Origin of the sequence: Maritalea myrionectae DSM 19524 (genome assembly GCF_000423365.1) — a bacterium.
Lineage (GTDB): Bacteria > Pseudomonadota > Alphaproteobacteria > Rhizobiales > Devosiaceae > Maritalea > Maritalea myrionectae.
The window spans coordinates 392603-504923 of sequence record NZ_AUHV01000003.1 but is presented as its reverse complement, the minus strand read 5'-3'; the positions used below and the strand labels follow the sequence as shown (position 1 = coordinate 504923).

The 112321-nt window shown below is 52.9% G+C and carries 118 protein-coding genes and 1 riboswitch (2 of these 119 cut by a window edge); of the genes, 62 read left to right on the top strand and 56 right to left on the bottom strand.

Going from position 1 to position 112321, the window contains the following annotated elements:
• Positions 1 to 1162 carry the 5' portion of an ABC transporter substrate-binding protein gene (locus tag G549_RS0108590; RefSeq protein WP_027834680.1) on the bottom strand. It extends 47 nt beyond the left edge of the window, so only the first 1162 of its 1209 coding nucleotides appear in the window; its start codon is at positions 1160 to 1162; its stop codon lies beyond the left edge, outside the window.
• Between the two features lie 68 nt (positions 1163 to 1230).
• Positions 1231 to 2469: an aminotransferase class V-fold PLP-dependent enzyme gene (locus tag G549_RS0108585; protein WP_169449633.1), complete on the bottom strand. Its 1239-nt coding sequence runs from the start codon at positions 2467 to 2469 to the stop codon at positions 1231 to 1233.
• Between the two features lie 284 nt (positions 2470 to 2753).
• On the opposite strand from G549_RS0108585, the gene G549_RS0108575 reads away from it, so the two are divergent.
• From G549_RS0108575 to G549_RS0108555, 5 genes are read left to right on the top strand one after another with little or no spacing between them, the layout of a single operon-like run.
• Positions 2754 to 4847 (top strand): hydantoinase/oxoprolinase family protein, encoded by a 2094-nt coding sequence (locus G549_RS0108575; RefSeq protein WP_027834678.1) that lies wholly within the window; start codon positions 2754 to 2756, stop codon positions 4845 to 4847.
• Positions 4847 to 6454 carry a hydantoinase B/oxoprolinase family protein gene (locus G549_RS19620; protein ID WP_036221765.1) on the top strand — a complete coding sequence of 536 codons (1608 nt, stop codon included), beginning with the start codon at positions 4847 to 4849 and terminating at the stop codon, positions 6452 to 6454. The genes G549_RS0108575 and G549_RS19620 overlap by 1 nt, the downstream gene beginning before the upstream one ends.
• A complete protein-coding gene (locus G549_RS19615) occupies positions 6444 to 7067 on the top strand; it encodes a helix-turn-helix domain-containing protein (RefSeq protein ID WP_051213563.1) in 624 nt (207 codons plus the stop codon). Before G549_RS19620 ends, G549_RS19615 begins: the two co-directional genes overlap by 11 nt.
• On the top strand, positions 7054 to 7485 hold the full coding sequence (locus tag G549_RS0108560; protein ID WP_027834677.1) for an SRPBCC family protein: 432 nt from the start codon (positions 7054 to 7056) through the stop codon (positions 7483 to 7485). The genes G549_RS19615 and G549_RS0108560 overlap by 14 nt, the downstream gene beginning before the upstream one ends.
• A gap of 13 nt (positions 7486 to 7498) precedes the next feature.
• Positions 7499 to 8629, top strand: coding sequence for a cupin domain-containing protein (locus tag G549_RS0108555; protein ID WP_051213672.1), 1131 nt, complete (start codon positions 7499 to 7501; stop codon positions 8627 to 8629).
• A gap of 62 nt (positions 8630 to 8691) precedes the next feature.
• On the opposite strand, the gene G549_RS21810 is transcribed toward G549_RS0108555, so the two are convergent.
• The 3 genes from G549_RS21810 to G549_RS21310 are packed head-to-tail and all read right to left on the bottom strand — an operon-like array spanning position 8692 to position 10688.
• Entirely contained in the window at positions 8692 to 8898 is a 207-nt protein-coding gene (locus G549_RS21810) for a hypothetical protein (RefSeq protein WP_156905518.1), read from the bottom strand.
• 43 nt (positions 8899 to 8941) lie between these two features.
• Positions 8942 to 9916: a diacylglycerol/lipid kinase family protein gene (locus tag G549_RS0108545; RefSeq protein ID WP_169449632.1), complete on the bottom strand. Its 975-nt coding sequence runs from the start codon at positions 9914 to 9916 to the stop codon at positions 8942 to 8944.
• Positions 9917 to 9953: 37 nt separating this feature from the next.
• Positions 9954 to 10688: a helix-turn-helix transcriptional regulator gene (locus G549_RS21310; protein ID WP_084634105.1), complete on the bottom strand. Its 735-nt coding sequence runs from the start codon at positions 10686 to 10688 to the stop codon at positions 9954 to 9956.
• A 528-nt stretch (positions 10689 to 11216) separates the two neighbouring features.
• On the opposite strand from G549_RS21310, the gene G549_RS21305 reads away from it, so the two are divergent.
• On the top strand, positions 11217 to 13490 hold the full coding sequence (locus G549_RS21305) for a methyl-accepting chemotaxis protein (protein WP_169449631.1): 2274 nt from the start codon (positions 11217 to 11219) through the stop codon (positions 13488 to 13490).
• A gap of 48 nt (positions 13491 to 13538) precedes the next feature.
• On the opposite strand, the gene G549_RS0108525 is transcribed toward G549_RS21305, so the two are convergent.
• The 4 genes from G549_RS0108525 to G549_RS0108510 are packed head-to-tail and all read right to left on the bottom strand — an operon-like array spanning position 13539 to position 17030.
• Positions 13539 to 14282 carry an ABC transporter ATP-binding protein gene (locus G549_RS0108525; protein WP_027834673.1) on the bottom strand — a complete coding sequence of 248 codons (744 nt, stop codon included), beginning with the start codon at positions 14280 to 14282 and terminating at the stop codon, positions 13539 to 13541.
• Positions 14279 to 15115 carry an ABC transporter ATP-binding protein gene (locus G549_RS0108520; protein WP_027834672.1) on the bottom strand — a complete coding sequence of 279 codons (837 nt, stop codon included), beginning with the start codon at positions 15113 to 15115 and terminating at the stop codon, positions 14279 to 14281. The genes G549_RS0108525 and G549_RS0108520 overlap by 4 nt, the downstream gene beginning before the upstream one ends.
• Complete coding sequence (locus tag G549_RS0108515) at positions 15112 to 16017, bottom strand: ABC transporter permease (RefSeq protein ID WP_027834671.1); 906 nt, start codon at positions 16015 to 16017, stop codon at positions 15112 to 15114. The genes G549_RS0108520 and G549_RS0108515 overlap by 4 nt, the downstream gene beginning before the upstream one ends.
• Before the next feature lie 14 nt (positions 16018 to 16031).
• Complete coding sequence (locus G549_RS0108510) at positions 16032 to 17030, bottom strand: ABC transporter permease (protein WP_027834670.1); 999 nt, start codon at positions 17028 to 17030, stop codon at positions 16032 to 16034.
• 212 nt (positions 17031 to 17242) lie between these two features.
• Between G549_RS0108510 and G549_RS0108505 the strand changes: the two genes are divergently transcribed.
• The 6 genes from G549_RS0108505 (at position 17243) to G549_RS0108480 (ending at position 22017) form a co-directional block, all read left to right on the top strand.
• Positions 17243 to 17827, top strand: a complete 585-nt coding sequence (locus G549_RS0108505; RefSeq protein ID WP_027834669.1) for a cupin domain-containing protein — start codon at positions 17243 to 17245, stop codon at positions 17825 to 17827.
• A 48-nt stretch (positions 17828 to 17875) separates the two neighbouring features.
• Positions 17876 to 19462, top strand: a complete 1587-nt coding sequence (locus tag G549_RS0108500) for an ABC transporter substrate-binding protein (RefSeq protein WP_027834668.1) — start codon at positions 17876 to 17878, stop codon at positions 19460 to 19462.
• A gap of 99 nt (positions 19463 to 19561) precedes the next feature.
• Complete coding sequence (locus G549_RS0108495) at positions 19562 to 19987, top strand: GFA family protein (protein WP_084634133.1); 426 nt, start codon at positions 19562 to 19564, stop codon at positions 19985 to 19987.
• A gap of 64 nt (positions 19988 to 20051) precedes the next feature.
• Positions 20052 to 20969, top strand: a complete 918-nt coding sequence (locus G549_RS0108490; RefSeq protein WP_027834666.1) for a 2-dehydro-3-deoxygalactonokinase — start codon at positions 20052 to 20054, stop codon at positions 20967 to 20969.
• Positions 20966 to 21580: a 2-dehydro-3-deoxy-6-phosphogalactonate aldolase gene (locus G549_RS0108485; protein ID WP_027834665.1), complete on the top strand. Its 615-nt coding sequence runs from the start codon at positions 20966 to 20968 to the stop codon at positions 21578 to 21580. The genes G549_RS0108490 and G549_RS0108485 overlap by 4 nt, the downstream gene beginning before the upstream one ends.
• Complete coding sequence (locus tag G549_RS0108480; protein ID WP_027834664.1) at positions 21577 to 22017, top strand: YaiI/YqxD family protein; 441 nt, start codon at positions 21577 to 21579, stop codon at positions 22015 to 22017. The genes G549_RS0108485 and G549_RS0108480 overlap by 4 nt, the downstream gene beginning before the upstream one ends.
• A gap of 37 nt (positions 22018 to 22054) precedes the next feature.
• On the opposite strand, the gene G549_RS0108475 is transcribed toward G549_RS0108480, so the two are convergent.
• The 6 genes from G549_RS0108475 to ltaE form a co-directional block, all read right to left on the bottom strand.
• Entirely contained in the window at positions 22055 to 23116 is a 1062-nt protein-coding gene (locus G549_RS0108475; RefSeq protein WP_027834663.1) for a DUF1513 domain-containing protein, read from the bottom strand.
• Entirely contained in the window at positions 23116 to 24126 is a 1011-nt protein-coding gene (locus G549_RS0108470) for an imelysin family protein (RefSeq protein ID WP_169449630.1), read from the bottom strand. Before G549_RS0108470 ends, G549_RS0108475 begins: the two co-directional genes overlap by 1 nt.
• A 44-nt stretch (positions 24127 to 24170) precedes the next feature.
• Positions 24171 to 25625: a di-heme oxidoreductase family protein gene (locus G549_RS0108465; RefSeq protein ID WP_051213560.1), complete on the bottom strand. Its 1455-nt coding sequence runs from the start codon at positions 25623 to 25625 to the stop codon at positions 24171 to 24173.
• Between the two features lie 54 nt (positions 25626 to 25679).
• Positions 25680 to 26948, bottom strand: a complete 1269-nt coding sequence (locus G549_RS0108460; protein ID WP_027834660.1) for an imelysin family protein — start codon at positions 26946 to 26948, stop codon at positions 25680 to 25682.
• A 190-nt stretch (positions 26949 to 27138) separates the two neighbouring features.
• Complete coding sequence (locus G549_RS0108455) at positions 27139 to 28428, bottom strand: NAD(P)/FAD-dependent oxidoreductase (RefSeq protein ID WP_027834659.1); 1290 nt, start codon at positions 28426 to 28428, stop codon at positions 27139 to 27141.
• 2 nt (positions 28429 to 28430) lie between these two features.
• Positions 28431 to 29483 carry a low-specificity L-threonine aldolase gene (gene ltaE, locus G549_RS0108450; RefSeq protein WP_051213559.1) on the bottom strand — a complete coding sequence of 351 codons (1053 nt, stop codon included), beginning with the start codon at positions 29481 to 29483 and terminating at the stop codon, positions 28431 to 28433.
• Between the two features lie 125 nt (positions 29484 to 29608).
• On the opposite strand from ltaE, the gene G549_RS0108440 reads away from it, so the two are divergent.
• The 5 genes from G549_RS0108440 (at position 29609) to G549_RS0108420 (ending at position 33094) form a co-directional block, all read left to right on the top strand.
• Positions 29609 to 30643: a P1 family peptidase gene (locus tag G549_RS0108440; protein WP_036221758.1), complete on the top strand. Its 1035-nt coding sequence runs from the start codon at positions 29609 to 29611 to the stop codon at positions 30641 to 30643.
• A gap of 1 nt (position 30644) precedes the next feature.
• Complete coding sequence (locus G549_RS0108435; RefSeq protein ID WP_210162411.1) at positions 30645 to 30977, top strand: ArsC/Spx/MgsR family protein; 333 nt, start codon at positions 30645 to 30647, stop codon at positions 30975 to 30977.
• 98 nt (positions 30978 to 31075) lie between these two features.
• Positions 31076 to 31675, top strand: a complete 600-nt coding sequence (locus G549_RS0108430) for a sigma-70 family RNA polymerase sigma factor (protein WP_051213558.1) — start codon at positions 31076 to 31078, stop codon at positions 31673 to 31675.
• Entirely contained in the window at positions 31672 to 32334 is a 663-nt protein-coding gene (locus tag G549_RS0108425; protein ID WP_027834654.1) for a ChrR family anti-sigma-E factor, read from the top strand. Before G549_RS0108430 ends, G549_RS0108425 begins: the two co-directional genes overlap by 4 nt.
• A gap of 7 nt (positions 32335 to 32341) precedes the next feature.
• The gene (locus tag G549_RS0108420; RefSeq protein WP_027834653.1) at positions 32342 to 33094 is read left to right on the top strand and encodes an SDR family NAD(P)-dependent oxidoreductase; all 753 of its coding nucleotides are present in this window, start codon (positions 32342 to 32344) and stop codon (positions 33092 to 33094) included.
• Positions 33095 to 33103: 9 nt separating this feature from the next.
• Here G549_RS0108420 and G549_RS0108415 read toward each other — a convergent pair whose 3' ends face one another.
• Positions 33104 to 33886, bottom strand: a complete 783-nt coding sequence (locus G549_RS0108415) for a DUF1365 domain-containing protein (RefSeq protein ID WP_027834652.1) — start codon at positions 33884 to 33886, stop codon at positions 33104 to 33106.
• Positions 33883 to 35211 (bottom strand): NAD(P)/FAD-dependent oxidoreductase, encoded by a 1329-nt coding sequence (locus G549_RS0108410; protein ID WP_027834651.1) that lies wholly within the window; start codon positions 35209 to 35211, stop codon positions 33883 to 33885. Before G549_RS0108410 ends, G549_RS0108415 begins: the two co-directional genes overlap by 4 nt.
• Before the next feature lie 154 nt (positions 35212 to 35365).
• Between G549_RS0108410 and G549_RS0108405 the strand changes: the two genes are divergently transcribed.
• Positions 35366 to 35767 (top strand): DUF2177 family protein, encoded by a 402-nt coding sequence (locus tag G549_RS0108405; RefSeq protein WP_027834650.1) that lies wholly within the window; start codon positions 35366 to 35368, stop codon positions 35765 to 35767.
• Here G549_RS0108405 and solA read toward each other — a convergent pair.
• On the bottom strand, positions 35764 to 36936 hold the full coding sequence (gene solA / locus G549_RS0108400) for an N-methyl-L-tryptophan oxidase (RefSeq protein ID WP_027834649.1): 1173 nt from the start codon (positions 36934 to 36936) through the stop codon (positions 35764 to 35766). The two genes, G549_RS0108405 and solA, sit on opposite strands and share 4 nt — an antisense overlap.
• Positions 36937 to 37165: 229 nt before the next feature.
• Here solA and G549_RS19600 point away from each other — a divergent pair, with 229 nt between their 5' ends.
• Positions 37166 to 37588: a CHAP domain-containing protein gene (locus G549_RS19600; protein ID WP_051213557.1), complete on the top strand. Its 423-nt coding sequence runs from the start codon at positions 37166 to 37168 to the stop codon at positions 37586 to 37588.
• Between the two features lie 63 nt (positions 37589 to 37651).
• Here G549_RS19600 and G549_RS0108385 read toward each other — a convergent pair whose 3' ends face one another.
• The 4 genes from G549_RS0108385 to sseA form a co-directional block, all read right to left on the bottom strand.
• Complete coding sequence (locus tag G549_RS0108385; protein ID WP_027834648.1) at positions 37652 to 39121, bottom strand: ArnT family glycosyltransferase; 1470 nt, start codon at positions 39119 to 39121, stop codon at positions 37652 to 37654.
• Between the two features lie 25 nt (positions 39122 to 39146).
• Positions 39147 to 40055, bottom strand: a complete 909-nt coding sequence (locus tag G549_RS0108380) for a pseudouridine-5'-phosphate glycosidase (protein ID WP_027834647.1) — start codon at positions 40053 to 40055, stop codon at positions 39147 to 39149.
• A gap of 11 nt (positions 40056 to 40066) precedes the next feature.
• Complete coding sequence (locus G549_RS0108375) at positions 40067 to 41161, bottom strand: carbohydrate kinase (RefSeq protein WP_027834646.1); 1095 nt, start codon at positions 41159 to 41161, stop codon at positions 40067 to 40069.
• A gap of 63 nt (positions 41162 to 41224) precedes the next feature.
• Positions 41225 to 42082 (bottom strand): 3-mercaptopyruvate sulfurtransferase, encoded by an 858-nt coding sequence (sseA, locus tag G549_RS0108370; RefSeq protein WP_027834645.1) that lies wholly within the window; start codon positions 42080 to 42082, stop codon positions 41225 to 41227.
• Between the two features lie 92 nt (positions 42083 to 42174).
• On the opposite strand from sseA, the gene G549_RS0108365 reads away from it, so the two are divergent.
• The 3 genes from G549_RS0108365 to G549_RS0108355 all read left to right on the top strand — a co-directional run bounded on the left by G549_RS0108365 (position 42175) and on the right by G549_RS0108355 (position 45829).
• Positions 42175 to 43983, top strand: a complete 1809-nt coding sequence (locus G549_RS0108365) for an ATP-binding cassette domain-containing protein (RefSeq protein ID WP_027834644.1) — start codon at positions 42175 to 42177, stop codon at positions 43981 to 43983.
• Positions 43984 to 44066: 83 nt separating this feature from the next.
• Positions 44067 to 44945, top strand: coding sequence for a DMT family transporter (locus G549_RS0108360; RefSeq protein WP_036221753.1), 879 nt, complete (start codon positions 44067 to 44069; stop codon positions 44943 to 44945).
• Positions 44867 to 45829 carry a DMT family transporter gene (locus G549_RS0108355; protein WP_036221750.1) on the top strand — a complete coding sequence of 321 codons (963 nt, stop codon included), beginning with the start codon at positions 44867 to 44869 and terminating at the stop codon, positions 45827 to 45829. Before G549_RS0108360 ends, G549_RS0108355 begins: the two co-directional genes overlap by 79 nt.
• Here the strand turns inward: G549_RS0108355 and G549_RS21300 are convergent.
• Positions 45826 to 46215, bottom strand: a complete 390-nt coding sequence (locus G549_RS21300) for a DUF3224 domain-containing protein (RefSeq protein WP_051213556.1) — start codon at positions 46213 to 46215, stop codon at positions 45826 to 45828. The genes G549_RS0108355 and G549_RS21300 overlap by 4 nt on opposite strands.
• Before the next feature lie 88 nt (positions 46216 to 46303).
• Here G549_RS21300 and G549_RS19590 point away from each other — a divergent pair, with 88 nt between their 5' ends.
• Entirely contained in the window at positions 46304 to 47116 is an 813-nt protein-coding gene (locus G549_RS19590; protein ID WP_051213555.1) for a helix-turn-helix domain-containing protein, read from the top strand.
• On the opposite strand, the gene G549_RS0108340 is transcribed toward G549_RS19590, so the two are convergent.
• A complete protein-coding gene (locus G549_RS0108340; protein WP_027834641.1) occupies positions 47113 to 48252 on the bottom strand; it encodes a trans-sulfuration enzyme family protein in 1140 nt (379 codons plus the stop codon). The genes G549_RS19590 and G549_RS0108340 overlap by 4 nt on opposite strands.
• Before the next feature lie 305 nt (positions 48253 to 48557).
• On the opposite strand from G549_RS0108340, the gene G549_RS21805 reads away from it, so the two are divergent.
• From G549_RS21805 to G549_RS0108320, 4 genes are all read left to right on the top strand, one after another.
• The gene (locus G549_RS21805; protein ID WP_156905517.1) at positions 48558 to 48725 is read left to right on the top strand and encodes a hypothetical protein; all 168 of its coding nucleotides are present in this window, start codon (positions 48558 to 48560) and stop codon (positions 48723 to 48725) included.
• A 185-nt stretch (positions 48726 to 48910) separates the two neighbouring features.
• Positions 48911 to 49708, top strand: a complete 798-nt coding sequence (locus tag G549_RS0108330) for a polysaccharide deacetylase family protein (protein ID WP_169449629.1) — start codon at positions 48911 to 48913, stop codon at positions 49706 to 49708.
• 40 nt (positions 49709 to 49748) lie between these two features.
• Positions 49749 to 50252 (top strand): P-loop NTPase family protein, encoded by a 504-nt coding sequence (locus G549_RS0108325; protein WP_027834639.1) that lies wholly within the window; start codon positions 49749 to 49751, stop codon positions 50250 to 50252.
• Complete coding sequence (locus tag G549_RS0108320; RefSeq protein ID WP_027834638.1) at positions 50252 to 51550, top strand: MFS transporter; 1299 nt, start codon at positions 50252 to 50254, stop codon at positions 51548 to 51550. The genes G549_RS0108325 and G549_RS0108320 overlap by 1 nt, the downstream gene beginning before the upstream one ends.
• On the opposite strand, the gene G549_RS0108315 is transcribed toward G549_RS0108320, so the two are convergent.
• Both G549_RS0108315 and G549_RS21295 read right to left on the bottom strand, forming a co-directional pair.
• On the bottom strand, positions 51547 to 52209 hold the full coding sequence (locus G549_RS0108315) for an RluA family pseudouridine synthase (RefSeq protein WP_027834637.1): 663 nt from the start codon (positions 52207 to 52209) through the stop codon (positions 51547 to 51549). The two genes, G549_RS0108320 and G549_RS0108315, sit on opposite strands and share 4 nt — an antisense overlap.
• 2 nt (positions 52210 to 52211) lie before the next feature.
• Positions 52212 to 52781 (bottom strand): gamma-glutamylcyclotransferase family protein, encoded by a 570-nt coding sequence (locus tag G549_RS21295; protein ID WP_051213554.1) that lies wholly within the window; start codon positions 52779 to 52781, stop codon positions 52212 to 52214.
• 117 nt (positions 52782 to 52898) lie between these two features.
• On the opposite strand from G549_RS21295, the gene G549_RS0108305 reads away from it, so the two are divergent.
• The 8 genes from G549_RS0108305 to G549_RS19575 all read left to right on the top strand — a co-directional run bounded on the left by G549_RS0108305 (position 52899) and on the right by G549_RS19575 (position 59942).
• Entirely contained in the window at positions 52899 to 53756 is an 858-nt protein-coding gene (locus G549_RS0108305) for an AraC family transcriptional regulator (RefSeq protein WP_051213670.1), read from the top strand.
• Positions 53757 to 53758: 2 nt separating this feature from the next.
• The gene (locus G549_RS0108300) at positions 53759 to 54397 is read left to right on the top strand and encodes a GyrI-like domain-containing protein (RefSeq protein WP_027834635.1); all 639 of its coding nucleotides are present in this window, start codon (positions 53759 to 53761) and stop codon (positions 54395 to 54397) included.
• Positions 54398 to 54478: 81 nt separating this feature from the next.
• A riboswitch (FMN riboswitch) is annotated at positions 54479 to 54630 on the top strand.
• A 117-nt stretch (positions 54631 to 54747) separates the two neighbouring features.
• The gene (ribD, locus tag G549_RS19580; RefSeq protein WP_051213553.1) at positions 54748 to 55779 is read left to right on the top strand and encodes a bifunctional diaminohydroxyphosphoribosylaminopyrimidine deaminase/5-amino-6-(5-phosphoribosylamino)uracil reductase RibD; all 1032 of its coding nucleotides are present in this window, start codon (positions 54748 to 54750) and stop codon (positions 55777 to 55779) included.
• Positions 55760 to 56368: a riboflavin synthase gene (locus G549_RS0108290; protein WP_027834634.1), complete on the top strand. Its 609-nt coding sequence runs from the start codon at positions 55760 to 55762 to the stop codon at positions 56366 to 56368. Before ribD ends, G549_RS0108290 begins: the two co-directional genes overlap by 20 nt.
• A complete protein-coding gene (locus G549_RS0108285) occupies positions 56344 to 57561 on the top strand; it encodes a bifunctional 3,4-dihydroxy-2-butanone-4-phosphate synthase/GTP cyclohydrolase II (protein WP_027834633.1) in 1218 nt (405 codons plus the stop codon). The genes G549_RS0108290 and G549_RS0108285 overlap by 25 nt, the downstream gene beginning before the upstream one ends.
• 1 nt (position 57562) lies before the next feature.
• The gene (gene ribH / locus G549_RS0108280) at positions 57563 to 58048 is read left to right on the top strand and encodes a 6,7-dimethyl-8-ribityllumazine synthase (RefSeq protein WP_027834632.1); all 486 of its coding nucleotides are present in this window, start codon (positions 57563 to 57565) and stop codon (positions 58046 to 58048) included.
• A 64-nt stretch (positions 58049 to 58112) separates the two neighbouring features.
• The gene (locus G549_RS0108275; protein WP_156905516.1) at positions 58113 to 59384 is read left to right on the top strand and encodes an MFS transporter; all 1272 of its coding nucleotides are present in this window, start codon (positions 58113 to 58115) and stop codon (positions 59382 to 59384) included.
• Between the two features lie 27 nt (positions 59385 to 59411).
• Positions 59412 to 59942 carry an RNA methyltransferase gene (locus tag G549_RS19575; RefSeq protein WP_036221740.1) on the top strand — a complete coding sequence of 177 codons (531 nt, stop codon included), beginning with the start codon at positions 59412 to 59414 and terminating at the stop codon, positions 59940 to 59942.
• A gap of 36 nt (positions 59943 to 59978) precedes the next feature.
• Here the strand turns inward: G549_RS19575 and G549_RS0108265 are convergent, their stop codons facing one another.
• The gene (locus G549_RS0108265) at positions 59979 to 61004 is read right to left on the bottom strand and encodes a dipeptidase (RefSeq protein ID WP_027834630.1); all 1026 of its coding nucleotides are present in this window, start codon (positions 61002 to 61004) and stop codon (positions 59979 to 59981) included.
• A 141-nt stretch (positions 61005 to 61145) separates the two neighbouring features.
• On the opposite strand from G549_RS0108265, the gene hemN reads away from it, so the two are divergent.
• Positions 61146 to 62495: an oxygen-independent coproporphyrinogen III oxidase gene (gene hemN, locus G549_RS0108260; RefSeq protein WP_027834629.1), complete on the top strand. Its 1350-nt coding sequence runs from the start codon at positions 61146 to 61148 to the stop codon at positions 62493 to 62495.
• On the opposite strand, the gene G549_RS21290 is transcribed toward hemN, so the two are convergent.
• The 7 genes from G549_RS21290 to G549_RS0108225 form a co-directional block, all read right to left on the bottom strand.
• Complete coding sequence (locus G549_RS21290) at positions 62492 to 63385, bottom strand: hypothetical protein (RefSeq protein ID WP_027834628.1); 894 nt, start codon at positions 63383 to 63385, stop codon at positions 62492 to 62494. The two genes, hemN and G549_RS21290, sit on opposite strands and share 4 nt — an antisense overlap.
• Positions 63386 to 63560: 175 nt before the next feature.
• Positions 63561 to 65501, bottom strand: coding sequence for an acetate--CoA ligase (acs, locus tag G549_RS0108250; RefSeq protein ID WP_027834627.1), 1941 nt, complete (start codon positions 65499 to 65501; stop codon positions 63561 to 63563).
• A gap of 119 nt (positions 65502 to 65620) precedes the next feature.
• A complete protein-coding gene (locus tag G549_RS0108245; protein ID WP_027834626.1) occupies positions 65621 to 66388 on the bottom strand; it encodes an ABC transporter ATP-binding protein in 768 nt (255 codons plus the stop codon).
• Complete coding sequence (locus G549_RS0108240) at positions 66388 to 67158, bottom strand: ABC transporter ATP-binding protein (RefSeq protein ID WP_027834625.1); 771 nt, start codon at positions 67156 to 67158, stop codon at positions 66388 to 66390. The genes G549_RS0108245 and G549_RS0108240 overlap by 1 nt, the downstream gene beginning before the upstream one ends.
• 17 nt (positions 67159 to 67175) lie before the next feature.
• A complete protein-coding gene (locus tag G549_RS0108235; RefSeq protein ID WP_027834624.1) occupies positions 67176 to 68342 on the bottom strand; it encodes a branched-chain amino acid ABC transporter permease in 1167 nt (388 codons plus the stop codon).
• A 12-nt stretch (positions 68343 to 68354) separates the two neighbouring features.
• On the bottom strand, positions 68355 to 69383 hold the full coding sequence (locus tag G549_RS0108230) for a branched-chain amino acid ABC transporter permease (RefSeq protein ID WP_027834623.1): 1029 nt from the start codon (positions 69381 to 69383) through the stop codon (positions 68355 to 68357).
• 74 nt (positions 69384 to 69457) lie between these two features.
• Positions 69458 to 70804, bottom strand: a complete 1347-nt coding sequence (locus G549_RS0108225; RefSeq protein ID WP_027834622.1) for a substrate-binding protein — start codon at positions 70802 to 70804, stop codon at positions 69458 to 69460.
• Between the two features lie 196 nt (positions 70805 to 71000).
• Here G549_RS0108225 and G549_RS21285 point away from each other — a divergent pair, with 196 nt between their 5' ends.
• From G549_RS21285 to G549_RS0108200, 4 genes are all read left to right on the top strand, one after another.
• Complete coding sequence (locus G549_RS21285; protein ID WP_051213552.1) at positions 71001 to 72626, top strand: helix-turn-helix domain-containing protein; 1626 nt, start codon at positions 71001 to 71003, stop codon at positions 72624 to 72626.
• A 62-nt stretch (positions 72627 to 72688) separates the two neighbouring features.
• Positions 72689 to 73072 (top strand): response regulator transcription factor, encoded by a 384-nt coding sequence (locus G549_RS0108210; RefSeq protein ID WP_027834621.1) that lies wholly within the window; start codon positions 72689 to 72691, stop codon positions 73070 to 73072.
• Positions 73072 to 73320, top strand: coding sequence for a hypothetical protein (locus G549_RS19560; protein ID WP_036221735.1), 249 nt, complete (start codon positions 73072 to 73074; stop codon positions 73318 to 73320). Before G549_RS0108210 ends, G549_RS19560 begins: the two co-directional genes overlap by 1 nt.
• Positions 73317 to 76031 (top strand): ATP-binding protein, encoded by a 2715-nt coding sequence (locus tag G549_RS0108200; protein ID WP_027834620.1) that lies wholly within the window; start codon positions 73317 to 73319, stop codon positions 76029 to 76031. The genes G549_RS19560 and G549_RS0108200 overlap by 4 nt, the downstream gene beginning before the upstream one ends.
• Here the strand turns inward: G549_RS0108200 and G549_RS19555 are convergent.
• Positions 76028 to 76678, bottom strand: coding sequence for a YitT family protein (locus tag G549_RS19555; protein WP_051213668.1), 651 nt, complete (start codon positions 76676 to 76678; stop codon positions 76028 to 76030). The genes G549_RS0108200 and G549_RS19555 overlap by 4 nt on opposite strands.
• 186 nt (positions 76679 to 76864) lie before the next feature.
• Between G549_RS19555 and G549_RS21280 the strand changes: the two genes are divergently transcribed.
• From G549_RS21280 to G549_RS0108180, 3 genes are all read left to right on the top strand, one after another.
• Positions 76865 to 77470, top strand: coding sequence for a TetR/AcrR family transcriptional regulator (locus G549_RS21280; protein ID WP_027834619.1), 606 nt, complete (start codon positions 76865 to 76867; stop codon positions 77468 to 77470).
• 161 nt (positions 77471 to 77631) lie between these two features.
• The gene (locus G549_RS0108185; RefSeq protein ID WP_027834618.1) at positions 77632 to 78312 is read left to right on the top strand and encodes a PspA/IM30 family protein; all 681 of its coding nucleotides are present in this window, start codon (positions 77632 to 77634) and stop codon (positions 78310 to 78312) included.
• Positions 78313 to 78355: 43 nt separating this feature from the next.
• Positions 78356 to 78634, top strand: a complete 279-nt coding sequence (locus tag G549_RS0108180; protein WP_027834617.1) for a YiaA/YiaB family inner membrane protein — start codon at positions 78356 to 78358, stop codon at positions 78632 to 78634.
• 54 nt (positions 78635 to 78688) lie between these two features.
• On the opposite strand, the gene G549_RS0108175 is transcribed toward G549_RS0108180, so the two are convergent.
• Positions 78689 to 78970 (bottom strand): hypothetical protein, encoded by a 282-nt coding sequence (locus G549_RS0108175; protein WP_027834616.1) that lies wholly within the window; start codon positions 78968 to 78970, stop codon positions 78689 to 78691.
• A 44-nt stretch (positions 78971 to 79014) separates the two neighbouring features.
• Here G549_RS0108175 and G549_RS0108170 point away from each other — a divergent pair, with 44 nt between their 5' ends.
• Complete coding sequence (locus G549_RS0108170) at positions 79015 to 79923, top strand: LysR family transcriptional regulator (protein ID WP_027834615.1); 909 nt, start codon at positions 79015 to 79017, stop codon at positions 79921 to 79923.
• A gap of 141 nt (positions 79924 to 80064) precedes the next feature.
• Positions 80065 to 80265: a hypothetical protein gene (locus G549_RS0108165; RefSeq protein WP_027834614.1), complete on the top strand. Its 201-nt coding sequence runs from the start codon at positions 80065 to 80067 to the stop codon at positions 80263 to 80265.
• A 350-nt stretch (positions 80266 to 80615) separates the two neighbouring features.
• On the opposite strand, the gene G549_RS0108160 is transcribed toward G549_RS0108165, so the two are convergent.
• Positions 80616 to 82031: a helix-turn-helix domain-containing protein gene (locus G549_RS0108160; protein ID WP_027834613.1), complete on the bottom strand. Its 1416-nt coding sequence runs from the start codon at positions 82029 to 82031 to the stop codon at positions 80616 to 80618.
• A 513-nt stretch (positions 82032 to 82544) separates the two neighbouring features.
• On the opposite strand from G549_RS0108160, the gene G549_RS0108155 reads away from it, so the two are divergent.
• From G549_RS0108155 to mce, 6 genes are all read left to right on the top strand, one after another.
• On the top strand, positions 82545 to 84077 hold the full coding sequence (locus tag G549_RS0108155) for an acyl-CoA carboxylase subunit beta (RefSeq protein WP_027834612.1): 1533 nt from the start codon (positions 82545 to 82547) through the stop codon (positions 84075 to 84077).
• A gap of 10 nt (positions 84078 to 84087) precedes the next feature.
• Entirely contained in the window at positions 84088 to 84468 is a 381-nt protein-coding gene (locus tag G549_RS0108150) for a hypothetical protein (RefSeq protein ID WP_027834611.1), read from the top strand.
• A 10-nt stretch (positions 84469 to 84478) separates the two neighbouring features.
• A complete protein-coding gene (locus G549_RS0108145; protein ID WP_027834610.1) occupies positions 84479 to 84877 on the top strand; it encodes a RidA family protein in 399 nt (132 codons plus the stop codon).
• A gap of 178 nt (positions 84878 to 85055) precedes the next feature.
• Complete coding sequence (locus G549_RS0108140) at positions 85056 to 87059, top strand: acetyl-CoA carboxylase biotin carboxylase subunit (RefSeq protein ID WP_027834609.1); 2004 nt, start codon at positions 85056 to 85058, stop codon at positions 87057 to 87059.
• Positions 87056 to 89200, top strand: a complete 2145-nt coding sequence (scpA, locus tag G549_RS0108135) for a methylmalonyl-CoA mutase (RefSeq protein ID WP_027834608.1) — start codon at positions 87056 to 87058, stop codon at positions 89198 to 89200. Before G549_RS0108140 ends, scpA begins: the two co-directional genes overlap by 4 nt.
• Positions 89197 to 89607 carry a methylmalonyl-CoA epimerase gene (gene mce / locus G549_RS0108130; RefSeq protein ID WP_027834607.1) on the top strand — a complete coding sequence of 137 codons (411 nt, stop codon included), beginning with the start codon at positions 89197 to 89199 and terminating at the stop codon, positions 89605 to 89607. The genes scpA and mce overlap by 4 nt, the downstream gene beginning before the upstream one ends.
• A gap of 233 nt (positions 89608 to 89840) precedes the next feature.
• Here the strand turns inward: mce and G549_RS22095 are convergent, their stop codons facing one another.
• The gene (locus G549_RS22095; RefSeq protein WP_281273944.1) at positions 89841 to 89969 is read right to left on the bottom strand and encodes a hypothetical protein; all 129 of its coding nucleotides are present in this window, start codon (positions 89967 to 89969) and stop codon (positions 89841 to 89843) included.
• 314 nt (positions 89970 to 90283) lie between these two features.
• Entirely contained in the window at positions 90284 to 91285 is a 1002-nt protein-coding gene (locus tag G549_RS0108110) for a helix-turn-helix domain-containing protein (RefSeq protein ID WP_027834606.1), read from the bottom strand.
• 104 nt (positions 91286 to 91389) lie between these two features.
• Here G549_RS0108110 and G549_RS0108105 point away from each other — a divergent pair, with 104 nt between their 5' ends.
• The gene (locus G549_RS0108105) at positions 91390 to 91806 is read left to right on the top strand and encodes a hypothetical protein (RefSeq protein WP_027834605.1); all 417 of its coding nucleotides are present in this window, start codon (positions 91390 to 91392) and stop codon (positions 91804 to 91806) included.
• Between the two features lie 70 nt (positions 91807 to 91876).
• Here G549_RS0108105 and G549_RS0108100 read toward each other — a convergent pair whose 3' ends face one another.
• The 6 genes from G549_RS0108100 to G549_RS0108075 form a co-directional block, all read right to left on the bottom strand.
• Positions 91877 to 92299 carry a DUF7282 domain-containing protein gene (locus G549_RS0108100; RefSeq protein ID WP_027834604.1) on the bottom strand — a complete coding sequence of 141 codons (423 nt, stop codon included), beginning with the start codon at positions 92297 to 92299 and terminating at the stop codon, positions 91877 to 91879.
• Between the two features lie 92 nt (positions 92300 to 92391).
• Positions 92392 to 92727, bottom strand: a complete 336-nt coding sequence (locus G549_RS0108095) for a DMT family transporter (RefSeq protein WP_027834603.1) — start codon at positions 92725 to 92727, stop codon at positions 92392 to 92394.
• A gap of 11 nt (positions 92728 to 92738) precedes the next feature.
• On the bottom strand, positions 92739 to 93050 hold the full coding sequence (locus G549_RS0108090) for a hypothetical protein (RefSeq protein WP_027834602.1): 312 nt from the start codon (positions 93048 to 93050) through the stop codon (positions 92739 to 92741).
• On the bottom strand, positions 93050 to 94348 hold the full coding sequence (gene murD, locus G549_RS0108085) for a UDP-N-acetylmuramoyl-L-alanine--D-glutamate ligase (RefSeq protein WP_027834601.1): 1299 nt from the start codon (positions 94346 to 94348) through the stop codon (positions 93050 to 93052). The genes G549_RS0108090 and murD overlap by 1 nt, the downstream gene beginning before the upstream one ends.
• Positions 94338 to 95663: a MurL-like N-terminal domain-containing gene (locus G549_RS19545; RefSeq protein ID WP_156905514.1), complete on the bottom strand. Its 1326-nt coding sequence runs from the start codon at positions 95661 to 95663 to the stop codon at positions 94338 to 94340. Before G549_RS19545 ends, murD begins: the two co-directional genes overlap by 11 nt.
• Before the next feature lie 48 nt (positions 95664 to 95711).
• Complete coding sequence (locus tag G549_RS0108075; RefSeq protein ID WP_027834600.1) at positions 95712 to 96605, bottom strand: metallophosphoesterase family protein; 894 nt, start codon at positions 96603 to 96605, stop codon at positions 95712 to 95714.
• 122 nt (positions 96606 to 96727) lie between these two features.
• Between G549_RS0108075 and G549_RS19540 the strand changes: the two genes are divergently transcribed.
• A complete protein-coding gene (locus tag G549_RS19540) occupies positions 96728 to 97198 on the top strand; it encodes an NUDIX domain-containing protein (protein ID WP_051213550.1) in 471 nt (156 codons plus the stop codon).
• Here G549_RS19540 and G549_RS0108065 read toward each other — a convergent pair whose 3' ends face one another.
• Positions 97199 to 98140 (bottom strand): glutathione S-transferase family protein, encoded by a 942-nt coding sequence (locus G549_RS0108065; protein WP_027834599.1) that lies wholly within the window; start codon positions 98138 to 98140, stop codon positions 97199 to 97201.
• Between the two features lie 383 nt (positions 98141 to 98523).
• On the opposite strand from G549_RS0108065, the gene G549_RS0108060 reads away from it, so the two are divergent.
• Genes G549_RS0108060 through G549_RS0108050 form a run of 3 tightly spaced genes read left to right on the top strand, consistent with a single transcriptional unit; the run spans position 98524 to position 100963 of the window.
• On the top strand, positions 98524 to 99030 hold the full coding sequence (locus G549_RS0108060) for a GNAT family N-acetyltransferase (protein WP_027834598.1): 507 nt from the start codon (positions 98524 to 98526) through the stop codon (positions 99028 to 99030).
• A gap of 23 nt (positions 99031 to 99053) precedes the next feature.
• A complete protein-coding gene (locus G549_RS19535) occupies positions 99054 to 99683 on the top strand; it encodes a CoA pyrophosphatase (protein ID WP_051213548.1) in 630 nt (209 codons plus the stop codon).
• A gap of 5 nt (positions 99684 to 99688) precedes the next feature.
• A complete protein-coding gene (locus G549_RS0108050) occupies positions 99689 to 100963 on the top strand; it encodes a CCA tRNA nucleotidyltransferase (RefSeq protein ID WP_027834597.1) in 1275 nt (424 codons plus the stop codon).
• Here the strand turns inward: G549_RS0108050 and G549_RS0108045 are convergent.
• The 8 genes from G549_RS0108045 to G549_RS0108010 all read right to left on the bottom strand — a co-directional run bounded on the left by G549_RS0108045 (position 100960) and on the right by G549_RS0108010 (position 105975).
• On the bottom strand, positions 100960 to 101166 hold the full coding sequence (locus tag G549_RS0108045) for a hypothetical protein (RefSeq protein WP_027834596.1): 207 nt from the start codon (positions 101164 to 101166) through the stop codon (positions 100960 to 100962). The genes G549_RS0108050 and G549_RS0108045 overlap by 4 nt on opposite strands.
• A gap of 87 nt (positions 101167 to 101253) precedes the next feature.
• Positions 101254 to 101460, bottom strand: coding sequence for a hypothetical protein (locus G549_RS0108040; protein WP_027834595.1), 207 nt, complete (start codon positions 101458 to 101460; stop codon positions 101254 to 101256).
• A 50-nt stretch (positions 101461 to 101510) separates the two neighbouring features.
• Positions 101511 to 102761, bottom strand: a complete 1251-nt coding sequence (locus G549_RS0108035; RefSeq protein WP_051213547.1) for an RNA polymerase sigma factor — start codon at positions 102759 to 102761, stop codon at positions 101511 to 101513.
• The gene (locus G549_RS0108030) at positions 102758 to 103108 is read right to left on the bottom strand and encodes a YciI family protein (RefSeq protein WP_027835103.1); all 351 of its coding nucleotides are present in this window, start codon (positions 103106 to 103108) and stop codon (positions 102758 to 102760) included. The genes G549_RS0108035 and G549_RS0108030 overlap by 4 nt, the downstream gene beginning before the upstream one ends.
• 85 nt (positions 103109 to 103193) lie before the next feature.
• Positions 103194 to 104024 (bottom strand): alpha/beta fold hydrolase, encoded by an 831-nt coding sequence (locus tag G549_RS21275; RefSeq protein WP_051213546.1) that lies wholly within the window; start codon positions 104022 to 104024, stop codon positions 103194 to 103196.
• An 81-nt stretch (positions 104025 to 104105) separates the two neighbouring features.
• Positions 104106 to 104993 (bottom strand): oxygen-dependent coproporphyrinogen oxidase, encoded by an 888-nt coding sequence (gene hemF / locus G549_RS0108020; RefSeq protein WP_027834593.1) that lies wholly within the window; start codon positions 104991 to 104993, stop codon positions 104106 to 104108.
• Entirely contained in the window at positions 104990 to 105460 is a 471-nt protein-coding gene (locus G549_RS0108015) for a tRNA (cytidine(34)-2'-O)-methyltransferase (protein ID WP_027834592.1), read from the bottom strand. Before G549_RS0108015 ends, hemF begins: the two co-directional genes overlap by 4 nt.
• Entirely contained in the window at positions 105457 to 105975 is a 519-nt protein-coding gene (locus G549_RS0108010; RefSeq protein WP_027834591.1) for a DinB family protein, read from the bottom strand. Before G549_RS0108010 ends, G549_RS0108015 begins: the two co-directional genes overlap by 4 nt.
• A gap of 260 nt (positions 105976 to 106235) precedes the next feature.
• Between G549_RS0108010 and petA the strand changes: the two genes are divergently transcribed.
• The 5 genes from petA (at position 106236) to G549_RS0107985 (ending at position 110209) form a co-directional block, all read left to right on the top strand.
• On the top strand, positions 106236 to 106760 hold the full coding sequence (gene petA / locus G549_RS0108005; RefSeq protein ID WP_027834590.1) for a ubiquinol-cytochrome c reductase iron-sulfur subunit: 525 nt from the start codon (positions 106236 to 106238) through the stop codon (positions 106758 to 106760).
• An 11-nt stretch (positions 106761 to 106771) separates the two neighbouring features.
• The gene (locus G549_RS0108000; RefSeq protein WP_027834589.1) at positions 106772 to 108034 is read left to right on the top strand and encodes a cytochrome b; all 1263 of its coding nucleotides are present in this window, start codon (positions 106772 to 106774) and stop codon (positions 108032 to 108034) included.
• 8 nt (positions 108035 to 108042) lie between these two features.
• Positions 108043 to 108891, top strand: a complete 849-nt coding sequence (locus tag G549_RS0107995) for a cytochrome c1 (protein ID WP_027834588.1) — start codon at positions 108043 to 108045, stop codon at positions 108889 to 108891.
• A 155-nt stretch (positions 108892 to 109046) separates the two neighbouring features.
• Positions 109047 to 109574 (top strand): adenine phosphoribosyltransferase, encoded by a 528-nt coding sequence (locus G549_RS0107990; protein ID WP_027834587.1) that lies wholly within the window; start codon positions 109047 to 109049, stop codon positions 109572 to 109574.
• Between the two features lie 2 nt (positions 109575 to 109576).
• Positions 109577 to 110209 carry a LysE family translocator gene (locus G549_RS0107985; RefSeq protein WP_027834586.1) on the top strand — a complete coding sequence of 211 codons (633 nt, stop codon included), beginning with the start codon at positions 109577 to 109579 and terminating at the stop codon, positions 110207 to 110209.
• A gap of 582 nt (positions 110210 to 110791) precedes the next feature.
• On the opposite strand, the gene G549_RS19525 is transcribed toward G549_RS0107985, so the two are convergent.
• Positions 110792 to 111346 (bottom strand): MaoC family dehydratase, encoded by a 555-nt coding sequence (locus tag G549_RS19525; protein WP_051213544.1) that lies wholly within the window; start codon positions 111344 to 111346, stop codon positions 110792 to 110794.
• Entirely contained in the window at positions 111343 to 111828 is a 486-nt protein-coding gene (locus tag G549_RS0107965) for a MaoC family dehydratase (protein WP_027834585.1), read from the bottom strand. The genes G549_RS19525 and G549_RS0107965 overlap by 4 nt, the downstream gene beginning before the upstream one ends.
• 185 nt (positions 111829 to 112013) lie before the next feature.
• Between G549_RS0107965 and G549_RS0107960 the strand changes: the two genes are divergently transcribed.
• Positions 112014 to 112321, top strand: the 5' portion of a protein-coding gene (locus G549_RS0107960) for a DUF1304 domain-containing protein (RefSeq protein WP_169449628.1). 46 nt of this gene lie beyond the right edge of the window; 308 of the gene's 354 nt are visible here — the first part of the coding sequence; it begins with the start codon at positions 112014 to 112016; its stop codon lies off the right edge, out of view.

The window sequence follows — 112321 nt, the reverse complement described above, 5'->3', positions numbered from 1 at the left end:
ATTTGCCGATAAAGCCGGCAACGTCGCCGTTTTCGTCAAATTCATGGCTGCCCGCGGCGCCTTCATAGTTGATGTCTTTGCCTTCAGCCAAAAGCTTCACAGCTTTTTCCCATTCGCCTGGGCCTACGATTTCGCCCGGCGCGTTGGCCACAAAGCGCAGCGCGTCTTTAATGGCGGTGCGGTCTGTGGAGCCTGCTTTTTCAATCGCCAAAGCGATCAGCATGGTGGCGTCATAGGATTGGTCAACAAATGGCTTGTCTGAGCCTTCGCCATACACTTCATCAAAGCGCGTGTGCAGCGCTTCGCCCGCAGGGTTTTCTGCTGGTGATGTTGGTGCTGAGAAGAAGGAAGTGGCCAAGGCTTCTGGGCCAACTTGTTCGATCAACAAATCATCGCGCAGACCATCTGTGCCGATAAAGCGGTCAAACAGGCCAGCTTCAAGCGACTGCTTGACGATTTTCGCGCCACTGCCGCCCGCATAGGCAATCAAAACAAGCGCTTGTGGGTCGCCATTGGCCAAGGTGGCCAGCTCGCCGCGATAAGAGTTTTTCTTATCTTCGTGCTTTTCGTAACCCGTGATGGTGCCGCCCAGCTTTTCAAAGTTTTCTTTGAAGGTGCCGGCAATGCCCACGCCATAGTCATTGTTCACATAGGCCACCGCGACGCGGTCGATGCCTTCGTCGAGCACAATCTTGGCGAGCACTTCGCCCTGATAGTTGTCGCTGGGGACGATCCGATAAAGGAAATCGCCATCATCCATGTCGGTCATCGATGGTGAGGTGGCGGTTGGTGAAACTTGCAACACACCATTTGGAATGGTCACAGCGTTGGCTGCGGCGATGGTGGCGCCTGAAGACAGGGCACCCATCACGGCCGCCACATTTTCAAGGTTCACCAGCTTGGTGGCCGCATCAACTGATGGTTGAGCCGCCGCCTGACCGTCAGCAACAACCAGTTCAAAATTGCCGCCGCCCAAAATGCCGCCGCCAGCATTCACATCGGCTTCGGCCAGTTTGGCTGCGTTCAAAATAGGTGGAATAAAGTTAGCCAGCGGGCCAGTGATGCCCATAATGGTGCCAACTTTTACGTCTTCAGCCGCGGCAAAGCCTGCCTGAGCTGCAAGTAGAGCCGATAAAGCAACGGCCAAAATTGGTTTTTTCAATGTTCTTCTCCCTTTTGATGCTCTCCATAAATCCTGCGCTTTATTCTTTTTATTGCAGCGCGCGCGGATTAAACGGAGACATTTGCGTATTTCGGATCCCGCCAGATCTCCTCTTTGAGGATTTTTTGAAGCCGACCTACCGCCTCCGCGATTTGCGCGTGGGTAAGTGAGACCGGGCTCAAACCAAATCGAATGGCGTCAGGCTTGCGGAAGGATGAGACGACTTTCGCGTCAATCAACGCTTCCACCACATGGCCCGCGCCGGGGGCCTTAAAGGTTACGTGACCGCCCCGTTGATCATAATTGAGGGGGGAGGCAATTTCGACGCCGAGGTCGCCACAGGATTGTTGCAGGGCATCGATAAAGAAATTGCTCAGGCTTTCATGCCGCGCCCAAATGTCTTTGGGGGCATATTTTTGATAAATCTGGGCGGCACAATGGGCGATCTGATTGGCGCCCACCATCGGCGTTCCAGATATGAAACGTTTGATGCTGCCATGTGGCTCATAATCTCCCGCAAAAGCGTAAATATCAGCATGTCCCATCCAGCCACAAACAGGTGGCCAAGCCTTTTCGCTCAGGTCTGGCCGCACATAGATAAAGGCTGGGCCGCCGGGGCCGGTGCTGAGATATTTGTAGCCGCAGCCGACAATGTAATCTGCATTGCTTTCGCGTGCCCATACGGGCACAGCACCTGCGGAATGGGACACGTCCCACACCGTAAGGACGCCAAGGGCCTGCGCGGCCTTGTTGAACTTGTCCATGTCCCAGCGTTGGCCAGACTTATAGCCGACATGGCTAAAGGTGCACACCGCCACGTCATCTGAAAGCGCGGCAAGTGCCTCTTCTTCGGTTTCCACATAGCGCACTTCAAGATTTGGATTGGCGCGCTCAAAGCCTTGCACCACATGAATGTCGGTGGGGAAATTGTCCTTTTGCGTCAGGATGATGGTGCGGTCCTGATTGATCGCAAGAGCGTGGCCGATCGCCTTATATAGATTGATGGTGGTGTTGTCGCAAACGACCGTTGTGCCTTTTTCTGCGCCAATCATGGGCGACAATTGGTCACCGAGAATGGCGGGCATGTCCACCCAGTCGCGCTCTGCCCACCCACGCCGACGCAGGGCAATCCAATCGTCAATTAACGCATTGGCAGCATTGCGGGCCGTTTTGGGTACGGGGCCGACAGAATTTGAGTCAAAGAATATCCAGCCCTCGGCCTGCTCATATTCTTCAACAATTTGCGCGATTGGATCTTTGCTGTCCAATTCTGATGCGCGTTGTGTCAATTCAGACAAATCTTGCATTTCTCTCTCGCTCCCCTTGTCTAAAAAAGTTTCATACTTGAAATAACCTGTCAACTGAATTTCACATATGGAGCAAATAATTTTAAACATAAAATACATGTCATTTGAAAATAATGTTTTATTTCAATATGTTATATATTGACAGATTGTCGCATATGAATGTGAACAACGTGAATTCGCCAATTTTGCTGTTGCAATAGCAAAATCTTTCAAATATGAAATATATTGAACGAGCAGGGTGAGTAGCGGCTTGAATTGCGGCTACTCAGGAGGAAGAGGCGCATATGCGAGGCGATAAATCTGTCCGACTGGCGGTAGATATTGGTGGCACTTTTACTGATGTGGTGCTGGAGCTGGGCGATGTGCGCCATAGCGTTAAAGTGCTGACCAATGTTCAAAATCCTGAATTGGGCCTGTTGGATGGTGTGCGCGTGGTGCTGGAAGAGGCACAGGTCGATCCCGCTGATATTGACGTCTTTGTACATGGCACCACCCTGGCGACAAACGCGCTGATTGAACGCAAAGTGGCGAAAACGGCACTGATCACCACCAAAGGTTTCGAAGATGTGTTGGAGCTGGGTTACGAAAAGCGCTTTGACCATTATGATTTGATGATCGATATGCCACCCGCCATTGTGCCTGCCGCACTGCGTTTCGGGGTAACCGAACGGTTGGCGCAAGATGGCGATGTGTTGGCGGCGCTCGATGAAGACGAATTGGTCAATATCTGTGCTGAACTGCGTGCCGCGCAAGTTGAGGCAGTGGCCATTGGCTTCTTGCATGCCTATGCCCATAGCGAACATGAAAAGCGCGCCCGCGACATCGTGCGGCGCGAGCTGGGCGAAGGGGTGACCATTTGTGTCTCCCATGAAGTTTGCCCTGAAATCCGCGAATATGAGCGCTTCTCCACCACATGCGCCAACGCGTCTGTGCGGCCGCTGATCGAAGGCTATCTCACGCGGTTGGCGAAAGAGCTTTCTGAGCTTGGCATTGATGCGCCGTTATTTTTGATGATGTCCGGCGGTGGCCTCACCACCCTGGAGAGCGCGGCGCGGTTTCCCATTCGGTTGGTGGAATCCGGCCCGGCAGGTGGCGCGATCTTGGCCAGCCATATCGCAAAGCAATGTGATTTGGACAATGTATTGTCGTTCGATATGGGCGGCACAACGGCCAAGATTTGTCTGATCGCTGGCGCGGTGCCCGAACGGGCGCGGCATTTCGAAATTGCCCGCACCTATCGCGACACAAAAGGGTCCGGCTGGCCCGTGCGTATCCCGGTGATCGAAATGGTGGAGATTGGCGCAGGTGGTGGGTCCATCGCGCGGATCGATGCGATGCAGCGGATCAAGGTCGGGCCGGATAGCGCAGGGTCTGAACCCGGTCCAGTCAGCTATGGCCGTGGCGGTGAGTTGGCGACGGTGACCGATGCTAATTTGGTGCTCGGCAAGATTGATCCGGCCTATTTCGCAGGCGGCAAGCTGCCGCTTTATCCGGATGCAGCGCAGGACGCGTTGAGGCAACAGATTGGTGCGCCTTTGGGACTAGACGAATTTTGGCCAGCCGCTGGCGTGGTGGAAATTGTGGAAGAGAACATGGCCAATGCGGCGCGGGTGCACGCCATTGAGCGCGGGCGCGACATTGCCGCCAGCACCATGATCGCCTTTGGCGGCGGGGCACCACTCCACCTTTGCCGCTTGGCGGAAAAACTGTCGATCGACAAAATGATTGTGCCTGCCGGAGCGGGCGTTGGCTCGGCCATCGGCTTTTTGCGGGCGCCGATTTCCTATGAAGTGACGCGCAGCTTTCCTATGGTGCTGGACCATCCGGATATGAAACGCGCCAATGAGATGCTTGAAGATATGGCACGCGAGGCGGGCGATATTGTGCGCCCTGCCGCAGGCGACCGCAGAGTGCAGGTGCAACGTGTCGTGGATATCCGCTATCAAGGGCAGGGGCATGAACTGCAAATCACTTTGCCGGAAGGCACGCTTGATGCTGCCGATGCCCAATGGATTCACGATCAGTTTGAAACGCAATATCGCGCCATTTATGGCGTGACCCTGGACAATGTGCCGAGCGAGATCGTCACCTGGTCTGTAACCGTATTGTGCGAAATTGATGATGGCGTGTCACCCACATTCGGTGAGGGCGAAGCGACTGAGATCGCGCCGCGCAGCCATCGCGAATTGTTTGACGGGGCGCAGGGCGCGATGTTGGACACACCTGTTTATTGGCGGTTTGACTTGCCAGTGGGTGCAAAGATTTCCGGTCCTGCCATCATCGCTGAGCATGAGACTTCAACCATTGTCACCTCGCAATTTGACGCAGAGATTGATGCCCATAGCTACATCATTTTGACCCGCAAGGAGGCTGTCTAATGCGCCAGAACGCTCATGACGCTATTCGCACCCAAGTGATGTGGAACCGCCTGATTTCTGTGGTGGAAGAGCAGGCGCAATCCTTGTTGCGCACGGCCTTTGGTGCGGTGGCGCGGGAGGCGGGGGATCTGTCTGCCGGGGTCTATGATTTGAGCGGGGCGATGTTGGCGCAAGCGGTGACGGGCACGCCGGGGCATGTGAACACCATGGCCAATGCGGTGGTGCATTTCTTGGAGCGCTTTCCCATTGAAACGCTGAAACCTGGCGACGTGTTGGTGAGCAATGACCCATGGATGGGCACCGGGCATTTGTTTGACTTTGTGGTGGTGACACCTGCTTTTTACAACGGCAAAGCGATCGGGCTTTTCGCCTCCACCTGCCATGTGATTGATGTGGGTGGCGTCGGGTTCTCCGCCGATGCGACGTCCATATATGAAGAGGGCACTTTGGTGCCGCATATGTATTTGCGGCGCGAGGGGCAGCTCAATGAAGATTTGCTCAGCGTGATCTTGGCCAATACGCGCAATCCGGTGGAAGTGCGCGGCGATTTGATGTCGCTTATCAGCGCAAATGATACGGGCGTCAATCGGCTGGTCGAGATGATGGAAGAATTTCAGATCGACGGGTTGGACGATTTGGCGGCGCATATATTGGAGACGTCCAAAGCGGCGACACAAAAGGCGATCCGCGCGGTGCCGGATGGTGTCTATCATTATGATTTGCCATTGGATGGGTATGAAAGCCCGATCACCATTAAAACCGAATTGCGGGTGGAAGGGGATCAGATCACCATTGATCTGTCGGGCAGTTCACCTGCGTCTAATTATGGGATCAACTCGCCGCGCACCTATAGCCAAGCCTATGTGGTGTTTGGGCTGAAAGCAGTGATCGCGCCTGATGTGCCGAATAATGCAGGCTCACTGGGGTGTTTTGATCTTATTAGCGAACCGGGGACTTGCGTCGACCCGGTATCTCCCAGCCCGGTTACGGCCCGCCATGTGATCGGCCAAATGCTGCCTGATGCAGTGTTTGGTTGCCTCGCGCAGGCGTTGCCGAACCGGGTTCAGGCGGAAAGCGCGGGCAGCATTTGGGTGTTGGCGATGGCCTCTGCCCACGGCCATGCACTGCCAAGCTTGCTGAAGGGCACGAGCCGCTTCAATGTGATGAATGTAGCCATCGGCGGCATTGGTGGGCGGCCGGGCAAGGACGGGTTAAACGCGATGGCGTTTCCGTCGGGCGTGGGGTCTATTCCGGTGGAGATCACCGAAAGCCAGTGTCCATTATGGTTCAAGCGCAAACGAATTTTGCGCGACAGTGGCGGCAAGGGCAAATATCGCGGCGGCCATGGGCAAGTGATTGAAGTGGCGAACCGCGAGGCGGCCCCTTTCACCATTTCAGCGGCCACATTTGATCGGCTGAACAATGCGGCAGCGGGGCGCGAAGGCGGCGAGCCCGGCGCGTTGGGCAAAGCCTATTTGGGCACAGGGCCAGCTTTGAAGGGCAAAGGCATTCATCTGGTTCCCGCAGGCGACAGCCTGGTGGTAGAATTGCCCGGCGGTGGCGGATTCGGCCACCCGGACGTAAAGGAGCAAAAGAATGGCGACTGACCCATCACGCAGGCCAAATTTTGAGGATTTGAAAGTCGGTGCGCAGGTGAAAGCCTTCCGCAAAGCCAAGAAATATTCGCTGAGCGAATTGGCGCGCATCACCAGCATTTCTGAGGCGACTTTGTCGCGGGTGGAAAATGAGCAAACGCCGGTGAGTGCGCACAATCTCTACATTCTCAGCCAGGCGCTGGATGTGGACATCACGGCCTTTTTTGAGGCGGCGGCGCAACCCATGCGCACGGGCGTACGCTCGATTTCGCGGGCAGGCGAGCAGCCGCCCATTGAAACCGCGCGATATGTGGCGGAAGTGCTGTCCACCGATTTGGCAAATAAAAAGATGCACCCGGCGGTGAATACGGTCACCAAGCGCTCGCTTGAGGAAGCAGGCGGTTTGGCCAGCCATGCGGGCGAAGAGTTCTTATATGTGCTGGAAGGGCAGTTGATCCTTTATACGGATTTTTATTCCCCCACTTTGCTCAATCAAGGCGACAGCATTTATTTTGATGGCAGCATGGCCCATGCCTATGTGGCAGGGGGCGATGGCCCCGCAAAGATTTTGGTGGTGACCAATATTGATGGCAAATCAGAAGGCTTTATCAATGAGCATTCTTGATAGCCATATCACCTCCATCGTGATTGATGCGCCCCATGACAAGGTGGTGGATTTTGTGGCATCGCCGCAAAATCTGGACCAGTGGACCTTCGGCACATGGGAGATTGAAACGCTTGGCGATGGTGTCACCAAAGGCAAAAGCCTTTTTGATGGTGGCGAAATCTTCGTCAAAGTCGGCTATGAGCCCGCGTTTCATATGGTGCATTATTTGCTATCTGCCACGGAAACCGGGCCGTTTACAGCCCGGATCAGTGCGCGCATTTTGCCCGGCCCGACCATGGGCCTTAGCGCTGACCAGAGCGTTTTTTCGCTGATGGTGTGGCGACAGGCCGATATGGACGATTTCCGCTGGTACAAGCTCAAAACATGCCATGAGACCGAGGTGATGCTGGTCAAAGCGCGCCTTGAACATCAATAGGGAGGAGATGGTCATGGATCCGCGAAATGCTGAACTGAGTACAAATCCGGATTTGGTGCGGGGCGCAGAAATTGTGCTGCCGACCAATGATTTGAAACAGGATTTGCCGTTTTACCTGAAGCGATTGGGTTTCCGGCTGGATAAGATTTTTCCGGCAGACGACCCCAGCGTGGCCGTGATCTCTGGCCATGGTTTGTCCATCCGATTGGATCGTGATGCGACCAGCACGGTGCATAGTTTGCGCCTGAATTGCGATGATCCAGATAAGTTTGCGAACGGGCAAACGAAACTGACTGCACCCAACGGTACTCAGATTGAAATTATCGATGCTAACCCGCCTTTGGTGCAGCCCGAAACGCAACACAGCTTTTTGGTGCGGCGCTTAAAGGATAGTGACAGCTGGGTGATTGGCCGCGCGGGCATGCGCTATCGCGATTTGATCCCGGATCGGTTGGGCGGCTCTATCATTGCCTCACACATCCGCATTCCCGATGGTGGGCCGGTGCCGGATATGGTGCATTATCACACGGTCGGTTTTCAGTTGATCTTTTGCTACCGCGGCTGGGTCGATGTGCTTTACGAAGATCAGGGGGATAAAATTCGCCTGACGGCAGGCGATTGCGTGATCCAACCGCCAGAAATCCGCCACCGCGTGATGGAAGCATCGGACAACGTGGAAGTGGTGGAAATCGGCGTGCCTGCCGACCATGTGACCACCATCGACCACGAAATGACCTTGCCCAATGGCAAGGGCGACCCGGATCGGGAATGGCAGGGCACCAAATTTGTCTATGACAAAGTGGCGGAAGCCACTTGGAAGCCGTGGCGCATTCCTGGGTTTGAAGCGCGGGATACGGGCATTGGCGCGGCGACCAAAGGCGTGGCCGGCGTGCAAGTGGCGCGGCCCATCAAAGGCGAAGTGGCACCGCGCACCAGCCACAATACCGATATTTTATTCACCTTTGTCAAAGAAGGCAGCATGACCCTGATGGTGGATGGCGAGGCGCCTTATGATCTGGTGGCGGGCGATGCGTTTGTGGTGCCGCCCTTTATGAAAGCGGCCTATCGCAATTGTTCTGACGATTGTGAGCTGCTGGAAATCACATTGCCGTCAGAATTTGAAACGGAAGTGGCGGCAGATTAAAAGTTGAGCGCATGCCGAACTTTCAGCAGCATGTTGGCGCGGTCCTTCGGGGCCGCGCTTTTTTAGTCGTTGTCGAGACGGTTTTGCAGATCTTCTTTGACTTGTTTGTCCGAGGCCTGCTTGCGAAATACAATGTTGCCCAATATGGCGCCGACCAAACCGCACACGATAAAAAGGATCACGCCAAATGTGCCGGAAAGGCGCACCCACAAGAAGAGTCCAAACAGCAAGAAGCCGAAGGTGATGAAAAATCTGTTGATGTGGGCCATGTGATTACCTTTTAGATCGAGTTGCTGCGGCTTTAAGCTCTGCCTAGCTTTCGTCTTGCGCTGTTTCCGGCTCGGTTGGTGCTAGCACGCGCAACGCCTTGGGTTGAATTTCGATGTCATAGCGCTTTTCCCCGGAGACCAGTTCGCCATCAATCGTGATGTCGGGCGTCTTTTTGCTGTTGGCAAAACGTATCGACACGTTGCGGGCGGTGCGCTCTTGCAGATCAGGGTTTGTATCCCAGGTCCCCAATAGGAGGTCAGAGGCCAGCTTTAGGTTGGCTTGGGTCGGTAGGGGGCGGGCGCTGTAAACGCCCAGCTCACCTGCCTGTGGAAAATCTGCATAGGGCATATGACCACGGCCATATTTGTTGTTTGAAACGGTAATAAGGCTGAGTTTTTCTTGCTGCTCTTGGCCGTCCAGGCTGAGGTCAATTGTATAATGCAGCGGGGTGCTGAATGTGGTCAGCGCTGCCTTGATGCTGCCGAAAATCTTTTGGAACCGAGATTGATGTTCCTGCTTGTCGCGCAGCTTGACGATTTTGGGATGCAGCCCGACGGATAATTGGTGCAAGAATAGTTGACCGTTGGCAGTGGCGACGTCGACTTTTTCTTGTTTGCCGGTCGCCAGCGCATCGATCGCGTCTTCAAGGTTCAGCGGCAGGCCAAGCGAGCGGGCAAATAAATTCATGGTGCCGGCAGGGATCACGCCCAGTGATTTGTTGCTTTGCCAGCAATATTGCGCCGCGGCCGAAATGGTGCCATCGCCACCACCTGCCAACAAGACTTCACATTTGCTGTTTTCCGCAATGCTCTCAAGCGTCTCGATTAACTGGTCGCCGGCAACAATTTCAATGTCGATCTTGTGCCCTTCGGCTTCAAACTTCTCCCTGATATTTTGAGCAAACTCCTCAATGTCGATGGTTTTCAGGGTGCCACCATCTTTGTTTAGTAACGCGCAAATTTGCATGGGTACTTTGCTTTCAGGTTGGAGAGCGCCGAATTGTGGAGCATTCGGCAATTATCTGCCAGCTCCATAATTAGATCAATGGGGCGCGTTAATGCAAAATCCCGAAACGGAATGCGAGACTAACGGCGTGCGTCGTGTTGGTGGCATTAAACTTAGAACGGATTTGCTTCAATCCGTGTTCCACCGTTTTTTCTGAAATATCAAGAATCCTACTTGTTTCCCAAGCAGTTTTGCCTTCAGCGATCCAATACAAAATCTCGACTTCGCGGTATTTCAGCTTGGGACGATTTAAAAGGGCGCCCCGAACGTCGATTGTCGCCATGTGATATTGCAATGAGAATAGGATCAGGTTTCCCATATGCTGGGCGCAAAATCCTTGCCACTCGTCAACGCCCAGATCTGAAGCGACGGAGAACATGGCTTTATCGGCCTTGGCACCGTGGATCGGTATGGTGAGGCCTTGCTCCCCCAAACCATGGGCTTTGGCGTCATCGAAGAACTCTTTTATGTCAGCGTCGTCGGACGCACATTCTGACCAATAAAAGGGCCGGGTATGCTCTCTGGCTAATTTGATCACTGGATCAATGCTCACATAGTCGCATTCTAAATATCTCTTCACCCATTTTTTGGGGTAGGTCGTGACCAAGCAGGCAGTTTTGGGATTTTTTTCGGCGAGATCTGTGGCCAGATAGGCCATATGGCGAACTTCGAAGCAGTCTGCCCAATAATTGAGGCATGTTTCGGCTTCATCAATTGAGTGAAACTTTTCGAGCGGCGTATTCTGCAAATGTGAAAGCTTTTTCAAAGCCACAACAGCACTCATTTAATAGTTTGTTACAACGATATACCAAATGATCAGAAAATTTTTGTCAATGGGTTTGGCTGTACCAATCCACCTCATTGATCACGAAAATGTCATTATATTCAATAATTTATATGGGTTTATGGGGTTTTCCCTGTGTCGGTTTTGCGACCTATCTTGTCGGTGCCAAATCTTTGTATGAATAAATTATTTCGTTTGGAATAGTACGTAATAAAAATTTTCCAATTTGGCAGGATGGCGGCGATTTGCTTCATTTTGAGATGTATATTTTGTGTATTCAGCTCCATTATTCGGCTTTAGATTTTCATGGCCGTATTTTCTCAAAGGGAAAGTTTTTGGGTAAGTAGAAGTGCTCAAATTTTGAGGAAGTAAGGGGCGATTTTTGTTAGGTGAGCAAAAAGATGAGCAATCTTATCTTAAGGAAAGTATGCAACTATCTCGATTCAATTGCCTTTGTGCACTGCGATGCAGAAGGTTAGGTTTGAATTGGAGAGAGCTAACATGAAATTAGGTGTTGCAACAAAGGCAATGCTCGCAACCGTTGGTGTGGTTGTCGTGTGTTTTGTGTCATTCGCAGTTTTTCTTGATGTTAACCGCAGTGCGCAAGCAGAGGCGACCATGCGGGAAGAAATAGCGACCATCGGCGAAAATATGAGTGACCGAGTCTCAGCATGGTTTGGGGAGCGGACACTTTTGATCGAACTCCAGGGCGAAAAGATCGCATCCTTGGATGCAGAGGCAGACGCCTCAGCTGAGTTGAAATATAAGATTTTGGAAGACAATTTTAACGCCGTCTATTTTGGCGAAGACGCCACGGGTAATTTTTTGATTCACCCACCGCAGGATCTTCCGGCTGACTATGATCCGCGTCAGCGCCCCTGGTATCAGGATGTGGCCAGCAATCAGGCAACTTCGCTTACAGAACCTTATCAAGATGCCTCAACTGGCAATCTCACCGTTACTGTGGCGACCCCTGTGATGAGCGGGAATAAGGTTAAAGGCGTGATCGGTGGTGACTTCACCATTACATCCATCACTGAAATGCTGGAAGAAGTGAACCACAAGGGCACTTACGCGTTTTTGGCGACTGGTGATGGCAAGATCATTATTCATGGGAATGCGGACAATATTGGCCAGCCAGTTGGCGATGTATTTGGCAACAGCAGCTTGGCCTTTGATGGCAGCATTCAAGATGTCGACGATGCGGGGACCTCAAGCTTTATTGGGTTTAACAGGATTGGCGATCTACCTGCTGTTGATTGGTATGTGGGCGTGGTCGTGGATAAAGGCGTTGTGTTTGCGCCGCTTAATGAGAGCCGGCGCGACGCGGTTATCGCCACGATTATTGCTGCGCTTGCGGCCGTCGGTGTGATCTTCTTGGTGTTCCAAAAAGTGATTACAGGCCCGCTGAAATCAATGACCCAAGGCATGCAAGAAATTGCGGATGGCGACTATGATGTCGAAGTGGGCTTTGACAATCGAGATGACGAGATTGGCGATATGGCCCGTGCGGTTGAGGTATTCCGACAAAATGGACGCCGAATAACCGAGATGACCGAGGAAGAAAAAATCGCTGCCGATAAACGCATACGCGAACGCGCAGAGATGATGCGCGAATTGGGGGCCTCCTTTGGCGATGTGGTGGACGCCGCGGTGATTGGCGATTTCTCCATGCGGGTGGATAAAGAGTTCCCCGATGCGGAGTTGAACAATCTTGCCCATGGCGTGAACAGTCTTGTTGAGACCGTTGATAATGGCATTAGTGAAGTTGCCCGTGTTTTGGCCGCGTTGGCTGATACGGACCTGACCCAGCGTGTGCAAGGCGATTATCATGGTGCGTTCTTGCAACTCAAGAACGACACCAACGAGGTGGGCGACAAGCTAGCCGACGTGATCAGTCGCTTGCGCAGTACCTCGCGGCAGTTGAAAGTGGCGACAAGCGAAATCCTGTCAGGTGCAAATGATCTTTCGGATCGGACCACCCGTCAGGCCGCAACCATTGAAGAAACATCAGCGGCAATGGAGCAACTGTCCAACACAGTGTTGGAAAATGCACAAGAGGCATCTGACGCCAGCACCAATGCTGAGAAAGTGCGTCAAACCGCTGAAGAAGGTGGCGAAGTGATGCGCCAGGCCAATATGGCCATGGAACGGATCACCACCTCATCCAATGAGATTTCAAAAATCATTGGTATGATCGATGACATCGCGTTCCAAACCAACCTCTTGGCCTTGAACGCTTCGGTGGAAGCGGCGCGGGCTGGTGAAGCTGGTAAAGGCTTTGCGGTTGTGGCCGTGGAAGTGCGGCGCTTGGCCCAAAGTGCGGCCAATGCCTCGGCAGATGTGAAGAAGCTTATTGAGCAATCTGTTGCCGAAGTGGGCGATGGGTCAAAATTGGTGGCGGATGCGGCGGCCAACCTTGAAACCATGCTTGAGGCGGCACGATCAAATAATGATTTGATGGTGTCCATCGCAGATAAAAGCAAAGCGCAAGCCAGCTCGATCAGCGAGATCAACCAAGCCGTGCGGGATATGGATGAAACCACCCAGCATAACGCGGCCCTGGTGGAGCAAACCAACGCAGCGATTGAACAAACTGAAGGTCAGGCGGAAGAGCTGGACCGGATTGTTGCGGTGTTCAAGTTGGATGAAAATATGACCAAAGCGACGGGCAATGCGCCAGCAGCTCGGGTTGAAAAGCCAGCGGCCAAAGCTGCCGAGGCTTCGGCACCCAGGTCTGCGGCTTACGCCAGCAGCGGCAATGCCGCTTTGGAAATCGATCCTGATTGGCAAGAATTCTAAGTGTAGTTCAGTTTGGAACAGAAATGGCGGCTTTAGAGCCGCCTTTTTTTATGCCACATGTTCATGTTTGCTGGCTTGATAAAGCTCTTGCGAATAGGGCTCGTTAAACGTGCCCTTGGCCAACTGATCGCGGGTCGCAATTTCCACAATCTTCCCCTTTTTCATCACCGCAAGACGATCGCACAGGAACGACACGACCGGCAGGTCGTGGGTGACGAGCAGGAAGGTCAAATTCTGATCTTTGCGCAATTGTTTGAGCAGGTTCAAAATCTCTGCTTGCACCGACACGTCGAGCGCGGAGGTTGGTTCATCCAAAAGCATCAGCTTAGGCTTGAGCATCAATGCCCGGGCAATGGCCACGCGTTGGCGCTGGCCGCCGGACATTTGGTGTGGAAAGCGGAAGCGATAGCGCTGGTCCAGCCCTACGGCGTTGAGCATTTCCACCACACGGTCGCCATTGTCCTTGATGCCATGAATGGTCAATGGCTCGCTCAGCGTGGTGTCGACTGTTTTGCGGGGATGCAAAGAGCCGTAAGGGTCTTGGAACACCATCTGTGAAATGCGGGAAATGTCGGCGCGTTTGCGCGGGTCTACTTTTTCCCCGTAGAGTTTGATTTCGCCTGTCCATTCATCATTCAGCCCGCAAATGGCCTTCAGAATTGTGGATTTACCAGAGCCAGATTCGCCCACAAGCGCGAAGCTTTCGCCTTCCTCAACAGTAAGGCTGGCGCCGTGCACCACTTGCACGGAGGAATAGGCAATGTTGAGATTGTTCAGTTCAATTGCACTCATGTTGCAGCCCATTGGGTTCGATCAAGGGTGGGAAGTTCGTCGCGTGTTTCATCGAGGCGCGGCATGGCGTTGAGCAGGCCTTGCGTATAGGGATGCGTCGCGTTTTGCAGGTCAGCGGCGTCGCGCTGCTCGACAATTTCGCCCGCATTCATCACCAGCACGCGATCTGCATAGTTTGCGACCAGGTTCAAATCGTGGCTGATCAGGATGAGGCCCATGCCTTTTTCTCGAATCAAATTGTCGATCAGATCCAATACTTGTGCCTGCACCGACACATCGAGCGCCGAAGTTGGTTCGTCTGCGATCAACAAGTCAGGTTCTGGGATCAGCATCATGGCGATCATGATGCGTTGGCCCATGCCGCCAGACACTTCATGCGGATAGAGCTTGGCCACCCGCGCAGGATCGTTGATCCGCACTTGCTCCAGCATGTGCAGCACTTTCTCATCCAGTTCTTTGCGGGTGAGTGTTTGGTGCGTGCGCAGGGCTTCGGCGATCTGATCCTCAATGCTCAACACTGGATTGAGCGAGAATTTAGGATCCTGCATCACCATGGAAATCCGGGCGCCGCGCAGTTTACGCATTTGGCGTTCGGACTGTTTGTTCAAATCGATGCCATCAAAGACGAACTTTTTGGCCGTAACGCGCCCCGGTGAACGGATCAATTTGAGGATTGCGCGGCCGGTCATGGATTTGCCGGAGCCACTTTCGCCCACAATCGCCAAACGCTCGCGGCCCAGGTCAAAACTGATGCCTTTGACCACCTCCACATCCCCTTGGTGGGTGGGGAAGGTGACACGCAAATCTTCAACTTCAAGCAGTTTCTGGCTCATGATTTGCCCTCATTTTTGGGGTCAAGAATGTCGCGCAGGCCATCGCCCAAGAAGCAGAAACCAAGCGAAACAACGATGATGGCGAAGCCGGGCATGGTGGCCACCCACCATTGATCCAGAATAAAGGCACGGCCACGCGAAATCATGGCGCCCCATTCTGGCAATGGAGGTTGCGCCCCAAGGCCCAAAAAGCCCAGGCCCGCCGCAGTCAAAATAATGCCCGCCATGTCCAGCGTGACCCGCACGATCATGGAAGATGTGCACAAGGGCAGCACATGGTTGATGATGATGCGGGCAGGCGAGGCACCTTGCAATTTGATCGCGTCGATAAACTCGGCATTGCGGAAAGTGAGTGTTTCCGCCCGTGCAATCCGCGCATAGGCCGGCCATGCGGTGATGGCAATGGCGATAATCGCATTTTCAATGCCCGGCCCAAGCGCCGCCACAAAGGCCAGCGCCATGATTAGCTTTGGCATGGACAAGAAAATGTCGGTGATGCCCATCATCACCTTGTCGACCCAACCGCCGAAATAGCCGGAGATGGCACCGATCACCAGGCCAATCGGGGCGGAAATAGCGGCCACCAAAAGCACAATCATTAGTGTGAGGCGGGAGCCATAGACCACGCGCGAAAAGATATCGCGGCCCAGTTCGTCTGTGCCCATCCAATGCTGCCAACTTGGCGGCAAAAGGCGGTTTTCAAGGTCTTGTCCAATGGGTGAATAAGGGGCGATCAGGGGCGCGAAAGCGGCCATCAGCACCAATACCACCACGATAATCAAGCCTGTGATGGCCAGCGGATTGCCAAGTAATGACAACCACATGCGCCATGTGCGCCCCGCAAAGGCTTGGCCTTTGGAGGTGGGGCTGTCGGATAAAAGCCATTCGGTCATATTGCTCATTTCATTGGCTCCTTTTACCGACTTCTGGGGTCAAGGACGCGATAAAGCACATCCGAGATTTTGTTGATAAAGATAAAGACCGCACCGATCACCAAAGTGGCGCCCAGAACCGCATTCATATCGGCGTTGAGTAGGGCGACGGTGAGGTAATTGCCGATGCCGGGCCATGAAAAGACCGTTTCAATCATCACTGAGCCTTCCAAAAGGCCCGCATAGGACAGGCCGATCACGGTGATGAGCGGCACGCGAATGGGCAAGAAGGCATGTTTCCAGATTACTTTATATTCCGGCACGCCTTTAACCCGTGCAGTGGTGACAAACTCTTGGCTGAGTTGGTCCAGCATGAAAGAGCGGGTCATCCGTGCGATATAGGCCAGAGAGAAAAAGCCGAGGATCGCTGCGGGGAGTACCAAATGGTGGATGGCATCGTAGAAGATCTCCCATTCACCTTGGAGCAGACTGTCCACAAGGATGAGGCCCGTGACTGGCTCGACAATGCCTTCATAAAAAATACCGATCCGGCCTGGACCTGCGACCCAGCCTAAATGGCCATAAAACAAGGCCAGCCCCACAAGGCCGAGCCAAAAGGCGGGTACGGAATAACCTACAAGGCCGAGCACGCGGAAGATTTGGTCAACCCATTTGCCTTCGTTCGCAGCAGAAAGAACGCCCATGGGGACACCAAGAACCACGCCGATGATGATGCCGATGGTGGCCATCTCCAACGTGGCGGGGAAAACCCGTTTCAAATCTTCAATCACCAAGCGTCCGGTGGAAGCTGAGTTGCCAAGATCGCCGCGAAACACGTCCAAAACATAGGTGAAGAACTGGATCACCAAAGGTTGGTCTAGTCCCATGGCTTCACGTGTGGCATCATAGAGCTCTTGTGTGGCGCGGTCGCCCACAATGGCCAGCACTGGATCAATTGGAATCACGCGGCCAATAAAGAAGGTGATCGCCAGAAGGCCCAAAAAGGTGAGGAACAGCACAAAGAAGAATTGTGCGATCGTCATAAATCTTTTGAGCCAGATATTGTTGGTCCAGCTTTGCGCTGAAATATCGACTGTGTCGGTTTGAGACACGGATATACCCCCCAAGGATTTCGGAATTTTTCTAAACTTGCATAGAAGAAAGTCCAAAATCAAACATTTTTTATCTATACAAAAATTATTTTGATAGTATATAACTTTATTAATGGAATGCGCTTGGGAAAGGGAGGCCGAGCTTGAATATCGCAGCACCACAAACATTTGCAGTTGGAGGCTTGATTCGCGAACAACGTCGCAGAATGAAGCTGACTTTGACGCAATTGGGCGAGCGGGCCGGGGTATCTGCTGGCTATCTTAGTCAAGTTGAGCGCGAGAATGCAGTGCCGAGTTTGGCCACATTGGGCCAGATTGCTTTGGCGTTGGGTTTGGAGATTGAGCACTTTGTTTCGATGCCCAAAGCCACCAATGCCATTACACGCAAAAGCACGCGCCCGAAATTTCATATTGGCGACTCTTCAGTGGTTTATGAAAAGCTGGCTGTTGAGCATCCCGCCAACGAATTGTCTTCGCTGATCCTTACGATCCCTCCTGGCTATCAGTCAGAGGTGGCGTCACATGAGGGCGAAGAAATCATCTATATGCTGGAAGGCCGGATTGAACAGACGGTTGCTGATGCCTGCTATGAGCTGGGCGTGGGCGATAGTTTGCATTATCGCGGTGGCCTTCCTCATAGCTGGTCTAATCCATTTGACGAGACTGCAAAGATCATCTGGACCGGCACATTGACCCTTTTTCGTGAGCTGAGTTTGGCGAAAAAGTAAATCGGATTCGCACCGCGTTGGTGTGAAGACCAAAAGGAGGAAACGGAAGTGAAATTACTCAAGTCCTTAATGCTGGCAGCGGCGTTTACCCTGCCGATGGCAGCGGGTGCAGCCCAAGCTGCTACACCAGACAACGCTTTGGTCGTTGCGCAAAATATTGATGATATTGTTGCGATTGACCCAGCGCAGGCCTACGAATTTACATCAGGCGAATTGGTCACCAACATTTATGACCGTTTGGTACAGTATGATGCCGAAGATCCAACAGTTTTGGCCGCTGGTTTGGCTGAAAGCTGGGAAATCGACGCTGAAAACAAAACCATTGTTTTCAATTTGCGTGATGGCGCGGTGTTCCATTCTGGCAACCCAGTTCGTCCAGAAGATGTGGCGTTTTCATTGGGTCGCGTGATCAAATTGAACCTGACACCTGCCTTTATCTTGGCGCAGCTTGGCTGGACCGCTGAGAATGTGGATGACATGGTCACCACTGGCGACGGCACTGTGACGATCAAATATGATGGCGACTTTTCACCAGCGTTCGTGATGAACGTTTTGGCGGCACGTCCAGCGTCTGTTGTCGATAAAGAATTGGTGATGGCCAATGAAGTTGACGGCGATATGGGCAATGCCTGGTTGAATGCAAATTCAGCTGGCTCAGGTCCTTTCGAACTGGGTCTTTACCGTCCGGCAGAATTGGTGCGGTTGGAAGCTAACCCTGATTACTTCAAAGGTGCGCCTAAGATGAAATCAGTGTTGTTGCGTCACGTTGCAGAAAGCGCGACACAGCAATTGTTGCTTCAGTCTGGCGATGTGGACATGGCCCGTAACCTTACACCTGATCAGGTTGAAGGTTTGGACGGCGATGTGAAAGTTGAAACTTTCCCACAAGCTGCTGTGCACTTCTTGTCATTCAACCAAAAAACAGACAGCCTTACACCTGAAGCGGTGTGGGAAGCTGCCCGTTACCTGGTTGATTATGAAGGCATGACCAACTCAATCATCAAAGGTCAAATGGAAGTTCATCAGGCATTCTGGCCTAAAGGCTTCCCTGGCTCATATGACGAAACGCCATATAGCTATGACCCTGCAAAAGCCAAGCAAATCTTGGAAGATGCTGGCATTGAAACCCCAATCACTGTTGATTTGGACGTGATCAATGCAGCGCCTTTCACAGATATGGCGCAGTCATTGCAAGCAAGCTTTGCAGACGCTGGCATCAATTTCGAGATCATTCCGGGCACTGGCTCACAAGTGATCACGAAATATCGTGAGCGTAGCCACGAAGCCATGCTTTTGTATTGGGGCCCAGACTTTATGGACCCTCACTCAAACGCGAAAGCCTTTGCGTACAACTCTGACAACTCAGACGATTCATATGCTGCGACCACAACATGGCGTAACGCATGGGCCGTGCCTGATGAGTTGAACGAAATGACCAAAGCGGCTTTGACTGAAAGCGACCCTGCAAAGCGTGAAGAAATGTACGTTGAATTGCAGAAACGCGTTCAGGAAAAATCTCCAATCATCATTATGTTCCAAGCTGCTTACCAAGTGGCCATGGGCGAAAATGTTGAAGGATACGTCAACGGTGCCACATCTGACTTTGTGTTCTACCGTCTCGTAGAAAAAGACTAATCCTCCCTGGATTTGTCGTGAGCGGGCCGCTCGTTTTCCTTCGGGAAGGCGGGCGGCCTTTTCGTTTGCCGCTTTTATCAATTGGCCTATAGTGCGGCCATGACTCAAAAATACGCTGGAAAATGCCTTTGTGGCGCCACCGAATATGAAGTCATCGGCGCCCCGGTCATTGTGGCGCAATGCCATTGTGAAGAATGCCGCCGATTGAGTGGCACCGGGCACACTATTGGCGCGATGTTTTCAAAATCTGGATTTAGCGCCAGCGGGCCAGCAAAGGAATTTACCTATCAATCCAGCAAGGATTCCACAGTAACTAAAGGTTTTTGTGGGCAGTGTGGCAGCCCCCTTTACGGGACAAACACCCGCACTCCTGAATATATCACCCTCTCGCTAGGTACGCTGGATGATGCGGCCGGGCTTGAGGTTCAAGTGGTGATATTTGAAGGGCGTAAGCAGCATTGGGATCAATTGGGTGCGGATGTTGCAACCTTTGAAACCCAACCTGATTGGACGCCACAAGACTGATCTTTGTGCTTTGGTCTTGGCCTTCACATATTCCTGCGCCATAAAGGCCCAAGGAGTTTCGATTATGTCTCAACAGATTTCATTTATCGCCTTGGATTGGGGAACATCCAATGTCCGCGCCTATGCTATTGACGCAGAGGGGCGCATTGTGGACGAGGTGGCCAGCGATAAAGGCATGGGCAAACTTCAGCCTGATGAATTTGAACCCACATTATTGGAATTGATTGCGCCTTGGCTATCTGATGACGGGACGCTGCCCATATATGCTTGTGGCATGGTTGGCGCACGCGGTGGCTGGCAAGAGGCGACATATGGGCAAGTGCCTTTTGATGTACATCGGGCGTTGAAGCTGACCAAGGTGGCGACAAGTGATCCGCGCATTGAGGTGCAGATTGTGCCGGGGCTTTGCCAGAGCGCGCCTGCAGATGTGATGCGCGGTGAAGAAACCCAGATATTCGGATTGCTGGAGAAATATCCTGATTTTGAGGGCACGATCATTTTGCCTGGCACCCATTCGAAATGGGCGGAGATTAAATCGGCGCAGGTTATGGGTTTTAAAACCTATATGACTGGCGAGATGTTCAATCTCTTGTCGCAGCAGTCTGTGGTGCGCTTGAGCGTCGCCGAGGATGGATGGGATGAGGATGCCTTCCTAATCGGCGTGAAAGAGGCAATGTCTGCGCCGCAGGATTTTACCCATCTGGTGTTTGGCTTGCGGGCCAAAAGCCTGCTGGCTGGCCTGACACCCGTTGAAGCGCGGGCCATGTTGTCTGGCTTGTTGATGGGCATGGAAATCAAGTCGGGCATGGATAGTTTTGCCACCGGACACGTGGCGATTGTTGGTGGCGCGAAATTGATGCGCATCTATCAAGCCGCATTTGAAGAATTTGACATAGACCCGCTTTGTGATGTGGATGAAAATTTCACGGTACGTGGGCTGAATTTGGTTGCGAAAGCACAGAAAAAAGGAGTGGCGTCATGAACCATCGCCAATTGATTGCGATTTTGCGGGGGATCACGCCAGACGAAGCTGTTGATGTGACTGCTGCGTTGGTGGAAGCGGGCATCACCATGATTGAGGTGCCGCTTAATTCGCCCCAGCCTTTGGATAGCATCTCTAAAATGCGCAAAGCCTTTGACGGGCAGGCGCTTATTGGTGCGGGCACTGTGCTTAGCGGTCAGGATGTGGACAATTTGGTGTCGGCCGATGGCCAATTTGTGGTGTCACCTAACTGCGATACGGGGGTCATCCGCACAACAAAGAAGGCTGGACTATTGTCCTACCCTGGCGTGTTGACGCCGAGCGAGTGTTTTGCGGCCATTCAAGCAGGGGCGGATGGGTTGAAAATTTTCCCTGCCTCGGTGATTGGCCCCAGCGGCATCAAAGCCATGAAGGCGGTGCTGCCGCCAAGTATCCCCGTTTATGCCGTTGGTGGCGTGGACGCAGATAATTTTGATGTCTGGGTGCAAGCGGGTGTCGATGGTGCAGGTATTGGCGGCGGGCTTTATAAACCCGGCGAGAGCGCAAATGTCGTGCATACGCGGGCCGTGGCTCTGGTAGATGCCTACGACAAGGCGTTTGAAGACAATTGAGAATTTACGTTGATGGGGATGCGTGCCCCGTAAAGGCTGAAGTTTTAAAGGTCGCCGAGCGCTATCAGGTGCCGGTGACCATTGTGTCCAATGGCGGGTTGCGCCCGTCGCGTGATCCAATGATCCAGCATGTGATCGTGCCCCACGGGGCCGACGCGGCAGATGATTGGATTGCCGAGCATATTGGCGCTGGCGAAATTGCCATCACTGCCGATATTCCTTTGGCCAGCCGCTGTTTGGAGAGGCAGGCGCGCGCATTGGGACCAACGGGCAAAGAGTTTGATGCGCACAATATCGGCATGGCGCTGAGCATGCGTGAGTTGAACCAGCATTTGCGCGAAACCGGCGAGAGCAAAGGCTACAATAAGCCCTTTGATGCCAAAGATAGGTCCAGCTTTTTGCAGGCGCTTGATCGGCTTTTGGCAAAGGCAGTTTGATCTCGGCTCAGGGCTGGGATAAAGCACTTGCTGCCGCTTATAAAGCGATCAAATGATTGTCGAAGCGTAGATCATCCAGAGTTTGGTCCCCAAATGCGCCGAGGCCTGACGAGAATTGAAACCTGTCGCGGCCATAATCCACCCCGCAGATGTCATCCTGTTTGCGTCGATCAATGATATTGCCGTGTCGGTCCAGAATATAGGCGCTGCCACCTTTGGGGGAGGTGATCGCCACTTGTTCCCCATCGCCGCTGGCCGCCACTGAGCCGATATAGTTGTGCAGGGCCGCCAGATCATCTTCTGGCATCAGGATAAATTCGAGGCCATTGTCGGGGCTGGCATTGGCCAAGAGGCTTTCCGGTAGTTCGCTTTTATTCTGATATTGTCCCGCAATCCAAACTTCGCCGTTGCCGCCCAGCGCCATATGGCGCAGGGAGAGTTTTTGCAATTGGTCGGGCGCATCATATCGGGCAAGTAAGTCGCCCGTGGAAGGATTAATCCACGCAATATTGGCGCGCATGCTGGCCAGGTTGAGCTTGGCGCGGGCGAAGTCGGGGTGGGTTTCGATGCCGCCGTTGGCGATAATGAGATGGCCAGAATGCGGATCGAGCCGCAGATCATGGGGGCCAACGCCGCCTGCATCAAATTCGCCGACGCGCTTGATGGGCTGGGCGGTCAAATCGTAAATGCCGATGACGCCGCGGGCATTTTCAAAGTCGTTTTCCGTGGCGTAAAACAGGCGGCCATCGGCGCTAAAGGTACCATGGCCATAAAAGTGGCGGCCCTCGATGCTGGAGATTTCGCCCAAGACTTTACCATTTTTGCCAAACAGTATGGCGAAGGTGCCGGGGCGGCGGGCAAAAACGATCAGCTTGTCTTTCTGCGTTGATAAGGCAATGTCGTGACCGCGGGCGGGCAGGTCGATCTTTGAGATCAGCTTGCCCTGTTCATTCAGCAGCACCGCGCCAAATTGACCGTTGGGAAACGCAACGCAGGAGGCAAAAATTTGCTCAGATTGGGCCAAGACTTCCTGCGCGGGCATGGCCAGGCTGGTGAGAAAACTGGCGCCAGAAATCTTGAGAAAATCTCGTCGCAGCATTAGTCGCCATCCAGTGAAGAGAAACCCACCACAAGCCCTAGTTCGGGGGCGATCTGGTCGTTGGCGATATCTCGCAGCGAGTTTAGCACGATGCGCAAATAATGGACCTTTTTACGCAGGGCGTCGTCGGCCAGAATTTCCTGATTGCTGTGGGTCGAAAGTTCTTTGGCGCTGCGCAAGGCATTGTCCAGCTCGAAGCGATAGGCATCGAATGCGCTGGCCAGCATTTCTTCATGTTCGTCTGTGCCTGTGAAGGCATCAAAGGCCGCGCTGACGCCCTCAATATCGCGCAAAACCAGCTTCATGCTCAGGCCCGCACGGCGCAAGGGCAACACATTGAGGTTGGGTTTTTCTTCCGCCCATTCATTGAGCCGCGTGGCGCTGATGATTTCTGGGAAATGGGAAAATGTTTCGAAGCTGATTTTCAATATTTCTTCTTCGGTGCGGAAAAGGGCCGACCGTTCTTGCGGGTTTTCAAACTGGGCGATCAACCCATCCTCTGCCACCAAATCAACCACCATCTGGTCAGCTATGGCCCACATGTTCTGGGCGATGGTCTCGCCATAGCGGCAGGCATGGCTGTTGGCGTCGGTTTTGAGTTTATCCGCCAGCGCACCGTGCAATATATATTCCAAGGCGTTGAGCCCCTGCAAAGCGACGCTTTTGTCTTGAAGGCTGTCGACGCTCAACACGCTTTCATCTTCGCCCACCAGTGCTTTTTGCACTTGCTTTAGCCCTGTGGATTTCCGATCGGGCCAAAAATAAAGGCGCTCCAGCCGATCATTTTGTTTGATCGGGCCAAAGCGCACAGGTTCTGCGTAAGCATAGGCGCTGACCAGATCGGCAAAGCCTTCGCGGGCGGTGTGCAAATTTGTCTCGGAGGGCGTTTGGCACAGGGTTTCCATGGCGTCGATTTGCGAGTCCGCTGTCGCCGCCAATTGCTGATAGGCGGGCACCAGAAAATCAGTGAGCATGGCGCTCGGGTCTTGCGCCTGAGCGCTGCTTGCCATGATCAAAGAAAGGGCAAAGGGGGCGAATTGGGCGGCGTGTTTCATCATAGTGACTTCAAAAATTGAATGAGATGGTCGCGTGTTGTGCGGTCGAGCGCCATAAAGTTCTGCTTGGCTGTTTCTGCCTCGCCACCATGGAAAAGGATCGCTTCTTTCAAGCTACGGGCCCGGCCATCATGCAGATATCGTTCTTGGTCGGCAACAGCTTTTGTATGGCCGATGCCCCAAAGGGGCGGTGTGCGCCATTCGCGCGTGCCCACGGTGCCGCTTTGCGTTCTGTCTGCCAGCGCGTCGCCCATATCGTGCAACAAAAAGTCAGAATAGGGCCAGATCAGTTGGAAGCTGTTGCCGCCGGCTACTTCTTCGCGTTTGGTGACATATTTGGGCGTGTGGCAGCTTACGCATCCCGCGTCATAAAATGCCTGTTTGCCTTTTAGCACTGTTGGGTCACTGGTGTTTTTCCGCTTCGGGACGGCCAGATTTGCGGTGTAAAATGCTGTCAGGTCGAGCACCTTTTGCGGTATTTCGTGCTTTCCCAAATTGAGCTGCGTGCCGCCCGGGGCACTGCGGCATTCGGTTTGAGCACTGGTGCAATCGCCCCAATCATCATGATGTTTGGGGTTAGACAATCCCATATCAACTGAGAAGGCGTTGGCCACTTGTTGCACCAGATTGTGCACATCGGCGCGCAAGCCAAAGCGCCCCAATTGGTCGCCCTTCAGGTTGGCTTTGCCTGAAATGCCATCGCCATCATGATCATCAGGGTCTGCTTGTGCCAAAATATCGTTGGGGTCGATTTGATCGATCAGGCCCATGCCGATCAGCGGCGGCGCGATGCGCGGCGAAATCTCAATTGAGGTGGCGATGGGGCCATGGCTCATATTGTCAATTTCATAGATGGGGTGATGCAGCGTGATCTGCTCCCCATCATCCAGTTTTACTGTTTCCGTGCGATAAGAAATGGCGACCTTGGCTTCGGGTTGTACCTTGCCCGAGGCGAATAATTGCAGCTGATCGCCATAGATAGGGTCCCCCATTTGCCGGGCCGTGTCGATCAATTTGATGGCGAGGCCAACAGGTTGTTCTCCATCATTTTCAGGCAAGCGGCCGCGACCGTTGCGGATGTGGCAAGACTGGCAAGCGCGGGCATTGAAAAGCGGGCCAAGTCCGTCGGATGCTTTGGTGGAGCTGGGGGCAGCGACCCAGAATTTATCAAACAAAGCTTCACCCAAGGTGAAATTCATGCGCTGATCTTGCGGCAGATTTGCGCTGGGCTGGCTCAGCCGTTCGCGCCCCTCAGTATGATCAGATGAGGTGGCGCCACCGGGATTGGCTTCAAACGTTTCGGCTTGGGTGAAATCGGTGGTTGGGGCTGTAACGCGCAACAAGCGGTCACGCTCGGCGCTGTCTTCAGCCCAATCATATTGCGGGACGGGCTGGGCGCTGGCCAACTGGCTAAGTGCAAAAATGAAAAACGGCGTGGCCAAAAAGGACTTCATGGAAATGATCCAGTGGGTGCCGATGCGGGATGTCCCGCATCGGCCAGTTTAAATCTATTCGAAAACCGCATCTGGATTGTCCAGACTGTCCGAACCTTCAAGCTCGACGCCTTCCAATGAAAGCGCGACAACGGCGCGTTCGATGGAGCGTGTTTGCTTGACCAACGCATCAATGGCATTTTGTACAATGGCGTTGCCTTCTGCATTGCCTTCGCCGATCATTTGGTCATAGCTTTCGGTCTCTGCTCGATCAACCATCTCGGTAAATGCGTCCATGGTGCTGGCAATGTCTGTGCGCAGTTCTTTGGCGACAGCTTCATCAGCGTGGCTCACATAGTGGGCGATTGACGTGCCTTCGAACACTGTGCCGTCAAGCCGTTCATAGCGCCCCAAATAGACGTTTTGAATGCCCTTGGCGTCGTAATAATGCGAGTTGTGGGTGTTGTCAGAAAAGCAATCATGCTCTTCTTCAGGGTCGTTGAGCAACAGGCCCAGCTTCATGCGCTCGCCGGCCAGTTCGCCATAAGACAATGATCCAAGGCCAGTCAAAATGGTGTTGAGCACTTCGGCTTCAGACTTTTCTTCCAAAGCTTTACGGGCCGCGCCGTCCTCTTCCCAATTGGCTTCCATTTCTTCCAAATCGCTGACGAGCAAATCAGATGCAGCGTCCAAATATTGCCGACGACGGTCGCAATTGTCATTGGTGCAATTTTCAAGCGAATAGTCTGTCGCGGGGCGGTTGCCTGCGCCCGCATCGGTGCCGTTCAAATCCTGGCCCCAGAGCAAAAACTCAATCGCGTGATAGCCCGTGGCCACATTGGCTTCAACGCCGCCCGCCTCGTGCAGTTTTTCGCTCAAAAATGCTGGTGTGATCTCGTCGACAACCAAGGTTTCGCCGTTTATCGAGATCTCTTTATTAGCGATGATGTTGGCGTTAAAGAGTGGGTTGGTGTCGCTTTCAAGGCCATAGGCGCTGGCGTCGACATAGTCGATCAAGCCTTCATCCAAAGGCCAAGCATTTACGCGACCCTCCCAATCATCGACGATGGCATTGCCGAAACGATAGGCTTCTGTTTGCTGATAGGGCACACGCGCGGCCAACCATGCGTCTTTCGCTGCTCGCAGGTTCGCTTCGGTTGGCTCTGCCAAAAACGCATCGATCTGATCCTGCAGCTCAATGGCGGTGATCAGGCTATCTTCAAAAGCTAGATGAGCGATTTCGGCGTAGGTTTCAACGACGCTGTGGGCTTCATCGTGGGCCAGAGCGAATGTCGGGCTCGTACACAACATGGCGGCGAATGAAATTTTCGCGAGTGTTTTCATGAATTTGATTGTCGGGGGCAAGGCCCGACCTCCTCTTTAGGTCAAAAAATGGGACAAAATATCGATTATGTTTGCCCGTATAAATATGAGTTAATTGATCATGTTTAAAAAATCAATAGAAAAATCAATAACTTAGAATGGTTCTAAGAAAGCGGAACATATTCCTATTTGCCTGTGGACAGCAGTGTGGCTACCCGATGTTCAGATGTTTCAACACCGGATAGGCAGTATGCACGGCCGTCGCGCCACATTCATAATAGGCGGATTTTAGGCCGGTAAAACTCTCATCATATTGTGTGATGGGCGCAATTGGCAGTACGGTTTCGTCACTGTTGATGAGCGCTTTGACCATTTGAGTGCCAAACAAAGTGCCAGGGCCAATACCGCGACCTGAATAGCCGAAAGGCGCAAAGCCTTTGCCGCCGAGATCCAAAATCTTTGGCAAATGATCGGCGGTCATCGCGATTTTACCGCACCATTGGTGGGTGAAGGGCAGGTCGGCGAGTTCTGGATATAGGTCGCGCAGTTTTTGCCGTCCCCACAGTTTGTGGAAGAGGGCGGAGGCATGGTCCAAGCTGCCGATGGCGCCCAATATCAGTCGGTTTTCTGCGTCGAGCCGCAAGCTGGTCATTACTGTGGCGCAGTCCCATGTGCCTTCGCGATTGGGAAGGATTTTTGCGGCCTGCGCATCGGTTAGCGGCGCTGTGGCGGATTGGAAAAACTGCACCGTCGAGAATTGATCTTTTGAGTGTCGCACATGCTTATGATCGTAAGCGTTGGTGGCGATAATCACATAATTGGCTTTGAACTCGCCCTGCCGGGTGGCCACGCGCCAGGTGCCATCTTGTTGCACTGCTGTTGCCGGGCAATGTTCGACAATTTTTGCCCCCGCATCCTGTGCTGCTTTCGCCAATCCTTGGGCAAATTTTAAGGGATGGATGGTGCCTGCACGGGGATCAAACAAGCTGGCCACAAAATGGGTGGAGCCAAGGCGCTTTTGCGTTTCCGCTTCACTCAACATCTCCACTGGTGCGCCGCGGGCGGTCAGCTGGCGCAGCCGTTTGTCCAAGTCTTTCTTGTGATGATGGCTTTGAGCGCAATGCAGTGTGCCATTGCGCACTGCGTCACATTGAATTTGATGCTGTTCGATCAAGTTGAACACGAGATCGGGGGCCGCCGCGAGGGCGGTATTCAGCTTTTGCCCCGCCTGCAGGCCCAGCGTATCTTCCACCTCCTGCGGTGGCGTCCACAGCCCGGCATTCACCAGCCCAACGTTCCGGCCAGAGCCACCAAAGCCGATGGTTTCGGCTTCCAGTAAAATCACGTTCAAGCCTGCCTTGGCCGCTTCAAGTGCAGCAGCGCAACCGGAAAACCCGCCACCAATAATGGCGAGATCGACGCTTTGCTGATCATGGGTCTGATCAAATTGCGGGGCGTTTGCGGTGGCTTGCCAAAGGTTGGTGTGCGGGGTTGATGTCATGGTTATCCGTTAAAGCTTTTGAAGGCTGAAATGATTTGGTCGAGCTGATTGTCATCGATGTTGCGGTGCAACACGATGCGGCTTTCAGTGCCGGCCGAAACGATGATTTTGTTGTCGCGCATATGGGCACCAAGCTTTTTGGCGCGGTCTTTTTCAAGATGCACAAACAGCATATTGGTTTGATTGTCCTGATAGGTCACATCATAGCGCCCGGTTTCGCGCAACGCATCGGCGAGATGTTTGGTGCGACGGTGATCTTCTGCCAAATCATCTACATAATTGTGCAGGGCAAATCGGCCCGCTGCGGCAATGATGCCAGCCTGCCGCATGCCGCCGCCCAACATTTTCCGCCAGCGCTTGGCCTGGTGGATAAAGTCTTTGCTGCCCACAAGCACTGCGCCGACTGGGGCGCCCAAGCCTTTCGACAGGCAGATATTGATGCTGTCGAACGGCGCGGCCATGGTGGGGGCGTCTACGCCCAATTTTACGCAGGCATTGAACATGCGCGCGCCATCAAGGTGTATGTTCATATTGTGAGCGCGGCCCGCGTCAGCCGCGGCTATGGTGCGCTCCATGCTCACGGCTTGGCCGGAGTGTGTGTTTTCCAACACCAAGGTGGTGCTGATGGGGAAGTGACTGTCGTTCGGCTTGATGGCCGCGTGGATATCTTCGGCGTTGAGCCCGCCATCCTCTTGGACCGGCAATGGGTCATAAGTCAGGCCGCCTAAAACGGCAGCGCCGCCCGCTTCATATTTAAATATGTGATATTTGCGCCCCACCACAATCTCGCGGCCGCGTGGATTATGGGTCAGCATCGCCACCAGGTTTGATTGTGTGGACGAGGGCAGAAAAATCCCGGCCTCTTTGCCCAGCTTTTGTGCCATTTCGTCTTGCAAAGCATTGACGTTCGGGTCGTCCCCATAAACATCATCACCCACATCCGCTGCCGCCATCACTTCGCGCAATTGCGCATCTGGCTTGGTCACAGTGTCCGACCGCAAATCAATAAAATCTGCGATATTGTCGATATTTTGGGTTTTGAGGTTCTCGTACATATTGGTGCAATCTATTTTGGAAAATCAGTCATTAGATGACGATGGGGCTGGTCAGCGCGAGATTGGCATGACACAAATTTTGGTGCAACCAATAACTGGCGACCCGTAAACAGGAAATTTGATTGATGAGTTATGCCCCCTTTGATGACGCTGCCATTGGATATTGGCAATTGCCCACAGGGCGCACCAATTCGATTTGCGACGTGGAAGGGGTGCGCGTCGGCCATGTGCAAAATATGCAAGGCAACGCCCGCACCGGGGTAACGGCTTTGCTGCCCATGGCGGATAATATTTACGCCAACAAACTGCCTGCCGGATGCGCGGTCATCAACGGTTTTGGCAAGTCGGCGGGGCTGGTTCAGGTGCCTGAATTGGGCGAAATTGAAACGCCAATTGTGTTCACCAATACGCTTGGCGTGGGCATTGCCTCGCAAGTTTTGATTGAACGTGCCATCGCTGAAAATCCGCAAATTGGGCGGAATGGCAGCGCCACCGTCAACCCGCTGGTGTTTGAATGTAATGATGGCCGTGTCAACGATATTCAGGCCATCGGCATTGATGGCGATTTGGTCGAAGCGGCGCTGGACCAGTGCGACACGACCTTTGCTCAGGGCACTGTCGGGGCGGGAACCGGCATGTGTACCTTTGGGTTCGCAGGTGGCCTTGGCAGCGCATCGCGCAAAGTTCAAATCGGCGAACAAACCTATACGCTTGGGTCATTTGTGCTGTCGAATTTTGGCCAACGGTCGAACATTCGTGTGTTTGGCCAAAATCCACAAAAGTTTACCGATCAGACGCCTGATAGCCCAGATGCAGGGTCCATCATCATCGTGATGGCCACAGACCTGCCGCTCGACAGTTTGCAACTCTCCCGATTGTCGCTGCGCGCAGCGGCGGCTTTGGGGCGATTGGGCAGCCATTATGGCCATCATAGCGGTGACGTTGCCTTGGCGTTCTCAACGCAAAATGCGCGGAAACTGAATGATGATGACATCGTAGTTCAGCAGCGGCTGTCGGACCGACATGCAGACAAAGTTTTCTTGGCTGGTGTCGAAGCCACCGAAAACGCCATTCTGAATGCCCTATGGCACAGTGAGCCACACGAAGGATATGATGGCAGCCTGTTGCCGCGCTGGCGAGATTTTTATGAAAGAGGATAAAATGCTTGCACTGTATGGTCTCAAAAACTGTGACACCTGCCGCAAGGCGACCAAAGCGCTGGAGGCAGCGGGGCGTGATGTGGCGTTTCACGATGTGAAAAAGGAACCGCTTGGCAAAGATCAGCTTGTGGTGTTTTTGGATGCGTTTGGCGTTGATAGGCTGGTCAATAAAAAGTCCACCACATGGCGCGGTTTGAGCGAAGAAGAACGGCAGCGCGATCCCTTGGATTTGTTGGCTGAAAACCCTAGCCTGATGAAGCGTCCGGTCATTGTGGAGGGCGACAAGAAGCATCTCGGATGGCAAGGGGATGTACAAGCCAAACTTATCGGTTAAGGTGCGAATATTATTGAAATTATTTTTTGATCCGGATGTGAACCGAATTCTGATGCCGCCCGTTAATTAGGCAAAGAACAGTCACAAAGGGTCCAAATATGCGATCGGCGTTAAATTTGGCACACAATGACGAAAATATAGGCACGGCAGATGATCCAACGCTTTTGAAGCAGGCTATGGTCCGTGTTGCTGAGGTTCAGGATCGGGAATCGTTCCAGTTCTTATTTTCGTACTTTGCGCCCCGGGTGAAGGCTGTGCTCCTCAAAGCGGGGAGCAATGAGAGCCAAGCCGAGGATTTGATGCAGGATGTAATGATGACCGTGTGGCGTAAAGCAAAGCTTTATGCCCCTGACCGTGGTTCGGTGAATGCTTGGGTGTTCACTGTGGCGCGGAATGCACGGATTGATTTGCTGCGACGTGCGTCTTCACGGCCCTATGATGATGTTTATGAAATTGAAATGGAAAGTGATGTCGCCTCGGGAGAAGACGAAATGTTTGCAACCGAGCGGGCGGAACGGGTCAGCGAAGCGCTGTCCGAGTTGCCTGAAGAACAGCGGCAGATCATCGAATTGGGATTTATAGAAGACATGTCGCAAAGTGAAATTGCGGAAAAGCTGGGTCTGCCTTTGGGCACTGTGAAATCTCGTATGCGGCTAGCATATGGAAAAATGAAATCTAAGTTGGAGGCGGTGCGATGACAACCCAACACCATCTCGATGATGCAACCTTGTTGCGTTATGCCAGTGGCGATTTAGATAGTGCCTTCACCATGGTGGTGGCTGCGCACTTGGCCATGTGTGACAAATGTCGAAAAGCGGCGCGCGATGCGGAAGAAATTGGCGGCCATATGATGGATCATGTGGCACAGGCGCCTGTGTCTGACGATGCGTTTGAGCGGATGATGGCGCGCCTAGATTCGGGCGCTGATGAGCAAATTGAAGTGGATTTGCCCAAGAAATCAGCACCAGATAGTGATGTGCCTTTGCCATTGCGGGCCTTGATTGGCGACCATATGGATGATGTGCGCTGGCGCCTGGTTGCGCCCGGTGTGCGCAAATATGAAATTCAGCAGGGCAAAAAAGGCGAGTCTTCGCTTTATATGCTCAACATTTCCCCAGGCATGGCCGTGCCAGAGCACGGGCATGGCGGCGCTGAGATGACCCTTATTCTTTCAGGTGCTTATCGCGATAAATTGGGCGTTTTCGGCCCTGGCGATGTGGCTGACCTGGACGAAGATATTGAGCACCAGCCGATTGTGGAGCCAGGCGAGGCCTGTATTTGTCTTGTGGCGACAGAAGCGCCCACACGGTTTAAGGATCTGATCGTTCGGTTGATGCAGCCCTTCGTGCGGATTTAGGTGATATATGTCCTTTAAAGGCAAACACATTTGGATCACGGGCGCCAGCACCGGGATTGGGCGGGCTTTGGCCAAAAAGCTCGATGCGGATGGCGCGCTCGTGTCTGTCTCTGCGCGTTCTGAAGATAAGCTGAATTCACTGGTTTCTGAAGGCCAGAATATTCGTGCCTTTCCGGTGGACGTAACCGACGTGTCGATGATGAACGCGGCAATCGATATGATTGCGGACCGTGCGCCCATCGATTTCGTTGTGCTTGGCGCGGGTGCCTGGACGATTATGGACAGCGACCAGATGGACATGGCTCCCATTCGTACGGGCATGGAGGTCAATTATTTTGGCACCCTTAACGCGGTCGACAAATTGATCCCCATGATGAAGACCCGTGGCGTCGGCCATATTGCCATCATCGCCTCGGTTGCAGGCTATCGCGGCTTACCGCGCTCCATCGCCTACAGCCCAACAAAGGCCGCGCTGATCAATCTGGCAGAGATTTTAAAGGTCGAATTGGAGCCGCACAATATTGGTGTGAGCATCGTTAATCCGGGTTTTGTGGATACACCGTTGACGCAAGATAACCCATTTCCCATGCCGGGTCTGATGTCAGCCGACGAGGCAGCAGACGCGCTTTATAAGGGATTGGCCAAACGCAAGTTTGAAATCTCATTCCCATTCGGCTTTACGCTGGTGATGAAGATGTTGCGAGTGGCCCCAAACTGGCTCTACCTGTTTGTGATGCGCCGGATCAGGGCTTCGATTTAGCCGCGTTGTTTAGTCAACATTATGTGGTTTTTTGAAAATCGCGATGGCGCGTTTGGGCGCGTCTGGCTTGGGCTTGGGACGCAACCCTTTAATCCACAACTTCAGCGCTTCAAAGTTGATGCCAAACACCACTTTCATTGTCATCCAGCCTGTTCGGCCGAGAGACTTTAGTAGTTGCATGTCGGTAAGGGGCTTTTGCTCCCCATGCACAAAGGCATTGAGCAGGGCACCCTCCGCATCTTTAAGCGCGACGCCCAAGGTCAGTTCTTCGCCGGGTTTGGTCACATGAAAGCGATAATTGCCTTCGACATTGTTGAATGGTGAGACGTAAAATTGCTTCGCACAATCTTGCCAAATCACGCCATCTTCGGCTTCCCCTGCCGGGATCACATAGGTATGGCGCTCGCCAAATGTGTTGCGCACCTCATAGATCATCAATTTGATTTTGCCGCGTTCTACCGCGTAATAGGTGGTCAACGGATTAAAGGCGAAATTGAGAATTCGCGGATAGGCGAGCATGAAAAAGCGCAGCTTCTCAGATTCAACACCAGCTTTTTCGGCCAGATCCTTCAAATAGCCCGGAAGGTCTTGTCCTGTACCGTCGCCAAAATCTTTGTCGTGCAAAGACAAGAGATTGAATTTGTTGTGGCTAAACAGTTTTAAATGTTCAGCGGTGCGGTCCAAATCATCGACTTCGACAAACAGGTTGAACACGCCATAGCGCAATTTATGCTCAACCGGCCGCAGCCGCTTGTGCGTTACGATGCCATCATAAACTGCGCTTTCCATCATTCTGCTGCCTCGCGCGGTGCCAATGGTGTCACGTTGATGCGGCCGGATTCATTTTCAACCTGCCACGGGCGGGCTTGGCCGCCCAATTGCTCGGCGACAGCCAAGCCGGACTGGATACCATCCTCATGGAAGCCATAGCCAAAATAAGCGCCACAGAACCAGGTGCGGTTTTTCCCCTGTAGCTGCCACAGGTCTTTTTGCGCTTCGATTGACTCGCTGTCGAAAACCGGGTGCATATAATCAAAGCTTTGGATGACCGCTTTGGGGTGAATGTCACGTGTCGGATTGAGGGTCACGAACAGATCAGTTTTGGTCTCCAAATGCTGCAGTTCGTTCATCCAATAAGTGACGCACAATTCATCTTCGCCGTTCACCGTTTGCTTCAAATAGTTCCAGCATGACCAAAGTCGTTTGCGCTTTGGCATCCAAGCATCATCGGTGTGCAACACAGCTTTGTTCGGCTGGTAAGGGAAGTGGCGCAACAAATTCTGTTCCGCTGCGCTGGCATCGTCGAGCATCGCAAGGCTTTGGTCAGCGTGGCTGGCCATCACCACATGGTCAAACGGGCGCAAAACGCCATTGCCATCTTCGATGTGCACATAATTTGGGTGGCGCATGATCTTTTTGATCGGTGTGGATAGATGCACATCGATATTCGAGTCGGCGATCATGCATTTTACATATTCGCGGCTGCCGCCAATCACAGTGCGCCAATCCGGTTTTTGAATGGCCTTCATCAACGCGTGATTGTGGTAGAAATTGATGAATGTTTGCGCCGGATAATCCATCATCGCCTTGGCTTTGGTGGACCAGATGGCGGCACCCATGGGGATAATGTGATTATCAATGAAGGGGCGGTCATAGCCTTCGCGCGCCAAAAAATCACCCAGGGAAATTTCCTGGTTATAGGTGGCGATGCGCGATTGAGCGGATTTAAAAAACCGTAAGATGTCGGCCAATTGGCTCCAATGCATGGGGTTGGCCACATTGCGGCGTTGGCCAAAGAACCCGTTGAGGCCTGAACCCGAATATTCATATTTGCCCCCATTCATGGTGAATGAGAAGCTCATATCCGTATGTTTTGTCGGCAGGTCAAAATGCTCAAACAGAGCTGACAAGTTGGGGTAGTTTGGCTCGTTGTAAACGATAAAGCCTGTGTCGACCGGAATATTGCCTTCAGGCACGGGTGCTTCAACCGTGTTTGAATGGCCCCCCAAATAATCATTGGCTTCGTATAGGGTCACGTTATGGTTTTTGGACAGCAACCAAGCCGCGCTTAAACCTGAGATACCTGAGCCGACGACGGCAATGTTCAATTTACTCATAAAGTCCGGTTCCGATCGATAAATCTGATGTAGAAGAAACGCGGACTTGTGTGTAATGGATCACAACGCTCCCCTTAATAAATTGACGAACTGGGGCTGAAGAGTGATCCGCCTAGCTTGGCCATGGCGTAAGTCTTACAACAGGAGCAACAACATGACCAATCTAATCGCTTACGTCGCCACATTGGTGATTTTTCTGGGAATTGACTTTGTTTGGCTTAGCTATGTCGCCCGTAACTTTTATTTTGAACGCATCAGCCATTTAATGGCGGATAGTCCGAACTTCGCCGCCGCCGGTGTGTTCTATTTGTTTTATGTTGTGGGTATCGTTTATTTCGCAGTTTTGCCCGCACTTAAGGCCGGTTCGGTGATGCCCGCAGTGATTTCAGGCGCGCTCTTGGGGCTGCTCGCCTATGGCACATACGACATGACCAACTATGCCACGTTGAAAGATTGGCCGGTGAGTGTGGCCATCGTCGATATGATTTGGGGCGCGACCCTGACCGCGACTGCCGCCGCAGCAGGGTTTTATATCACGCGCATGGTGACGAGCTAGTCCCGATTAAATCGTGACAATTTGAAGGGCGAAATGTCGTAAGATGTTTCGCCCTTTGTCATGAGTTGGGCCAGCATTTCGCCAATGGCGGCACTGTGCTTGAAGCCATGGCCGGAGCAGGGCGACACCAGAAAAACATTTTCCAAATCAGGGTGACCATCCATAATAAACTGGCCGTCGGGCGCTGCGGTATAAAGGCAGGTTGCGGAGCGCACGACATTCGGGTTCAACCCGAGCAGTCGATCCTTCGGGTGACGGCGGAAAAATTCGTCCTGTTCCGCGCGACTAACCTCCCGATTTGTCTCTTCCGGCAATGTAGGCGCGCCATAAAATTCGGACGCCATTTTGAATTGATGCGGCGCGGCAAGTGACGGCATGCCATAGAAAAAGTCGTCGGGCTCTTCGCCATGAGGCCAGGCAAAGGCGGGGCTATTTTCCCAAGCTGATTGATGGTCTTTTTCGATATCCAGCCAATGCAGCACTTGGCGGGTGGGCTGGAAAATATCGTGCCATTTTGGATGGAGAAATGATCGCACCCATGGCCCGGCGCTCAAAATCACTTTTGCGGCGCTGAAGGTTTCTTGTTGCGTGCGCACATTAACAGCGCCATCAGCCTGCGGCATGATCACGCCCACGACCTGTCCATATCGCAAGTCGGCACCATATTTTTCCGCGAGTTTGAGTTGATTATCGACACATTGCTCTGCCCGTAAATAGCCGGCGCCGGGTTCAAAATAGGCATGTTCATTGTCGCTGATGAGGAAGTTTGGAAATCGACTGCGCACCTCCGCCGGGGTGAGCATTTCGTGTGCGATGTCAAACTTCTTGGCGGCTGCCTCGGTTGTTGCCAAAAAGCCTTTCTTGGCCGTGGCTTGATCTGATTGATCACTGGAGATCATCACCGCGCCAATTTCATTGAGTAGTTTTTCGCCAGTTTCGGCTTCAATCTCGCGCCAGATTTCGTGGGCGCGTAAAGCAAAGGGCACATAGGCGAATCCTTCCCCAATTGCCTGCCGGGTCAGGCGACTTTCCCCGTGGGTGGACCCATGAATGTGTGGCGGTGTGTGTTGATCAAGGCCCAAAACCTTGGTGCCGGACTTGGCCAATTGATAGGCAGCTGCGCTGCCCATGGCTCCAAGGCCAACCACAATCACATCATAATGTTGCATAAACGCCTCTATTGCTGCGCGAAGGGAGGGATTTTTTGATCATTTGATTGGTTTTGCCGCGCAGCGTCAAGGGGTCCTCATTTCTGACACATTCGGGCGCCACATGGCGGCCCGTCGCGATGTTTCGCGCTTTTATCTGAGCGTGCCTGCTGGTTGGCGCGTTTGACGAACAATAGGATAATCGGGACGTTTTGGTGCAGGGCACCGCGTCCGCTTGGTGAACAGCTACATGAACAAAATGACTTTGCGCGCGGTGATTGCCGTGCTTGCGCTTGCGCTGCCGTTTTCTGCAGTGGTGCCGGCACAGGCTACCCCTTTGGTTAGACTGATGGAAAAAGATTTGGGGCAGCGTCGCCCCGGTGGATGCCCGTCAAAATGGTGTGCCTGCTATATGGATCAAATTTTGAAACGGGCTGGATTTCAATCGCGCGGGTCGAACCGCGCCCGAGACTTTGCCTCTTATGGCAAGACCACAAAAACCGCCAAGGTGGGCTCAATCATGGTGATGCGCAATCATGTGGGGGTTGTGATGGGCAAATGTGACAATGGCCAGGTCAAAATCATCTCTGGCAATTATTCAAAGAAGGTCGCGGTGGGGTGCTACCCTGCGAGCAAAGCCATTGCATGGCGTGACCCGATTAAAGCGCGCTAGGAGTAGCCGCGTTTCAATCTGAAATGGGTGCCTTCAACTGCGGTTGGGCACCCTTTTTTTTGGCTAGTTTTTAAAGTTGGTTGCCAAATAGGTGTGGCGCTTTTCCACCAAATAGCCTTGGCGGTAGATTTCTATTGTGTCGACTAGCTCGACTGTCTCGAAGCGATCGGCAAGGGTTTCCCCCAGTCCATTGCCCGTGTGGGTGATGATGAGCGCGTTTTCGCCCAAATGTTGCGCGGGCTCAAACCAATAGCGAAATTGAGAAGGGGCGCTGCCCAAATCAGTGACATTTGCGTCTTGCATTGCAAACCCTAGGGGGGCGGAAATGGTATAATGTGTGCCCGCCACAAAGCCTATGTCATGTTCAGCCATGAGTGTTTGCACCCGTGTCGCGGATTCTGTCCAGCCGAATGATCGGGCGGAAAAATAGTCGGCGGTGCTGAAATAGGTGCGGATGGGCAAAACGCCAAAGTTAAAAGCAATGATCGCCGCCAGAAGAACGCCATAAACCACATGCGCAAATGTAAGCCATCCCCAGCGCACATAGTGGGCGAGAAAGGGCAGGATTGCGATATAGGCCACAAGGTTCCAATGGAACATGATGTCCGTGGTGAATGAGAGCGCCAGAAACAAAAGACTGGAGGTCCAGAACGCAAATTTTGCGATGCCCAGGCCAGCGGGCGTGTTACGCCGGGGCCATAGAGTTTTTGCCAATGACCAGATCAAAAAGGGCGACAAAAAACCAACCATGCCAGCCAGATACCCGATCAGACCGCTAAAATTGTTTTCCGAGGGCAGGCCCGCATGACGATCGCGCAAGATAAAACTGATGGAGGAGGCGTTGGTGTTGATGTTCCAATAAATCTCAGGGCCAACGACCAGAAGGAAAAGCGCAAAGGCGAGATAGCTCTGTCCATGACGAAAGATGCGCCGTGCGTTGGGGGTGAAAACCGCATAGAGGAAGACGCCGGCGCCCAAGAGCACCGCGTTATATTTGGCCAGTGTGGCCAGCCCCACGCAGATGCATGCGGCATATAGCCAAAGCCAAGCGGGGGGCTGATCCTCGTTGAGCGGAATAAAGAATTTAAGAAAGAACAACAGGCCGAGCAGCAGCAACAGCACCATGAGGTGATCTGGCAGTGCCAGCATGGTCATGGTGAGGAAGATGGGCGTGCTGAGAAACAACACAAAGGTTACCGCAAAATGCTGCTTGGGGGCGGTGCTGATTTGTTTGGAGATGAGCCAGAGCACCCAAATGTCGGCCAGGAATGTCAAAACCGGCATAAGGCGCAAAGCCCAGACATTCCAGCCAACCAGTTTGGACGCCGCCCAAAGGGTCCAGGCGTTGAGCGGCGGATGGTCATAATAGGAAATGGCTGGGTGTTGCGACCACATCCAATAATAGGCTTCGTCCGCCACCATATTGCCGCTAAGCCAAAAGAAAAGGCGCAGCCCCAGCAAAAGGGCAACGCCTGCAATGAGCAAAAATTTGAGCGGTTGAGTTACGCTTGCATCATCGTTTCTGGTGATCATTCGTCGCTCTCAACCCCTAAAACGCCTATCGTTTGGCCGCGACGGCAATCTCCCCGGCCAGTTTCGCGTTGTTGATCAATAGCGCAATGTTTGCTTTGAGTGAACGGCCTTCGCTTAATTCCACCACTTTACCCAAAACAAATGGGGTGACCGCTGCGCCTTTAATGTCGTTTGCGTCCGCTTCTGCGATTGCTTGATCGATGATGGTTTCCATCTCATCATTGCTCAGCGCATCCGCTTCTGGCACCGGGTTGGTGAACAGCAATCCGCTATCTGCACCCAAGTCGCGCCATGCAGTGTAGGTGGCGGCAGCTTCGGCAATATTGTCCACACTGTGGGGCAGGGCCATGCCGCTATCGCGGGTGTAAAAAGCGGGCAGGTTTTTGGTTTGATAGCCAACAATGGGCACACCTTGGGTTTCCAACACTTCAAGGGTAAGCGGCAAGTCAAGGATCGACTTGGCACCCGCGCAGACCACGGCAACGGGCGTTTTGCCCAATTCGGTTAGGTCAGCGGACACATCAAATGGGTGGCCGCGGTGCACGCCGCCAATGCCGCCGGTGGCAAAGATGTCGATTTTGGCGGCAGCGGCCACGATCATGGTGCCTGCGACGGTTAAAGAGCCGGATTGGTTTTTGCCCAACAATGGCGCAAAGTCGCGGCGCGAACATTTGGCAATTGAACCGCGTTCGCTTGTGGCAAAGTCTTTCAGCTGCTCCTCGGTCAAACCGACAGTCACCTGTCCATCCACAATGCCGAGTGTCGCTGGGCAAGCACCGGCTTCTTTTACGGCATTTTCCATGGCGAGCGCTGTTTCCAGATTGCTGGGATAGGCCATGCCGTGGGTCACCACGGTGGTTTCGAGCGCCACAATGGGCGTATTGTTTTTCAAGGCTTCGGCGACATGTGCACCAAATTGAAGATCAAAATTCATGGGAGGAATCCTTAGTTGGATGCAAAATGCTGATGCGCAAATGTTTCAACCGCCGTGTGGGAGAGGTCGGGGCTGTTGCGCAGGGTGGATTTGAGGGTGTGTTGCGCTGCGGCGATGCCGAATTGTGCGGCTTGAGCAAGGGGCAGCTTTTGATTGAGACCATGCAGCGTGCCCGCCACAAAGGCGTCGCCCGCGCCGGAAACGTCCACGATTTCGGCTGCAGGCACGGCAAGGTGTTGCATGGTGTTTTGATAAGAGAGATAGACGCCGTTGGCGCCGTCGGTGATGATCACATGTTCGGCACCGCGCGAGATCAAAGCAGTGATCATTGCGTCGGGTGTTGCTTGCTCGGTGGCAGCCAAAGCTTCGTCCTTATTGCAGAACAGATAGCTGATGCCGCTCAGATCGTCCGGCAGGCGTTTGAATTTCGGAATTGAAACAGTGTCTACGGCCAACGGAATATTCTGGTCGCGGCAATGGGTGACGAGTTTGGCCAAGCCATCTGTCGACAAATTGGTGTCGGCAAATATCAGGGCTGAGCCGCTGATCAGGCCCAAATGGGTTTGCACAAAAGCTGCGTCCATTTGGTTGAAAATGTCCATATCCGCGACGCCCAGATAGAGGCTGCCGTCGGGCTGCATAATCGCTGTGTAGGTGCCGGTGGCCAAGTTGCGGTTGCGCACCATGTGGGAAAGGTCGACGCCACTTTGTGTGGTGGCAGCGCTCAACGCGTCTGCCGCGCCATCGTCGCCGACGATTGAAAGCAGTTTGGTGGGCTCGCCCAAGCGCGCAAGATTTTCAGCCACATTGCGGGCCACCCCGCCACGGGTTTCTTCAGCGCTCGCCGGGTTGGAGGTTTCCAAAATGCCGGGCTCTTTCAGCTTGAGCACCCGGTCCATCACCGCGCCGCCTATGCACAAAATGCTTTGCTGTTGCGCCACAATATAGGCGCGTCCGAGAATGTAGCCCTTGGCTTGCAGGCGCTCAATATAATTGGCGACAGTTGCCCGTGCCACGCCCAGACGCTCGCCAAGCTCTTTTTGGCTGGCGTAAGGGTGGGCCGTGATTTCGGCCAATAATCTTTGTTCCAGATCGGTAAGGGACATAGCGCCTTTATTGCAAAAGTTTGCTTGATAAACATTTGCAATATAGGTTGTGTGGGGATTTGTCTACCCCTTTACAATTGGCGTTTCAGGTCGTGCGCCCCATTCGCTCCATGAACCGTCATAAAGACGTGTGTTTTGGTGGCCCAAAATCTCCAGCACCAAAAGGATGACGCAGGCGGTGACACCGGAGCCGCAAGTGGTGATCGTGGGTTTTGAGGCGTCGAATTTCTCATTTATGATCTGCTCAAGTTCAGCCTTGGGGCGCAGGCGGCCTTCATCGTCCAAAAACGCAGCATAGTGCAGATTTTGGGCACCCGGCATATGGCCCGCGCGCATGCCCTCGCGCGGCTCGTCGGTTTCGCCTTTGAAGCGGCCCGGGCCGCGGGCATCAAGAATATTGCAGCTTTGGTCGCCCTTATTCACTAAGTCGAGTAATTCTTCAAACGGCACCAGCTTTTGTGCATCGAAAGCGGCGGTGAAATTGCCGTTGGCATTTGGCATGGGCTGGACGCTTTCGGTGGGGTGGCCTTGCTTTTCCCAATAGGGGAAACCGCCATTGAGAATACGCACATTGCTTGCGCCCATTTGGCTGAGCATCCACCAGGCACGGGCGGCAGAAAACAGGCCTTGGGTATCATAGACCACGATCTGATCATCATTATTTACACCCATTTTTTGCATTTGATCCTGAAAGAATGCGGCGCTGGGCATGGTGTGCGACAGAGTGGAGTTCGGGTCCGACAGTTCCTTGATCGAGAAAAACATGGCGCCGGGGATGTGCTTTTCTTGATATTCTTTGATTGCGTCACGGTTGGCACCGGGCAGATGCATGGACGCGTCAAAAATAACCAGATTGGGTTGGCCCAGCTTTGCAGCCAGCTCGTCGGCTTCGATCAGGTAAGTGTCAATTTGTGCGCTCATGAGGATGCCTTTGCGGTTTGGTCTGGTTTTTGGCCATTGTATTTATGCCAATCAATGATAGTAGACCCTAAACAGGAATATATAGATCTCATATGGCCAGCGCAGTTCTCTCACTTCAAGATATTTATCTCACTTTTGGCGGCACGCCTTTGTTGGAAGGTGCAGCGCTTTTTGTTGCGCCAGGAGAGCGTATTGCCTTGGTGGGACGTAATGGTTCGGGCAAATCGACGCTGCTGAAAATCCTGGCGGGTGATGTTGAAGCGGACAGTGGCACACGCTTTGTGCAGCCCGGCGTCACTTGGCGCTATTTGCAGCAAGAGCCAGATTTGAGCGCTTATGAAACTGTGTTGGACTATGTGCAGGACGGCCTGGTGGATGGGGATGACCAATATCGCGCGCCCTATCTTTTAAGTGAACTCGGTCTTGATCCGGAGGCTTCACCTGTTGGCTTGTCAGGTGGTGAATCGCGTCGGGCGGCGCTGGCGCGGGCCTTGGCACCGGAGCCTGATGTGCTGCTGTTGGACGAGCCGACCAACCATTTGGATCTGCCCGCCATTGAATGGCTGCAAGATGAGCTGAAGTCGATGAAATCGGCGATGGTGATCATTTCGCACGATAGGCGCTTTCTGTCAGATTTAACTCAATCCACTGTGTGGCTGGATCGGGGGAAAACCCGCCAAAACAGTCAGGGTTTTGCCCATTTTGAACAGTGGCGTGATGATATTTTGGCGCAAGAAGAGCTGGAGCAGCATAAGCTGGATCGGCAAATTGTGCGCGAAGAGCATTGGGTGCGTTACGGGGTGACTGCACGGCGCAAACGCAATGTGCGGCGCATGTCGGAACTGGCTGATTTGCGGCAAAAGCGGGTGGACCATCGCGGACCCACGGGCAATGTGAAAATGCAGGCGACCGAGGGCCAGCAATCTGGAGCGATTGTGGCAGATGTAAAAAATGTGTCCAAAGCCTTTGGCGATCTGACCATTGTGAAAGATTTCAGCCTTCGTGTCATGCGCGGAGATCGCTTGGGCATTGTTGGCCCCAACGGGGCTGGCAAATCGACATTGATCAAATTGATCACGGGGGAGTTGGCACCTGACGACGGCGAAGTGCAACTCGGCACCAAGCTCGATATTGCGGTGCTGGACCAAAAGCGGGCGCAGCTTGACCCCGAAACGAGCTTGAAAGATAGCCTGACGGGCGGGGGCAGCGACAATATTGTTATTGGCGACCAAACCAAGCACGTGGTCGGCTATATGAAGGACTTTTTGTTCTCGCCGGAACAAGCGGGCACTGCCGTTGGCAAGCTGTCCGGCGGCGAGCGGGCGCGGGTTCTGTTGGCCAAGGCCATGGCACAACCCTCGAACCTGTTGATCCTTGACGAACCGACCAACGATTTGGATTTGGAAACGCTGGATTTGCTGCAGGAAATGCTGGCCGATTATCATGGCACGGTGATTGTGGTGAGCCACGACCGGGACTTTTTGGATCGGGTGGCGACCTCCATACTTGTGCATGAAGGCAATGGTCATTGGCACGAATATGCTGGTGGCTATTCGGATATGGTGGCGTTGCGGGGGCACGGTGTCGGTCAGCGCAAAAGCGAGCCGAAGCCGAAAAAAGAAAAGCCGAAATCAGAGGCCAAACCTGCGGCGCCGAAACCGCAGAAAAAGCTGAGTTTCAAGCACAAGCATGCGCTTGAAACCCTGCCCAAGCTTATGGAAGAGTTAGAAGCCAAGGTGGCCAAGCTGAATGAAGACCTCGCCGACGCGGATCTTTATGCCAAGGCACCTGAGAAATTTCAGAAGCTGACTGAAGAGCTTGGCGCCACCCAGCAAAAGCTGGATGCAGCGGAAGAAGAATGGCTGGAAATTGAAATGTTGCGCGAGGAAATTGAAGGCTAGGCCTTTGCCGTACTCTTGCCGCGTCAATTGAATTGGTCTAACCATTGTCGTTCACGCTAATTTCGGGCTGACGCACAATGGACATGTCGACAACAAAAGCACTGCTGCTTGCGGTGGCGGCTATCGCCGTCATTTCAATGATGGACGCCAGCGTTAAATCGCTATCGGGCGACGCCTCCACTTTGACCATTCTGTTTTTCCGACAAGGCGTTGCGGCCGTTTTGTTGGGCGGTCTTGCCCTTTACAAAGGCTCGCATTTTCCCACCCGCGCACAACTGCCATTGCATTTCATCCGCGCAATGATGATTGGCGCCACCGCCTTTGCGTTCTTTTATGCGGTGGGCGAACTGCCGCTGATGTTGGTGACGGCCATCTTTATGGTCGCCCCGATTTTGGTGAGCATTATGGGGGTAGTTTTCCTCAAAGAAGAGGTCACGAAAACCCTGATTTTCGGCACCATATTGGGCTTTGCCGGAGCGATGGTGATTGTTTTTGGCGGCAGCAATGGCGCAGACTTTTCGGCAAGTGGTGATTTGTGGGCGTGGGTGGCTGCGTTGCTGGGCCCGTTTGGTTATGCCTTAAGCATTGTGGTGATGAAAAGCCAAAGCCGGCAGGCTGATGCCACCATAATCACCTTCCTGCAGGCTTTCTTTATCGCGCTTGTGGCGGCGCCATTTGCTGTGGTGCAGCTTGATGTGCCGAGTTTAGACATTGGTTTGCGCCTCGCCAGTGTGGGCTTTTTGGGCGCTTTGGGTTTTGTGCTCTATGTGTCGGCGTTGCGCAATTTGCCGGCGTCGGTGTTTGTGCTCACTGAAAATACGGCGCTGCTGTGGGCTGCGATGTTTGGCTTTATCTTCTTTATGGAAGTGCCAGCGCTCACCACATGGGTGGGGGCATTTATGATTATCGCCGCTTGCTTATCGGTTGGGCGACAACAGGTGCGCCGCACGCCGAAGCGATGACCGGATTATTCCACCGCATAAAGCCTTCGGCGTTGGGCTTGGCCCTTTTGGCCATGTTTGCCTTTGCGTTGATGGATGCGCTGGTAAAGGTTTTGGTGGTCAGCCTGCCTGTGGGGCAGGTGGCGTTTATGCGTACGACTGGCAGTGCGCTATTGTTTTTCGGCGTGGCAGTTTGGGGGCAGCATCTTTATTTTGCGGGGGTGCAGTGGCGCTTGCATTTGCTGCGTGCGGCAGGCGCAGCGCTGGTGACGCTGTGCTTCTTTTTTGCGCTGGCGCATTTTGCACTGGTCACGGTGGCGGCGTTTGCGCTGACCGGCCAATTGATCAGCACGCTTTATGGCGTGATGTTTTTCAAGGAAAGGTTTGACGCTAAAATCGCCTTGGCGCTTTTGGTCGGGCTTTCGGGGGCCTTGCTGTTTTTGATCAATGAGGGCCTGTTCGCGAGTGAACTCAGCGTGTCACTTTTGCCGCTTCTCGCGTTGATCGCAGTGCCTGTTTTGGAAGCGACTTTGCTGGCTTCTCTGAAATTCCACACGCAAAAGGAAGGGCCTGTTTTGATGTCACTGATCCAGCTCTCCCTGGCGGCGCTGATTTTATCGCCCGGCCTTTTGCAATATGAGCCACTGAGCGGCGGGCAATGGGGTGTTCTGGCCGCCACGTGTGTGGTTGGCGCGTTGGCGGGTTATTGGTCCGTGGTGGCGATTAAGCAATTGCCGGTGAGCGTTTTTGCGATCACCGACAATACCAGTGTTGTGTGGGCGGCCCTACTGGGGCTGGTGCTATTTTCGCATGTGCCCACGCCCTTGCAATGGGCAGGCGCCGCCCTGATTTTCGCCAGCTGTTATTTTCTCTCGGTATATTTGGCGCCGAAGGATGATGTCTAGCGCGTCAGCTCCAAATGCCAATCGACCTGCTTGGTGTGGCCTGCCTCATAACCACCACTGCCCGTTGCGCCCTCAAATGCGCCGGTGCCGGAACCTTCCACAATTTGCCAGTTTGTGGTGGCCTTATCTTTGGCCCAGGTGCCTGTTTCTAAAATGGTTAGGGTGCCCTGTTCGCCCTTGAGCGTGCCGTTGAACAGGCGGAAGCCGTGATATTGCGCGGTGCCTTCTTCGCAATAAAAGATCTGCATTTTGATACTGGCGCTGCCCTTTAAGTCGCCGTCAAATTCTTCTTTGACCAGTGCTTCGCTGAGTTTTTGCTGGTCATTGATCTGCTCAACCACAGTTTCATCCCAAGCGAGATGGGTGTAGGTGCCGGAAAGTTTCATGTTGATTTCCCTTGTTGATTTCCCTTGTTGATTTGCCTTGAGCTTGGCAAAGTCAGCGCAAGATGAATTGTAATTTCGCGACAATCTGATGGAAAAATCTGATCCCCAGCTCGGTCCGGCGCGTGGCCTGATCGCCAAGCGCCTCTCCATGGCCGAATTTGATCTCACGCGGATTGTGCCATCCGATGGGGCAGCGCGGTGGATTGAGAATTATTGGGTGATCGAATGGGATCGGGGCGAAAAGCCAGTCTACCGGCAAGAAAATCTGCCCCATCCGAGCGCGCATTTTGTGCTCGATCCGCAGGCTGGATCGGGCCTGTTTGGGGTGCAAACGCATCGCTTTTTTTATGAGCTGGTGGGGAAAGGACGGGTGATCGGCGCAAAGTTTCACCCGGGCCTGCTGTTTCCGGTTTGGCAACGCTCCCTTTCGGAACTGACGGATCAGTGCGAAACCGACCTTGCCGCGTTGGGCCTGGACCTTAAAGAGCTGCAGGCGCGGTTTATTGCGCTGGATGATCCGGCTGATATGGCGGAGATTTTGGATCGGCATATTGCAGCTTTGAGCGCGCCAGATGATCCCAAGGCGGTGCAAGCGCATGATTTGGTGCATATGATTGAGGGTGATCAAAACCTGTCGCGAGTGTCGACGCTTGCGGAAAGATCGGGCCTCAATGCCCGGCAACTGCAGCGCTTGTTTGCGCAATATGTGGGTGTGTCCTCGAAATGGGTGATTGACCGTTATCGCATGATTGAGGCGGTGGAGGCGATCAATCGAGGCGAAGAGCGCTCGCTCACGGCGTTGGCTCATCGTCTCGGCTATTTTGATCAGGCGCATTTCAGCAAAGCATTTTCATCACTGATCGGGCGCACACCGCAGCAATTGCTGGCGCAATCGGCTTAGCTGAGCGCGGTTTCCAGATCCGCGATCAAATCTTCGATATGTTCAATGCCGACAGACAGGCGCAGCAAGGTTTCTGGAATGCCCGTTGTGCTTTCAATCGTGAAGCGGTGTTCCACGAGGCTTTCCACCCCACCAAGGGAAGTGGCGCGTTTGAACAGGTGGAGCTTGCCCACCACATCGAGGGCGCGCTGTTTGTCGCCTTTCACGGTGAAAGAGAGCAGCGGGCCGAAACCATTGTGCATCTGCTTTTTGGCCAGCGCGTGCGCTTCATGGCTTTCAAGGCCAGGATAAAATACATGATCGACTTCGTCATGGGCCTGTAAATATTGGGCGACCGCCATGGCATTCTCGCTCATGCGCTCCATGCGCAGGGGCAGGGTGCGCATGCCGCGGATCAATAAATAGGCTTCAAAGCTGCCAATTACCGCGCCTGCATCGTGGCGATCTACTTTGATGTCTTGCCAAATGGGGCGTGTTTCATCATCCACCGCCAACACACCTGCCAGCACGTCTGAGTGGCCATTGATGCTTTTGGTGCCTGAGTGCATCACAATGTGAGCGCCCAAATCGAGGGGGTTGGAGATGGCTGGCCCTGCCGCTGTGGAGTCGACGCCCAAGATGCCGCCTGCATCGGTGGTTGCCGCTGCAATTGCACCGATATCGGTGATGCGCAGCCAGGGGTTGGATGGTGTTTCGATGAACACAAGGGCCGGTTTCTCCGCCGCGATCAGTGCCACCGTTTCGTCGGTTTTGCTGGTGTCTTGCTCAATCAGTTTGATGGCGCGGCGTTCGCAATATTCGCGCACCCACTTGGTGGTGCCCCAATAGATTTGTGATTGCATGATGATCGTTTGTCCCGCCCGGGTGGTGCGGAACAGTGCCGCGATGGCCGCCATGCCTGTGGGAAACACCAATGCATCCTGCGCATTTTCGGCCGTGGCCAAAATCTTTTCTGCCAAACGCACAATGTCATTGTCGTCGCGGGCATAGATGTTGTTGTCGCGCAGCAAATCGTAGTTCTCATCCCGCACAAATGTTGTGGAGGGTTGAATAGCAGGGACTACGCCAGCGGTTTGCTGGTCGATATATCCAGCAGCTTGCGCAAAGAGAGTTTCCAGGCGTTGGCGACGCGTCATAATTTCCTCCAATTTCGGGAGCATACGCTCAAAGTATGCACTAGGGATAATCTGTGTAGCAAAAACATGCGCTCTATAGAAGCGGCAAAGATGTAGTTTTGACCCCACCAAGAATATAGGCAGTACGGACATGTAACCGTACTATGAGGTTCGTAGCATTTTTGTCACATACAAAATTATTGTATGTGAATATAAATTTTTGTTCTAGTAAAATTTTTTTACTTTGTTATATCAGCGCGCGTTGATCGAAATTGACGACATATTTCCCTAGACCTTTTTTACAATTCGACGACGAGGCAATCGAGATGGAGCATAATAGTTTATTTGACGCGTTGGCGCGCGTCGAAAAGCAAATCATATACACGCCTTCTGGCGACCAAATGTATGTGATTGAACGCCGTGCATTTGAAAAATTGATGGCGGCAATTGAAGCAAATGATGTTGTAGATTTGACCGATACCGTTCAAATCTAAAACGAAGGCAACGCATTTTTAACCATAAACCCAGTAAAAATTGTGTGATTACATGATTTTGGGTTTGAGTGATGGTTCAGTTGCGTGGCGTGATTTGTGGTTTGGCAGTACTTGCCATGCTGGGTGGATGTGCAAAGCCACCAAAAAATGGACCGACAACAAGTCGCTCCGCATATACTCAAGAAATGCCTGCGAAAGCTGATGAAAAAATCGAGATCGCAAGCAAACTGTTGACCGGTAATTCTGATCCACAAGTGGATGATATAAAGACGGCGTCATTATCGCCGCAATATGAATTGCGGAGGAGCGGTCAAGCCCTTGAGGGGCGTACCCTTTCTGTTTCACTCCAAAAAGACATTCAATTGGCCAAGGGCGAGTTTGTCCTCACCTTTGATGATGGTCCCCGTCCGGGCAAGACCGAAAAAATTCTCGACATTCTAGACGAGCATGACGTTAAAGCCATGTTCTTGATGTTGGGCCGTTCGGCACAATCGCATCCCGGGTTGGTGCGTGAAGTGGCGAAACGCGGTCATACAATTGGCCTGCACACCCATTCCCATGGGGATTTGACCAAATTGAATGTGGCGGCAGCCTTGGCTGAAATTGAACGCGGACAGCGTCCGGTTGTGGCGGCGCTTTCACCCATCAACAAAGAGCCAGCGCCGTTTTTCCGTTTTCCCTATTTGGCGCAAAATGCCCAATTGCGAACAGCGGTCAAAAATTCTGGCTATGTGATTATGGATGTGGAGGTCGACTCCAAAGACTATTATAGCGATAGCGCCGATCAGGTGCGACTACGCACCCTCAAGCGGATGGCCAATGCCGGACATGGTGTTGTTCTGTTCCACGATATTCATAATCGTACCGTGAAAATGCTGCCCCAATTGCTAAAAGATATGGAAGCGCGTGGCTACAAAGTGGTCAATCTGGTGCCACAGAACCAACCGCGCTTCAAATCTGTGGTTCAGCTTGCCAACAATTAAGCAATAATCTAGAACCTCCTCTCTTTTGGGGGAGGATGTGATGCAACGCATTGCGATTTTGGGCGGCTCAGGTTCTGGCAAATCTACATTGGCGCGGGCACTGGGCAAAAAACTCAATCTGCCCGTTGTGCATATGGATCAGCACTATTTTTCGGCCGGGTGGGTGGAGCCCGACCATGCGCATTGGCGCGAAAAAGTGGCGGCGATGTGCGCTGAAGATCGGTGGGTGATGGATGGCAATTACAGCAAAACGTTCGATCTTCGATTGCCCCGCGCTGACCTGATTATCTTTCTCGACTTCCCCACATGGTTGTGCACGTGGCGCGTGTTTAAGCGCACGACCTTTGGCTTCGGCAAGGTCCGGCCAGATTCAGCTGTTGGATGTCCAGAGCGTTTCGATCCGCAATTTCTTCTTTATGTGCTGAACTATCGGCGGCAGCGCGCGCCAAAGATCCGTGAAAAACTGATTGAACTGGGCACGTCAACGCGCATACTATCCAGCCCCAATGATATTAATGAATTTTTGGAAGAGCTTACAATTTAGTGCTCATAAATCGTAATTTTTCGAAGCTTTGGCTTGCTGCCGGAGCGTCCAATTTGGCCGATGGCGTCGGGTTGGTAGCATTTCCCTGGATCGCGTCTTTAATCACACGAGATCCTGTTGCTGTGGCGCTGGTCGCTGTATTTTTGCGCGGTCCATGGTTTTTCTTTTCTTTGCCCGCGGGTGTGCTGACAGATCGGTTCGATCGTCGGCGGATCATGGTCTTGATGGATTTTATTCGCTTTGTGGTGATGTCGGCGTTCGCCCTAACTGTGTTTTTCGCGGGGGACATCGCCAATATCAGCGATGGAGCGTCACGCTTAGCTTTGCTCGGCGTGCTTTATTGCGCTGCGCTGATTTTTGGCATGTGTGAAGTCTTGCGCGACAATGCGGGGCAAACAATTTTGCCAAGCCTGGTTGCAAAACATCAATTGGAGGCAGCTAACGGCAAATTCTCCGCTGTCGAGATGCTGCTGAATGGGCTGGCAGGACCACCGATTGCTGGTTTTCTCATTGGCATCGCCCTGTTTATGCCCTTGGCCGTCAATGCGGCGGCCTTCCTGTTTGCCGCCATTATGGTGCTGGCCATTGTGCCATCGCCGTCGCAATCTTCCCGAAAAAGGGCCGCCGCGGCGAATCCCACGTCATTTTGGTTTGAACTGAAAAGCGGGTTTGGCTGGCTGTGGCGCTTTCCAATTTTGCGGGACTTGGCGCTCATCCTGGGTGGCGTTAATGCGGCCTTTATGATGGGCGTTGCCATCTATGTCTTGTTCGCTCAAGAAGTGTTGGGTCTTGATGCGGCGGGTTACGGGCTTTTGCTCACCGCCGGGGCGTTGGGCGGGTTTATCGGCAGTTTTATTGTGCCTTGGCTCGGGCGTTGGCTCGATATGAGGTTTATGCTGCTGTTTGCAATGGCGTTGATGGTTTTCGAAAACACGGCCATCGGCCTGGCCTCTAACTTTGCTTTCGCCTGGATGGTGATCTTCATTGGGGGCATTGGCATTGTAGGCTGGAACATCCATACCGTGTCCTTTCGCCAACGTATTATTCCAGATGCCCTTTTGGGCCGCGTGAATTCTGTATACCGTTTTTTCGGTTGGGGGATGATGCCATTAGGCACCTTGCTGGGCGGCCTTTGCGTTCAAATAGTGGAGCCATTTTGGGGCCGGGAATGGGCCTTGCGCAGTCCGTTTTTATTGGCGGCCATTATCTGCGGTCTGTTGGGGCTTTATGCGATGGGGCGTTTAACGCGGCAGAAAATATCGGATGCAGAGAGCCGCGCCGCCATGTCGGCTGCCTAGAACGGCACTTCACTTTCAAAGCTGATGCGTTCACCACCGATGGGGTGATGAATTTCTAAATATCGGGCATGAAGGCAAAGGCGGTCGCTGGCTGCTTGCACAAATGCGGGGGCGTAGAAATCATCGCCGAGAATGGGATGGCCGAGGGCAAGCAAGTGCACTCTTAATTGATGGGAGCGGCCTGTGATTGGGAACAGGTCTAACCGAGAGGTTCGCTCATTTCTTTGCAGCACTTGAAAATGGGTTTGGGCCGACTTGCCATTGGCGAAATCCACCATCTGCAGCGGGCGGTTTGGCCAATCGCACCGGAGCGGCAGGTCGATTAGCCCTTCATCGCGCCCGGCCTGTCCCCACGCCAATGCTTGATAGATTTTGCTGGTGTGACGGCGTTCAAATTGCAGACCAATGTGGCGATGTGCAGCGGCATTTTTGGCCAAAATCAAAATGCCAGACGTGTCCATATCCAGCCGATGGATAATGCGGGCATCGGGGCAATATTGTTGGGCGCGATACTCAAGGCAATCCCACAGATGTTCGGCTTTGCCCGGCACGGAGAGTAGGCCCGAGGGTTTGTCCACCACCAGCAGATGATCGTCTTCAAAAACGATGTTGAGCGCGTCTTGAGGGGGGCGATAATCAAATGCGGGGCGCGGTGGCATATTTACGCGGCTTCTGGGCCCAGCAGATAATCAAATCCGGCCTTCTTCAACAACATTTCAGCTTCCAGTTTGCCGGGGCGTTGCGGGTCGGGATCGGGCATATGCTCAAAGCTGGCCAAATGCTCCTGATGCGCTTTCGGTAAGTCATTTTGGATGGCACCGGACAGGCAAAGCGCCCAATACCACTGATATGGCTTTGGCGGCGTTTGATCCGGCTCAGCGATATAGGTGACAGTTTGAAATTGGTCGCCCGCATCGGTGTGCACCAAAAAGTTTGCGTCGCGAATATAGGTGGTGGGCAGGGTCAGATGAATGCCTTCAATCCGGTCCAATATTGATGCTTCTTCAAGATGCATCTCATAGACCACGCCATAAACCCGTTCATTGGCGTTGTCGCTTTTAAAAATTGTGCCTTTGCCGGAACCGCCATGATCGTCGTGACCGATTTTGCCAAAGTTGACGCCATAACCTGGCGCAAAAGCATTGGCGACAGGGCGGGCCGTGGGGCACCTATTTTGCAACCGCTCATTCAATAGATTTGAGCCATATGCAAAGTAGAAATAGGTCGACATTTATGTTCCCTTTGGCAAACAATATTGCGCATTGGTCCAGATTTCCAAATGCGCAAGATTTATCAATCGCTTTTGTGCATGCTTTTAACCCGAGCCAATCAAAAGGAAAAGAGCAGAATGCAAATGAGCCAACAGCAGCTTAGCTATCGTAAGCGGATCGATCGGGTGGTCAATTATATTTATGACCATTTGGACGAGCCGATCGATTTGCAGCTTCTGGCCGATGTGGCGTGTATGTCGCCCTATCATTGGCATCGAGTTTATCGGGCAATTCAGGGGGAAACCATTGCCGCAACCGTGAAGCGATTGCGTTTGCATCGCGCGGCGGGGCAATTGGCGCACAGCAAAATCTCTATTGAGGAGATTGCCGAACGGTCGGGCTATTCCAGTCTGGCTGCCTTTTCTCGGGCTTTCACGCAGATTTATGGTCAGCCTCCGGCACAGTTTCGTCGTGCGGGTGCGCATGTCAAATTGCAGGAGGCCATCGCGCAAGGAGAAGGGCATTTGTACCCCGTAGAAATTAGATCGATAAAACCGCAAACCTTGATCGGCTTGCCGCATCAAGGGGATTATATGGATATTGGGCGGGTGTTTGAGCCTGTTTTTGGCTGGCTCGGGCAAGCGGGTCTTTTGCCTCAAATGCGACACGCCATGGCCATCTATTACCATGACCCCGACAGCGTGCCGGAGCCTGATCTGCAATCATTTGCCGGTGCGGTGATGGAGGGGGATGTTGAGATGCCCGAGCATTTCCAAACGCGGGTGGTGAAAGGCGGGCGTTATGCCGTTTTGCGTTATCAGGGCGCCTATGCGGAAATGGCTGACGCCTACCGATGGCTTTTTGGCACTTGGCTCACCACCAATGGATATGAGTTGGGCGATGCCCCTTGTGTGGAAGCCTATCGCAACAACCCACGTGAAGTATCGCCAGCCGACCTTCTTACTGACATTTATTTGCCATTGGCTGAGGTGTGAGCATGGAAAAACTGGATTTCAAGAAACGCGATAAACCCTATTATTCGGGCAAGGTGGGACGGTTTGATCGAATAGATGTGCCCCCCATGAATTATTTGATGATTGATGGGGAGGGCGGCCCTATTGGGGAGAGCTATGCGCCCTCGATCGGCGCGCTATACAGCATGAGTTATGGTTTGAAATTTCTCTCTAAAACCGAGTTGGAAATGGACTATGTTGTCGGCCCCCTGCAAGGGCTTTGGTGGGCAGAGGACATGAATACCTTTATCGCGCGGGAAAAGGATCAGTGGTTGTGGACGATGATGATCCGCCAGCCGGATTGGCTGACCAAAGATGATGTGGAACAAGTGCGCACCGCAGCCATCGCCAAAAATGCGGGGAAAAAGGAGCCGCCGACCAGCGAAGAGTTGCTGCGCAAGGTGCGGTTGGAAACCTACCATGAGGGCGATTGCGTGCAGGTTTTACATGTGGGGTCTTATGATGAGGAGGGGCCGATTCTTCACAAAATGCATCATGAGTTTATTCCCGAAAATGGGTTGCAGATGCATATGAAACATCATGAGATTTATTTGAACGATCCGCGTCGTGTGGCGCCGGAAAAACTAAAAACTGTTTTGCGCCAACCGATTAAGCCAGCCTGATCTGTTCACTTTTTGCTGATTTATTGTTGTCTTTACGTTCAGGCGGAAATCGACTAAGTTCTTGCCACTTGGCCGCAGTGCGGCCGTTCTCGGGGCGGGGTGAAATTCCCCACCGGCGGTAATTGGAGAAATCCATCAGCCCGCGAGCGCCTTTTGGCTCCTGCCAGAAGGGTCTAGCAGATCCGGTGTAATTCCGGAGCCGACGGTTAAAGTCCGGATGTGAGAGAACAAAGACTGGCAACGCCCATAGTGGGTGTTTGCGCCTATTGTCTTAGCAGTCGTGCGCCTTGGCGTAGGCTGTTCGTGTCGTATGGCACGTGTTTCGCCCTATCATGTTTTGAGGTGGGCGAATGAAAGTCGTACCAATTGAAAATCCGGTTGAAGACACTGCTCTTATCGAGCAGGCGTTTCGCTATGCGTTAAGGGCAGCGCGTTTGTTTGATGGGTCAACTGCGCCCAACCCGCCTGTGGGTTGTGTGTTGTTGGATCAGGCAGGAGAAATTCTGTCCATTGGCGCGCACCAGGCGGCGGGGCAGCCGCACGCTGAGCGGATGGCACTGGCTGAACTTCCCGCTGGGTCCAAACCCCATACCGCAGTTGTGACACTGGAACCATGCGCTCATTTTGGCCGCACACCTCCATGCGTTGATGGTTTGATCGATGCGGGCGTCAAAAGTGTTTGGATTGGCGCTCAGGATCTAAACCCACGGGTGATCGGCGGCGGGGCCGCCAAGTTGCGCGACGCGGGTATTGAGGTGCACTTCCTTTCCAAACGGCATGAGGACTTTGCAAAAGCGTTGCATTTAGATTGCCGCCGATTGATCGCGCCCTTCCTGCATTTTGCTAAGACCCAACGGCCATTTGTGACGCTGAAGGTTGCTGTGGATGCAAATGGCAGCATGATCCCACCTGTGGGTGATAAGACTTTTACACGCGCTTCTTCCCTTAAATTTGCCCATAAGCTGCGGCGACGGGCGGATGCCATTGTGACCGGGTCGGGCACTGTTTTGGCAGATGATCCCCATTTCACCGTGCGACATGTGGATGATGTGTCAGACAAGGTGCGACCCCTGGTGATTTTAGATCGCCGCGGACGCGTGCCTTCTGCCTATTTGCAGGAAGCGCGGGCCCGTGGGTTTAGGCCGATCATCGCGACGGATTTAAAGTCGGCGCTGGCTGATCTTGGGCAGAGTGGATGCATGGAAGTGCTTGTGGAAGCGGGGCCGGAATTGGCGGCGGCCTGCCGTGCGCTCAAACTAGTCAATCTTGATATCACCATTGAACGTTTGGCAGACAATGATCGCATTCGTGCGGTTTATGCCGATCCTTCGCTCAATGGCGAACAGTGTGAAGGAGAAGCCGATGTTTTCGGGAATAATTGATCGTTTGGGCGCTGTTCAGTCTGTGCGAGACGATGATGGCGCGCGGGTTTTTGAAATCGATACAACCTATAGTGACCTTGCTTTGGGCGAGAGTGTCGCGATCAACGGCGTTTGCCTCACTGTGGTGACCTTTGATGCCGCTGGCTTGGCGGAGTTTTATGTTAGCCCCGAAAGCCTGTCGCGCACGGCGCTTGGGTCGATCCAAACGGGTGATCGAGTCAATCTGGAGCGTGCAGTGGCGCTGGAAACCAAATTGTCCGGCCATTTGGTGCAAGGGCATGTGGATGGCATTGCGACGCTGTCTTCCATTGAAGAGCAAGCTGGTGCGCATTTGATCGAGCTGGAATTGCCGCAATCCTTAGGGCGTTATTGCGTGGAGAAGGGCTCAATTTCATTGGATGGCATTAGCCTCACCATCAACAATCTTGATGATCACGCGGCAGGTAGCCGCATTGGGCTGACCATCATCCCTCACACATGGACGCACACCAATTTGCATGCCCGGCAAGTGGGCGATCAGATCCATGTGGAAAACGACGTTATTGCTAAATATGTGGAGCGGCTATGTCTCGGTTACAACGCGCAGTAGAGCACTTGAAAAATGGCGGCATGATCGTTCTGACCGACGATGAGGACCGCGAAAACGAAGGCGATTTGGTTATCGCTGCTGAGTTTGCCACGCCTGAAGCGGTACGCTTTATGGCCAAAGAGGGTTGCGGGTTGATTTGCCTGCCGATGAGCGGCGAGCAGATTGATAGGTTGGGTTTGCCGCCCATGGTCAAGCAAAACCGCGCCAACCGCTCTACCGCTTTCACGGTTTCGATTGAAGCGCGGGATGGGATCACCACTGGCATTTCGGCCTATGACCGGTCGCAAACCATTATGACGGCGATTAAGCCAGATGTCCTGCCAGGCGAGATTGTTTCGCCGGGGCATGTGTTTCCGCTGCGCGCAGCAGAAGGCGGCAGTCGTGTGCGCAATGGCCATACGGAAGCCTCTGTGGATTTGATGCAGTTGGCCGGGCTAAACCCTGCGGCAGTGATTTGTGAAGTGATGGGCGAAGATGGCCACATGGCCAAGGGTGATGAACTTGAGAGTTTTGCCAAGGCGCATGATCTGCCCATGCTGTCGATTGCGGAGCTGGTGGCGCATTTGGGCGGGCCCACCCGGGCGTCAAATGCTTTGGTGTCGCGCGTTGCCGCCAGCCAGTTGCCCACCCATCACACCAATCATGATTTTGAGGTTTTGGCCTATCGCGAAATTGCCAGCGGCGAGGAACATGTTGCCTTGCTTCATCAACCGCTTGGCGACAATCCGCTCGTGCGGGTGCATTCGGAATGTTTGACCGGCGATGCCTTTGGCTCAAAACGGTGCGATTGCGGGCCGCAATTGCAAGCGGCGATGGCTGAGATTGACGCCCACCCCGATGGCGGCGTCATCATCTATATGCGGGGCCATGAAGGGCGCGGCATTGGCATTGGCAACAAGATCAGGGCCTATCAATTGCAGGACAAGGGCATGGATACGGTGGACGCAAATCGTGCGCTTGGCCTGCCAATTGATGCGCGCCAGTTTGATATTGCGGCTGCTATTTTGAAGGATTTGGGGCTGAACAGCATCAGCCTCTTGTCCAACAACCCTGCAAAGGCCAAAGCGCTGGAAGGCATGGGGATTACTTTGCAGGAGGTGCGGCCACTTCAGGTTGGAGCAACTCCGCAGAATGCCGGTTATCTTGAAACCAAACGCGAAAAACTAAACCATAATCTACCGGAAAATGTTTGATATGAGTGAGACGATTAAGACCCGTGGTGAAACCACAATTATCGATAATGCCCGCGTGGCGATTGTTGTGAGCCAGTTTAATCCCAAAGTGACTCACGGCTTGCTGGATGGCGCGCGTTTGGAACTTGCCGAAGCCGGGCTGGCCCTTGCCGAGGAGGATGTGTTTGAAGCGCCGGGCGCGTTTGAAATGCCATTGATCGCAAAAAAGCTGGCCCAATCTGGTCGCTATGATGGTGTGGCTTGCTTGGGGTGCGTGATCAAAGGTGATACGGCACATTTCGAATTTATTTCGCTTGGGGCGACTATGGGGATTATGGAAGCAAGCCTTGAAACCGAGGTGCCGATTTGCTTCGGTATTTTAACCACTTATACCCAAGAACAAGCGGTGGTCCGCAGTTCTGCTGATGCGGAAAATAAGGGACGTGAGGCGGTGGCGGCGTGCTTGTCTTCCCTTGCAGCATTGCAGCGGATTTCAGAATTTAGCTGATCAAACGTTGACGTTATTTCTCCCCAACCTATATCTGAGGCTATATTTTGGGGAGGATATTTAGGTGAGACTGCCGAAGAATAAGAATATGCGGCGCATATTGGCTGCGCAATTGCCCGCGGACTTTGCCGATTGGCTCGACTATGTGGCCGTCATCACGTTGTTCACTTATGTCTGGCAAGTCGACACGATCTATTTCGCGTGGTTCGCGGTCTCATTTTCGCTTCCCTACATCTTGGTTGGGCCGCTTGCGGGCGCACTTGTTGATCGTAGCGATCTCAAAAGTGTGTTGGTGCTGTCGAACTTGGGCCGCGCACTTTCAACGTTCTCTTTGATATTTGCCAGTCAGCCTGAAATCATGTTGGCTCTCATTGCGTTGAGGTCATCAATTGACAGTTTCTTCTCGCCAGCAAAGCAGGTGGCGATCCAAGCGTTGGTCGAACGTGATGAGTTGATGGCCACCAATAGTGTGAGCCATGTGATCAATCAGGCGTCAAAGGTGGCAGGGCCTGCGGTTGGCGGCGCATTGTTGATTTGGGTTAGTCCACAAGCAGTTTTTGGGGTTAACGGAGCTGTATCGCTGTTGGCGATGGCAATCTTCATGACGTTGCCTCGGAAAATTGAGGCAAAACAAACTGAAGATCATGACGCCCAACAAGAAGAAGGCGGCAAGGCCTCGATGTTGAACGACATTCTTTCAGGGTTTGCAATTGTGTTTTCAACGCCCGCCCTGTGGACCACAATCATGCTTGGCGCCATGGGTTTCTTTGCCATATTTTTGCATGACACGTTGATTGGGCCTGTCACGCGTGAATTGGGCTTTGACGCCACCATTTTGGGCATTTCTGTTGCTGCCGTGGGCGGCGGGGGCATTCTGGGCGCTGTGACGTTGGGCAGTATGAAGCGCCACATCCATCCCTTCCTGTTGATCGGACCATCGATGATCATTGTGTCTGCTATGACGATGCTGTTGGGCAGTGTCGCTATTTATGGTTGGTCCATCCATCCCTACATTTTTGTGGCGGCCTTTTTCTTGGTTGGGTTTGTCGGCACAGGCACATTTGTGCCGCTAAGGACTGTGTTGCAGCTTGAAACACCGTCAGGAAAAATGGGGCGCGTGACGGCAGTGAATGAGAGCTTGTCGCTGGTTGCCATGATTTCCGCGCCCTTTATCGGGGCAACTTTGGCCTCGATTTATCATATTGGGGTGCCCTTTGTTTTTGGTGGCACAATCACGTTGGTATTGGGGATCATTGCGCTGATATTGATCAAGTTTGTGCCGTTTACCTCACCTGAGGAGGCGTCAGACCTTCCCAAAACGGCGGAAACTGTCTAAATCCTTTTTCGAAAAAAGGGTGAGTCGATGCGCGGATATTTTGCCATTGGGGCAGAGAAGATTTCCAAAATGCAGAATTTTGGTAATTTGGCGCGCACCGGACATGGGTTCGGTGCGAGCTTTTGTTTTACCGTGGCGGCCTCGCGTTTGCGGTTGAATGATATGGTGTCGGACACCTCACGATCATTGACCAACATGCCTTATTACGCCTGGGATAAACCAAACGACATCACGCTGCCCGACCGCTGCCAATTGGTGGGCATTGAATTGACTGACGATGCAATTGATTTGCCGAGCTTTCGGCACCCGACGCAGGCAGCATACATTTTAGGGCCCGAGCGGGCATCGCTTTCGCCTGAGATTATGGAGATGTGCGATCACATCATCAAAATACCCACAAGCTTTTGCCTGAATGTGGCGACGGCCGGGGCGATCGTTATGTATGATCGCATTGCGACACTGGGGCGTTTTGCGCCACGACCCGTGCGTGTTGGCGGGCCAGTTGAGCCAAAGCCGATTCATGTGCAAGGATCACAAAAAAGGCGCACGCCCATTTAAGGGATGGGCCTTTAAAATATTCAAAAAAGTGTGTGCCTATTCGGCCCAGCAATCACCGAGCACGCGGAACCAGTTTTTGTGGGTGATCTTATCCAGCTCGTCCTGGTTGAAGCCCGCTTCCTTAAGCGCGTTGACCAGATTTGGCAGCTTGGCTGTGCTGTTCACCTCATTGGGAACGCCGGTGCCATCATAGTCAGAGCCGATGCCCACATGATCAACGCCCATTTTATCGACCAAATAGCGCACTTGATCCACCATGACCGAGAGCGGCACCTTGCTGTCCGCCACGCCTTTTGGGTTTAGGAAAATGGTGCCAAAATTCAGCCCGGCGATGCCACCTGTGTCTTTGATTGCATCAAGCTGCTTGTCCAGCAAATTGCGGGTGGATTGGCACAGGGCATGGGCGTTTGAGTGGCTGGCAATAAGCGGCATGTCGCTATGTTTGGCGACATCCCAAAAGCCTTTTTCGTTGATGTGACTCAAATCGAGGGCAATGCCAAGTTGATTACAGGCTTTGACCAGTTCAACGCCTGCGTCTTTCAGGCCCGGGCCCGTGTCAGGCGAAGCGGGAAATTTGAACGGCACGCCGTAAGCAAAGTCGTTTTCGCGGCTCCAAACGGGGCCAAGCGAGCGCAAACCTTCCTTATAAAGATTTTCTAGGTTGGACATGTCGGGCATGACCGCCTCGGCGCCCTCGATATGCAAAACGGGGGCCATCTGGTTGCCGGCGAACGCCTCTTCAATCTCTTTCACCGTTTTACAGATTTTCACCTGGCCGTCTGACGCGCGCTGAATGTCGCGCAGCAGCTTGATCATCTTGTTGGTTTCGCCAATCGCATAGGTTTGGCTCGGCGCTTTTTCGTAGCTTTTGCCATCTTCAGGGGGAATGAACATGGCAAACAGGCCGCCTGCAAAGCCGCCTTCTTGCGCCGATTGCAGGTCAATATGCTGCCCATCGCGTGGGGTGAAGAAGCCACGGACGGGATCGTCTTTGCATTCATCCAGCAATTTCAGCAAAATATCATTATGGCCATCAAATATTTTTTGCGGCGCGTCGGTCATATGAATACCCCTAATTGAATTTCTTATTTGCGGCTCGAACGGCGCATTATTTGGAGTTTGTTTTGTTGCACCCTTTTTGACCTTGATCAAGGAAGGATTTTTTGGCGCTGCTAGGTTGTGGTCACAGAATAGGGGACGATTATGGACCACGCACTCATCGAAAAATATGCCGCGCCTGTACCGCGCTACACATCTTATCCAACCGCGCCGCATTTCACCAATACGGTAAACAATGACGTTTATGCCAAATGGTTGTCCGGCTTTGAGTCGGAAGACAAACTTTCGCTTTACATCCACATTCCGTTTTGTGATCGGTTGTGCTGGTTTTGCGGCTGCAACACCAAGCAAACGCTGAAATATGCGCCTGTGCAAGCCTATTTGAAACGCCTCTATAAAGAGATTGAAATGGTGGCGGCGAAATTGCCCCATCGTTTGAAAGTGGTTTCATTGCATTTGGGCGGTGGCTCGCCGACCTTGTTGCAAGCAGATGATTTTGCAAAATTGCGGGTCGTATTGCGCACGCATTTTGATTTTGTTGATGATGCAGAAATCTCCATTGAGATCGATCCAAGCGATGTCACGCCCGAACAAATCAAAGGCATGGTGGATTTTGGTCTGACGCGCGCCAGCATTGGGGTGCAGGACTTTTCTGAGGTGGTGCAAAAGGCAATTAATCGGCCACAAAGTTTTGAGATCACGCGCGACGTGGTGGAAGCGTTGCGGGCGCACGGCATCAAATCGGTAAATCTGGATGTGCTTTACGGGTTGCCGTTTCAAACAACAGAGCGGTTGATGGACACGGTGGCCAAAACCGCCTTTTTGCAGCCAGACCGGATTGCCCTGTTTGGGTATGCCCATGTGCCGTGGATGAAAACCCATCAAAAGATGATTGATGAAGCGGCGTTGCCCGGCACAATTGAGCGGTTTGAACATGCGCTTTTGGCTGCCGATGCGTTGGTGGATGCTGGTTATGACCGCGTAGGGTTTGATCACTTTGCGCTGCCGCATGACAAAATGGCAATTGCCGCTCGCAATGGGACGCTGCGCCGCAATTTCCAAGGTTATACTGTTGATCCAGCGGACGCGATGATCGGCTTTGGTGGCTCCGCCATTGGTCAAAACCGCCACGGCTATATTCAAAATGTTGTGCCCACGGGTCAGTATCAAGCGATGATCGACAAAGGCGAACTAGCGGTGGGCAAGGGCTATGCTCTTACGGAAGAAGACCGTATGCGCGGCCATGTGATTGAACAACTTATGTGTCAGTTTTCTTTCGATAAAACCGACTTGGTGGCCCGCTATGGCGACGCCGCGAAAGCTATTCTGCGCGAAGCCAATTTGATCGCCGCACAGCATGAAGATGGCTTTATCGAAAATGACGATGAGTGCTTTGCGGTAGTCGGGCAGGGCAAGCCTTTTGTCCGCGCCATCGCCGCCAGTTTCGATGCTTATTTTGGTAAAGGCACGGCCCGGCACTCCAAAGCGGTTTAGGCGGCCTGTTTTTCTAAAAGCGCAATCATTCTGATCATCAGCCACAAGGCCCAAAGGCCAAGGACCAGAAAGCCGCCGATTGGCCCGAAAATTTCAGGCGTGGTGAACTCCACGCCTGCCCACAGCTGAACAAAGGTCGCTGTTGAGATGCTTGGCAGCAGCAGAATGATTGTGCCGAGCAGAGGGATCGCCAAGGCGAACCCAAACAATTGCTGGCGTAAAACCAATAGGGCGGAGATCATGCACAGTGGCGCAATGATCGCCATGTCGATGGCTTCCGTGAATTTGGTGGTATAATGATCTAGCCGGCTGGGTGGTGTGTCGGACATCAGCGCTGTGATCAGCGGTTCCGCCCACACAAATACGGTGATGCTACCCGCTAAAACCAAATAGATCGCCAGTGCCCTGTTTGGCAGGGCGGCTTTTGCCTTATCGAAAGTGCCTTTTTCTAAACAGGTCATGACGCCATTGTGGGCAATGGATGTCCCAAAAAGGCAAATGCTGAGCACCAGAACATACCCAAAGAAGGCAATGTTATAAGTGGCTGAAAAGGCAAGGCTTGCATAGGCATAGAGCAAAAAACCAAGGACGCCATAGTTGAGAATATGGCCTGCCACCCGTTCCTTGGCCATAAGATAGATGGACAGGCAAAGCAGCGGCGTCACGAGGAACAAGACAATGATGTCCTGGGCGATAAACCCGGCGGCGAAAAAGAGGCTGTTATCGTGGTACAGGCCATTGCCGTAAAAAATCATCTCGGTGCCGCGAAATGTAGTGGCGATCTGCGGGTCAGGCACCACTGCGCCGTGGAGCAGCCCAAATAGCGAAAGTCCGAAAATCAATGGGGCAAGCAGGATGCTGGTTCGGCGTTGTAGCTGAATGAAGGTCATGTGCTGTACCAAGCTGTTTTACAGACATAAAAACAGTTTGAGGTGCGGATGTCTATTGGTTCAGATCAGCTTGGCCCATCCAGTTGCAATTCATATTGTCGCAGCCAAAAATTGAGGGGCGCCCCAAGGATGGAAGCGCCCCATATACGGCCCAAACAAAGTGGGGACAGTTGCTTTAGGCCGATCTGTTTTGGCGTTCTTCAATCAGCTTTTCGACCACAGATGGATCGGCCAGCGTTGAAATGTCGCCTAAGTTTGAAAAATCGTCTTCTGCGATTTTGCGCAGAATGCGCCGCATGATTTTGCCGGACCTCGTTTTGGGGAGGTCTGGGGCAAATTGCAGCAGGTCTGGTGTGGCGATGGGGCCAATTTCCTTGCGTACCCATTGGCGCAAATCTTTGGCCAAATCGTCGCTTTGGTCGACACCTGCCATCAGGGTCACATAGACATAGATGCCTTGGCCCTTCACATCATGGGGATAGCCCACCACTGCGGCTTCTGAAACCATGTCGTGGGACACGAGCGCGCTTTCCACTTCCGCCGTGCCCATGCGGTGGCCGGAAACGTTGAGCACATCGTCCACACGTCCGGTGATCCAATAATCACCATCCGCATCGCGTTTGCAGCCGTCAGAGGTGAAATATTTGCCCCTATAGGTGGTGAAATAGGTGTCCACAAAGCGCTGATGATCACCATAAATGGTGCGAGCCTGTGCGGGCCAGCTGTCGAGAATGCATAGATTGCCTTCTGCCTCGCCCTCCAGCACATTGCCGTCATTGTCCACCAATTGCGGCTTGATGCCGAAAAACGGTGTTGTCGCCGCGCCTGGCTTCATGTCGGTCGCCCCGGGGAACGGGGTGATCATGCAGCCGCCAGTTTCGGTTTGCCACCATGTGTCAACGATAGGGCAGCGGCCTTCGCCAACCACGTGGAAATACCATTCCCAGGCTTCGGGGTTGATCGGTTCGCCCGCCGTGCCCAGCAGTTTGAGCGATTTGCGGCTGGTTTTGGTCACAAAATCGTCGCCAGCGCCCATCAGTGCGCGAATGGCAGTTGGGGCAGTGTAGAACTGGTTGACCTGATATTTGTCGATGATCTGCCAGAAGCGCGACGCATCGGGGAAGTTGGGCACACCCTCATACATCACCGAAGTGGCGCCATTTGAAAGTGGCGCATAAAGGGTGAAGCTATGGCCTGTGATCCAACCAAGGTCGGCACCACACCAAAAGATGTCGCCATCCTCATAGTTGAATACGGTTTCATGGGCGAGGGAAATATAGGTGAGGTAGCCGCCAGCCGTGTGCACCACGCCTTTAGGCTGGCCGGTGGAGCCGGAGGTATAAAGGATAAACAGCGGATCTTCTGCATTCATCGGTTCGATGTCGCAAAATTCATCTGCGCCAGCCGCCGCTTCGTGCCACCATACGTCGCGGCCACCTTTCATTTTGATGTCTGCACCGGTGTGCTCCACCACCAAAACTTTTTCCACGCCCAAGGCGTGGGGTAGGGCGTCATCCACATTCTTTTTCAGCGGGATGGATTTGCCGCCACGACGGCCTTCATCTGCTGTGATGACAATCGTGCTGTCACAATCATTGATGCGCCCGGCCAAGGCCTCTGGCGAAAAGCCGGCGAACACCACGGAGTGCACGGCGCCGATGCGGGCACAGGCGAGCATGGCGTAGGTGATTTCAGGGATCATGGGCAGGTAGAGCGTGACGCGGTCACCCTTTTTCACGCCCAGTTCCTTGAGCACATTGGCAAATCGACAGACCCGCTCATGCAATTGGGTATAGGTGATGGCCTGCGCTGGTTGATCCGGGTGATCAGGCTCCCAATAGAAAGCGATCTGGTCGCCGCGTTTATCTAAATGGCGATCAATACAGTTTTGCGCCACATTGAGCACACCATCTTCAAACCATTTGATCGAAACGGGATCAAAGCTGGTGTTTTTAATGATGCTGGGCGGCTTGATCCAATCCAGCCGCTTGGCTTGTTCAGCCCAAAAGCCATCGGGATCATTCACCGATTGCGCATACATGTTTTCATATTGTTGCTTGGTGATGTGGGCGTCTTGCGCCCATTGTTCAAACACCGGATAGGTCTTGCCGGACATAGTTTCCCTCTCATTGCCAACACAAAGGTCAGCAATGCCCATTTTTAAAGTTACACTTCTTCAAAATGGTGGCCGGTCCCTATCGCACCCGGTCGACCATTTGCGTTCGGGTAGCCCGCCTAGATGGCGAGATACTCGTGACGCAATTGCTCGTTATCCAACACTTCTTTGGCAGAGCCGCTAAACACCACCATGCCTGTGTCAAAGATAACCGCTTTATCGGCGAGCTTGAGTGCGGCAACCGCATTCTGCTCAACGATAATTGTTGTGATCCCGAGTTTTTTAATCTCCAACAGGATCTTTTCAATCTCTTGCACAATCACTGGGGCCAAGCCTTCATAGGGCTCGTCCAAGAGCAAGAGTTTGACATCCCGCATCAATGCGCGGCCAATGGCCAGCATTTGCTGTTCGCCACCAGAAAGGGTCACGCCTTCCTGATTGCGGCGTTCAGCAAGACGCGGGAAACGCTCATAAACTTGTTCAACGGTCCAACCATGGCCAGGCGCTACTTGCGCTAGCGTCAGGTTTTCTTCAACGGTCAGGCCTTGAATGATCCGCCGATCTTCAGGCACCAATTGCAGGCCCGATTGCGCCGCCTGGTGGGCGCGCATTTGGTGCAGGGGTTCGCCATCCAGCCAGATTTCGCCTTGTGTTAGCTGCGGGTCGTCGACCCGTGCCAAGGTGCGCAATGTTGAGGTTTTGCCAGCGCCATTTCGGCCCAGCAATGCCAAGATCTCGCCCTTGGGCAGCTCAAGGCTAACCCCTTGCACGATGTAGCTTTCGCCGTAATAGGCGTGCACATCTTTTACCGACAGAAAAGGCCGTGCCTCTTTTTGTTTGGCTTGTGCATCGCTCATCATATTGCTTTCTGTTGTCATTGCGTTCATCAGTGTGCCCCTCCCAAATATGCCTCTTGCACCTTCGGGTTGTTGCGCACTTCTTCTGGTGTACCTTCGGCGATAATCCGCCCACCCGCAAGCACCGAGATTTTATCGGCCAATGAGAACACCACATGCATGTCGTGCTCAATGATCACTTTGGTCATGCCTCGCTCTTTGATCTTTTTCAAAAGCTCAATGGTTGTATTGGTGTCGTGGCGTGACATCCCAGCAGTTGGCTCATCCAACAACAAGAGTTTGGGGTGCTGCATGAGGCACATGGCCAGTTCCATGCGGCGCTTGTCACCGCGTGAAAGTGAGCCAGCCTTCATGAGTTTTTGCTCGCTAAGGCCAATATCCTCGAGCATCTCTTCGGCTTCTTTGCGAATTTGATGCTCATCGTCGAGTGATGACAAGAAGTTTAGCTTGAATGACCCATCGCGCTTGGCAAAGGCCGGTGCCATCACATTTTGCAACACAGAGAGATCGGGGAAGATTTCAGGTGTTTGGAACACCCGAGCCACGCCCACTTGGTTGATCTCGTGGGGTTGCTTGCCTGTCAGCACCTTGCCATCAAAGACCACGGCGCCGCGTGTTGGGGCCAAGCGGCCCACAACCACGTTGAGCAATGTGGATTTACCTGCCCCGTTGGGGCCGATGATGGCGTGTGTTTTGCCTTCTTCGATTTGCAGATCAATATCGCTGAGTGCGTGCAAACCGCCAAAGGTTTTGTGCACATCGGCAACGTGAAGAACGACATTTTCAGTACTGGTCGTCATAATATGTGCTCCTTTGGCTATTCAGCTGGTTGAGTTTGGGTGTCGTCAGCTTTGGCTTTTTTGTCGCCGTCGCCACCACCGCCGGTGAACAGGGTGGTGATCCGGCGATAGCCTTCCATCATGCCGCCAGGCAAGAAGGTCACGACCAGGACAAACACAAGACCAAGGGTCAAATGCCAGCCTTCACCAACAAACATTGAAGTCAATTCGACAACAAATCCTTCCACGCCATCTGGCAAGAAGCCGAACAGATTGTGCAGCACACTCTCGTTGAAGCTTGAAAAGATGTTTTCGAAATATTTGATCAACCAAGCGCCAATAACCGGGCCAACCAACGTGCCCACACCGCCGAGGATTGTCATAAGCACAATCTCGCCGGAGGCGGTCCACTGCATCCGCTCGGCACCTGCCAACGGGTCGGTTACGGCCATCAGGCCACCAGCCAAGCCCGCATACATGCCTGAGATCACAAAGGCAGTGAGGGTATAAGGGCGTGTGTTAAAGCCGGTATAGTTCATCCGGGTTTGGTTGGATTTAATGCCGCGCAGCATCATGCCGAATGGTGAGGCGAAGATGCGCTGGGTGATGAAAAACCCAAGGATCAAGAAGATCGCGCAGAAATAAAAGCCAGGGATGCCGGACATTTCGATGCCAAAGAAATTGGACACGGGCAGGCCTGCTTCTTCTGCGACAAACATGCTGTCCAGCACGCGGGGGTCGCCCGCCTCCAACTGAAGACCTGTTTCACCATTGGTGATCGGGGTCAGTACCGAATAGGCCAGATTATAGGACATCTGGGCAAAGGCCAGTGTGAGGATCGAGAAATAGATCCCTGAACGGCGCAAGCTGACATAGCCAATCAAAAGAGCAAACAAGCCTGACAGGATCACCGCAAAGATTAGCGCGGGGATCGGGTTCATGGAGAACAGCTTAAATGTCCACACGGCGGTATAGGAGCCGACGCCCAAAAAGGCCGCGTGACCGAAGCTGAGATAGCCAGTGAGGCCGAACAAGATGTTGAAGCCGATGGCCAGAATGCCAAAGATGGCAAATTTCTGCATCAGGTCGGGGTAGGCTGCACCAAAGGGTTGCAGCCAGATGGGCAGCGCCAATACCACGATCGAAAAGATCACCAAGGTGGTCAAGTCTTTGCGTGACATGGAAAAGATGCCTTGAAAGTTCATTGTTTTTCTCCCTTAGCTTTCCATCACGCCTTTGCGGCCCAAAAGTCCGCGTGGACGCACCAGCAAAATGATCACAGCAACAAGATAGATGATGATTTGGTCAATGCCGGGAATAATGGCTTTGATCTCAGTCATGGAGGCAAAGCTTTGCAAAATGCCGAGCATAAAGCCTGCGAGCACAGCGCCGGGCAGCGAGCCCATGCCGCCCACAACCACCACCACGAAGGTCAGGACCAAGAAGTCCATGCCAAGGTGATAATCAGGCGGCAGAAGTGGGGTGTACATCACGCCAGCGACACCAGCGACCACTGCGGCCAAGCCGAACATAGCGGTGAAGCGCTTGTCGATATCGATGCCGATCAGGCCAACGGTTTCCCGATCTGCCATGCCAGCGCGCACAACCATGCCGAAGGTGGTGAATTGCAAGAAGGCAAATACTGCACCGATCACGATCACGGAGAAGGCGAAATAGACAAGCCGCCACCATGGATAAACAATAATATTGGGGTCCATGCCCATCATCACGCCAATGTCTGCCGCGCCAGCCAGATTAGATGGCATAGGCTGCGGAATAGGGTTGGCGCCGAAATAATGCTTGATGATTTCTTGCAGCACAATGGCCAGACCAAAGGTCACCAAGATCTGCTCAGCGTGGGGGCGGCGATAGAAATGCTTGATCAGGCCGCGTTCCATTACAACGCCCACCACCAACATGACGGGTATGGCCAATAAAATGGCTAAGGGAACGGAGTAGTTGACCAGCTGGGTGCCAAAATCGCCAAACCATGTTTCTACATAAGTTGTGCGGATTTCGGTGGGTGTACCCCATGCGGTCAAGTTTTCCTCATCAAGAACAACTTTCTGCATGGTCAGGATTTTGCGCAGGGTCACCGCACAAAACGCACCAAGCATAAACAGAGCCCCGTGGGCGAAGTTCACAACGCCCAACGTGCCGAAAACTAGGGTGAGGCCCAGGGCGATCAACGCATAGGCGCCGCCTTTATCTAGACCGTTTAAAAACTGAAGAAATATCGCGTCCATGTGGTAACTCCCCCACCGACAAAAGCCCCGAAAGCCGGGGCGGCTGTGCCGCCCCGGCAAACCAATTTTCTATTTTACATAGAGACTTCGTATGGTCCCAACTCGCCACCAAAGATGGAGGCATCATATTCAACTTGTGAACGTGGAACTTGTTTAACCACATTGAGCAAGTCGAACTGAGATGTTGGGTTCTCGCTACCGCGCACAACCAATACGTCTTTAAAGCACTGGTGGTCTTCTGCACGATATTCGGTAGCGCCATTGCCCATACCGTCGAACTTGTGACCTTCAAGAGCTCTAATTACATCTGGTGGATAGAAGCTGCCAGCACGCTCACATGCATCGGCATAGAGCAATGTCTGAACGTAGCAAGTATGGGCCGCCATTGATGGTGGGAAGCCATATTTCGCACCGAACGATTTCACAAAAGCCTGTGAACCAGCGTCTTGTAGTGACCAGTTCCAGTTGGTTGAACCCAAAATGCCCTTAATGTTGTCGCCCGCACCTTGCGCCATCAAGCGTGAGAACAATGGCACAACGATTTGGAAATCTTTGCCATTGGCTTGACGGTCACGCAGACCGAACTGAACCGCTTGGGTGAGTGAGTTCACCATGTCACGGCCGTAGTGGTTCAAGATCAATACGTCAGCGCCTGAGTTCAACACAGGTGTGATATATTGAGAGAAGTCACCAGCGCCCACTGGGGTTTTCACTGTTTCAACAGTTTCCCAGCCCAATGCCTCGGTGGCATTTTTCATGGATTCTTCTTGTGTCCAGCCCCAAGTGTAGTCGGCTGTTAGGTGATAGGCACGACGGTCTGTGCCATATTCTTCGCCCAAAACGGGGCCAAGTGCTGCACCAGACATATAGGCGTTAAAGAAGTGCCGGAAACCATAGCGACGCTTATCTTTACCTGTTGTGTCGTTTGAGTGGGTCAAACCGGCCATAAAGATGGTGCCCATCTCTTGGCAAAGGCCTTGCACCGCAATCGCCACACCTGAAGATGAACCGCCTGAAATCATCAGGGCGCCATCTTTTTCGATCATCCGCTTGGCAGAAGCCCGCGCAGCGTCAGATTTGGTTTGCGTGTCACCAGTCACATAGGCAACTTTTTTGCCCAAAATGCCGTTACCTGTCAGAGATGAAGGCTGCATGGTGTTTAGCATGCCGCCATCACCTTCGCCGTTCAAATGCTCAACAGCCAACTCAAAAGCACGCAGTTCGTCAGCGCCTTCGTCAGCATATGAGCCAGTTTGTGGCACGTTAAAGCCAAGGGTTACGCTGTCGCCAGTTGGCTTGTTGCGATATTCCTGAGCATAGGCACTGGTGATGATGGTTGGGGCAACGCCAGCGGTCACGAGACCAGCGGCAGCGCCCTTAAGAACTCGACGGCGTGAAGGGCCATCCTTGCGTTCAGTCATTATTCTCCTCCTTTGAATTAATGCGCGCTTCCATAAAATGAACTCCCATGCGCTGCATCAGGGCAGATTAAGCGGGAGTTTTGAAAATTTTTCAATAGATTATTGTAATATAAGGAAAATTTTGTAAAATGATGTACTTATTTTTACAAATGCTTGTAAATTTTTTTACAAATTGTGGCATTTTAAGGGTGGAAATATGCGCGCGCCAATAGGACTGAAAATCCGTAACCAGCGGAAATCTTTGGGTTACTCGCAAAGCAATTTTGCGAAGTCGATTGGTATTTCGCCCAGCTATTTGAATTTGATTGAGGCCAATAAACGAGATGTTGGGGGCACGCTTTTACAAACGATTGCGCTCAAGTTGGACATCTCTCTTGATGAGCTGACCGGCGAAAATGAACAAAGATTGCTCAGCGCGTTGGAGGAAATCTTTTCTGACCCCGCGTTAGAATCGCTGAAAATGGGCAGTGCCGAGGCGCGCGATTTGGTGGCCACCAATCCGCGGGCCGCGCGGGCATTGCATCAAACCTATCGCGCTTATGCTGAAGCGGTCGCGGAAGCGGAGGCTTATTCAAACAGGCTTAAATCAGACCCGCTTTTGGCGGATTTGCTGCACCAGATGTTGTCGCAGATAACGGCCGTTCGGTCATCAGCCGAGATTTTGACTGACGTGCCTGATCTTGAATTGGCGGAGCAGCAGCGTTTCCATGGCATGGTGTCGCGGGAGAGCCGCGCGCTCTCTGATGTGGCGCAAACCTTAATCGATCAGTTTGAAGGTGAAGCGGGGCGCAATCGTTCGCTCACGCCGGCCCGTGAGCTTGACGATTTGATTGTGGAGGAAAAGAACTATTTTCCGACTCTGGAGGAAAAAGCTGCGGCGTTGCGCGCCGGATTTGCCCGGCGCGGCAGCGTTGTTGAAGCCGAGCTGGCGGTGCAGTTGGAAACCGAGTTCGGTATCACCACCAAACGTGTGGCGGAATTGGGGGGCACAGAAACAGGCTTTCCTATGCAATACCGCTTCGATGCGAAAGATAAGGTACTTTGGTTTCAAGGCAGTGCCACGTTGGCCACGCGACAGTTTCAAATGGCGCGGCTTTACAGTGAGCTGAGAGGGCGTGATGAGTTAATCGCTTTGGCCAAGGATGAACGATTGAGTTCCGCAGCTTCACGTCGATTGGCGATTCGAGCATTGGGCTCTTATTTGGCGGGGGCGATCATCTTTCCCTATGAGGACTTTTTGCGTGAGGCTGAGCAAAGCTCTTATGACATTGACTATTTGAGCCAGCGCTACGCCGCTAGTTTTGAGCAGGTGGCGCATAGGTTGGTGACTTTGCGGCGGCCGGGCGCAGAGGGCATTCCATTTGGTTTTTTGCGGGCAGATCCTTCCGGACGGCTATCGAAGCATTTTCCATTGCCGGGCATGGCATGGCCCAATGCGGGGCATGGTTGTCCGCTTTGGACGTTGTTTGACGCGTTCCGCCATCCCAATGATGTGGTGCGGCAGACCGTGAGCTATCCGGATGGGGGGCGATATTTGATGCTGGCGAAATCTTTTGCTAAGCGGGCAGATCGTTTTCAATCGCGCCCGCTTTATACCTCGGTGATGTTGGTGTGTGATGTGCTCTATGCCGACCAAACCGTATATGGCAAAGGCATGAGCCTTGATAATCCGCAAGTGGATGTGCCAGTGGGCCCCACCTGCAGAATGTGCATTCGTCGCTCATGCGAAAGTCGACAAGAAGAAATGTTTACGGGGGCGGGCGGAGAGCATACGGTGCGGCTACCGTTAACAGAAATCAATTTCGATATTGGCGGAAGCTAGTTTTCGCCCTATGTTTCGGGGGCAACTGAATTGGGAGGTTCAGTTGTGAGGAGGAGGAATTTGTGACTATTGATGTCCTGATTGTTGAGGACGAGCCCAGTATTCTGGACTCCCTTGACTTTATCCTGCGTCGTGCGGGGTGGTCGACGCAGGCCGCACAAGACGGTGAAGAGGCGTTGCGGGCGGTGCGCGAGATCAAGCCGCGCGTTGTCGTGCTCGATGTGATGTTGCCCAAAAAGTCTGGCTTTGAGGTGCTTAAGCTGCTGCGGCAAGACGAGCAAACGCTTCATCTGCCCGTACTGATGCTTACAGCGAAGGGGCAAGCGCAGGATCGACGCATTGCCGAAGAATTGGGGGCAAACAGTTTTGTCACCAAGCCTTATGCCAATAGCGATGTGGTTGGGGCGGTCAAAGCCCTGATCGGCGATGAGCAAGGGTTGGATTGATGGCGAATCGGCGGCGCAGCGAAGGGTTTGGCTTTTTTCTGCCGATCTTGGGTGCGATATTGATCATGCCGCCAATTGTGCACTTATTTGACCGGGGCGGCACGGTTTTTGGCTTGCCGATCATTTTTACCTATCTGTTTGGCGTTTGGCTTTTTTTGATTGTGGCCGCGTTTGCGTTGTCGCGCTTGCTGCCGCGGGTGGACCCCGAACAGCGCCCTGAACGATTGGAACGGGATCGCGAGTTATGATTGCGACCAATCTGATCATTCTGATTGCCCTTGGCTATGTGGTGCTGTTGTTTGCGCTGGCCTATTTCAGCGAGCGTTGGGCAAAGGGTGAGGCGGGCAAGTTTTTGCGGTCGCCGCTTATCTATACGCTCGCCATTTCTGTTTATTGCACCAGCTGGACCTTTTACGGGGCGGTTGGGTCTGCCGCGCGCACAGGCTATGAGATTTTTACCATCTATCTTGGCCCCACACTGGTGTTTGTGGGCTGGTGGTTTGGCTTGCGCAAATTGGTGCGGGTGGGGCGCACCCAGCGGATCACCTCGCTTGCCGATTTGATTTCCTCTCGCTTTGGCAAAAGCTCGCGGCTTGCGGTGTTGGTGACATTGATCGCCGTGATTGGCACCACGCCCTATATCGCGCTGCAGCTTAAGGCGATCACCTCCAGTCTCAATGTGATGACCTTGGGCGACAATGTGGATCAGCCCGGGTTGAATGTGGATGATGTGCGCCTTGCGTTGGGTGTTGCCGTGGCGATGGCGATTTTTACCATTCTGTTCGGCACGCGAAATGTGGATGCGAAAGAGCAGCATCATGGGGTGGTGGCCGCGATTGCGTTTGAGGCGATCATTAAGCTGATTGCGCTTTTGTCCATCGGCATTTTTGTGGTGTTTGGGTTGGGCGACGGGTTCCGTGATGTGTTTGCCCGCGCAGATGCGGCGCAAATCAATGCGTTTCAATATGGCGGGTTCAACGGCCGATGGGTGGCGATGACTATTTTGTCGGCGGCCGCGATCATCTGTTTGCCGCGCCAGTTTCAAATCACTGTGGTCGAAAACTCCAACGAGAACCATTTGCGCACCGCCAGTTGGGCGTTCCCGCTCTATTTGTTTGCCATGAGCATTTTCACATTGCCCATCGCGATTGTGGGTACCGCGATGCTGCCCCCTGGCAGCGATCCGGACATGTTCGTGCTGACATTACCGCTTAATTTTGGACAAGAGGGCTTGGCATTGTTCGCCTTTATTGGCGGGTTCTCCTCGGCGACGTCGATGATCATTATCGCTTCGATAGCGCTCTCGATCATGGTGTCTAACCATATTGTGGTGCCCATCGCGTTGCGCTTGCCTGGTCGCAGCGGTGAAGAGGATGGCGGCGGGGTGACGGATCTTTTGCTCACCAGTCGGCGCATTTCCATCTGTGTGATTTTGGGATTGGGCTTTTTGTATTTCTGGCTCACCAATGGGTCGGGTGCGCTGGCGCGTATCGGTTTGATTTCGTTTGCCGGGGTTGCGCAAACATTGCCCGCGATTATCGCCGCTTTGTTTTGGCGCGATGCCACAGCCAAGGGCGCAGGCGCGGGCCTATTTATCGGCTTTGTGGTTTGGGCCTATTCGATGTTTTTGCCCAGCTTTGAGGAATCCAGTGTCTGGGTGGCGCAGTGGGTGCAAAATGGACCCTATGGGATCGCGTTTTTGAAACCGCAAGCGCTGTTCGGGTTAGAGGGGATGGACCCCTTGGTGCATTCGGTGTTTTGGAGTTTGTTTGCCAACACGATCGCCTTGATCCTTGTGTCTTTGTCCACCTCTCAATCGGTGTTGGAGCGTATTCAAAGTGCGTTGTTCGTTGATGCGTTTCGTCGGATGCCGGGCATCGAAACAAGGTTTATGCGCACGTCAGCGGCCACAAATGATCTTTTCTTTGTGGCGCAGCGGGTGCTGGGGGCCGCGCGGGCCGGGGCTGTGTTTGACAGTTTTGCACGCGAGCAAGGGCGCAGTCGAACCAGTTTGGAGCCAACCCCAGAGTTTATCGCCTTGTTGGAAAAAGAATTGGCGGGGTCCATCGGAGCGGCGTCGGCACACGTGATGATTTCGCAAGTGGTGTCTGGCGAAAGCATATCGCTGCAAGAAGTGATGAAAATTGCCGATGAAACCCAGCAGGTCATCGAATATTCGCAGCAATTGGAGCAAAAGTCTGAAGAGTTGCGGCTAACGGCTGAAAAGCTACAGGATGCCAACGCCAAATTGCGGGAGCTGGATCAGCAGAAGGACGAGTTTTTGTCGCAGGTGAGCCATGAAGTGCGCACCCCGATGACCTCGATCCGTTCATTCTCAGAAATATTGCTGGAACCGGAGGAGCTGGACGCTGGTGAGCGGCAACGCTTCTTATCGACAATTCACACGGAAAGCCTGCGCTTGACCCAATTGTTGGATGAGATCTTAGATTTGAGCGCGCTGGAGCGGGGCGAAAAGGTGTGGACCAACACGCCAGTTGATGTGGTGTCGGCGATGGACCGCGCCGTATCGGTATGTGAAAGCCTTGCCCGGCAAAAGAATATGAACATCAAGCGCCATAATGTGCCCGCTGAGGCGCTTGTGCTGGGGCACGCAGATCGCTTGGCACAGGTGTTTATCAATCTGATCACCAATGCAATTAAATATAATGACGCTGACCGACCGTTTGTTGAAGTGCGGTTTAGCAAAACCGGCAAGCGGCTTTTGATTGATTTTCAAGATAATGGGCCGGGCATTGCTGCCAAAGACCGGCGGCGCGTGTTTGAAAAATTCGCCCGGGGGCAGCGCGGCGCGAGCAGCGGCCAAACAGGGTCGGGTCTCGGTCTTGCCATCTCTTCACAAATTATTGCCCGCATGAAGGGCAAAATCGAGTTGGTCAAGGGCGAAGACGAGGGGGCCTGTTTCCGCGTGAGCCTGCCGCTCTATGAGGGCGAGGCCTAGTCTTTCGTTTTGCTCTGCGCAAAAAAGGCGCCGGAAAAGCCAACATAGCGGCCGGGTCGGAAGTTGGTGGCGATCACTAGATTGAGTATCACTGCGCCCAGAATGGACAGCAAGACCTGCTGCCAGTTCAACACAAAGAATGAACCGCAAAGAATGGCGGCGTCCACACCCATTTGCAAATAGCCCGCGCGAATGCCGTGACGGTCTTGCAAATAGACCGCCAAAATGTTCACGCCACCGAGGCCCGATTTGTGCCGGAACAGGATGAGCAAGCCCACGCCAATAATACCGCCGCCAATCACGCTGGCATAAACAGGGTGAAGCATATCAAAGCTGATCCATTGCGGGGTGAGTTGGGCAAATAGCGACACCAGGGCCACGGACGCAAATGTCTTGATGGTGAAGGCGGGGCCGATGCGCACATAGGCAAACCAGTAAAAGGGCAGGTTGAGCGCAAAAAACAGAACACCAAATTCCAAGGGTGAAATATAGGAGAGCAGAAGCGCCAGCCCGTTGATGCCGCCGGTGCCCAGCATGGCGGTTTTATACATATTGACGCCAAGGGCAATCAAAAGGGTGCCCAGAAGCACCGCTTGAATGTCTTCATGCCATTTATGCTGCGGGTCTGTTTGTTGCGCTTTAGCCATTTTCTCGCCTTTGTCAGACAATGTGTGCACTAGCGCTATCGCTTAATATGGGAGTTGGCAAGAGCGACGCTTTGTCGCTCTGGCGTGTTAAATCGATCAGTCTTTGTGGTGGTTCATGTGTAACTCGTCTTGTTTTGTTGCTGAGATTGGCGTAATTGAACGTTGTTCAGAAAAAGTGAGGGCATAATGGCCAGACGTGCAGATCACACAAAAGAAGAATTGGAAGCGCTGATTGTGTCAGCCGCGCGCCAGCTTATTGTTGCAGATGGGGTGGATAAGCTGTCTGCGCGTCGCTTGTCGAAGGAGATCGGGTATGCGCCCGGCACGCTCTATCATCATTTTGATGACCTTGATGCAATTGTCACTGCGGTGAATGTCGGCACGTTGAACGGTTTGGCGCTGGCATTTTCTCAGGCACAAGAAGGGGAACTCAGCGGAGACACTTTGCATCGCTATGCTGATGTTTTTTTGGACTATGTGCAAAGAAACAAGAACCTTTGGAATGCACTGTTTGAGTTTCGACGCGCGCCAGGCACAGAAGTGCCCGAATGGTATGTCGCCAAAATCGACGGCCTTATACACATGCTGACGGCCTGTTTCGTGGCGGAACGTTCAGATTTGCCGGAAGAACAGGCACAAGAAGCCAGTCGGTTGCTCTTTGCAAGTGTGCACAGCGTGTCGTCGCTCGAAAATTCCGGCAGGCTGCAGCTTATTATGAACCAGAACATCGCCGAAATTGCGCATAATTTGGTCGATATCCACCTGCAAGCCTATAAAAATCGAAAAAATTAGAATTTTTTTGGACTGAATAAGTCCCTGAATCTAAATATTAAATCTAGATAAGGGATGTTCGGTTTGAAGTTTTTTGAACGATGTTCAATTTTTATATTGAACGACGTTCAAAATTGTCTATATTGAAATTGTGAACGGTGTTCAAAATAAAGGAGGGCACGATGATAAATATGTTTTCGACCTTGATGAAAAGTTTTAGCGCGAAAGCGGAAGATCGAATTGTTGATGAATATGCAGTGGAGTTGATTGAACAAAAGGTGCGGGAGGCAGAGGCCGGACTGGCGGGTGCAAAGCGGACCTTGGCGTCTTTGATTATGCGACAACGCAGTGAGGAGAAAATCCTGAATTCCATTACGGCCCGCGCTCGTGATTTAGAAAAACGAGCAACCGCTGCATTGGACGCAGGTCGGGATGAGTTGGCGCAAGATGCAGCTGAAGCGATTGCAGATATCGAAAATGAGGCCTCTGTCCGGCGCGCCACGATGGACGAGTTGGAGCGGCGTGTTTCCCGCACAAAAATGGCTGTTGAAAAGGCGCATCGGCGCATCATTGATTTGAAGCAGGGCCTGATCACCGCGCGGGCGATTGATGCCGATCGGCGCACCCATAAATCATTGGATCGATCTTTGTCGAATGGCAGCGCCATTCATGAGGCCGAGGCCTTGATTGCACGGGTCACAAACTCAAGCGATCCGCTGGAGGAGAGCAATATTCTGGATGAAATCGACAGCAGTTTGAGCAAAGCCGATATCGGCGACCGAATGGCGCGGGCTGGATTTGGCGAAAAGTCCAAAATTGAGGCGACCGATGTGATCGCCAGATTAAAATCACAACAAAACTAAACCGAAAACCCGAAATTCTATTTTAAAACAAAGGAATAATCCCATGTACAATAATGATGAAAACGCAATCTATATTATGTTCAACGGTGCTTGTGTTGTTGGCGCTTTGGCCCTCTTGACCCTGTCGCTTTATTTGGCCCCTGTTGACCTCTCCACCAAGGGATATTGGGGAATGGGCGTGGTCTTGTTGATGGGCAGCTTGGTGAATTTGGTGAAATACCGCACAGACCAACGTCGCTCCAGCGAGACGATTGCGAAGCTTGAAACAGCTAAAAACGAAAAATTGCTGAAAGACTATGTCAGCAAGGAAGACGAAGTTTAATCGTCTTGAATATGAAGTTTGTCCCCGCGTTTCGTCGCGGGGACTTTTTGATTCCTAGCGTACTTTCTCTACAAAAATATTGGCCACCAGGTTGAAAAAGATCGCAGACCCGATCGCCAGTGGCACAGCATAGGGGGCCATCTGGCCGATGGCGCCGAAATAGGCGCTGCCAAAGTCGGCTTGAGGTGGCAGATTTTGCGACACCAGAATGGCGGGCAGGCTGGAGAGCATGACGATCATAATGCCGAGCCCAACAATGGGCTGGCGGAATTTTGCGGGAAGTTTGTTCATCTCAAAACCTTTTTTCTTGGTGATGCGGTGAATATATGTTTTCATTATTGCGATAAAAATAGCCAATATTGCAAAGTAAGTTTTCATAAATGAAATCAATGGATCTCAATGCTCTTTATAGTTTTTGCGAAATGGTGCGCGCGGGCAGCCTCACCAAGGCTGCACAAAAGCTGGGGCTTTCGGCCCCCACCTTGTCGCGGCATTTGGCACAGTTGGAAGAGGAAGTTGGGCATAAATTGGTGCATCGTCACGCCAAGCAGTTCAAGCTGACGGTGGATGGCGAGCGTTATTACAACACGCTGAGCGACGACTTTTCGCAACTTCAGGAGCAGCTTTCCGCTTTGAATGACCGGGCGGATGTCCTGTCTGGCTCCATCCGTGTTTCCTGCCCGGAGAGTATGGCGATCGACTATATGCATGGCTGGGCGCTGGAGTTTATGTCCCAACACCCGCAGGTTGATATTCAAATCAAGTTTGCCATTTCCGACCAGTATTTTGTTGAAGACCAGTTGGATTTGTCGCTGGTCGTGGTGCCGCCCACCCAGCCCAGCCTGGTGCAGCGCAAATTGCTGGATACGCAAATGTGCGTCGCCGCAGCCCCCAGCTATCTGGCGGCAAAAGGCAGGCCTGAAGTGCCGGCGCAGCTGCAAGAGTTTGACTTGCTCACCTCTGACCCGCAAAAGGCCTGGGCCTTTTTGCAGCAGGGCGCCCGCTTTGAATTTTTCCCCACCCCGCGCTACAGCATCAATTCCATCCGCATGGTGGTCGATGCCGCCATTCGGGGGATGGGCATCATGTATGGCCCACTCTTTTATATGCAGCAGCCCCTGCGCGAAGGGCGGCTGGAGCAAATCCTGCCCGACTATGAAACCGAGATGCGCCATGTCTTTATGATCTATGCCGACCGGCGCCTGATGCCCACTCGGGTGCGAGCGTTTAAATCGTTTCTTGAGGAGAAGGTCAGCGCGCTTGGCAGCGATGAGGGCTTTGTGCCTTAGGGTGTTCTGAGAATGGATAAGAATTGCATTAAATCCAATCCTTTCCCCTAATCGCCCCTTATTGTGCTGCCTCTATGCTCAGCGGTGGACAATTGTCTTTTCCAAAAGGCAATCCATCATGCTGATCGAAGGAGACGCAGAATGAGTTCAATTTCAGCGGTGAGCCAACCCGCACAATATGTACGGTCTGAGCCGCCCGCCCCACCTGCGAAGGAAAAGGGCGAAGTGGAGCAGCTTGAGGCGAAAAAAACGGCATTCGATGAGTTTGCCGAAAAGAAAACCGACGAAACCAAAGCGCCACCTGCCGATGGCACGGGCCGCCTGGTCGATATACAAGCCTAAGATTTATTACTGGGCGAAACAGATGGCGCGGGATTTTCCCGCGCTTTTTGTTGTGCGGGAGAAATATGCCTGCCGCCCATATCCGGACGCACTAAATCATCCAGAAGTCGACATTCTGTATAAAACACGGCGTTGGTTTGGGGCGGGTATCACTCAGAACGCGAAGCTATTCTCATCGTAAGTGCGAAAAGGCTTCAACCAATTGTAATTGCTGATAGTTTCCGCGTTTCCGAGGACCTTTATCCCTACAGTCAGTCTGCCAAAAAATCGCGTGATTTGCAACAGAAATCGGATGCAACACTTACAATAGTGCTATTTTAGGTTGTGCGTGAATTTCGATTAGCCGGGCGCTAGTTAATCTCATAGGGCACGACATTGCGGTCGTCTGGCGTAATGGAAATCTCGGCGGCGATGGGCGGCACCGAGCGTTGGGTGCAGTTGCGGCGTTCGCAAGTGCGGCAGGAGACGCCGATAGGATCAAAGGCGGCCTCTTTGCCAATGTCCAGATCATCCGAATAGACAAGTTGGCTGGCATGATCGATTTCGCAGCCCAGTGCATAGGCATAGCGGCGCGTGGGTTGGCGGAAGCCGCCGGCGCGCTTTTCGCTGGCCCAGGCAAGGCATAAATAACGTTTGCCATCTGGCGTTTCGGCGCGCTGGCGGATGATCCGCTGCGGCGATTCAAAGGCGCGGTGCACATTCCACAGCGGGCAGGCGCCGCCGAACCGCGCAAATTGCAATGCGGTGGCCGAGTGGCGCTTGGTGATGGTGCCCGCCTGATCCACCCGGGCAAAGAAAAACGGAATGCCGCGCAATTGCGGGCGTTGCAGAGTGGAAAGGCGGTGGGCGACTTGCTCGAGGCTGGCGCCAAAGCGTTGAGCCATGATTTCAATGTCGTAGCGGACCGCCTGCGCCTCTTTCAAAAACTGCTGATAGGGCATGAGCAGTGCCCCGGCATAATAATTGGCCAACCCAATGCGGCAGATGGCGCGGGCTTCGTCGCGCTTGAAATTGGCATCGGCCAAAATCTGATTGATCAGCGAAGTTTGTTCCAGCAGGGCCAATTGGTTGGCGAGTTGGAAAAACTGAGTGGATTTCTCCAGCGTGGTGTTGAGGCGGATCACGCGCCGCGTCCGGTCAAACTGCCGGATCATGTCTCGCTTGTTGGGGATCACAAACTCAACCGTAAGGTCGTGGGCACGCTGGCAATAATCCACCAGCCGTTCCAGCTTGTCATAACCATTTAGGCCCAGTTCAATGGCCAAATCTTCGGCCGCGCGGTCCAGCGGATCGATATAATTGTCGGCATAGTGGAAGAAATCGCGCACCTCTTCATAGGAGGTTTGCAGATTACCCGCCTGTTCGCGCATCAATACATCATCCACGCCCGCCATGCGCTCATTGGATTTTCGATAGGCTTCATAAAGCCGCATAAAGGCGTGGGCGGTTTGTGGCGTGTTGGTGGCGAGGGACTTCATTTCCTGCAAACCGGGCGGGTTATCGGCAAAAAGCGGGTCGGCAAAAATCTCCTTTAGATCAATGATCATCCGGTCTGATTTGTCGGCCAAAAGACTGGTGACATCAACATTGAACGTTTCAGCCAGCGCTAGCATGATCGCTGCGGTGACGGGGCGTTGGTTGTTTTCGAGCTGGTTGACGTAAGAGGTGGAAATGTCCAGCCGCGCCGCGAATTCGGCTTGGGTCAGCTTGTGTTGTTCCCGCAGGGCTCTCAGCTTTACGCCTGCAAAAATTTTGCGTTGTGCCATCATGTCCCTTTCTTGCCGCCGTCGTTCGCTTTGCTCACTCCCCCGGCCCCCCCGCCGATTGGTGCCATGCGGTGGTGTTCTTAAGGGTCGCTCGCTTCACGCTCTTCCGTCATTGCAAGACTTGATCTTGCAATTCAATTCACATGTCCTCACGAAACAGCATTAGCTCGTTTCGCGATGCCTCTCTTCTCGTCATTGTCGGGCCAGCCGCGCAGCGTGAGCGCGAAACAGAGCCCCGACAATCCGGGCCGGAGTGGCCAAGGCGCAAAACGCCTACGATTTCACTGCCGACATTCACCCTAGATTCCCGCCTGCGCGGGAATGACGAATGCGGCGAATGGCATGGTCACACCCACCTTTCCACCAGAATTACACAAATTACACAAGTTTACAATTTACAATGTTAAAAGCGTGTTCCTGTTTACACTTATAGGCCTTTAAACTTCTGCCTGCTTTGCTAGGGTCGGTCCATCGCGATTTAATTCATTTTTGTCTATCTCTTTGGGGGCGCACATGCAGGAAATCATCGAGCAGCTTGAACAAAAGCGCGCAGGCGCACGCCTTGGCGGCGGCCAGCGCCGCATTGATACCCAGCACGGCAAAGGCAAATTGACCGCGCGGGAACGGCTTTCTGTGTTGCTCGATCCTGGCAGCTTTGAAGAATATGACATGTTCGTCACCCACCGCTGTACCGATTTTGGCATGGAAGAAAACATTGTGCCGGGCGATGGCGTGGTCACCGGGTGGGGCACTATTAATGGGCGGCTTACCTATGTGTTTTCGCAGGATTTCACCGTGTTTGGCGGCTCCTTGTCCGAAACCCATGCGCAAAAGATTTGCAAGATCATGGAATTGGCGGTGCAAAATGGCGCCCCGGTGATTGGGCTGAACGATAGTGGCGGCGCGCGTATTCAGGAAGGCGTGGCTTCCCTCGGTGGGTATGCCGATGTGTTCTTGCGCAATGTGATGGCGTCTGGTGCCGTGCCGCAAATCTCTGTGATTATGGGGCCCTGCGCCGGCGGCGCGGTTTACTCTCCGGCGATGACGGACTTCATCTATATGGTGAAGGACACCAGCTATATGTTTGTGACCGGGCCGGACGTGGTGAAAACCGTGACCAACGAAACGGTGACGCAAGAAGAATTGGGTGGGGCGAGCACGCACACCAAGATTTCCTCCGTGGCCGACGCGGCCTTCGACAATGATGTTGAGACGTTGTTGGAGGTCCGTCGACTATTTGATTATCTGCCGTTGAACGCGCAGGAAAAAGCGCCAAAGGTGGATGTGAATGATGTGGTGGATCGGCCAGAAATGAGCCTTGATACCATCATCCCTGATAGCCCCAACGTGCCATATGATATGAAAGAAGTGATCCACAAAATCGCTGATGAAGGCGAGTTCTTGGAGCTGCAAAAGGACCATGCGGGCAACATCGTTACGGGCTTTGTGCGCATTAACGGCCAGTCCGTCGGCGTGGTGGCCAACCAGCCTTTGGTCTTGGCCGGGTGTCTGGACATTAACTCAGCGAAAAAAGCGGCCCGCTTTGTGCGCTTTTGCGATAGCTTCAATATTCCGATCCTCACCCTTGTTGATGTGCCCGGCTTTTTGCCCGGTACCGCGCAGGAATATGGCGGCATCATCAAGCATGGTGCAAAATTGCTGTTCGCTTATGCGGAGGCGACCGTGCCCAAAGTCACCGTCATCACCCGTAAAGCCTATGGCGGCGCTTATGACGTGATGGCCTCCAAGCATATCCGCGCGGATGTGAACTATGCGTGGCCTACTGCGGAAATCGCCGTGATGGGCGCCAAGGGCGCCACCGAAATTCTTTATCGCTCAGAGCTGGGCGATGCCGAAAAAATCGCCAAACGCACCAAGGATTATGAAGACCGCTTCGCCAACCCGTTTGTGGCAGCCGAGCGTGGCTTTATCGACGATGTGATCATGCCCCACAACACCCGCCGCCGCGTGGCACGGGCGTTTGAAACCCTGAAGAATAAACAACAGTCGATGCCGATTAAGAAGCACGACAATATTCCGTTGTAGGAAACAACAGATGGTTTTGAACACTTTTTGGCTTTGGGTTGCTGCCGCATTGAATGCTGCGACTTTATTGGCGCATATTTTTGTCGGCGGGCGCTATATCGCAAGGCCATTGCTGAAAAGTGAGATGCATTCAGTGGCAAAGTTCACCAACTATTTTTGTTGGCACATGGTCACCATCACGCTTTTGGGCACCAGCGCGTCTTTTGCGCTCGCGGCGCAATATAAAAGCGCTTGGGAATTGGGTGTTCTGGCCACAGCATTGTCGATAGGCTTTTGCTTACTCAATCTGCTGATTGTTGTGGTCAAAAAGCAGCGCTTTTTGTTCATGCCGCAATGGTCGTTCTTTTTACTGATTTCAATCGCTGCTGTGATGAGCATTTGGGCAGCGTAGGGAGGCAACAATGACTGATCCACTATTCCATATGATTTCAGACGGCCCAAGGCCTGTCGCACCTTTTTCACATGCGACGGAGGCGAATGGGTGGGTGTTTGTTACGGGGCAAATGCCGACCTTCCCAGATGCGCCGGATGCGCCTTTGCCGGAGGGGATTGAGGCGCAGACTGTTCGGGTGATGGAGAACCTCAAGATTGTTTTGGGGGGCATCGATATGGGGCTGGAGCATGTGATGATGGCGCGGTGCTATCTCACCGATTTTTATCGGGACTATGCCCAGTTCAACGAGACCTATCAGAGCTTTTTCCCCAAGGATCGTCGCCCGGCGCGCACGACCATCGGGGTCACCGGCCTGGCGCTGCATGCGCTGGTGGAAATTGATTTTATCTGCAAGCGGCCCGATTGATTTATTTACCCCTTGTCATCCTCGGGCTTGACCCGAGGATCCAGTGGGAATGGCCAAAGCTAGATGGATTGTCGGATTAATTTTGGGTTCACGCCACAGGGCTGGTCCGACAATGACAACTAAAAACAGATGCTTCGTCGCTTTTGGCGATGCCGAGGTAAATGGAGAAACAGACATAATGTTCTCGAAAATTCTTATAGCCAACCGGGGCGAGATTGCCTGTCGGGTGATTAAAACGGCCAAGATTATGGGCATCAAAACCGTTGCGGTTTATTCGGATGCGGACCGGGAAGCGCTGCATGTGAGCATGGCGGATGAGGCGGTGCATATTGGGGGATCACCCGCATCGGAAAGCTATTTGCTGGGCGATAAGATCATCGCGGCCTGCAAGGCAACGGGCGCGGAGGCGGTGCATCCGGGCTATGGCTTTTTGAGTGAGAACGCCAAGTTCTGTGAAGCGCTGGAAAAAGCGGGCATCACCTTTATCGGGCCACCGCCCAACGCTATTGAGGCGATGGGGGATAAGATCACCTCCAAGAAGCTGGCTAAGGAAGCGAATGTGTCCACCGTGCCGGGCTATATGGGCCTGATTGAAGACACGGATGAAGCGGTGAAGATCTCCAATGAAGTCGGCTATCCGGTGATGATCAAAGCCTCCGCTGGCGGCGGTGGCAAGGGTATGCGGATTGCGTGGAATGATGCGGAAGCCCGCGAAGGCTTTGAGCGGTCCAAATCGGAAGCCGCGTCTAGCTTTGGTGATGATCGCATCTTTATCGAAAAGTTCGTCACCGATCCGCGCCATATTGAAATTCAGGTGTTGGCCGACAAGCATGGCAATTGCATTTATCTGGGTGAGCGCGAATGTTCCATTCAGCGCCGCAACCAGAAGGTGATTGAAGAAGCGCCGTCACCGTTTTTGGATGAAGAAACGCGCAAGAAAATGGGCGAACAGTCGGTGGCCTTGGCCAAGGCGGTTGGCTATGCCAGCGCGGGCACGGTGGAATTCATCGTGGATGGCGACAAGAATTTCTATTTCCTTGAGATGAATACGCGGTTGCAGGTGGAACACCCTGTCACCGAATTGATCACAGGGATTGACCTAGTGGAGCAAATGCTTCGCGTTGCGGCGGGCGAGAAATTGTCGATCGCTCAGGATGAGGTCACGCTCAATGGGTGGGCAATTGAGTCTCGACTATATGCCGAAGACCCCTATCGCAATTTCCTGCCTTCCATTGGACGATTGACGACCTATCGCCCGCCGTCAGAATTCGAATCTGAAGACCTTGTGGTGCGCAACGATACCGGGGTGTTTGATGGGGGAGAAATCTCCACCTTCTACGACCCGATGATCGCCAAATTGTGTACCTGGGCGCCAGATCGGGCTGCCGCCATTTCTGCCATGTCTGACGCGCTGGACGCGTTTGAGGTTGAAGGCATTGGCCACAATATCCCGTTCCTCTCCGCTGTAATGGAGCAGAATCGCTTTAAAGAAGGTCGTCTTACCACGGGCTATATCGCTGAAGAATTTCCCGAAGGGTTCAACGGCGTTGAGCTGGGCAATGCGGCCAAGAAAAACATCGCCGGGTTGGCGGCCTATATTGGCTTTCACAGCCAACATCGCGGCTTTGCTGAAGCGGATACGCTGGACCTGTCCATTAAAGATGTGGCCCGCTCTGTGATGATTGGCGATGAGCGGTTTGACTTTGATGTGCTGGAAGAGGCCGTCATCTGGCGCGATCGCGAAGATGATTTTGAAATGCTGATGCGCGTCGAAACCGATTGGGGCCCGGGCGAAACGCTGATCCGCGCGCGGGTGGGTGACGATCATATCGTCGCGCAAGTCACGCGCAAGGCCACGGGCTTTCGGGTGCGCTATCGCGGGGCGGATATGAATGTGCAGGTGTTTGAGCCGCATGTCGCCGATTTGATGGTGCATATGCCGGTGAAAATGCCGCCGGACATGTCCAAATTCCTACTGTGCCCGATGCCGGGGCAGGTGGTGCGCCTTGAAGTTGCCGAAGGCGACGAGGTGCAGGAAGGCCAGCCGCTGGCCATTGTTGAAGCCATGAAAATGGAAAATGTGCTGCGGGCGGAAAAGAAAGCCGTGGTGTCCAAAATCGCGGCGGATGTAGGCGCCATCTTGGCGGTGGATGAAGTGATCATGGAGTTTGAAGACCAATGACCCTCTCCAACGAGACCTACAAAAAATGGCAGGCCCTGGCGGAAAAAGAATTGCGCGGGCGTGAGCCTGACGATCTGGAAACCGATTATGGTGGGGTGCCCATCAGGCCCGCCTATTTTGCGGAAGATGTGCCTGATCGCGCCGCCGACGCGATGCCCGGCGAAGCGCCGTTCACCCGTGGCGTGCGCGCCACCATGTATGCCAACCGTCCCTGGACCATTCGGCAATATGCTGGCTTTTCCACGGCGAAAGAGAGCAACCGCTTTTATCGCCAAGCGCTGGAAAAGGGTCAAAAGGGCCTTTCGGTGGCGTTTGATCTGGCCACCCACCGTGGGTATGACAGTGATCATGAACGCGTGGTGGGCGATGTGGGCAAGGCCGGCGTCGCCATCGACAGCGTTGAAGATATGAAGGTGCTGTTTGATGGGATTCCGCTGGATGAAATGTCAGTGTCGATGACCATGAATGGCGCGGTGATCCCAGTGCTGGCCATGTTTGTTGTGGCGGCGGAAGAGCAGGGCGTGAGCCAGGACAAGCTCTCCGGCACCATTCAAAATGACATTTTGAAAGAATTTATGGTGCGCAACACCTTTATCTATCCGCCGGAACCGAGCATGCGGATTATTGCGGATATTATTGCGCACACGGCTGAATTTATGCCGAAATTCAACTCCATTTCCATCTCCGGCTATCATATGCATGAGGCTGGCGCGACTGCCGTGCAGGAGCTGGCCTATACGCTGGCTGATGGCATGGAATATGTCCGCGCCGCGCAGGCACGGGGCTTAGATATTGATGCGTTTGCCGGGCGCTTGTCGTTCTTCTTCGGCATTGGCATGAATTTCTTTTCTGAGGTGGCGAAGCTGCGGGCGGCGCGCACCCTTTGGGCCGATATTATGAAGGATTTGGGCGCGAAGAACCCGCGTTCCATGATGTTGCGGACACACTGCCAAACGTCTGGCGTGTCGCTGACTGAGCAGGACCCGTACAACAATATTGTGCGCACGGCCTATGAAGCGATGGCGGCGATTTTGGGCGGCACCCAGAGCCTGCACACCAACTCGTTTGACGAAGCGATTGCGCTGCCGACCGAGTTTTCCTCGCGCATTGCCCGCAACACCCAGTTGATTTTGGACCATGAGACCCGCGTCACGGACGTGGTGGATCCGCTGGGCGGCTCTTACTATGTCGAGCGCCTCACCGCCGACATGGTGGCCAAAGCGGGCGAAATGATTGCCGAGATTGAAGAAAAAGGCGGCATGACCAAGGCGGTCGACGAGGGGCTTCCCAAACTGGAAATTGAACGCGCCGCGGCCATACGCCAAACCCGTGTGGACAAGGGCGATGATGTGATCGTCGGCGTCAACCGCTATCGTCTCGATAAAGAGGACGAGCTCGATATTCTTGATATCGACAATAAGAAGGTGCGTGCAGGTCAGGTTGAAGCTTTGAAACAAATTCGGGCCAGCCGCAATCAAGAGGCGTGCGACAAGGCACTTGCGAAATTGCGTGAAATCGCGGAAACGCGGGACGGCAATTTGCTGGCCGCCGCCATAGATGCCGCCCGCGCCCGCGCCACATTGGGTGAGATTTCCGACGCAATGGAGGAGGTCTTTGGCCGCCATCGCCCGACCACAAAAGTGATTTCAGGCGTGTATAGCGAGCAATATGCGGATGACCCTGAATATCAGGCGATCACCCAGCGCGTTGCTGAATTCAAATCGACCCAATCCCGGCAACCCTCTATTTATATTGGTAAAATGGGGCAGGATGGTCATGATCGCGGCGCGAAAGTCATCGCGACTGCCTTCGCGGATATGGGCTTTGATGTGCATATAGGCGAGCTGTTTGAAACGCCGGAAGAAGTCGCTGAAAAGGCTGTTGACTTGAAGGTCGATGCCATCGGTGCATCATCCCTCGCCGCAGGGCACAAAACGCTTATTCCAGAGCTAATCGATTTGCTGCGCCAAAAAAAAGCGGCGCATATCTCTGTCTTTGCAGGCGGTGTGATCCCGGAGCAAGATTATCAAGCGCTGCGCGACGCGGGCGTGTCCGATATTTTCGGCCCCGGCACCAATGTGCTGGATGCTGCTAATGCGGTGATGTCGCGCATCGAAGGCAAACTAAGGAACGAGCCATGATCGGTAATCTCAATCATATCGCGATTGCGGTGCCAGATTTGGCCGCGGCGACAGCGAAATATCGCGATCAGTTGGGCGCGGCTGTGTCCGAACCACAGGACTTGCCTGAGCATGGGGTGACAGTGGTATTTGTGAAAATGCCCAACACCAAAGTGGAGTTGCTGCATCCGCTGGGCGAGAATTCACCGATTGCGGCCTTTTTGGAAAAGAATCCGTCTGGCGGCATGCATCATATGTGTTTTGAGGTGGAAGATATCCGTGCCGCAGCGCAAAAGCTGTCGGAAGAGGGCGCACGGGTTTTGGGGGATGGTGAACCCAAGATCGGGGCGCATGGTCTGCCGGTGCTGTTTTTGCATCCGAAAGATTTTGATGGCACCTTGATCGAGTTGGAAGAGGTCAAAAAATAACGGCAGTCCTTAAAAAGAACTGCCGTTTTAGGACCGAGGTCCTCTTGCACTCACGGACATAGTATTCCTCATCTGAGCCTTGCGGGTTCTCACCCTAGCGTATCATGGCATATTGCGGTTCAGATTGACGTTCAAACAGCGCGAGCGGTGTTGAAGCCATTGTAATGACACCGATTAAAATCGCGGCTGCGAACAGTTGGGTCGCCAGCAATTTATGGTGCGGTTGCATATTCCTAATCCAAAATAGGTGTGTTGATAGCGGTATCGAAGCTAGGCTCCGCTTGTGATGTCACCTGGATATCCAACGCAAACCCTGCGGATACCAACAAAAAGGCCACTGTTGCTGCGGTTAAAGTTTTCATCTTTGCCCCCTGAACTAATTTTCAAATGTGCGCTATTGCCGACGGTTGGCTTTTGCGCGGACTTCCTGCTCGGGGTACAAAGTAAACAAGCCCCAAGAAATCATTGCTGATGTGAATGCCAAAGCAATTGCTTCCATAATTCTCACTCCCAATGCGTCGCATCATTGCGAACAATTTCAGTTTAGGAGTCGAGCATTGTTCAATCCCCAATAAACTAGATAAATATTTAGCTAACCGATTAAATGATAGGTTTTTCAGTCATTTAGCTGAAATAGAACTGAGAATGTTGGTAAAATATTGGTTTAATTCGGAGGTTAAACAGGGTTTTGCTGAAGAAGATCCCGCAAAAAGGTAGGGGAAAGTTGCACCATTTGCCTGAAGTCGCGGGCCATGTGATGGCGGTCGGCATAATTAGCGGCAAAGGCGATATCATCCATTTGTGGCGTGCCGACAAACAGCAATTGTAGCGCTTTGCGTAAACGCACAAATCGCGTCAGCCTGCCATAGCTGATGCCGTTGATGTGTAGCCGCCGCGACAATGTGCGGACGGACAGGCCTAAATGAAACGCCGTTTCGTCAATTGATGTGTGTCCACCTGATTGTTGGTCGAGAAAATGCACAAGTTGCCGGAACAGCGGATGATTGTGATGATTGAAAAGGTGGTTGAGGTGCAAGTAAGGGGTGGGCTTGTTGCGCGGCGCGTCCTTGGGCGCTGCATCTACACATCTAATAATAATGTCGCTGCTCGCATCGAAGCCAATGTCGGCGCGTGAGGTGATATTGTCGATTGAGCGGGTGCTGCCTGCCTTTACCGCTTCAAAGACTGTCACGCCCGCCGGGGAAAGCTGCTGCAATGTGTGTGCCATAACGCCTGTTAACATGGCGGCGCCAAATCGAGACAGGTTTGCCGGGCGAATGCGACTTGGGCTTAGCACCAACTCGCCCGAAGGGAGCAAATGGACGAAATCAGCAGAAGAATTTTTCGACCCAAACCGAATTTCACTTTGTGCTTGCGTTATTTGTTGCCATTTATGCACCAAATCTGCAGGTGTTTTGGCGCTGGAGAACAGCAATGAGGGCACGTCCAATCCATTTATAGCGCCCTGCTGTGCCACAAAGTCGAAAACAGCCTTGCCCCCATATTGCTCATAGAGCTGATCGAACGTGTCGAGGGGGCTCGCGGTTTTTGTCGTGAGGTCGAATTGGGTGTGGACAGCCAGAGCTCCTTTTTGGAGCCACATGTCCCAATAGGCGCTATAGGCCTCGCCCATTGGTTTGTTGACGCTTTGGTCTGAATTGTTTGCTTGCCCACCCATGGCAAAATTTTGGCACGAATATTCACAGGGTGCCAGCGTGAATTGCGCCAGAAAGAGTCAGTGCACGGCAAAGTGCACGAACCAAGATGGCTCTGGGAGGAAACATGAGCAAATTCCATTTATTCTACGCGGCACCCTTTTTGTTGTTTATGGCGGGTGCACTCAGCGTTGCGCAAGCGGATGAAACCAAACTGAGCGCTTCCGAAGTTGAAGCACTGATGTCTGGCAATTCGATTTGGGGCACTTTCCCCGATGGGGTGACGGAGTATAAACAAAACAACCATCCAGACGGCATCGCCGTGGTGGTGGTAAAAGACGATAAAATCCGCAACATCCCATGGTCAGTCAAGGATGATGGGGGTGTTGGCCAATATTGTGAGGACTGGTCGGCCGAAGGGTGGGGCGAGTTTTGCTACCACGTCACTCGGGCCAATCCAAATATGCCAACATTCATCACGCCGGATGGCAGCGCCAATCAAAACAATTGGGCCGAAGGCTATGTGGATTTGAATTTCGACTAGGCATTTGCCCGCGCACAAAAAGGCCGCCAAGTTTCATGCCTGGCGGCCCATCTAAGAATGCCGTGGCAGGTTATTTCGCTGAAATTACCGTCATCACCAAATCACCATCCATGCGAATTGGGCCATCTTCTTTGGCACCCAGCGTATATTCAAATACGCCAGTTTCTTTGCCACCTGCTTCTGAGTGGATCATCAACATCAACTTGTCGCCAGCGCTTACATCTTCAGTCAAAATGGCGGTGATGTCTTCATTCATGCCCTTTTTGATCGTCGAATAGCCAACAACTGGACCCGGCTTCATGTCGTCGCCCGTGCGGTGCACCACCAGATAGCCGTTCTCGCCAGCAACGATTTCTGCGGCGCTCACTGTGCCACCCGATACGTCTTGGTCTTCTGCCATAACGCCGATTTTTGAATGGCCGTCAGCTAGGGCGGATGTGGCGGTCAGGGCAAATGCTGCAGCGGTAGTAAAAATTGTTTTTGTAAATGACATAATGATCTCCTTTTTCCCTTATTGGACAAAGTAGATACGAGCGGCCATTCAGCATTGTTTCAAAAAACAATATTTTGTGTTTGGAGATCGACTTAGTGCGCGGCTGAATTTGAGAAGAGGTGGATCACCAAGACGCCGCCCAAAATCATCGCCATGCCGATGAGGGCTGCGATGTCGAGCGCCTGTTTGTAATAGACCCAGCCCATAAGCGACACTGCCACGACGCCGACGCCAGACCAGATGGCATAAGAAATGCCCAGCGGGATGGTTTTGAGCGAGAGGCTCAAATAATAAAAGGCCACGCCATAGCCAACCACCACGAGGATGGAGGGCAGCGTTTCAGAAAATCCATTGGCGGCTTTCAGCGCGGAGGTGGCAACTACTTCGCCGATAATCGCGATGAGGAGGTAGAAATAGCCTTGGGGCATGTGGAAATCTCTTATGTGGATTGATAGCCGAGGATGAGACAGTCGGCAGATTGAAAGGCAATGCCCTCATCAATCAAGACGTCATCCTTGAGCCATTGCAGGCGAAAATTCGGTCCGTCGGCGCGGATGGTCAGTTTCAGGTCAACGCGCTGATCGCCAGCCTCGTAAGTGATGTCATAGTCACCGACAATTCCGTTTGTCGGTCCGTTTTGCGCAAAACCCGTGCCAGCGCGAATGCCTGCGTCAACCATGCGATCATCCAGCCATTCTGCTGTGAGGGTGCCGGGCTTCTTGCCACGGCGATAAATGCCAATGCCAAACATCAGCCAAACAGCTCGTTGGCCAATTGAATGAAGTGCTCACCACGGGCGATATAATTGTCATATTGATTGAATGATGGTGCGGCGGGCGACAGGATGATCGTGTCGAACCCATCGCGGCGCTTAAAGCCTTCCATGGCGTCGGCCAGCCCCTCCGCTGCGAACACATCAATTTTGTGGTCAAGCTTATCCATTGCCGCTTGCATGCGTTCCCCGGTGGTGGGCAAGCAGCAAAGCGCGGTCACATTGCTGTCCACCACCGTGCGCGCCAATTCTTCATAATTCTGATCGCGATCATAGCCGCCAACCATCAGCGCAATTTTTTCGTCGGGATATGAAGCGATGGCGGCCATGGTGGCTTCTGGTGTTGTGGCGATGGAATCATCAACAAACAACAGGTTGCCGATCTTATGCTCCTCCAGCCGGTGTGCGGGTGGCGCAAATGTCTCAAGGCCTTTTAAAATGGCGTCTTCAGGCGCGCCCAAACCCAAGGCCAATTTGGCGGCGATGATCATATTGTCCGCATTGTGCGGGCCTTTGAGGCGCGATTTGCGCATGGTGGCATGCAGGGCCGCGACCAGCTCGGCGCTTGGGGCGGCCAGCTCATGGGCATATTTGGGCAGCGCTTCCTGCACCTTCTGGTTCACCGCCGCTTGAGCGCCCAGGGCATAAGCATAAGGCCCGTCACGGCGCAGCAGGTTCAGCTTGTCGTGAAAATATTGCGGCAGTGAGTGATTGTGCCAATGTATGTGCTCGGGGAACAGATTGGTGAAGCCCACAAAGTCCGGTTGCGCGGTCAAGTCTGCCACCTGATAGGAGGAGAGTTCCATCACGATGATGTCGTGATCATCCAAATCGAGCGGGGCGACGCCAAAATTGCCGCCCAATCGCGCATCGATTCCGGCGCATTCGAGCATGGTTTCGGTCAGTTTCACCGTTGTGCTTTTGCCCTTGGTGCCTGTCACTGCCACCAGTTTCGCGCCCTTGCGCTTAAACTTGTCCCACAAATTGATGTTGGTGGTGATCTCGACCCCATGTTTTTTTGCGGCGAGCAGTTCAGGCTTATAGATCGATACCCCGGCCGAGCGGACAATCGTTCCAATTTCGCCTTTTTCGCTTAATGCCTCAATTTCAGTTGGGGCGATAACCGTGCTGTCGGGCAGGAAAATCTCACCTTGGTCGGCGGTGACATAGACTTTGATGTCAGGGGCATATTCGGCCAAAAAATCTCGGGTGGATTTCGCTTCGATACCGGCACCATAAAGCAAAACGGCACGGTTGAAATATTGATCAGCTTGCACGGGCAATCTCGTTCAATTGATATTTTTCCGGCACATTATGCTGGTTCGCATCCTGAAGCAATTCGTCCCATGCGCTTTCCAATGTGGGCGCACCATAGAACGCGTCCAGCTCCGGCTTAAGCGTCTTCACAATCGCCGCATCCTGCCAATGGTCTTGATGGGCCAGATGCCACAGCGCGGCAGCGGCTTCCAAAATCTCACCGACACATTCCCAAGGTTTGTGACCGGTTAGGCCGGAGAGTTCGCGAAATGCGCCGAGCTTAGTGGCATCATCCAACACGTTCTTGCCAACAATGTCAGTCAGGCGTTGCGGCTCCATAAAGGGCGCGAGGATCAGCGAGACAAAATGGCACTTGGGGCAGTTGGTGCACCACCGTTTGGGGCCATCTTGGTTTTGTTTGAAATTTTCATTGCAGCTAGAAAAATGCTGATCGAATTTTTGCGTGCGGGCAAAAAGCTGTCCGATGCGCACTTCAGAGAAGGGGCGCAACAATGAAAAATAGCCGAGCTGACCGCCGCTCGCTGCCTTAAAGCTGGTTTCCATCAATTGTTCAAAATCGAGGCTTTTCGAGTGCTGATGGTTCACTTCGCGGCCATCAAATTCCACATTGCCTTCGCTTGCGGAGCGTTCGTTGGACAAAATGATTTCATTATAGCCATAGAGCGCTGCCACTAGGCTCGCCACAACGGAGTTGATTGCTGTGGAGGGGACGTGACCGTTGTAAAATCCGGGCTGGTCATTCAACTCGAATAGGGTTGGCGAGAGGTGACGCCGAACAAAGAGTGGGCTTTGTTCGATCTGGTCGGTCGAGCTGATGATTGGCCCTTTTGGGTTCACCGCGAAGGGGGTGAATGGAATGTTGGCGCGGGTCAATAAATCAACCGATACAAGGCTATCCTTACCCCCGCCGATCAGCACCAGCGATTGCTGCGGCCAATCAAGGTCGTTGGTCGGCGTGATGGCTGGCGCGAACTGATAGTCAATCTGGCCAAACCGTTTCAACTTATTGCGGGTGTAAAATTCGCCCAAGCCGTTTTCATATATGTCGCGCAACAATATCTGATCAGCTTCGCTCAGATTGAGCGTGGTCAAATCAATGGTTTTCGGGGCTTTCAGCTTATAATAGGACACGCCCAAAATTGCTGCAGCCAGATCCAGCAGGTGGGCAAAGCTGTTGCTCTGTGCGCGGGCAAGATCAAACCCGACGCCCAACTCCAAGCGCTCGGTAAACCGGTGCTCGCCGAGACGATAGTTGAATTTAGCTTCGCCAGTTTCAGCGTTGAATTCTGCAGAATCAATAATGAAGGTGTTCATAGCGGCAAGCATCACCAAAAATGTGTTAAAAGCAAGTTCGGCCGCAGGTTAGGACAGGACCAACTCGGCGCGTTTTTCGATTGTATCGCCAAATCGGTGGTAGCCATATTCCTGCATTGTGCAGGTAAAATTATCACCCTGCTTCTCAATATTATAAAGATTGTAGGACGCTGGCGGCTGCACAGCATTGGGGCCCATAGAGGCGGACGAAATGCCCACCACCGGGATTTCGCCATGCGGACCCGGCAGAGATTTAAGTTCGGATTTGTGCAAATGGCCGTGCAAAACCAGATCGGCACCATGTTTTTTCAGCACGCGCTTAAAGCGGTGGCGGTTGGTGAGGCCACGGCGCCAAATATTCATCACATCGTCGTGCGGCGGATGGTGGATCATCACAATCCGAAACAGGCCCATTTCCTTGGTCTTGACCAGCAATTTTTCAAGCAAGCGCTCTTGGCGGCGCGAAAATGTGCCGTTGGCGAAAAAGGGGGGCGTGGCAATGGCGCTGTTGCAGCCAATCAGGGCCACGTCATCCACTTGCCGCCAAAAGGGAAATGGATATTTGTCCTCGGCGCGTTCCCCTTCCATATATTCATGCCAATAATGGGTCATATAGCCCTTGCCGGAAGGCACATAAATGTCGTGATTGCCGGGGATGAACATCAGCTTGTTTGGTTTTTCAATGGATTTCAGCCATTGCTGACCCAACGCAAACTCTTGTTCCAGCGATAAATTGATCAAATCGCCAGTGACGGCCAAATGGTCGTAATGCTGGGTCTTAAGATGCGCCATTAAAGATTGCAGGGTGTCGTTTTCGATCGCATGGCCCCGATTGAGCTTCCAATTGAGATAGCCGGTGATCCGCTTATTCAACAACTGGGGCAGGGTGACTTTTTCATGGTATGGCAAATGCACATCTGAAATATGGGCAATCGTGGTCATAGAAATGGTTGGCTCCCTGCAGTTGGGCGCACTATGGCGAAAATTGCACGCCAAAAAAAGAGGCGTTTGCACAATTTTCACCCAATGATGGTTTAAGGCGACATAAGTGAGGAGCTTTGGTTATGCAGCAAAAACTCTATAGTCGCTGGCGGATGAAAATCTATTTGGCGCTTGTCGGCGTGTGGCGACGCATGACGCTTGGTGCGCGGATGATGCTCGTGGATGGGGATAAAGTGCTGCTGGTACGCCAATCATATGTGCGTGGTTGGCAGTTTCCCGGTGGGGGCGTAGAGCCCGGGGAAACAGCGTTGGAGGCCGCGATGCGCGAAACATTTGAGGAAACGGGCCTTCAAGTGACTGGCGAAGCCAGGCTGCATGGTGTTTTTCACAATAATAATGGGCTGAGCATCCGCGATCATGTGTGCCTGTTTGTTGCCGATGCGTTCGACGAGGTGCATCCTTTCAAACCAAACGCTGAGATCGTTGAAATGGACTGGTTCAAGCAAGATGAACTGCCGGACGACATGAATGATGGGGCGCGACGCCGTGTTGAAGAATATTTCACCGCCGCGCCACCATCACAAAATTGGTGATCAAAATTCGATCAGGGGGCCTTTGGGCACAATCCGATGCGGATTGATGCTGGTGTGGCTCCAATAATAGTGGGTTTTGATGTGGTCCATATCGATGGTGTCTTTCACATTGGGCACCGCGACCAATTCATGCACCAAACGGCTGATGTTTGGATAGTCGGCAATCCGCTTGATGTTGCACTTGAAGTGCCCATGATAGACCGGATCAAACCGCACCAGCGTGGTGAATAGCCGCCAATCGGCCTCAGTGAGTTGATCACCCGCGAGATATTTTTGCTTGCCCAGCTTATCCTCCAGCCATTCAAGGCTATCAAACAATTCGGTCACCGCTTCATCATAGGCTTCCTGCGTTGTGGCAAAGCCGGATTTATACACACCATTATTGACCGTGTGGTAGACGCGTTCGTTCACCTCATTGATTTCATCGTGCAGTTCTTCCGGGTAATAATCGTCGGTGTTGCCCGTGATGTCGTTGAAGGCTGAGTTGAACATGCGGATGATCTCCGCGCTCTCGTTTGATACGATGGTGTCGCGCTTTTTGTCCCACAATACGGGCACGGTCACGCGACCGGTATAGTCGCTCTTTGCCGCCACATAGACCTGCCACATGGTTTCAGCATTGTTGACCGGGTCGGCACCTTCAGGAATGGTCCAGCCATGCTCGTCTGGCATTTTGGCATCCACGACGGTCACGTCGATATGGTCAGTCAAATCTTTCAGTTTGCGAAAAATCAGCGTGCGGTGGGCCCAGGGACAGGCGAGGGAAACATATAGGTGATAGCGGCCGCTTTCGGCTTCAAAACCGCCTTCGCCGCTCGGGCCGGCGCTGCCATCTTGGGTGACCCAATTGCGGAACGCAGCGGCGCTGCGCTTAAACTTTCCGCCTGTGCTCTTTGTATCGTACCATTGGGTAGACCATTCGCCGTCGATCAATAGTCCCATTTCAAAGCCTCATTCAGTTTGTTTGTTTATCTGGACGTTAAAATAGGGGTATTATTCAATCTATAAACCCCGAAACTGTGAACAATAAGTTTTGGATGAATGGGGCAGGCTGACACTTTGTATAGGAATTGAGCAAAATGATCATATTTTGGCTTCAAAGTGCAAAGTTCCGTGCATTTTTTGTAAAAAATGTCTCGACAAAACTTTCATTTCGGTGTTTATGCGAAGATATGAGACGGAATTTGACATTTCTTTTGCTGCGACGAGAGCGACGAGTGCTTTAGAGCCCCCGTCACCTTTATGCTGCCTCTTTAAAGAAATGATCAAATACCATGACCCACATGCTTTCTGCGTCTCAACTTTCGCCGCAACTCGCTCAAAATATGCATAAGCTCGACATCCGTTCCGAGCAGCCTTCTGATGCTGACTGGGTTGAGCATTTGCATCAACTTTGTTTTGGCCCGGGCCGCTTTGCCCGCGCGGCGTTTCGCATTCGCGAGCGGTTTGGTGTTGATGATCGTTTGAGCTTTGTGGCGGAGCATGAAGGCGTGGCCGTGGCCAATGTCAAAATGTCGCCCATCAATCTTTCTGGCATGAACGGCTATTTGCTTGGCCCGTTGGTCACCGATCCGCATCGGCGGCGGTTGGGCGCGGGGCGTTTGCTCACCATGCATGTGACGCAAAAGGCGCTGGAACAAGCCAGCTGCAAATTTGTGTTGCTGGTTGGGGATCGCGCCTATTATGAGCCGTTGGGGTTCCAACCCATCTCGCCGCAAAAAATCGATTTTCCTGCGCCAGTCGACCCAATGCGGGTGTTGGCGGTTGTCAAAAGTGCTAAAGTGAAGAAAGGACTCACTGGTCCGATCTCATTTTGGAGCGGTGACAATTAGAATTCGATTGCGGAAAAGTCTTTATGCAAGACGAAACATTGTTGGCACAGATCAAGCATCGGTTGTTGGATCAACCGGATGGCAGCAAGGATATTGGCTGCCATAAGGTGGATGGTGTGCCGCCGCTTAATGCGGCGCGCGAGCCAAAACAGTCTGCTGTGTTGATTGGATTGGTGGAGCGAGGGCCGCTCAGCCATGTGCTTTATATTGAACGGTCTTCCCATCTGCGGGCGCATGCCGGGCAAATTGCCTTTCCCGGCGGCCGGGTGGAAGAGGGCGATACCGACCCGATCATGACCGCCTTGCGCGAGGCGGAAGAAGAAGTAGATCTCAATCAGGATGATGTGGACGTGCTGGGCTTTTTGCCCAACTATTTGTCGGGCACCAATTATTTGATCACGCCGGTGGTGGCCACCATTAAGCCGCGCAAGCCGTTTGTGGCCAATCCGGATGAAGTGGCCAGCTTTTTTGAAGTGCCGTTGCCGCACCTAATTCCCGCCAATCACTATTCCAAAATCCGCTTTGTGCGGGGCGATGAAGCGCAGCGGGAAACCTGGCGCATTGACTTTCAAGATCGAGCCATTTGGGGCATCACCGCTTCCATGACCCGCATGTTCCGCGATCTCGCATTGACCTCAAAGGATACTGAATGACAGATTTGAACGCCGCGCTTGAAAATATTCAGCGTGCGGCCTGGCTCAAGCGGCCAGCTGTGCGTGCAGTTTTTGAATTGCTCGACGGGGATCAGGGCCATGTGCGCGCTGTGGGCGGCATTGTGCGTAACACTATTTTGGGTGACCCTGGTGGCGATGTGGATATGGCCAGTATTTTCACGCCGGACGAGGTGATGGCGCGGGCTGAAAAGGCCGGGATCAAAGCTGTGCCCACTGGCATTGACCATGGCACGGTGACGTTAGTTGTTGAGGATGAGGCGATCGAAGTCACCACATTGCGGCAGGATGTGAAAACCGATGGCCGCCATGCGGAAGTGGCCTTTGGCACCGATTGGGAAGAAGACGCCAAGCGGCGCGACTTCACCGTGAATGCGCTCTATGTGCTGGCCGATGGCACGCTTTATGACCCGCTCAATGGCGTGCAGGATTGCCTTGACCGCAATGTGCATTTTATTGGCGATGCGGCCGCGCGGATCGAAGAAGACTATTTGCGAATTCTCAGATTTTTCCGCTTCTTTGCCTATTACGGCTCTGGTCGTCCTGAGGCCGGGGGGCTGAAGGCAGCGGCAAAACTAAAGGCCGGCGTTAAGGGCTTGTCCGCTGAACGGGTTTGGACTGAGCTTAAAAAGATCTTGAGCGCCCCCGATCCTTCGCGCGCGCTATTGTGGATGCGCACCACAGGTATATTGGCGTTGGTGCTGCCCGAGGGCGAAAAATGGGGCATGGATGCCATTCACGGGATTGTGGCGGCGGAAGAAGAGCTGGAGTGGGAAATTGACCCGCTGTTTCGCTTGATTTCCATCATCCCGCCGCAGGCGGACAAAGCCAAAGCCCTGGCGGAGCGGCTCAAATTGTCTAATAGCGAAGCGGATCGGTTGGTGAAATGGGCGATGGTGACGCCAATCGCCCCTGAAACCAGCAATAGTGCGTTGGAGCAATTTCTCTATTGGGGTGATCAAGCTGCCATATTGGATCGGCTGCGCTTGGATTTGGCTGGGTTGCGGCAAAAACTTAAGCAAGATCAAAATATGGACTTGATGGCCAAGATTGGCGCGCTGCATCAGCATATGGAAAAGGCGCTCGCCTGGACAGCGCCAGTGTTTCCGCTTGGGGGTAAAGATTTAATCGCCCTTGGTGTTGAGCCCGGTGAAGAGATGGGCAAAATCCTCAAGACGCTCGAGCAGCATTGGGTGGATGAAGGCTTTCAGCCCGGCAAGGACACGCTTTTGGCAAAGGCCAAAGCGGAACATCTCGCTTAGACCGTTTTGAGGGCGCGGACAGTTGCTTGCTTTATGATCTGCGAATTTTGGCCGTAAGTGAAGTTTGTCATGCTACCGAAAATGGAGTTGGTCATTATCTGCGTGGCCTGCAGGTCGCGCTGGATGTGTTTTGCGCGCGCTGCCCGCCACATCTGGTTCGCTTTGTAAAGCGGCACGCGGTTGCCATAGAGTTGTGCTTTCATGGTGCAAATCTACTTGAGTACAGGTCTCTATATTATGGTGAATGAAAAGTTAACGGCTAGTTTACGCGCATTCGATGAGTGCTGTGGCTAAATAGATTTTAGCACACGCAGCGCTGCTTGCTTAATAATCAGCGAATTTTGACCATAAGTGAAATTTGTCATGCTACCGAAAATGGCGCGGTTCATCGCTTCATGGACTTGAGAATCACGCAGATTGTGCTTCGCGCGGTTCTCACGCCAAATTTGGTTGGATTTATACAGCGATATGCGCGAGCCGAATGGTTTGATTTTCATACCCCGATTATCCGCCTCAAACCCTTAACAGGTGATTAAACAGTCGGTTTTTACTTATTATTTTTAAGTGAAGCGGCAAGGGCACTTTTCTTCTGAAATAAAAAGTTCTTTTCTACTTTATTTTTGCTTAATTCGATTGCCCGGTCATAGTCGATTTGAGCGGCTTTTTCTTCACCGCATCGGGACAAAATGTCGGCGCGGGCCGCGTAAAACGGCTGATAATTGCCCAATTCGGCTTCCAAAGTATTCAGCTGTTCAAGTGCTTTATTGTGCCCGCCCATATTGGCGAGGGCGACAGCCTGATTGAGCCGTACGACAGGTGATGGGTCGTAAGCGGCAAGCGCGCCATAAAGGGCAAAGATTTGCTGCCAGTCTGTTTCGGCCCAACTGGGTGCCAAACAATGCAAGGCGCTGATGGCGGCCTGCAATTGGAAGGGGCCGAATTGACCGTTGGCAAAAACATCCAGCAATTGGGCGTGCGCCGCTTCAATTTCGGTCTGATCCCAAAGGCTGCGGTCTTGCTTGTCCAGCGGCACAAAATCGCCCTCTGTGTCCAGCCGTGCGGCGCGACGGGCATGGGTGAGGCGCATGAGGCACAAAAGCCCCGCGGTTTCGGGATCGGGATCGAGGCGGTTTAATATGGCGCACAGGCGAATGGCTTCATTGGCCAAATCCTCGCGGGTGAGGCTTTGGCCCTCATAAGCCGAATAGCTTTCATTAAAAATCAAATAGATGGTGGTGAGCACACCTGCACGCCGCGCCTGCATGTCCTCATGGTTGGGGACTTCATAGGGAATATTAGCGTTTTTGATTTTTTGCTTGGCGCGGGTAATGCGTTGACCAATGGTGGTTTCGCTGGCCAGAAAGGCGCGCGCAATTTCGCGCACCGTCAGGCCGCCCAGCGTGCGCAGGGTCAGGGCCACTTGCGCGTCCACATTAAGGGCGGGGTGGCAACAGGTGAAAATGAGGCGCAGGCGTTCATCGGGGATGTCCTGTTCCCATTCAGCGGTTTCGTCTTGATCGTGCTGCAAATCGGTCAATATCTGTTGCGTTGCATCGGCATGGTGGCGGCTTTCTTTGCGCACAAGATCGATGGCGCGGCGTTTTGCGGCGACATAAAGCCAGGCGCCACCATTTTGAGGCGGGCCGCTTTCTGGCCATTGGGCAATGGCTTGCGTGATCGCATCCTGCAAGGCGTCTTGCGCCAGGGTAAAATCCTGCGTGACCTTGATCAGCGCTGACAAGATCCGACCCGAATTGGCGCGCACAATCCGGGTCAGTTCAGCTTCTATTGGGTTCACTGGTCCCAGATCATCACTGGCCGCACTTCGATGGTGCCATATTTTGCGGTGGGGATTTTGCCTGCCCATTTGATGGCTTCGTCCAAATCCTTGCACTCGAGCAGATAATAGCCGCCCAGTTGCTCCTTGGTTTCCGCAAAGGGACCATCGGTCAGGCTGGCCTTGCCGTCACGCTCGCGAATAGACGTCGCGGTGCTGGTGGGTTGCAGCGCATCGCCGGCCACCATCACGCCAGCTTTTTTCACTTCCTCAGTATAGGCATAATAGTCCGCCATCATTTTTTCCGGCCCGCCGGGATAGTTTTGTTCTGCCCCATCTGCTGAGTAAATAAGTGCCATAAACTGCATAATTTTTCCTTCCTCATCACGCGCTTGATTGCGCTTACATTATCATGTCGATTGGCGGGCCGCTATTTCGACAGGTGCGGAAAAATTATTGCACTTTTTTCACCATGGCCCTGATGGCGTCCATCACAATGTCGGGCTTTTTGTGGTGAATATAGTGGGTGCTGTTGACTTCAATTCGCTCTGCCTTGGCAAATTGATTGGCCCATTGTGCCTGCTCTTGTCGCCATAATGATTGGAATTGGGCTGATGCAAGAAAGTCCGGTTGGGTGGCCACCAAAAATGTGGCGGGGATGTTTGCAATTCCGGCCATGGCAGGTGGGTTCGCTTCGAATAGGCGTGCGCCGCGCACCTCGGCAGCCATATGTGAAGGCATCGTGGCCAGCATAAGCTCAGGCGGGCGGCACATGCCGGCTTTGGCCTGGTCACATGCGGTGGTAAAGTTGGGCGGTCGCCCGTCCACCATCACCAACCCAGCAACTTCTTGCGGATAGGTTGCGGCAAATTGCAGGGCGAAATTGGACCCGATGGAGTGGGCCACCAATATATAGGGTGGTTTTGCGCCGGCTTTGGCCAGCAGGTTTTTAAGATAGGGTGCCATTTCTGTGGCTGTGCGCTTGCCATCGCGATCGGGCGGGAAATCATTAGCGCTGGATTGGCCATATCCGGGCCGAGAATAGGCAAAGGTGCTGGCAAATTGCGAGGTTTGGGCATAAATCCCCTCCCAGGCGCCCATATGGTCGCCCAGTCCGGCCTCCAACACGATGGTGGGGCCGGTTGTGCCGCTCAATACATATTCGGTTTTGGTTGGCCCTGTGTCGATTGTGGTGCCACCCACAAGGCTGGTGCAGCCGGTCAAGGCGACCATGCCAAATAGGCCAAAAATTAGGGCAGAAAGTCTCGTCTTTAAAAAAGTCATGTCACGCTCCCAACGCGCCGTCCCCGCTTAATTGCAAGTGGGAAGCGTTGGGAGAATGTCAAGTTTGGTTCTGAAAAGCGCCTATGGCCATTTCACCGCGGGGGGCATGGAAGAGAGGATCGATTCCACATTTCCACCTGTTTTCAGGCCGAATGTTGTGCCCCGATCATAGAGAAGATTGAACTCGACATAACGGCCGCGGCGCACAAGTTGCTCTTCCCGCTCTTCGTCGGTCCATGGCATGTTGAAATTGCGACGCACCAATTCGGGATAGATTTTTTTGAAGGCTTTGCCCACATCCTGGGTGAAGGCGAAGTCGTCATCCCAACTGCCCGAATTGTGTCGATCATAAAAAATGCCGCCAATGCCACGTGGCTCGTTGCGGTGGGGGAGGAAGAAATACTCGTCGCACCATTTCTTATATTTGTCATAGTCGGCGCAGGCGTGAGCATCGCAAGCTTCTTTCATCGCCGCGTGAAAATCTTTTGAATCGGGATCTTCTTGATTGCGACGGTCCAGCAAAACCGGCGTCAGGTCAGCGCCGCCGCCAAACCACCATTCCTCGGTGGCCACCATGCGGGTGTTCATATGCACCGCAGGCACATGCGGGTTGTGCAGGTGTGCAATCAGGGAGATGCCGCTGGCCCAGAATTTACGGCTGTTTTCGGTGCCGGGCATGCCTTTGGCGAAATCTTCGCTAAATTCCCCATGTACGGTGGAGATGTGCACGCCGACTTTTTCAAACACGCGGCCGTGCATCATTGACATTTCACCGCCGCCGCCGGGTTGTCCCGAGGTTTGGTCAATGCGGTCCCACTTTTTGCGTTCAAAGCGTCCCGCAGGGGCGTGGCGCAAGGGGGCGGCGAGTTCGTCTTCTAACGTTTCAAATTCAAAGCAAATTTCATTGCGCAATTGTTCGAACCACGCGCTCGCCTTTTGCTTTTTGCTTTCAAGATCCGTGCTGGTCATACTAAATCCGCCCAAAGGTTTGTTTGTCTTGCCGCCTCGCTTAATACGATTGCCCCGGCAATAGCAACATTAAGCGATCGGGTATCTTGCCGCATCGGTATACGTACGTTGAGGTCACTGATATCTGCAACCTCATCTGGCACACCTGCGCTTTCGCGCCCAACCATTAGAACATCATTTTCGGTGAATTGGGCATCAGCGTGGCGTTGGGATGATTTGGTGGTCAATAACACCAAACGTTTGTGTTCAGCTGTGCGCCATTGATTAAAAGCATCAAAGCTATTGTGTTCTTTTAAGTTGACCTGATCGAGATAATCCATGCCCGCACGGCGAAAGGCCTTTTGCGAAAATAAAAAGCCTGTGGGGTGGATCAGGTGCACTTCAATATTCAGGCACGCCCCTAGGCGCATCAAGGTGCCCGCATTTTGCGGTATGTCTGGTTGGTAGAGAGCTAGGGAGATGGTCATAGTAGATTTTCAACGTTTGGCATGAATGGAATGTCGGTGTCGGAAGGTTTCTGCCCCAGCCGGGTGAGCATGGCGTGTATTTGTCCGCGATGGTGGGTTTGATGATTAAACAAATGCGGCACCAAAATTGCAGTTGGGCGAGAAATTTCTTGATTTATAGCTTTCGAAAACCAAGTGATTTCGCTGGGCAGTTTGGCCATATCAAATTCAGTTGCCCATTTGATTGCTTTTTGATCGAGGGCGCGGCGTTCGGCCTTAAACTCATTCCACGTGCCACCTTCTGAAAGGCTATCGCTCAATGTGGTCGTTCTGGGCGGTGAAAAATCGCCAAACCGAGAAAGCCAAATCTTGTCGCCCCATAGGATGTGGTTGAAGGTTTTTTCAATCGAACTGAAAAATGCGCCAAGATCGCATTGCCGATCTTCATCACTTATTTTATCAGCGGCTTCAATCAGATTGTCGTTTTGCCATTGATTATAGTGCGCCATCGCGACGATCGGATATTTGAAGCTCATTTGGCTGCCTTTGTGCTTTATATTCAAGCTATCCATAGCCCAATTGAAGGAAAAAGTGCATTTTTTACGGTATAGTGTCGCACTTTCCCCAATGAATATGCTCAAAGGCTGGACAAGCGGCGCAATGAGTGCAAAAAGAACTCGATTTCCGCTTCACTTGGGGTTCAAGTGGGGGCGATTCTGACATTTATTGTTACTCGTAACGTTGGATGTTGGAGTTTTTAGGGCGGACCAACGATCTTAGGTAGGGATCAAAGACCTTGGCTACACAAAGCGAAAAAGAACCAAACAGAAGAGACTTTCTCTATGTTGCAACGGGTGCCGTGGGCGCTGTAGGCGCGGCCGCAGTCGCATGGCCCCTCATTGACCAAATGAATCCAGATGCTTCCGTTTTGGCGTTGGCGTCGATCGAGTTTGACCTGTCCTCAGTTGAGGTTGGGCAGTCGGTTACGATCAAATGGCGGGGTTTCCCGGTATTTGTGCGTCACCGGACTGAAGCAGAGATCGAAGAAGCACGCGCCGTGCCGTTGGATGCATTGAAGGATCCGGAAACAGATGCGCAACGCGTGAAGGAAGGCCATGAAGAATGGCTTATCATGATCGCGAACTGCACGCACCTTGGGTGTGTGCCAGTTGGTGAATCTGGCGAATATGATGGCTGGTTCTGTCCATGCCACGGTTCGCACTATGATACGGCGGGCCGTATTCGTAAGGGTCCAGCACCGAAGAACCTTGTCGTACCAGAATATGAATTCTTGTCCGACACAGTCGTTCAGATCGGTTAAGGGGGGCATTTATGTCACATAAAAGCAATTACCAACCGAATAGCGGTTTTGAAAAATGGATGGATGAGCGTCTGCCCATCATCCGTTTGGGGTATGATTCATTTGTTGATTTTCCATCTCCAAAGAATCTGAACTATTTTTGGACCTTTGGGGGCATTCTGGCGATCTTTTTGGTGATCCAGATTATCACCGGTGTGGTCTTGGCGATGCACTATACGCCGCACGCGGATATGGCGTTCAACTCGGTTGAGCATATTCGTCGCGATGTGAACTGGGGCCGGTTGATTCAGGCCGCCCACGCGAACGGTGCCTCTTTCTTCTTCCTCGCGGTTTATATCCATATTTTCCGTGGACTTTACTACGGCTCATATAAAGCGCCGCGTGAAGTGCTATGGATTTTGGGCGTTGTAATCTTCTTGTTGATGATGGCAACAGCCTTTATGGGTTACGTTCTACCTTGGGGCCAAATGAGCTTCTGGGCGGCGACTGTGATCACCAACTTCTTCTCAGCCATTCCATTGGTTGGTGAAGGCTTGATGGTGTTCTTGCGCGGTGCCTTTGCGGTAGACAATGCCACATTGAACCGCTTCTTCTCACTTCACTATTTGCTGCCATTTATGATCGCTGGCGTTGTTGGCCTTCATATTTGGGCATTGCACGTGCCGGGCAACAACAACCCAACGGGCGTGGAAGTGAAAACGAAGTCGGACACAGTGCCGTTCCACCCATATTTGACCATGAAAGATCTGTTCGCGATTGTTGTGTTCATGATCCCATTTGCTTGGTTCGTTTTCTTCGCACCAGACATTCTGGGTCACCCAGACAACTACATCCCGGCTGATCCACAAGTGACACCGCCGCACATTGTGCCTGAATGGTACTTCTTACCATTCTACGCCATCTTGCGTGCGATCGATTTCAACATCGGTCCGATCGACAGTAAACTTGGCGGTGTTATCGCGATGTTTGGTTCGATTGCAATTTGGTTCGTGGTGCCTTGGTTGGACCGTTCGAAAGTGCGCTCAGGTGCCTTCCGTCCGATGTTCAAATGGTTCTACTGGATTTGGATCGTGAACTTTATCGGTCTGACTTATCTCGGTGCGCAGCCTGCTGAAGGCGTATATGTGATCTTGTCTAAGACAGCGACATTCTACTATTTCGCTTACTTCTTGATCATTCTGCCTTTCTTGCCGCGGATTGAAACCACATTGCCATTGCCTGCAAGCATTTCTGAAAGCGTGTTGGCTAAACACAAAACAGAAGCTGCAGAATAGGAGTTGAGATGATGAAAAAACTGAATTCAATCATCGGTGCAGCTCTTATCGCTGCCTCTGGTTTGATGGCTGGCGGCGCTTATGCCGCTGGCGCTGGCGACTACAAAGGTCCAGAAGCCAAATTGATCGATTGGACATTTGGCGGCGTTTTCGGCACATACGATAAAGCGCAATTGCAGCGTGGCTTCCAGGTGTTCCAGGAAGTATGTTCATCTTGCCATGGTGCGGAGCTGTTCAGCTTCCGTATGTTGGAAAAAGAGGGCGGACCAGAATATTCTGAGGAGCAGGTTAAAGCGCTTGCTGCCAGTTACACTATTCAGGACCCTGAGCATATTGATGGCGAACGGTCTGGTGTTCCTGCGGACAAATGGCCTAATCCTTTTGAGTCTGATCAGGATGCGAAAGATGCCAATGGTGGCGTAATTCCTCCAGATTTCTCAGTGTTGGCAAAAGCACGTAACGTGCCGCAAAAGTTCCCGAACTGGATTGGCAACTATTTCACTGCCTACCAAGAAGGCGGCGCTGACTATATCTACAATCTTTTGGTTGGCTATAATGAGCCGCCTGAGGGTGTAGAAGTTGGCCCAGGCACCTATTGGAACGACCACTTCCACGGTTCAGGTGGTACCTTGGCAATGGCGCAGCCAATCTATGACGAAATGGTCGACTATGAAGGCGCAGCGCCTGAAACAGTTGATCAGTACGCCAAAGACGTTGCCGCATTCATGATGTGGTTGGCCGAGCCTGACATGACCTCTCGCAAGCAACTGGGCTTCAACGTGTTGTTGTTCTTGTTCTTGTTCGCAGGCATGATGTACATGGTGAAGCGCAGGCTTTGGAGCAATGTAGATCACTAAGATCTGTTGCAGATGAATTTTTAAGAGCCCGGCCGTTTGGTCGGGCTTTTTATTGTTTGTTCAAAATTTTCGTTTCGTGGTGGTATTGCGCCAAGACGCCTGTTAAAAAAGCCTTCGGTCACTGTGAAAATCATTCCGAAAAAGGCGCAAGCAATATGGACCTGAAAACGCTAATCCGCACCATTCCTGATTATCCCAAAGCTGGGGTGCAGTTCCGAGACATCACCTCGTTGATTGAGCATCCGGAGGGTTTTCGCGAGAGCATTAAACGACTCGCTGCGCCTTATCGGGATAAGGGCATCACGCATGTTGCAGGCATTGAGGCGCGTGGGTTCATCTTCGGCGCCGGTTTGGCTATTGAGCTGGGCGTGGGCTTTGTACCAATCCGCAAAGCGGGCAAACTCCCAGGCGAGACCATGGGGCAGAACTACGCTTTGGAATATGGCGTAGACACCATTGAGATGCATGCAGGCGCCGTCAAAGACGGCGACAAGGTTTTGCTGGTCGACGATCTGGTGGCCACTGGCGGTACCGCCATTGCGGCCATCTCGCTGATCCGTCGTTCAGGTGCAACGCTGGAAGATGCAGCCTTTGTCATCGATTTGCCCGACCTTGGTGGCGCCAAGAAAGTTCAGGCGCAGAACATCAATACGCACTTTCTGATTGAGTTTGAAGGCGATTGATTTTGGATCAAATTCTGTCGCATCTCCCGCAATTGTTGTTGGCGCTGGGTGTGTTTGTTTTGGCAAGCGGCAGCCCAGGCCCTGCCACCTTGTCGGTGTGTCAAACATCGGCATCTCTGGGGCGAAAAGCGGGCTTTGCACGGGCTAGTGGCATTGTTGTCGGCTCGCTTTTTTGGGGCGTGCTTGCCGCGGCAGGTTTGGTCGCGGCTTTGCAGCAAGTGGCGCATTTATTGTTTGTCCTTAAGCTTGTGGGTGGGCTTTATCTTCTCTATTTGGCCTACAAATCCTTCCGTAGCTTTAAAGCGCCGATAGAGAGGGAATTGGCGGCACCGAAGGACGCAGCGCTTTCAAGCCTGTTTATCGGCGGTATTGCGCTGCACTTAACCAATCCAAAGGCCGTATTTGCGTGGGGTGCGGTGATCACCATGGGCATGTGGCCCGGTGCGCCCTGGTGGACCAGCTTTTTCATCTTTGCGATAGCGGGCATGTGTTCAATGACGTTGAACTACACTTATGCCTATTTGTTTTCCACGTCGCAGGCGGTGCAGCTTTATCGTCGCGCAAAGCGGGGCATTGACGGGTTTATGGCTGTGGTGTTCGGCGCAGCTGGCGTCAAGCTGATCATTTCTCCTTAAAGAGGTTGCCCTGCGCAAAGGTTTCGCGCAGGGCTTTCTGCTATTTCTTCAAAAGATCATTCAGGCTTTTGGGCAGCTTTTTCGGCGCGGGTTTCGGCACGCGCTCACGCCGTTGTTTTGCCCCAAAAGGCGATTGATTGTTTGAGAAATGTTGAGATTGTTTAGGTGCCTTGCCCCCCTTGGGGTTGGCGTGTGTAAAGGGCGCTTTCATGCGATATTCCTTTCATCAGGCGCTGCGGCATTCGGCCTGCGCGCACAGGTAAAAATTCGAGTTGCTGATGAATTGTCGGCATAAAAATCATTTCGCTCTCCATGAGAATTAGCGATAGGGAATTGGTGCGCTGCAAAGAGCGCGACCATCATTGAAAATTTGGAAAAATAAGACGCGTGGACACGACGAGTTTCGTCCGTTGATCGTCAAGATTTTCGTCATGCCCATATGTTCGCATCGCGCTTTTTGGAAAAGCACTCAGGCGCAAGAACATTGGTCGCGTCGGAAAATCTTAGCTGATCATTTTAGGCGTCACCTCATGGTTGGATGAGGCAAAAATGCATAATCTTTGCCCATCCGTCAAGGCTACGTCATTTGCGGCGGATCATTTTACCGAGGATCGGCATCGCTGCGAGTGCCATGCCGAGGCGCAACCCAAGGCCGGGTTTGAAGTCGCGCAGTTTCGAAAAACTGGCGATTTCAGAGCGATAAACCAACTCTTCTTCCTGGTTGAATGCCTCGATGATGTTGAGCAAAACGCCCCAACCGGGCAGCGAGTTGGATTTGCGCTTTGTCTCCACCGTGATCTTAAACCGTATTTCGTCGCCGGGACGCACGGGCGCTTTAAACTGCATCTTGTTGACGCCCGGAGAGGGGCCAGAAACACCGGGCTCTTCGCCATTGGCGCGCATCATATCGTCGTGTTCGTAAAGATAGTCGACCATGATTTTGTGGCCCATGGACACGGTGTGCCAGCCTGAGGCCACCAGACCGCCGAAGGGGCCATCCTTTGCCGCTTCTGGGTCGACATGAAAATATTGCGGATCATATTTCTTGGCGAAAGTGATGATCTCGTCCTGCGTGAATTTATGCGTGCCCAAATCCCAGCTGGTGCCGGGTTCAATATCCTCAAACCAAAGGGTCATTCGCCTTCTCCCTCAACCGGTTGATTTGGATCGCGCACAGCCACGAGGTTGGCCAGGCTCATGGTCATGATTTGCTGGTTCTTTTGGTTGCGCATATCAAAATCGAGGATCATCACTGCTTTTTCCGGATGGCCTTGTGAGCGCCGCAGCGACGAAATTGTGGCTGTGCCCGTCAGCGTGTCGCCTTTCATCAAAGGCTTCTTCCATTTCAGATTTTCAAATCCAAGGCCGCCCATGGAGGCAATTTTGCTGAGGAACTCATCCACAAGCATGCGCAAGGTCAGTCCGGCGGTTTGCCAACCGGAGGAGGCGAGGCCACCCAGCAGTGATTTCTTGGCCACTTCTTCATCCAAATGGAAGGGCAGTGGGTCAAATTCCTTGGCAAATTCGATGATTTCTTTTTTGCTGATGGTGTGTGTGCCAAGTTGGATCACAGTGCCTTCTTCAAGGTCTTCGAAATGCAGCCGGTTTTTCGTGGTCATCGCAATCACATTCTGAGCGGTTTGTTCAGTTGACGCGATGGTACATCAATTTACGATTACGGCAACCCGAAATTCTCGCATCAGGCGTGTAAATGTGCGGCAGTTGGCGGGCATCAGTAACAAATGCATTGCCTGCCTTTTCATAGAGTGGCACAGTTTCGGTCCAAATAGCGGATGAGAACATTATGATTGCCATTACACTTGTCGCCCTTATTGCGTTGCTGCACATCTACATCATGATATTGGAGATGTTTTTGTGGGATAAACCTGCCGGGCTACGCGCTTTTGGTCTTGAGCTAGACTTTGCGCAAAAGACCCGCACGCTCGCGGCCAATCAGGGGCTTTATAATGGCTTTCTCGCGGCGGGCCTTCTTGTGGGATTGGCGCTCGGTGCCGCAGGCAAAAGCTTTGTGTTGTTTTTCCTGATCTGCATTGCAGTCGCTGGAATTTACGGGGCCGCCACGGCTAATCGCAAAATTTTGTTTATCCAGAC

Coding starts and splice junctions, on each gene's coding strand:
- G549_RS0108065 (WP_027834599.1), bottom strand. CDS start 98,140: ATGGGACTATTGATCGACGGCGAATGGTCTACCCAATGGTACGATACA.
- G549_RS19615 (WP_051213563.1), top strand. CDS start 6,444: ATGGCGACTGACCCATCACGCAGGCCAAATTTTGAGGATTTGAAAGTC.
- G549_RS0108175 (WP_027834616.1), bottom strand. CDS start 78,970: ATGAAAACATATATTCACCGCATCACCAAGAAAAAAGGTTTTGAGATG.
- G549_RS0108230 (WP_027834623.1), bottom strand. CDS start 69,383: ATGGACGCGATATTTCTTCAGTTTTTAAACGGTCTAGATAAAGGCGGC.
- G549_RS0108090 (WP_027834602.1), bottom strand. CDS start 93,050: ATGTTTGGCATTGGCATTTATCGCCGTGGCAAGAAGCCCGGCACCCTC.
- G549_RS22095 (WP_281273944.1), bottom strand. CDS start 89,969: ATGAAAACTTTAACCGCAGCAACAGTGGCCTTTTTGTTGGTATCCGCA.
- G549_RS21305 (WP_169449631.1), top strand. CDS start 11,217: ATGCTCGCAACCGTTGGTGTGGTTGTCGTGTGTTTTGTGTCATTCGCA.
- G549_RS0108285 (WP_027834633.1), top strand. CDS start 56,344: ATGTCTCGGTTACAACGCGCAGTAGAGCACTTGAAAAATGGCGGCATG.
- G549_RS19560 (WP_036221735.1), top strand. CDS start 73,072: ATGGCGAATCGGCGGCGCAGCGAAGGGTTTGGCTTTTTTCTGCCGATC.
- G549_RS0107990 (WP_027834587.1), top strand. CDS start 109,047: ATGGACCTGAAAACGCTAATCCGCACCATTCCTGATTATCCCAAAGCT.
- G549_RS0108160 (WP_027834613.1), bottom strand. CDS start 82,031: ATGGCACAACGCAAAATTTTTGCAGGCGTAAAGCTGAGAGCCCTGCGG.
- G549_RS0108560 (WP_027834677.1), top strand. CDS start 7,054: ATGAGCATTCTTGATAGCCATATCACCTCCATCGTGATTGATGCGCCC.
- ribD (WP_051213553.1), top strand. CDS start 54,748: ATGAAAGTCGTACCAATTGAAAATCCGGTTGAAGACACTGCTCTTATC.
- G549_RS0108040 (WP_027834595.1), bottom strand. CDS start 101,460: ATGAAAATCAAACCATTCGGCTCGCGCATATCGCTGTATAAATCCAAC.
- G549_RS0108355 (WP_036221750.1), top strand. CDS start 44,867: ATGGGTGGGGGCATTTATGATTATCGCCGCTTGCTTATCGGTTGGGCG.
- G549_RS19600 (WP_051213557.1), top strand. CDS start 37,166: ATGAACAAAATGACTTTGCGCGCGGTGATTGCCGTGCTTGCGCTTGCG.
- G549_RS19535 (WP_051213548.1), top strand. CDS start 99,054: ATGCAAGACGAAACATTGTTGGCACAGATCAAGCATCGGTTGTTGGAT.
- G549_RS19540 (WP_051213550.1), top strand. CDS start 96,728: ATGCAGCAAAAACTCTATAGTCGCTGGCGGATGAAAATCTATTTGGCG.
- G549_RS0108305 (WP_051213670.1), top strand. CDS start 52,899: ATGCAAATGAGCCAACAGCAGCTTAGCTATCGTAAGCGGATCGATCGG.
- G549_RS0108265 (WP_027834630.1), bottom strand. CDS start 61,004: ATGACCGACGCGCCGCAAAAAATATTTGATGGCCATAATGATATTTTG.
- G549_RS0108475 (WP_027834663.1), bottom strand. CDS start 23,116: ATGCTGCGACGAGATTTTCTCAAGATTTCTGGCGCCAGTTTTCTCACC.
- G549_RS0108435 (WP_210162411.1), top strand. CDS start 30,645: ATGCTTGCACTGTATGGTCTCAAAAACTGTGACACCTGCCGCAAGGCG.
- G549_RS19545 (WP_156905514.1), bottom strand. CDS start 95,663: ATGAACACCTTCATTATTGATTCTGCAGAATTCAACGCTGAAACTGGC.
- G549_RS0108155 (WP_027834612.1), top strand. CDS start 82,545: ATGCAGGAAATCATCGAGCAGCTTGAACAAAAGCGCGCAGGCGCACGC.
- G549_RS19590 (WP_051213555.1), top strand. CDS start 46,304: ATGGAAAAATCTGATCCCCAGCTCGGTCCGGCGCGTGGCCTGATCGCC.
- G549_RS0108380 (WP_027834647.1), bottom strand. CDS start 40,055: ATGAATTTTGATCTTCAATTTGGTGCACATGTCGCCGAAGCCTTGAAA.
- acs (WP_027834627.1), bottom strand. CDS start 65,501: ATGTCCGGCAAGACCTATCCGGTGTTTGAACAATGGGCGCAAGACGCC.
- G549_RS0108485 (WP_027834665.1), top strand. CDS start 20,966: ATGAACCATCGCCAATTGATTGCGATTTTGCGGGGGATCACGCCAGAC.
- hemF (WP_027834593.1), bottom strand. CDS start 104,993: ATGACCAGCACGGATCTTGAAAGCAAAAAGCAAAAGGCGAGCGCGTGG.
- G549_RS0108095 (WP_027834603.1), bottom strand. CDS start 92,727: ATGCCCCAAGGCTATTTCTACCTCCTCATCGCGATTATCGGCGAAGTA.
- G549_RS21310 (WP_084634105.1), bottom strand. CDS start 10,688: ATGAGTGCTGTTGTGGCTTTGAAAAAGCTTTCACATTTGCAGAATACG.
- G549_RS0108430 (WP_051213558.1), top strand. CDS start 31,076: ATGCGATCGGCGTTAAATTTGGCACACAATGACGAAAATATAGGCACG.
- G549_RS0108410 (WP_027834651.1), bottom strand. CDS start 35,211: ATGAGTAAATTGAACATTGCCGTCGTCGGCTCAGGTATCTCAGGTTTA.
- G549_RS0108315 (WP_027834637.1), bottom strand. CDS start 52,209: ATGCCACCGCGCCCCGCATTTGATTATCGCCCCCCTCAAGACGCGCTC.
- G549_RS0108465 (WP_051213560.1), bottom strand. CDS start 25,625: ATGAAGTCCTTTTTGGCCACGCCGTTTTTCATTTTTGCACTTAGCCAG.
- G549_RS0108105 (WP_027834605.1), top strand. CDS start 91,390: ATGAGCAAATTCCATTTATTCTACGCGGCACCCTTTTTGTTGTTTATG.
- G549_RS19575 (WP_036221740.1), top strand. CDS start 59,412: ATGCGCGGATATTTTGCCATTGGGGCAGAGAAGATTTCCAAAATGCAG.
- G549_RS0108200 (WP_027834620.1), top strand. CDS start 73,317: ATGATTGCGACCAATCTGATCATTCTGATTGCCCTTGGCTATGTGGTG.
- ltaE (WP_051213559.1), bottom strand. CDS start 29,483: ATGTACGAGAACCTCAAAACCCAAAATATCGACAATATCGCAGATTTT.
- G549_RS21290 (WP_027834628.1), bottom strand. CDS start 63,385: ATGACCTTCATTCAGCTACAACGCCGAACCAGCATCCTGCTTGCCCCA.
- G549_RS0108000 (WP_027834589.1), top strand. CDS start 106,772: ATGTCACATAAAAGCAATTACCAACCGAATAGCGGTTTTGAAAAATGG.
- hemN (WP_027834629.1), top strand. CDS start 61,146: ATGGACCACGCACTCATCGAAAAATATGCCGCGCCTGTACCGCGCTAC.
- G549_RS0108440 (WP_036221758.1), top strand. CDS start 29,609: ATGAGTTATGCCCCCTTTGATGACGCTGCCATTGGATATTGGCAATTG.
- G549_RS0108140 (WP_027834609.1), top strand. CDS start 85,056: ATGTTCTCGAAAATTCTTATAGCCAACCGGGGCGAGATTGCCTGTCGG.
- G549_RS0108555 (WP_051213672.1), top strand. CDS start 7,499: ATGGATCCGCGAAATGCTGAACTGAGTACAAATCCGGATTTGGTGCGG.
- G549_RS0108075 (WP_027834600.1), bottom strand. CDS start 96,605: ATGACCACGATTGCCCATATTTCAGATGTGCATTTGCCATACCATGAA.
- G549_RS21805 (WP_156905517.1), top strand. CDS start 48,558: ATGGAGCATAATAGTTTATTTGACGCGTTGGCGCGCGTCGAAAAGCAA.
- G549_RS21300 (WP_051213556.1), bottom strand. CDS start 46,215: ATGAAACTTTCCGGCACCTACACCCATCTCGCTTGGGATGAAACTGTG.
- G549_RS0108490 (WP_027834666.1), top strand. CDS start 20,052: ATGTCTCAACAGATTTCATTTATCGCCTTGGATTGGGGAACATCCAAT.
- G549_RS0108110 (WP_027834606.1), bottom strand. CDS start 91,285: ATGGGTGGGCAAGCAAACAATTCAGACCAAAGCGTCAACAAACCAATG.
- G549_RS0108495 (WP_084634133.1), top strand. CDS start 19,562: ATGACTCAAAAATACGCTGGAAAATGCCTTTGTGGCGCCACCGAATAT.
- G549_RS0108235 (WP_027834624.1), bottom strand. CDS start 68,342: ATGAACTTTCAAGGCATCTTTTCCATGTCACGCAAAGACTTGACCACC.
- G549_RS0108010 (WP_027834591.1), bottom strand. CDS start 105,975: ATGAGCTTCAAATATCCGATCGTCGCGATGGCGCACTATAATCAATGG.
- G549_RS0108045 (WP_027834596.1), bottom strand. CDS start 101,166: ATGAAAGCACAACTCTATGGCAACCGCGTGCCGCTTTACAAAGCGAAC.
- G549_RS0108180 (WP_027834617.1), top strand. CDS start 78,356: ATGTACAATAATGATGAAAACGCAATCTATATTATGTTCAACGGTGCT.
- G549_RS21285 (WP_051213552.1), top strand. CDS start 71,001: ATGCGCGCGCCAATAGGACTGAAAATCCGTAACCAGCGGAAATCTTTG.
- G549_RS21275 (WP_051213546.1), bottom strand. CDS start 104,024: ATGACTTTTTTAAAGACGAGACTTTCTGCCCTAATTTTTGGCCTATTT.
- G549_RS0108405 (WP_027834650.1), top strand. CDS start 35,366: ATGACCAATCTAATCGCTTACGTCGCCACATTGGTGATTTTTCTGGGA.
- G549_RS19620 (WP_036221765.1), top strand. CDS start 4,847: ATGCGCCAGAACGCTCATGACGCTATTCGCACCCAAGTGATGTGGAAC.
- G549_RS0108525 (WP_027834673.1), bottom strand. CDS start 14,282: ATGAGTGCAATTGAACTGAACAATCTCAACATTGCCTATTCCTCCGTG.
- G549_RS0108515 (WP_027834671.1), bottom strand. CDS start 16,017: ATGAGCAATATGACCGAATGGCTTTTATCCGACAGCCCCACCTCCAAA.
- G549_RS0108325 (WP_027834639.1), top strand. CDS start 49,749: ATGCAACGCATTGCGATTTTGGGCGGCTCAGGTTCTGGCAAATCTACA.
- solA (WP_027834649.1), bottom strand. CDS start 36,936: ATGCAACATTATGATGTGATTGTGGTTGGCCTTGGAGCCATGGGCAGC.
- G549_RS0108510 (WP_027834670.1), bottom strand. CDS start 17,030: ATGACGATCGCACAATTCTTCTTTGTGCTGTTCCTCACCTTTTTGGGC.
- G549_RS0108165 (WP_027834614.1), top strand. CDS start 80,065: ATGAGTTCAATTTCAGCGGTGAGCCAACCCGCACAATATGTACGGTCT.
- G549_RS0108030 (WP_027835103.1), bottom strand. CDS start 103,108: ATGCAGTTTATGGCACTTATTTACTCAGCAGATGGGGCAGAACAAAAC.
- G549_RS0108340 (WP_027834641.1), bottom strand. CDS start 48,252: ATGACGCGTCGCCAACGCCTGGAAACTCTCTTTGCGCAAGCTGCTGGA.
- G549_RS0108460 (WP_027834660.1), bottom strand. CDS start 26,948: ATGAAAACACTCGCGAAAATTTCATTCGCCGCCATGTTGTGTACGAGC.
- G549_RS0108225 (WP_027834622.1), bottom strand. CDS start 70,804: ATGACTGAACGCAAGGATGGCCCTTCACGCCGTCGAGTTCTTAAGGGC.
- G549_RS0108060 (WP_027834598.1), top strand. CDS start 98,524: ATGCATAAGCTCGACATCCGTTCCGAGCAGCCTTCTGATGCTGACTGG.
- G549_RS0108240 (WP_027834625.1), bottom strand. CDS start 67,158: ATGACGACCAGTACTGAAAATGTCGTTCTTCACGTTGCCGATGTGCAC.
- G549_RS0108470 (WP_169449630.1), bottom strand. CDS start 24,126: ATGGCAAGCAGCGCTCAGGCGCAAGACCCGAGCGCCATGCTCACTGAT.
- G549_RS0107995 (WP_027834588.1), top strand. CDS start 108,043: ATGATGAAAAAACTGAATTCAATCATCGGTGCAGCTCTTATCGCTGCC.
- G549_RS0108575 (WP_027834678.1), top strand. CDS start 2,754: ATGCGAGGCGATAAATCTGTCCGACTGGCGGTAGATATTGGTGGCACT.
- G549_RS0108330 (WP_169449629.1), top strand. CDS start 48,911: ATGCCTGCGAAAGCTGATGAAAAAATCGAGATCGCAAGCAAACTGTTG.
- G549_RS0108185 (WP_027834618.1), top strand. CDS start 77,632: ATGATAAATATGTTTTCGACCTTGATGAAAAGTTTTAGCGCGAAAGCG.
- G549_RS0108425 (WP_027834654.1), top strand. CDS start 31,672: ATGACAACCCAACACCATCTCGATGATGCAACCTTGTTGCGTTATGCC.
- G549_RS0108420 (WP_027834653.1), top strand. CDS start 32,342: ATGTCCTTTAAAGGCAAACACATTTGGATCACGGGCGCCAGCACCGGG.
- G549_RS0108150 (WP_027834611.1), top strand. CDS start 84,088: ATGGTTTTGAACACTTTTTGGCTTTGGGTTGCTGCCGCATTGAATGCT.
- G549_RS19525 (WP_051213544.1), bottom strand. CDS start 111,346: ATGACCCTTTGGTTTGAGGATATTGAACCCGGCACCAGCTGGGATTTG.
- G549_RS0108170 (WP_027834615.1), top strand. CDS start 79,015: ATGAAATCAATGGATCTCAATGCTCTTTATAGTTTTTGCGAAATGGTG.
- G549_RS0108385 (WP_027834648.1), bottom strand. CDS start 39,121: ATGATCACCAGAAACGATGATGCAAGCGTAACTCAACCGCTCAAATTT.
- G549_RS0108300 (WP_027834635.1), top strand. CDS start 53,759: ATGGAAAAACTGGATTTCAAGAAACGCGATAAACCCTATTATTCGGGC.
- G549_RS0108290 (WP_027834634.1), top strand. CDS start 55,760: ATGTTTTCGGGAATAATTGATCGTTTGGGCGCTGTTCAGTCTGTGCGA.
- G549_RS0108365 (WP_027834644.1), top strand. CDS start 42,175: ATGGCCAGCGCAGTTCTCTCACTTCAAGATATTTATCTCACTTTTGGC.
- G549_RS0108585 (WP_169449633.1), bottom strand. CDS start 2,469: ATGCAAGATTTGTCTGAATTGACACAACGCGCATCAGAATTGGACAGC.
- G549_RS21295 (WP_051213554.1), bottom strand. CDS start 52,781: ATGTCGACCTATTTCTACTTTGCATATGGCTCAAATCTATTGAATGAG.
- sseA (WP_027834645.1), bottom strand. CDS start 42,082: ATGAGCGCACAAATTGACACTTACCTGATCGAAGCCGACGAGCTGGCT.
- scpA (WP_027834608.1), top strand. CDS start 87,056: ATGACCCTCTCCAACGAGACCTACAAAAAATGGCAGGCCCTGGCGGAA.
- G549_RS19555 (WP_051213668.1), bottom strand. CDS start 76,678: ATGGCTAAAGCGCAACAAACAGACCCGCAGCATAAATGGCATGAAGAC.
- G549_RS0108455 (WP_027834659.1), bottom strand. CDS start 28,428: ATGACATCAACCCCGCACACCAACCTTTGGCAAGCCACCGCAAACGCC.
- G549_RS0108145 (WP_027834610.1), top strand. CDS start 84,479: ATGACTGATCCACTATTCCATATGATTTCAGACGGCCCAAGGCCTGTC.
- G549_RS0108520 (WP_027834672.1), bottom strand. CDS start 15,115: ATGAGCCAGAAACTGCTTGAAGTTGAAGATTTGCGTGTCACCTTCCCC.
- mce (WP_027834607.1), top strand. CDS start 89,197: ATGATCGGTAATCTCAATCATATCGCGATTGCGGTGCCAGATTTGGCC.
- G549_RS0108100 (WP_027834604.1), bottom strand. CDS start 92,299: ATGTCATTTACAAAAACAATTTTTACTACCGCTGCAGCATTTGCCCTG.
- G549_RS0108015 (WP_027834592.1), bottom strand. CDS start 105,460: ATGACCATCTCCCTAGCTCTCTACCAACCAGACATACCGCAAAATGCG.
- G549_RS21810 (WP_156905518.1), bottom strand. CDS start 8,898: ATGGCCCACATCAACAGATTTTTCATCACCTTCGGCTTCTTGCTGTTT.
- G549_RS0108360 (WP_036221753.1), top strand. CDS start 44,067: ATGTCGACAACAAAAGCACTGCTGCTTGCGGTGGCGGCTATCGCCGTC.
- G549_RS0108375 (WP_027834646.1), bottom strand. CDS start 41,161: ATGTCCCTTACCGATCTGGAACAAAGATTATTGGCCGAAATCACGGCC.
- G549_RS21280 (WP_027834619.1), top strand. CDS start 76,865: ATGGCCAGACGTGCAGATCACACAAAAGAAGAATTGGAAGCGCTGATT.
- G549_RS0107965 (WP_027834585.1), bottom strand. CDS start 111,828: ATGACCACGAAAAACCGGCTGCATTTCGAAGACCTTGAAGAAGGCACT.
- G549_RS0108415 (WP_027834652.1), bottom strand. CDS start 33,886: ATGATGGAAAGCGCAGTTTATGATGGCATCGTAACGCACAAGCGGCTG.
- ribH (WP_027834632.1), top strand. CDS start 57,563: ATGAGTGAGACGATTAAGACCCGTGGTGAAACCACAATTATCGATAAT.
- G549_RS0108245 (WP_027834626.1), bottom strand. CDS start 66,388: ATGAACGCAATGACAACAGAAAGCAATATGATGAGCGATGCACAAGCC.